This window comes from Pseudomonas hygromyciniae (assembly GCF_016925675.1).
In the GTDB taxonomy this organism is placed as follows: domain Bacteria; phylum Pseudomonadota; class Gammaproteobacteria; order Pseudomonadales; family Pseudomonadaceae; genus Aquipseudomonas; species Aquipseudomonas hygromyciniae.
The window spans coordinates 1,500,590-1,613,480 of the sequence record NZ_CP070506.1 but is presented as its reverse complement, the minus strand read 5'-3'; the positions used below and the strand labels follow the sequence as shown (position 1 = coordinate 1,613,480).

General features: G+C 60.5%; 106 protein-coding genes, 1 tRNA gene and 5 pseudogenes (2 of these 112 cut by a window edge). 47 read left to right on the top strand and 65 right to left on the bottom strand.

Features of this window, described 5'->3' with window-relative positions; genetic code table 11:
* A protein-coding gene (locus JTY93_RS07125) for an MFS transporter (RefSeq protein ID WP_205477324.1) crosses the window boundary here: on the top strand, positions 1-798 show its 3' portion. It extends 369 nt beyond the left edge of the window; the window shows 798 of its 1,167 coding nt (coding positions 370-1,167); its start codon lies off the left edge, out of view; it ends in the stop codon at positions 796-798.
* On the opposite strand, the gene JTY93_RS07120 is transcribed toward JTY93_RS07125, so the two are convergent.
* Both JTY93_RS07120 and JTY93_RS07115 read right to left on the bottom strand, forming a co-directional pair.
* On the bottom strand, positions 788-1,195 hold the full coding sequence (locus JTY93_RS07120) for a DUF2177 family protein (protein WP_205477323.1): 408 nt from the start codon (positions 1,193-1,195) through the stop codon (positions 788-790). The genes JTY93_RS07125 and JTY93_RS07120 overlap by 11 nt on opposite strands.
* A gap of 66 nt (positions 1,196-1,261) precedes the next feature.
* A complete protein-coding gene (locus JTY93_RS07115; RefSeq protein WP_029292380.1) occupies positions 1,262-2,098 on the bottom strand; it encodes a CvfB family protein in 837 nt (278 codons plus the stop codon).
* Between the two features lie 333 nt (positions 2,099-2,431).
* On the opposite strand from JTY93_RS07115, the gene JTY93_RS07110 reads away from it, so the two are divergent.
* The 3 genes from JTY93_RS07110 to JTY93_RS07100 all read left to right on the top strand — a co-directional run bounded on the left by JTY93_RS07110 (position 2,432) and on the right by JTY93_RS07100 (position 4,484).
* Positions 2,432-2,611 (top strand): PFL_1563 family small protein, encoded by a 180-nt coding sequence (locus tag JTY93_RS07110; protein WP_007946007.1) that lies wholly within the window; start codon positions 2,432-2,434, stop codon positions 2,609-2,611.
* Between the two features lie 217 nt (positions 2,612-2,828).
* Complete coding sequence (locus tag JTY93_RS07105; protein ID WP_205477322.1) at positions 2,829-3,551, top strand: TorF family putative porin; 723 nt, start codon at positions 2,829-2,831, stop codon at positions 3,549-3,551.
* 66 nt (positions 3,552-3,617) lie between these two features.
* Positions 3,618-4,484 carry a DUF6279 family lipoprotein gene (locus JTY93_RS07100; RefSeq protein WP_205477339.1) on the top strand — a complete coding sequence of 289 codons (867 nt, stop codon included), beginning with the start codon at positions 3,618-3,620 and terminating at the stop codon, positions 4,482-4,484.
* Positions 4,485-4,511: 27 nt separating this feature from the next.
* On the opposite strand, the gene JTY93_RS07095 is transcribed toward JTY93_RS07100, so the two are convergent.
* Positions 4,512-4,901, bottom strand: coding sequence for a transcriptional regulator (locus JTY93_RS07095; RefSeq protein WP_205477321.1), 390 nt, complete (start codon positions 4,899-4,901; stop codon positions 4,512-4,514).
* 155 nt (positions 4,902-5,056) lie between these two features.
* On the opposite strand from JTY93_RS07095, the gene JTY93_RS07090 reads away from it, so the two are divergent.
* Positions 5,057-5,332 (top strand): hypothetical protein, encoded by a 276-nt coding sequence (locus tag JTY93_RS07090; RefSeq protein WP_205477320.1) that lies wholly within the window; start codon positions 5,057-5,059, stop codon positions 5,330-5,332.
* Between the two features lie 48 nt (positions 5,333-5,380).
* On the opposite strand, the gene JTY93_RS07085 is transcribed toward JTY93_RS07090, so the two are convergent.
* Entirely contained in the window at positions 5,381-6,727 is a 1,347-nt protein-coding gene (locus tag JTY93_RS07085; protein WP_029292371.1) for a DEAD/DEAH box helicase, read from the bottom strand.
* Between the two features lie 193 nt (positions 6,728-6,920).
* Here JTY93_RS07085 and JTY93_RS07080 point away from each other — a divergent pair, with 193 nt between their 5' ends.
* On the top strand, positions 6,921-8,219 hold the full coding sequence (locus tag JTY93_RS07080) for a mechanosensitive ion channel family protein (protein WP_029292370.1): 1,299 nt from the start codon (positions 6,921-6,923) through the stop codon (positions 8,217-8,219).
* Positions 8,220-8,325: 106 nt separating this feature from the next.
* Here the strand turns inward: JTY93_RS07080 and JTY93_RS07075 are convergent, their stop codons facing one another.
* From JTY93_RS07075 to JTY93_RS07065, 3 genes are all read right to left on the bottom strand, one after another.
* Positions 8,326-9,198, bottom strand: a complete 873-nt coding sequence (locus JTY93_RS07075; protein WP_029292369.1) for a carboxylate/amino acid/amine transporter — start codon at positions 9,196-9,198, stop codon at positions 8,326-8,328.
* 203 nt (positions 9,199-9,401) lie between these two features.
* Complete coding sequence (locus JTY93_RS07070) at positions 9,402-10,001, bottom strand: FMN-dependent NADH-azoreductase (RefSeq protein ID WP_205477319.1); 600 nt, start codon at positions 9,999-10,001, stop codon at positions 9,402-9,404.
* A gap of 151 nt (positions 10,002-10,152) precedes the next feature.
* Positions 10,153-10,467 carry a 3-phosphoglycerate kinase gene (locus JTY93_RS07065; RefSeq protein ID WP_205477318.1) on the bottom strand — a complete coding sequence of 105 codons (315 nt, stop codon included), beginning with the start codon at positions 10,465-10,467 and terminating at the stop codon, positions 10,153-10,155.
* Positions 10,468-10,516: 49 nt separating this feature from the next.
* Here JTY93_RS07065 and JTY93_RS07060 point away from each other — a divergent pair.
* The 5 genes and pseudogenes from JTY93_RS07060 (at position 10,517) to aqpZ (ending at position 15,611) form a co-directional block, all read left to right on the top strand.
* Positions 10,517-11,441 (top strand): annotated as a pseudogene (locus JTY93_RS07060) (PA3225 family LysR-type transcriptional regulator).
* A gap of 14 nt (positions 11,442-11,455) precedes the next feature.
* Positions 11,456-12,259 (top strand): alpha/beta fold hydrolase, encoded by an 804-nt coding sequence (locus tag JTY93_RS07055; RefSeq protein ID WP_205477316.1) that lies wholly within the window; start codon positions 11,456-11,458, stop codon positions 12,257-12,259.
* 3 nt (positions 12,260-12,262) lie between these two features.
* Complete coding sequence (locus JTY93_RS07050; protein ID WP_205477315.1) at positions 12,263-12,826, top strand: peptidylprolyl isomerase; 564 nt, start codon at positions 12,263-12,265, stop codon at positions 12,824-12,826.
* An 83-nt stretch (positions 12,827-12,909) separates the two neighbouring features.
* Positions 12,910-14,742, top strand: coding sequence for an ABC transporter ATP-binding protein (locus tag JTY93_RS07045; RefSeq protein ID WP_205477314.1), 1,833 nt, complete (start codon positions 12,910-12,912; stop codon positions 14,740-14,742).
* 167 nt (positions 14,743-14,909) lie between these two features.
* A complete protein-coding gene (gene aqpZ, locus JTY93_RS07040; protein ID WP_169993424.1) occupies positions 14,910-15,611 on the top strand; it encodes an aquaporin Z in 702 nt (233 codons plus the stop codon).
* 132 nt (positions 15,612-15,743) lie between these two features.
* Here the strand turns inward: aqpZ and JTY93_RS07035 are convergent, their stop codons facing one another.
* From JTY93_RS07035 to aceK, 7 genes are all read right to left on the bottom strand, one after another.
* Positions 15,744-16,868, bottom strand: a complete 1,125-nt coding sequence (locus tag JTY93_RS07035; RefSeq protein ID WP_205477313.1) for a GNAT family N-acetyltransferase — start codon at positions 16,866-16,868, stop codon at positions 15,744-15,746.
* Between the two features lie 165 nt (positions 16,869-17,033).
* Positions 17,034-18,368 carry an OprO/OprP family phosphate-selective porin gene (locus JTY93_RS07030; protein ID WP_205477312.1) on the bottom strand — a complete coding sequence of 445 codons (1,335 nt, stop codon included), beginning with the start codon at positions 18,366-18,368 and terminating at the stop codon, positions 17,034-17,036.
* A gap of 336 nt (positions 18,369-18,704) precedes the next feature.
* Positions 18,705-18,938, bottom strand: coding sequence for an anti-sigma factor family protein (locus JTY93_RS07025; RefSeq protein ID WP_205477311.1), 234 nt, complete (start codon positions 18,936-18,938; stop codon positions 18,705-18,707).
* Positions 18,932-19,546: an RNA polymerase sigma factor gene (locus JTY93_RS07020; protein WP_205477310.1), complete on the bottom strand. Its 615-nt coding sequence runs from the start codon at positions 19,544-19,546 to the stop codon at positions 18,932-18,934. Before JTY93_RS07020 ends, JTY93_RS07025 begins: the two co-directional genes overlap by 7 nt.
* Positions 19,547-19,758: 212 nt before the next feature.
* Positions 19,759-20,880 (bottom strand): beta-ketoacyl-ACP synthase III, encoded by a 1,122-nt coding sequence (locus JTY93_RS07015; protein ID WP_205477309.1) that lies wholly within the window; start codon positions 20,878-20,880, stop codon positions 19,759-19,761.
* 226 nt (positions 20,881-21,106) lie between these two features.
* Complete coding sequence (gene hrpA / locus JTY93_RS07010; protein WP_205477308.1) at positions 21,107-25,018, bottom strand: ATP-dependent RNA helicase HrpA; 3,912 nt, start codon at positions 25,016-25,018, stop codon at positions 21,107-21,109.
* A 199-nt stretch (positions 25,019-25,217) separates the two neighbouring features.
* On the bottom strand, positions 25,218-26,951 hold the full coding sequence (gene aceK / locus JTY93_RS07005; RefSeq protein ID WP_205477307.1) for a bifunctional isocitrate dehydrogenase kinase/phosphatase: 1,734 nt from the start codon (positions 26,949-26,951) through the stop codon (positions 25,218-25,220).
* Between the two features lie 370 nt (positions 26,952-27,321).
* On the opposite strand from aceK, the pseudogene JTY93_RS29890 reads away from it, so the two are divergent.
* The 3 genes and pseudogenes from JTY93_RS29890 to JTY93_RS06995 form a co-directional block, all read left to right on the top strand.
* Positions 27,322-28,074 (top strand): annotated as a pseudogene (locus JTY93_RS29890) (MCP four helix bundle domain-containing protein); the annotation flags it as partial.
* Between the two features lie 39 nt (positions 28,075-28,113).
* Positions 28,114-28,977: a methyl-accepting chemotaxis protein gene (locus tag JTY93_RS29885; protein WP_375373151.1), complete on the top strand. Its 864-nt coding sequence runs from the start codon at positions 28,114-28,116 to the stop codon at positions 28,975-28,977.
* A gap of 71 nt (positions 28,978-29,048) precedes the next feature.
* On the top strand, positions 29,049-29,945 hold the full coding sequence (locus JTY93_RS06995; RefSeq protein ID WP_169993440.1) for a DMT family transporter: 897 nt from the start codon (positions 29,049-29,051) through the stop codon (positions 29,943-29,945).
* A 30-nt stretch (positions 29,946-29,975) separates the two neighbouring features.
* Here JTY93_RS06995 and JTY93_RS06990 read toward each other — a convergent pair whose 3' ends face one another.
* Positions 29,976-30,836, bottom strand: coding sequence for a DMT family transporter (locus tag JTY93_RS06990; protein ID WP_205476266.1), 861 nt, complete (start codon positions 30,834-30,836; stop codon positions 29,976-29,978).
* 428 nt (positions 30,837-31,264) lie between these two features.
* Here JTY93_RS06990 and JTY93_RS06985 point away from each other — a divergent pair, with 428 nt between their 5' ends.
* Together JTY93_RS06985 and JTY93_RS06980 are read left to right on the top strand one after the other, a co-directional pair.
* Entirely contained in the window at positions 31,265-31,804 is a 540-nt protein-coding gene (locus JTY93_RS06985; protein WP_205476265.1) for a hypothetical protein, read from the top strand.
* A gap of 40 nt (positions 31,805-31,844) precedes the next feature.
* Entirely contained in the window at positions 31,845-32,003 is a 159-nt protein-coding gene (locus JTY93_RS06980) for a hypothetical protein (protein WP_205476264.1), read from the top strand.
* A 144-nt stretch (positions 32,004-32,147) separates the two neighbouring features.
* Here the strand turns inward: JTY93_RS06980 and JTY93_RS06975 are convergent.
* The 3 genes and pseudogenes from JTY93_RS06975 to cysK form a co-directional block, all read right to left on the bottom strand.
* Positions 32,148-33,082 (bottom strand): annotated as a pseudogene (locus JTY93_RS06975) (transposase); the annotation flags it as partial.
* A 110-nt stretch (positions 33,083-33,192) separates the two neighbouring features.
* On the bottom strand, positions 33,193-34,131 hold the full coding sequence (locus JTY93_RS06970; RefSeq protein ID WP_029292350.1) for an aspartyl/asparaginyl beta-hydroxylase domain-containing protein: 939 nt from the start codon (positions 34,129-34,131) through the stop codon (positions 33,193-33,195).
* 301 nt (positions 34,132-34,432) lie between these two features.
* A complete protein-coding gene (gene cysK, locus JTY93_RS06965; protein ID WP_205476263.1) occupies positions 34,433-35,407 on the bottom strand; it encodes a cysteine synthase A in 975 nt (324 codons plus the stop codon).
* A 124-nt stretch (positions 35,408-35,531) separates the two neighbouring features.
* Between cysK and JTY93_RS06960 the strand changes: the two genes are divergently transcribed.
* From JTY93_RS06960 to JTY93_RS06950, 3 genes are all read left to right on the top strand, one after another.
* The gene (locus tag JTY93_RS06960; protein WP_205476262.1) at positions 35,532-36,608 is read left to right on the top strand and encodes a DUF748 domain-containing protein; all 1,077 of its coding nucleotides are present in this window, start codon (positions 35,532-35,534) and stop codon (positions 36,606-36,608) included.
* 117 nt (positions 36,609-36,725) lie between these two features.
* Complete coding sequence (locus JTY93_RS06955; protein WP_205476261.1) at positions 36,726-37,571, top strand: AAA family ATPase; 846 nt, start codon at positions 36,726-36,728, stop codon at positions 37,569-37,571.
* Between the two features lie 11 nt (positions 37,572-37,582).
* Entirely contained in the window at positions 37,583-38,761 is a 1,179-nt protein-coding gene (locus tag JTY93_RS06950; RefSeq protein ID WP_057441266.1) for a vWA domain-containing protein, read from the top strand.
* Between the two features lie 137 nt (positions 38,762-38,898).
* On the opposite strand, the gene JTY93_RS06945 is transcribed toward JTY93_RS06950, so the two are convergent.
* Genes JTY93_RS06945 through JTY93_RS06935 form a run of 3 tightly spaced genes read right to left on the bottom strand, consistent with a single transcriptional unit; the run spans position 38,899 to position 41,254 of the window.
* On the bottom strand, positions 38,899-39,813 hold the full coding sequence (locus JTY93_RS06945; RefSeq protein WP_205476260.1) for a 5-oxoprolinase subunit C family protein: 915 nt from the start codon (positions 39,811-39,813) through the stop codon (positions 38,899-38,901).
* On the bottom strand, positions 39,810-40,514 hold the full coding sequence (locus JTY93_RS06940) for a 5-oxoprolinase subunit B family protein (RefSeq protein ID WP_205476259.1): 705 nt from the start codon (positions 40,512-40,514) through the stop codon (positions 39,810-39,812). Before JTY93_RS06940 ends, JTY93_RS06945 begins: the two co-directional genes overlap by 4 nt.
* Positions 40,511-41,254, bottom strand: a complete 744-nt coding sequence (locus JTY93_RS06935) for a 5-oxoprolinase subunit PxpA (protein ID WP_169993456.1) — start codon at positions 41,252-41,254, stop codon at positions 40,511-40,513. The genes JTY93_RS06940 and JTY93_RS06935 overlap by 4 nt, the downstream gene beginning before the upstream one ends.
* Positions 41,255-41,432: 178 nt before the next feature.
* On the opposite strand from JTY93_RS06935, the gene JTY93_RS06930 reads away from it, so the two are divergent.
* Positions 41,433-42,371 carry a LysR family transcriptional regulator gene (locus JTY93_RS06930; RefSeq protein ID WP_205476258.1) on the top strand — a complete coding sequence of 313 codons (939 nt, stop codon included), beginning with the start codon at positions 41,433-41,435 and terminating at the stop codon, positions 42,369-42,371.
* Positions 42,372-42,670: 299 nt separating this feature from the next.
* Here the strand turns inward: JTY93_RS06930 and JTY93_RS06925 are convergent, their stop codons facing one another.
* Genes JTY93_RS06925 through JTY93_RS06915 form a run of 3 tightly spaced genes read right to left on the bottom strand, consistent with a single transcriptional unit; the run spans position 42,671 to position 44,496 of the window.
* Complete coding sequence (locus JTY93_RS06925) at positions 42,671-43,213, bottom strand: DUF2937 family protein (protein ID WP_065943475.1); 543 nt, start codon at positions 43,211-43,213, stop codon at positions 42,671-42,673.
* Between the two features lie 11 nt (positions 43,214-43,224).
* Entirely contained in the window at positions 43,225-44,001 is a 777-nt protein-coding gene (locus JTY93_RS06920) for a class II glutamine amidotransferase (protein WP_029292340.1), read from the bottom strand.
* A gap of 30 nt (positions 44,002-44,031) precedes the next feature.
* Positions 44,032-44,496, bottom strand: coding sequence for an MFS transporter (locus JTY93_RS06915; protein ID WP_225923868.1), 465 nt, complete (start codon positions 44,494-44,496; stop codon positions 44,032-44,034).
* Positions 44,497-44,586: 90 nt separating this feature from the next.
* Here JTY93_RS06915 and JTY93_RS06910 point away from each other — a divergent pair, with 90 nt between their 5' ends.
* Positions 44,587-46,641, top strand: a complete 2,055-nt coding sequence (locus tag JTY93_RS06910) for a S9 family peptidase (protein ID WP_205518984.1) — start codon at positions 44,587-44,589, stop codon at positions 46,639-46,641.
* Here JTY93_RS06910 and JTY93_RS06905 read toward each other — a convergent pair.
* The gene (locus tag JTY93_RS06905) at positions 46,638-46,928 is read right to left on the bottom strand and encodes a hypothetical protein (RefSeq protein ID WP_169993462.1); all 291 of its coding nucleotides are present in this window, start codon (positions 46,926-46,928) and stop codon (positions 46,638-46,640) included. The genes JTY93_RS06910 and JTY93_RS06905 overlap by 4 nt on opposite strands.
* An 81-nt stretch (positions 46,929-47,009) precedes the next feature.
* Between JTY93_RS06905 and JTY93_RS06900 the strand changes: the two genes are divergently transcribed.
* From JTY93_RS06900 to JTY93_RS06885, 4 genes are all read left to right on the top strand, one after another.
* On the top strand, positions 47,010-47,696 hold the full coding sequence (locus JTY93_RS06900) for a spermidine synthase (protein WP_070995103.1): 687 nt from the start codon (positions 47,010-47,012) through the stop codon (positions 47,694-47,696).
* A 71-nt stretch (positions 47,697-47,767) separates the two neighbouring features.
* Positions 47,768-48,142 carry a YajD family HNH nuclease gene (locus JTY93_RS06895; RefSeq protein ID WP_003210675.1) on the top strand — a complete coding sequence of 125 codons (375 nt, stop codon included), beginning with the start codon at positions 47,768-47,770 and terminating at the stop codon, positions 48,140-48,142.
* A gap of 250 nt (positions 48,143-48,392) precedes the next feature.
* The gene (locus JTY93_RS06890) at positions 48,393-48,860 is read left to right on the top strand and encodes an RNA methyltransferase (protein ID WP_003210674.1); all 468 of its coding nucleotides are present in this window, start codon (positions 48,393-48,395) and stop codon (positions 48,858-48,860) included.
* A gap of 69 nt (positions 48,861-48,929) precedes the next feature.
* Entirely contained in the window at positions 48,930-49,271 is a 342-nt protein-coding gene (locus JTY93_RS06885) for a YgaP family membrane protein (protein WP_169993464.1), read from the top strand.
* A gap of 109 nt (positions 49,272-49,380) precedes the next feature.
* Here the strand turns inward: JTY93_RS06885 and JTY93_RS06880 are convergent, their stop codons facing one another.
* Both JTY93_RS06880 and JTY93_RS06875 read right to left on the bottom strand, forming a co-directional pair.
* The gene (locus tag JTY93_RS06880; protein ID WP_205476256.1) at positions 49,381-50,613 is read right to left on the bottom strand and encodes a hypothetical protein; all 1,233 of its coding nucleotides are present in this window, start codon (positions 50,611-50,613) and stop codon (positions 49,381-49,383) included.
* Between the two features lie 12 nt (positions 50,614-50,625).
* Positions 50,626-51,075 carry a YcgN family cysteine cluster protein gene (locus JTY93_RS06875; RefSeq protein WP_029292333.1) on the bottom strand — a complete coding sequence of 150 codons (450 nt, stop codon included), beginning with the start codon at positions 51,073-51,075 and terminating at the stop codon, positions 50,626-50,628.
* Positions 51,076-51,228: 153 nt separating this feature from the next.
* On the opposite strand from JTY93_RS06875, the gene JTY93_RS06870 reads away from it, so the two are divergent.
* Positions 51,229-51,828, top strand: coding sequence for a nitroreductase family protein (locus tag JTY93_RS06870; protein ID WP_205476255.1), 600 nt, complete (start codon positions 51,229-51,231; stop codon positions 51,826-51,828).
* 23 nt (positions 51,829-51,851) lie between these two features.
* Here JTY93_RS06870 and JTY93_RS06865 read toward each other — a convergent pair whose 3' ends face one another.
* The 7 genes from JTY93_RS06865 to cynR all read right to left on the bottom strand — a co-directional run bounded on the left by JTY93_RS06865 (position 51,852) and on the right by cynR (position 61,301).
* A complete protein-coding gene (locus JTY93_RS06865; protein WP_205476254.1) occupies positions 51,852-54,845 on the bottom strand; it encodes an OspG family effector kinase in 2,994 nt (997 codons plus the stop codon).
* A gap of 537 nt (positions 54,846-55,382) precedes the next feature.
* Positions 55,383-56,315, bottom strand: coding sequence for a D-2-hydroxyacid dehydrogenase (locus tag JTY93_RS06860; RefSeq protein ID WP_169993472.1), 933 nt, complete (start codon positions 56,313-56,315; stop codon positions 55,383-55,385).
* Positions 56,316-56,428: 113 nt separating this feature from the next.
* A complete protein-coding gene (locus JTY93_RS06855) occupies positions 56,429-56,722 on the bottom strand; it encodes a YcgL domain-containing protein (protein WP_205476253.1) in 294 nt (97 codons plus the stop codon).
* Positions 56,719-57,852: a ribonuclease D gene (gene rnd / locus JTY93_RS06850; protein ID WP_169993476.1), complete on the bottom strand. Its 1,134-nt coding sequence runs from the start codon at positions 57,850-57,852 to the stop codon at positions 56,719-56,721. Before rnd ends, JTY93_RS06855 begins: the two co-directional genes overlap by 4 nt.
* Before the next feature lie 122 nt (positions 57,853-57,974).
* A complete protein-coding gene (locus JTY93_RS06845; protein WP_205476252.1) occupies positions 57,975-58,631 on the bottom strand; it encodes a class I SAM-dependent methyltransferase in 657 nt (218 codons plus the stop codon).
* Between the two features lie 98 nt (positions 58,632-58,729).
* Positions 58,730-60,103, bottom strand: a complete 1,374-nt coding sequence (locus tag JTY93_RS06840) for a glutamine synthetase family protein (RefSeq protein WP_205476251.1) — start codon at positions 60,101-60,103, stop codon at positions 58,730-58,732.
* A 286-nt stretch (positions 60,104-60,389) separates the two neighbouring features.
* On the bottom strand, positions 60,390-61,301 hold the full coding sequence (gene cynR, locus JTY93_RS06835; protein ID WP_205476250.1) for a transcriptional regulator CynR: 912 nt from the start codon (positions 61,299-61,301) through the stop codon (positions 60,390-60,392).
* A gap of 112 nt (positions 61,302-61,413) precedes the next feature.
* Between cynR and JTY93_RS06830 the strand changes: the two genes are divergently transcribed.
* From JTY93_RS06830 to JTY93_RS06820, 3 genes are read left to right on the top strand one after another with little or no spacing between them, the layout of a single operon-like run.
* Positions 61,414-62,055: a carbonic anhydrase gene (locus JTY93_RS06830; RefSeq protein WP_205476249.1), complete on the top strand. Its 642-nt coding sequence runs from the start codon at positions 61,414-61,416 to the stop codon at positions 62,053-62,055.
* 28 nt (positions 62,056-62,083) lie between these two features.
* On the top strand, positions 62,084-62,554 hold the full coding sequence (gene cynS, locus JTY93_RS06825) for a cyanase (protein ID WP_205476248.1): 471 nt from the start codon (positions 62,084-62,086) through the stop codon (positions 62,552-62,554).
* Between the two features lie 55 nt (positions 62,555-62,609).
* Positions 62,610-63,452: a cache domain-containing protein gene (locus tag JTY93_RS06820; RefSeq protein ID WP_205476247.1), complete on the top strand. Its 843-nt coding sequence runs from the start codon at positions 62,610-62,612 to the stop codon at positions 63,450-63,452.
* A gap of 188 nt (positions 63,453-63,640) precedes the next feature.
* Here JTY93_RS06820 and JTY93_RS06815 read toward each other — a convergent pair.
* Together JTY93_RS06815 and pobA are read right to left on the bottom strand one after the other, a co-directional pair.
* A pseudogene (locus tag JTY93_RS06815) lies at positions 63,641-65,093 on the bottom strand (MDR family MFS transporter).
* Between the two features lie 116 nt (positions 65,094-65,209).
* Complete coding sequence (gene pobA / locus JTY93_RS06810; protein WP_205476246.1) at positions 65,210-66,403, bottom strand: 4-hydroxybenzoate 3-monooxygenase; 1,194 nt, start codon at positions 66,401-66,403, stop codon at positions 65,210-65,212.
* Positions 66,404-66,582: 179 nt separating this feature from the next.
* On the opposite strand from pobA, the gene JTY93_RS06805 reads away from it, so the two are divergent.
* Positions 66,583-67,497 (top strand): helix-turn-helix domain-containing protein, encoded by a 915-nt coding sequence (locus JTY93_RS06805; protein WP_205476245.1) that lies wholly within the window; start codon positions 66,583-66,585, stop codon positions 67,495-67,497.
* On the opposite strand, the gene JTY93_RS06800 is transcribed toward JTY93_RS06805, so the two are convergent.
* A complete protein-coding gene (locus tag JTY93_RS06800) occupies positions 67,471-67,644 on the bottom strand; it encodes a hypothetical protein (protein ID WP_169993488.1) in 174 nt (57 codons plus the stop codon). The genes JTY93_RS06805 and JTY93_RS06800 overlap by 27 nt on opposite strands.
* Before the next feature lie 99 nt (positions 67,645-67,743).
* Positions 67,744-68,649 carry a LysR family transcriptional regulator gene (locus JTY93_RS06795; RefSeq protein WP_205476244.1) on the bottom strand — a complete coding sequence of 302 codons (906 nt, stop codon included), beginning with the start codon at positions 68,647-68,649 and terminating at the stop codon, positions 67,744-67,746.
* Between the two features lie 113 nt (positions 68,650-68,762).
* On the opposite strand from JTY93_RS06795, the gene JTY93_RS06790 reads away from it, so the two are divergent.
* The 4 genes and pseudogenes from JTY93_RS06790 to JTY93_RS06775 all read left to right on the top strand — a co-directional run bounded on the left by JTY93_RS06790 (position 68,763) and on the right by JTY93_RS06775 (position 72,985).
* Entirely contained in the window at positions 68,763-69,629 is an 867-nt protein-coding gene (locus JTY93_RS06790) for an MBL fold metallo-hydrolase (protein ID WP_205476243.1), read from the top strand.
* A 34-nt stretch (positions 69,630-69,663) separates the two neighbouring features.
* A pseudogene (locus JTY93_RS06785) lies at positions 69,664-70,279 on the top strand (NAD(P)-dependent oxidoreductase).
* A gap of 424 nt (positions 70,280-70,703) precedes the next feature.
* Positions 70,704-71,891: a cyanate transporter gene (locus JTY93_RS06780; protein ID WP_205476241.1), complete on the top strand. Its 1,188-nt coding sequence runs from the start codon at positions 70,704-70,706 to the stop codon at positions 71,889-71,891.
* A gap of 137 nt (positions 71,892-72,028) precedes the next feature.
* On the top strand, positions 72,029-72,985 hold the full coding sequence (locus tag JTY93_RS06775) for a LysR family transcriptional regulator (protein WP_205476240.1): 957 nt from the start codon (positions 72,029-72,031) through the stop codon (positions 72,983-72,985).
* 5 nt (positions 72,986-72,990) lie between these two features.
* Here JTY93_RS06775 and JTY93_RS06770 read toward each other — a convergent pair whose 3' ends face one another.
* A complete protein-coding gene (locus JTY93_RS06770) occupies positions 72,991-73,893 on the bottom strand; it encodes a LysR substrate-binding domain-containing protein (protein ID WP_205476239.1) in 903 nt (300 codons plus the stop codon).
* Positions 73,894-74,023: 130 nt separating this feature from the next.
* Between JTY93_RS06770 and JTY93_RS06765 the strand changes: the two genes are divergently transcribed.
* Entirely contained in the window at positions 74,024-74,215 is a 192-nt protein-coding gene (locus JTY93_RS06765) for a hypothetical protein (RefSeq protein ID WP_169993503.1), read from the top strand.
* A 33-nt stretch (positions 74,216-74,248) separates the two neighbouring features.
* On the top strand, positions 74,249-74,641 hold the full coding sequence (locus JTY93_RS06760; protein ID WP_169993506.1) for a VOC family protein: 393 nt from the start codon (positions 74,249-74,251) through the stop codon (positions 74,639-74,641).
* A gap of 17 nt (positions 74,642-74,658) precedes the next feature.
* Here JTY93_RS06760 and JTY93_RS06755 read toward each other — a convergent pair whose 3' ends face one another.
* A complete protein-coding gene (locus JTY93_RS06755; RefSeq protein WP_205476238.1) occupies positions 74,659-74,805 on the bottom strand; it encodes a hypothetical protein in 147 nt (48 codons plus the stop codon).
* Positions 74,806-74,971: 166 nt separating this feature from the next.
* Here JTY93_RS06755 and JTY93_RS06750 point away from each other — a divergent pair, with 166 nt between their 5' ends.
* A complete protein-coding gene (locus tag JTY93_RS06750; protein ID WP_205476237.1) occupies positions 74,972-75,946 on the top strand; it encodes an NAD(P)H-dependent flavin oxidoreductase in 975 nt (324 codons plus the stop codon).
* 791 nt (positions 75,947-76,737) lie between these two features.
* Here JTY93_RS06750 and JTY93_RS06745 read toward each other — a convergent pair.
* Both JTY93_RS06745 and JTY93_RS06740 read right to left on the bottom strand, forming a co-directional pair.
* Positions 76,738-77,268 (bottom strand): PadR family transcriptional regulator, encoded by a 531-nt coding sequence (locus JTY93_RS06745; protein ID WP_169993513.1) that lies wholly within the window; start codon positions 77,266-77,268, stop codon positions 76,738-76,740.
* Entirely contained in the window at positions 77,244-78,173 is a 930-nt protein-coding gene (locus JTY93_RS06740) for a LysR family transcriptional regulator (RefSeq protein WP_205480017.1), read from the bottom strand. Before JTY93_RS06740 ends, JTY93_RS06745 begins: the two co-directional genes overlap by 25 nt.
* Before the next feature lie 117 nt (positions 78,174-78,290).
* Between JTY93_RS06740 and JTY93_RS06735 the strand changes: the two genes are divergently transcribed.
* The 3 genes from JTY93_RS06735 to JTY93_RS06725 all read left to right on the top strand — a co-directional run bounded on the left by JTY93_RS06735 (position 78,291) and on the right by JTY93_RS06725 (position 82,094).
* A complete protein-coding gene (locus JTY93_RS06735; protein ID WP_205480014.1) occupies positions 78,291-79,091 on the top strand; it encodes an oxepin-CoA hydrolase, alternative type in 801 nt (266 codons plus the stop codon).
* 129 nt (positions 79,092-79,220) lie between these two features.
* The gene (locus JTY93_RS06730; RefSeq protein ID WP_205480012.1) at positions 79,221-80,906 is read left to right on the top strand and encodes a long-chain-fatty-acid--CoA ligase; all 1,686 of its coding nucleotides are present in this window, start codon (positions 79,221-79,223) and stop codon (positions 80,904-80,906) included.
* Positions 80,907-80,909: 3 nt separating this feature from the next.
* Entirely contained in the window at positions 80,910-82,094 is a 1,185-nt protein-coding gene (locus JTY93_RS06725; RefSeq protein WP_205480003.1) for an acetyl-CoA C-acyltransferase, read from the top strand.
* A 395-nt stretch (positions 82,095-82,489) separates the two neighbouring features.
* On the opposite strand, the gene JTY93_RS06720 is transcribed toward JTY93_RS06725, so the two are convergent.
* Together JTY93_RS06720 and JTY93_RS06715 are read right to left on the bottom strand one after the other, a co-directional pair.
* Positions 82,490-83,692 carry a 3-oxoadipyl-CoA thiolase gene (locus JTY93_RS06720; RefSeq protein WP_205480001.1) on the bottom strand — a complete coding sequence of 401 codons (1,203 nt, stop codon included), beginning with the start codon at positions 83,690-83,692 and terminating at the stop codon, positions 82,490-82,492.
* Positions 83,693-83,694: 2 nt separating this feature from the next.
* Positions 83,695-85,227 (bottom strand): 3-hydroxyacyl-CoA dehydrogenase, encoded by a 1,533-nt coding sequence (locus JTY93_RS06715; RefSeq protein WP_205479998.1) that lies wholly within the window; start codon positions 85,225-85,227, stop codon positions 83,695-83,697.
* Positions 85,228-85,388: 161 nt separating this feature from the next.
* Here JTY93_RS06715 and JTY93_RS06710 point away from each other — a divergent pair, with 161 nt between their 5' ends.
* The 3 genes from JTY93_RS06710 (at position 85,389) to JTY93_RS06700 (ending at position 88,073) form a co-directional block, all read left to right on the top strand.
* Positions 85,389-85,817: a PaaI family thioesterase gene (locus JTY93_RS06710; protein WP_205479996.1), complete on the top strand. Its 429-nt coding sequence runs from the start codon at positions 85,389-85,391 to the stop codon at positions 85,815-85,817.
* Positions 85,814-87,145: a hypothetical protein gene (locus tag JTY93_RS06705; RefSeq protein ID WP_240357274.1), complete on the top strand. Its 1,332-nt coding sequence runs from the start codon at positions 85,814-85,816 to the stop codon at positions 87,143-87,145. Before JTY93_RS06710 ends, JTY93_RS06705 begins: the two co-directional genes overlap by 4 nt.
* Positions 87,146-87,284: 139 nt before the next feature.
* Complete coding sequence (locus tag JTY93_RS06700) at positions 87,285-88,073, top strand: IclR family transcriptional regulator (RefSeq protein WP_029299054.1); 789 nt, start codon at positions 87,285-87,287, stop codon at positions 88,071-88,073.
* Between the two features lie 49 nt (positions 88,074-88,122).
* Here the strand turns inward: JTY93_RS06700 and JTY93_RS06695 are convergent, their stop codons facing one another.
* The 13 genes from JTY93_RS06695 to pstS form a co-directional block, all read right to left on the bottom strand.
* Complete coding sequence (locus JTY93_RS06695) at positions 88,123-89,067, bottom strand: electron transfer flavoprotein subunit alpha/FixB family protein (protein ID WP_205518983.1); 945 nt, start codon at positions 89,065-89,067, stop codon at positions 88,123-88,125.
* 16 nt (positions 89,068-89,083) lie between these two features.
* Entirely contained in the window at positions 89,084-89,833 is a 750-nt protein-coding gene (locus tag JTY93_RS06690) for an electron transfer flavoprotein subunit beta/FixA family protein (protein WP_205518982.1), read from the bottom strand.
* A gap of 31 nt (positions 89,834-89,864) precedes the next feature.
* Positions 89,865-91,007, bottom strand: coding sequence for an acyl-CoA dehydrogenase family protein (locus JTY93_RS06685; protein ID WP_205478219.1), 1,143 nt, complete (start codon positions 91,005-91,007; stop codon positions 89,865-89,867).
* A gap of 12 nt (positions 91,008-91,019) precedes the next feature.
* Positions 91,020-92,216 carry an acyl-CoA dehydrogenase family protein gene (locus tag JTY93_RS06680; protein ID WP_205478218.1) on the bottom strand — a complete coding sequence of 399 codons (1,197 nt, stop codon included), beginning with the start codon at positions 92,214-92,216 and terminating at the stop codon, positions 91,020-91,022.
* 40 nt (positions 92,217-92,256) lie between these two features.
* Positions 92,257-94,362 carry a 3-hydroxyacyl-CoA dehydrogenase NAD-binding domain-containing protein gene (locus JTY93_RS06675; protein ID WP_205478217.1) on the bottom strand — a complete coding sequence of 702 codons (2,106 nt, stop codon included), beginning with the start codon at positions 94,360-94,362 and terminating at the stop codon, positions 92,257-92,259.
* A 171-nt stretch (positions 94,363-94,533) separates the two neighbouring features.
* Entirely contained in the window at positions 94,534-95,898 is a 1,365-nt protein-coding gene (locus tag JTY93_RS06670) for a spinster family MFS transporter (RefSeq protein WP_205478216.1), read from the bottom strand.
* A 57-nt stretch (positions 95,899-95,955) separates the two neighbouring features.
* Positions 95,956-97,221, bottom strand: coding sequence for an OprD family porin (locus JTY93_RS06665; protein WP_205478215.1), 1,266 nt, complete (start codon positions 97,219-97,221; stop codon positions 95,956-95,958).
* 438 nt (positions 97,222-97,659) lie between these two features.
* Positions 97,660-98,250 (bottom strand): hypothetical protein, encoded by a 591-nt coding sequence (locus tag JTY93_RS06660; RefSeq protein ID WP_169993545.1) that lies wholly within the window; start codon positions 98,248-98,250, stop codon positions 97,660-97,662.
* Positions 98,250-98,948, bottom strand: a complete 699-nt coding sequence (locus JTY93_RS06655) for a Fic family protein (protein WP_205478220.1) — start codon at positions 98,946-98,948, stop codon at positions 98,250-98,252. The genes JTY93_RS06660 and JTY93_RS06655 overlap by 1 nt, the downstream gene beginning before the upstream one ends.
* A gap of 29 nt (positions 98,949-98,977) precedes the next feature.
* Positions 98,978-99,739, bottom strand: a complete 762-nt coding sequence (gene pstB, locus JTY93_RS06650) for a phosphate ABC transporter ATP-binding protein PstB (RefSeq protein WP_222933913.1) — start codon at positions 99,737-99,739, stop codon at positions 98,978-98,980.
* Between the two features lie 76 nt (positions 99,740-99,815).
* Positions 99,816-100,709, bottom strand: coding sequence for a phosphate ABC transporter permease PstA (gene pstA / locus JTY93_RS06645; protein WP_169993551.1), 894 nt, complete (start codon positions 100,707-100,709; stop codon positions 99,816-99,818).
* Positions 100,709-101,674, bottom strand: a complete 966-nt coding sequence (pstC, locus tag JTY93_RS06640) for a phosphate ABC transporter permease subunit PstC (RefSeq protein ID WP_169993553.1) — start codon at positions 101,672-101,674, stop codon at positions 100,709-100,711. The genes pstA and pstC overlap by 1 nt, the downstream gene beginning before the upstream one ends.
* 76 nt (positions 101,675-101,750) lie before the next feature.
* Complete coding sequence (gene pstS, locus JTY93_RS06635; protein WP_205478214.1) at positions 101,751-102,779, bottom strand: phosphate ABC transporter substrate-binding protein PstS; 1,029 nt, start codon at positions 102,777-102,779, stop codon at positions 101,751-101,753.
* Positions 102,780-103,250: 471 nt separating this feature from the next.
* On the opposite strand from pstS, the gene JTY93_RS06630 reads away from it, so the two are divergent.
* Entirely contained in the window at positions 103,251-103,397 is a 147-nt protein-coding gene (locus JTY93_RS06630; RefSeq protein WP_178120242.1) for a hypothetical protein, read from the top strand.
* Between the two features lie 143 nt (positions 103,398-103,540).
* On the opposite strand, the gene JTY93_RS06625 is transcribed toward JTY93_RS06630, so the two are convergent.
* The 5 genes from JTY93_RS06625 to dapA form a co-directional block, all read right to left on the bottom strand.
* Positions 103,541-103,630 (bottom strand) — tRNA-Ser (locus JTY93_RS06625).
* A gap of 83 nt (positions 103,631-103,713) precedes the next feature.
* Complete coding sequence (gene purC / locus JTY93_RS06620; RefSeq protein WP_003211975.1) at positions 103,714-104,427, bottom strand: phosphoribosylaminoimidazolesuccinocarboxamide synthase; 714 nt, start codon at positions 104,425-104,427, stop codon at positions 103,714-103,716.
* Between the two features lie 28 nt (positions 104,428-104,455).
* On the bottom strand, positions 104,456-105,214 hold the full coding sequence (locus JTY93_RS06615) for an MBL fold metallo-hydrolase (RefSeq protein ID WP_032857872.1): 759 nt from the start codon (positions 105,212-105,214) through the stop codon (positions 104,456-104,458).
* Positions 105,215-105,218: 4 nt separating this feature from the next.
* A complete protein-coding gene (gene bamC, locus JTY93_RS06610; protein WP_205478213.1) occupies positions 105,219-106,334 on the bottom strand; it encodes an NlpB/DapX family lipoprotein in 1,116 nt (371 codons plus the stop codon).
* Positions 106,335-106,351: 17 nt separating this feature from the next.
* Positions 106,352-107,230 carry a 4-hydroxy-tetrahydrodipicolinate synthase gene (dapA, locus tag JTY93_RS06605; RefSeq protein ID WP_169993572.1) on the bottom strand — a complete coding sequence of 293 codons (879 nt, stop codon included), beginning with the start codon at positions 107,228-107,230 and terminating at the stop codon, positions 106,352-106,354.
* Positions 107,231-107,490: 260 nt separating this feature from the next.
* Here dapA and JTY93_RS06600 point away from each other — a divergent pair, with 260 nt between their 5' ends.
* Positions 107,491-108,051 (top strand): glycine cleavage system transcriptional repressor, encoded by a 561-nt coding sequence (locus tag JTY93_RS06600; RefSeq protein ID WP_169993574.1) that lies wholly within the window; start codon positions 107,491-107,493, stop codon positions 108,049-108,051.
* A 10-nt stretch (positions 108,052-108,061) separates the two neighbouring features.
* On the top strand, positions 108,062-108,535 hold the full coding sequence (locus JTY93_RS06595; protein WP_070995811.1) for a peroxiredoxin: 474 nt from the start codon (positions 108,062-108,064) through the stop codon (positions 108,533-108,535).
* Positions 108,536-108,635: 100 nt separating this feature from the next.
* Here the strand turns inward: JTY93_RS06595 and JTY93_RS06590 are convergent, their stop codons facing one another.
* A complete protein-coding gene (locus tag JTY93_RS06590; protein ID WP_205478212.1) occupies positions 108,636-108,875 on the bottom strand; it encodes a sulfurtransferase TusA family protein in 240 nt (79 codons plus the stop codon).
* A 96-nt stretch (positions 108,876-108,971) separates the two neighbouring features.
* Here JTY93_RS06590 and JTY93_RS06585 point away from each other — a divergent pair, with 96 nt between their 5' ends.
* Positions 108,972-110,405, top strand: coding sequence for a M48 family metalloprotease (locus JTY93_RS06585; protein WP_029299078.1), 1,434 nt, complete (start codon positions 108,972-108,974; stop codon positions 110,403-110,405).
* Between the two features lie 73 nt (positions 110,406-110,478).
* Here JTY93_RS06585 and JTY93_RS06580 read toward each other — a convergent pair whose 3' ends face one another.
* Complete coding sequence (locus tag JTY93_RS06580; protein ID WP_178120243.1) at positions 110,479-111,906, bottom strand: DegQ family serine endoprotease; 1,428 nt, start codon at positions 111,904-111,906, stop codon at positions 110,479-110,481.
* A 252-nt stretch (positions 111,907-112,158) separates the two neighbouring features.
* On the bottom strand, positions 112,159-112,891 hold the 3' portion of the coding sequence (locus tag JTY93_RS06575; protein WP_205478210.1) for a MucB/RseB family sigma factor regulatory protein. Its footprint extends 224 nt past the window's final position; only the last 733 of its 957 coding nucleotides appear in the window; its start codon lies off the right edge, out of view; its stop codon occupies positions 112,159-112,161.

Below are 112,891 nucleotides of genomic sequence, written 5' to 3'. Positions count from 1 at the left end.
GTTGCCACAGGGCGCCCACGACTCGGAGCACTGGTGTTTGCCGGGCCTGGGTTGGGAATTCTGCTCACGGGATTGTTGGCATTGGGCTCGAACCTGCTGGGCGAGGATTCGGCGACGTTGTGGCTGGTATATGGCGTGGTCGCCCTGGTCATGCTGCTGGTGATCCTGCCGTTCCTGCCCAAGCCGGACAGGGGACAGCCGCAGCGCAGCAGCGCGGCTAACAGGAGCAATGGCAACATCGCGCATCTGGGCTGGGTTTACCTGTTGTTTGGCTTGGGCTACATCATCCCCGCCACGTTCCTGTCACAAATGGCCAGCGCGCAGTTCAAGGGCGCCTGGCAGGCGGACCTGTTCTGGCCGTGCTTTGGCCTCGCGGCAGCCCTGGGTGTGTTGCTGGTCAGCCTGCGCAAGCCCAACCCCGACACTACACGCTATTGGTTGATGGCCACCCTATGGCTGCAAGCGGCCGGCGTCTTCGCTTGTTTGCTGGGCAATGGTGTGGGTTTGGCATTGGGCGTGGTGCTGTGCGGTCTGCCGTTCCTGGCGTGCATGCAACTGGTGATGCAGCGCCTGCGGGAAATCGCACCCCACGGTGCGCAACGCAGCACGGGGCTGCTGACGGCGTGTTTTGCCCTGGGCCAGTTAAGTGGCCCGCTACTGGCCTCGCTGAGCAGTCACCTCAGCGGCGACTTGCAGCCGGCGCTGATAGTGGCGGGAAGTGGCCTGATACTGGCCGGTGCATTGCTGCTACGACCGGCCCCGGCACCGATTGATTGCCGGGCGCGGGTCAGCCCCTGACGCGGTAAGCCGCCCCGTACCCCAACGAGCAACAGGCCGCTGTGAGGAAAGTGCCCCACGCCATGTCCATCAATGCCAGGCCCGCCGACCAGCCTTGCAAGGTCGCCCAGTTGCTCAGGTCATAGGTGCCATAGGCGACCAACCCGAGCAAGGCGCCCAGGCGGGCGGCCCGTTGCCAGCCACCACTGGCCAGCGCCGGCAGCACCACAAAAGCTACACAGCCGAACACATAAAGGAAGTAGAACAGCGCCGCCGGCAGCAATCGCGGTTGTTCAAGCATCAACGGCCCCAGCAGGGCCTTATAGGTCGACCCCATCAACACGCCAAGCCAAAGGCCATCGAGCACTAAAAAAGCCAATAACGTACCGAGGTAAGCAAACACGACTTTTTTGCCCATGGCGACAACCTACTGTAGGAGCCGGCTTGCCGGCGATAGCGACTCCTACACAAGAGCAGGATGCAATCAGCTTAGTTCAATGCGATCAGCGTGAATCACGATCTGGCCCTGCTTGTACAGCGCACCAATAGCCTTCTTGAAGTTGCCCTTGCTCACGCCGAACAAGTTGCTGATCACGGTCGGGTCGCTTTTGTCGCTGACCGGCAGGCTACCGTTGTTCTCACGCAACTTGGCGAGGATCTTCGAGTTCAGGCTGGACGCCGCTTGTTCGCCGACCGGTTGCAGGCTGAGGCTGATATTGCCGTCGGCGCGGATTTCCTTGATGAAACCCTTCTCTTCCTTGCCCGGACGCAGGAACTTGAACACTTCGTTCTTGTGGATCAGGCCCCAGTGCTTGTTGTTGATGATTGCCTTGAAGCCCATATCAGTGGCTTCGGCAACCAGCAAGTCGACTTCCTGGCCCACGGTGTAGTTGGCCGGGGTCTTGTCCAGGTAACGGTCCAGGCGTGCGGTGGCGGTGATGCGCTTGGTGTGCTTGTCGAGGTAGACATGCACCACGCAGTATTCACCGGCGGTCAGTTGGCGCTTTTCTTCGGAGTAAGGCAGCAGCAAGTCCTTGGGTAGACCCCAGTCGAGGAACACCCCGATGCTGTTGACTTCGACCACTTTCAGGCTGGCAAACTCGCCCACCTGTACTTTTGGTTTTTCAGTGGTGGCGATAAGTTTGTCATCGCTGTCCAGATAAATAAAAACGTTAAGCCAGTCTTCATCTTCACTGGGAATATCTTTGGGAATATAACGATTGGGCAAGAGGATTTCGCCCTCTTGCTCACCGTCCAGATACAAACCAAAGTTAGTGTGTTTAACCACTTGCAAACTGTTGTAGCGCCCGACTAAAGCCATTTCCGATACCCTCATTGCGTGGGCGGCATTCTACCCGAGTTGAAGGCGGCGGTCCCGTGTCCAGGCGCGCAACCCTGAAAAATCGCGGGTTTGCCAGGGGATTTTAGCCAATCGCTCCGCTCGTCAGGTCAGACCACAGGCTGGCATTGATGGCCAGGTGCGGTTTTTTCCTCGGGTTTCTATTTAAAACAGCGAGTTAGAGCCCTCAGCCAAAGACCAACTTAGGTATTTATAATAACGCAGCTTATTCCTGGGAGATATTTACCAAGCAATTGTCAAGCATTTCATGTACGATGTCTGGCCAAGTTAATTTTCTACAGGTTAGTGGCCGCCATGCGCGTAAAAGCATCCAACAGCAAAGCAAAGCCCGCTCCCGCCGTTGAAACCAGCGAATCGATCAACAACCAAATCGCCGCGTTCCTCAAGTCCGGTGGCGAAATCCAGCAGATCGCCAAGGGCGTGAGCGGCCAGACTTTCGGCCCGTCCAAGCAGATCACCCTGGGCAAGAAGTAAGCGCAAAGCCGCCTACGCACCCCACCTGGTCCCTAAGCGCCTTGCCTATCAAGGCGCTAGGACTAGAGCCAGCACCCTCCCCCAGACACACCTTCAACCCTGCCAATCGACGAACGGGCCTCACCCCCTGACTTTCGCCGGTATGCTTGCACACGTCTAGAACGGGCGTTTGCCCGATTCCTTCTGTTACTGCTCCTCGCTTTTCATGGAGTGACGCTTGCTCAAGCCCTGCATTTTCCTGGTCAGCGCCCTGCTCGCCAGCCCTCTCGCCGACGCGCAGGTTTTCCAGCGTGAACTGGGCGACTTCGACTTGAAACTGGGGACCACACCCAGCCGTAGCATGGCCCAGGGCTTGGTCAAACCCACCTCTGCGAGCAGCAACTCGTTCCACGGTGGCCTCGACCTGAGCCACGCCAGCGGTCTGTATTTCGGCCAGTTTTCGCCGAGCATGGGGCTGTCGCCCGCCAGTAAACTGGAAGTCGACTCTTATTTGGGCTTCAAGCGCCCGTTCGACCAGACCCTGGGCTATGAACTGGGGATGATCCACTACAGCTACCCCAAGCTGAGCCCCCTCGACAGCCAGGAGTTCTACGGCGGCCTGAACTTGCTGGGCAATCGGTTTGGCGTGTCATTGGGCAACGATCCCGATCGTCGCGACAGCACGCTGTTTGCCGACCTGGGCGGCACCCAGCCGTTCGGCATTGGCGTGAGCATGAAGTACACCACTCATCAGTTAGGCGCCCCGGCATCGGTCGAAGGCGGCTCGATTCGCAGTTTCAGCGACTGGTCGGTGAAATTCTCCCGACCGTGGATGGGCGTCGACCTGGACCTGATCTACAGCGACTCCAGCCTCAGCGGCAGCGACTGCTCGGCCTACTCCGGACACAATTCGCAATGTGATGGCCTGTTGACCCTCAAGGCCGAGCGATCGTTTTATTGATGGGCTGAACTGTCACGCCCCCGGCGAGTTCAGATGAACATCCCTGGTCTGCGCAAGGACTCGCCCATGCTGTGTCGGTTAAGAATCCTGGTGGCCTTGCTGGCCCTGAGCGTCCTGCTTTCCGGCTGCAACCGCGTGGGCCTGGCCTATCGCAACCTCGACGTGATCATCCCCTGGACCCTCAACGACTACCTGGACATGAACGCCGGGCAGAAAAGCTGGTTCAACGACACCCTCAAGGACCACCTCGCCTGGCACTGCACCACCCAATTGCCCGGCTACCTGGACTGGCTCGACCGCCTGCAACAGATGGTCGACAACCATCAGGTCAGCGATGCCGCCCTGCAAACCCGCACCCTCGAAGCCAAGCAGGCAATCGCCGAGGTCGCCCGGCAGATCACCCCATCCGCCATCGAGTTGTTGCGCGGGCTGGATGAGCAGCAGGTACGGGCGATGGATCAAGCGCTGACCAAAGACCTGCGTAAACGCCAGGACGAATACCTCAAGCCGCCCCTGGAGCAGCAGATCAAAGACCGCAGCGCGCGCATGAGCAAACGCCTGGATGCCTGGCTCGGCCCGTTGAGCGCCAGCCAGCAGCAGCGTGTGCAGGCCTGGTCCACCGCCCTCGGTGCGCAGAACCAGCAATGGATCGGCAACCGCGCCCATTGGCAGGTGCAGTTCATCGCGGCAGTCAATCAACGGGCCAGCAGCGACTTCCCGGGCAAGATGGAGCAACTGCTGGTGGACCGTGAAAGCCTGTGGACTGCGGACTATCGCCAGGCCTATGCCCAGACCGAAGCGGCGGCCCGCAGCCTGCTGGTGGATGTGATGGCCGAAAGCACGGTCCAGCAACGACAGAAGCTGGTGCAGAGGATCGATAAGGTGCGCAGCGACTTCCAGTCCCTCAAGTGCCTCAAGGGCAGCGCGACCTAGGCGACTGCTTTGACAGTTTGCGTCGGCTCAGGCGATTTGCGCTTTGGAGGCCACGACCTCGAACGTCGCCGGATCCAGCGCATCCACCTGCTCGTCCAACACCTGGCGCGGGTGATCGTTGCCCGGGATGGAACTGTCGATCAGCGCCAGCAGGCGGGCCCCCAGCGGCGTCAAAATGAAGTTCTCGCCATTGCCGCCCTGATCCTCTGGACGGGACTCGATAAAACCGCGCTTGAACAACAGCGCCTCATAGTCGGCTGCGGTCTTTTTCAGCGCATCGAGGTCGCCGTTGAAGTCGCCGGCCGTGGCCTTCTCGGCGGCTTCCTGCTCGGCATACTTGCGCGGGGCAAAGCTGCCCTCGCCATTTTGCACTTCATGTAACAGACGCTCGATCAGATCCCAATTGTAAGTACTCATCCTGAATCCCTCCTGCAGGCACACCGACTGGCGGCCTTCAAAGGTTGTGACCGGCGTGTGCGAGCGCCGTTCAGCCGGATGGACGAGCGTGATTGCACTGAACTTTTCGCCGGCCGTAGCCCTCAACCGGCTATCACCGCCAAGGAGGTCCACCCATGAAAACCCTGATGCAACTGGCCGTCGCCGCCACCCTGTTGAGCGCCCTGCCCGCCTGGGCCTGTACCCCGGAAGAGGCCACGGAAAAACGTGAGCAACTGGCCAAGGAAGTCAGCAAGCTGACCCAGCAGAACCCGACCAAGGCCAAGGAAATCAACGATGAACTGCAGCAAATGGACCTGGATACCGAAAGCGCGAAGTTTCCCGACAAGTGCCAGTTGATCGAGGCGCGGCTCAAGGAATTGAAGGAAGCGGCGGCCAAGGCAAAAAACTGAAGGCATAAAAAAACCGGACATTGTCCGGTTTTTTTGTGCGCCGCCGTATTACTCGGCTGCCGGTGCTTCTGGCTTGCGGCGCTTGAGCGGCGCCATGCCGTCCTTGCTGACCAACGACAGATTGTCGGTCTTCGGCCGGTTGGCGATCTTGCGCTTGGTCGGCGACTTGGCGCCGGCCTTCTTCTTGTCGCCCTTGGCGTCGACCTTTTTCTTCTTCACGCCCACGGCCTTGCCCGAGGCCTTGACCTTCTTCGGCCCGGTGTAGGTACCTTTGACTTCCTTGATGGTACGGCGCTCGAACGACTGCTTGAGGTAGCGTTCGATGCTCGACATCAGGTTCCAGTCGCCATGGCAGATCAGCGAAATGGCCAGGCCATCGTTGCCAGCACGCCCGGTACGGCCGATACGGTGCACATATTCGTCGCCGCTGCGCGGCATATCGAAGTTGATCACCATGTCCAGGCCTTCGACGTCCAGGCCGCGCGCGGCGACGTCGGTGGCCACCAGGATCTTCACGCCGCCCTGCTTGAGGCGGTCGATGGCCAGCTTGCGGTCCTTCTGGTCCTTCTCACCGTGCAAGACAAACGCCTTGTACTCCTGAGCCACCAGGCGCCCGTAGATCCGGTCGGCCATGGCCCGGGTGTTGGTGAATACAATGGCCTTCTGATAGGTCTCGTTGGCCAGCAGCCAGTTGAGGATCTGCTCTTTGTGCACATTGTGGTCAGCAGTGATGATCTGCTGACGGGTAGTCGAGTTCAGGTCGCTGACGTTGTTGACCTGCAGGTGCTCAGGGTTGTTCAGGACCTTGGCGACCATCTCGCGCAGGGTCGAACCGCCAGTGGTGGCGGAGAACAGCATGGTCTGCTGGCGGTTGACACACTCTTCGACCAGGCGCTGTACGTCGTCGGCAAACCCCATGTCGAGCATGCGGTCGGCTTCGTCGAGCACCAGCACTTCGACTTCCTTGAGGTCCAGGTTGCCGGCGTTCAGTTGCTCGATCATCCGCCCAGGGGTGCCGATCAGGATATCCGGGACCTTGCGCAGCATCGCGGCCTGCACCTTGAAGTCTTCACCGCCAGTGATCAGGCCGGATTTGATGAAGGTGAACTGCGAGAAGCGCTCCACTTCCTTCAAGGTCTGCTGGGCCAGCTCACGGGTAGGCAACAGGATCAGGGTCTTGATGCTGACACGGATCTTGGCCGGGCCGATCAGACGGTTAAGGATCGGCAGGACGAAAGCGGCGGTCTTGCCGCTCCCGGTTTGAGCCGTCACCCGCAGGTCACGCCCTTGGAGCGCGAGCGGGATGGCCGCTGCTTGCACAGGCGTAGGCTCGACAAATTTAAGCTCGGCCACGGCTTTGAGCAGGCGTTCGTGCAGGGCGAATTGGGAAAACACGGGTGCTACCTCGAAGAAATACAAAAAATCAGCTGCATAGGGTAACGGTTTCGGGCGCTCAGGCCGAGTCTCTTTACGCGAAGTGGGCCAATCAGATGGTTTTTTGTCAGGTGATTTGTCTGCCTGCACAACTTTGCAGCACTTAAATGCTCTAATCGCCCCGTCATGTCTTACAGAAGAATCGCGTTTAACCATGGATATCAAACAGCTCTGGCTCAACGTCCAAGACCTCTGGGGTGCCCTGGACCAACATCCGCTGCTGCATTCAAGCATCGCCTTGCTGGTGCTGCTGGTCGTGGCCCTGATTGTCGGACGGGTGGCTCGCTACCTCATCCTGCACACCGTCAAACTGCTCGGGCGCCAGCCGGCGCTGCACTGGCTCAATGACCTGCGGCACAACAAAGTCTTCCATCGCCTGGCACAGATGACGCCGTCCCTGGTGATCCAGTTCGGCCTGCACCTGGTGCCGGAACTGAGCAAAAACGCCGCGTTGTTCATCGGCAACGTGGCGCTGGCGTTCACCATCCTGTTCCAGGTCCTGGCCATGAGCGCCCTGCTCAACGCCCTGCTGGATATCTACGCCCGCACCGAACATGCGCGCACGCGCTCGATCAAGGGCTATGTGCAATTGGCGAAAATGGTGTTGTTCGTGTTTGGCGCGATCATCATTGTCGCCACGCTGATCGACCGCTCGCCGCTGTTGCTGTTGTCCGGCCTGGGTGCGATGTCGGCGGTGATCCTGTTGGTGTACAAGGACACGCTGCTGTCGTTTGTCGCCAGCGTGCAATTGACCAGCAACGACATGCTGCGGGTCGGCGACTGGATCGAAATGCCCCAGGTCGGCGCCGATGGCGATGTGGTGGACATCACCTTGCATACGGTCAAGGTGCAGAACTTCGACAAGACCATCGTCTCGATCCCCACCTGGCGCCTGATGTCCGAATCGTTCAAGAACTGGCGCGGCATGCAGGCCTCGGGCGGGCGGCGGATCAAGCGCAGCCTGTTTATCGACGCGGCCGGCGTGCGCTTCCTGCGCGACGATGAAGAAGTGCGCATGACCCAGGTCCACCTGCTGACCGATTACATCAGCCGCAAACAGGCAGAATTGAAGGCCTGGAACGAAGCCCAGGGCCACAGCGCGCAACTCTCGGCCAACCGCCGACGGATGACCAACCTGGGAACCTTCCGTGCCTACGCCCTGGCGTACCTCAAGAGCCATCCGGATATCCAGCCGAACATGACCTGCATGGTGCGCCAGATGCAGACCACCTCCCAGGGCGTGCCCCTGGAAATCTACTGTTTTACCCGCACCACGGCGTGGGCGGATTACGAACGCATCCAGGGGGATATTTTTGACTACCTATTGGCAGTGTTGCCGGAGTTTGGCCTGAGCCTGTATCAGCAGCCAAGTGGCAATGACCTGCGGGCCGGGGTGTTGCCGGCGGTGCTGGGTGCCAGCCATTTGCCAGCCCCAGAAAAAGCTGCGCTATAAGCTGAACCCTTGTGGGAGCGGGCTTGCTCGCGAATGCGGCATGTCAGTCAGCATATCTGGCTCTGACCCACCGTATTCGCGAGCAAGCCCGCTCCCACAACACTCATCACCGGTTGGCAAGCCCTAAAGCCGGGCGCACACCCAACCGGCTGATCCACACCGCCGCCACGATCACCGCCCCGCCCAGGAACAACCGCCCCAACGGTTCATGCTGATTCCAGATCAGCAGATTCAGCAGCAACCCCACCGGCACATGCAGGTTGTTCATCACGGCCAGGGTGCCGCCGTTGACCAGGCAGGCGCCCTTGTTCCACCAGTACAAGCCCAACGCGGTACTGACCAGCCCCAGAAACACCAATACTCCCCACTGCAACGGCGCTTCGGGCAAGAAGTTGGCCTTGCCGAACAGCAGGAACGCCGGCAATACCACGGCCAATGCCCCCAGGTAGAAATAGCCAAAGCGCCGATAATGCGGCAAGTCGCTTGGATGACGCGCCACCAGGCGTCGGTACAGCACTTGCCCGGCGGCGTAGGTGAAGTTGGCCAGTTGCAGCAACAAGAAGCCCATGAAGAAGTCCGGGCTGATTTGGTCAAAGCGGATCACTGCCGCACCTGCCACAGCAACCAGCGCGGCAATCAGTGCCCACGGGTTGAAACGCCGGTTCAGCGCGTCTTCAATCAGCGTCACATGCAGCGGCGTAAGGATGGTGAACAGCAACACCTCCGGCACCGTCAACACACGAAAGCTCAAGTACAGGCACACATACGTCACGCCAAACTGCAACGCGCCGATCAGCAGCATGCCTCGCATGAACGCAGGCTCCACCGAGCGCCAGCGGGTCAGCGGGATAAACACCAGCCCAGCCAGCAACACACGCACCAGCACGGCGAAATAGCTGTCGACATGACCGGCCAGGTATTCGCCGATCAAGCTGAAGGAAAACGCCTGGATCAGCGTGACAATCAGTAAATAGCCCATGGTCGCCTCGTATTTGAATGGGCGCGACATTAGCGTTTTTCCCGGCGGGGCGAAACTCGGGGCAAAAAAAACCCGACCTCGCTAAAGCGGCAGTCGGGCAGGAGCACTCAGGAGCAACAAGTGCAAAGGGAGGTTCGATACGCGTACTTGAAGGGTTGCGTGGATTTATATAAACACCGCGCGATTATCTGGCGATTAACGCGTCAGGCAACCTGTGCCAGCAGGGCCTTGGCGTGGTTCATACCCTTTTCCTGGAAGTCCCCCCCCAGGTTCACCCCTTCGGCATGAATGAAGGTGACGTCATGGATACCGATAAAACCCATGACCTGGCGCAGATACGGTTCCTGGTGATCGCTGCTCGCGCCGGTGTGGATACCGCCGCGGGCGGTCAACACAAAGGCGCGCTTGCCGGTCAGCAGACCTTGGGGCCCGGTGGCGGTGTACTTGAACGTCACGCCGGCCCGCAATACATGGTCAAGCCAGGCTTTGAGGGTGCTGGGGATGGCAAAGTTGTACATCGGCGCGGCCATTACCAGCACATCGGCGGCCAGCAGTTCTTCGGTCAGTTGGTTGGAACGGTCCAGGGAAGCCTGCTCATCGGCATTGCGCTGCTCGACCGGCTTCATCCAACCGCCCAACAGGTTGGCGTCCAGGTGCGGTACCGGGTTGACTGCCAGGTCGCGCACGCTGATCTGATCGGCTGGGTGGGCGGCCTGCCATTGGCTGATGAACTGTTGGGTCAACTGGCGGGAGATGGAATCCTGTTGGCGGGCGCTGCTTTCGATGATCAGAACATTGGACATGGCTTTGTAGGCTCCATCTGTAATTGCTGTAAGTCGATGGAGTGAAGGTTAAACAGAGCCCATTCGATAAAAAAGCGTAAAAAACTGCTATAACCCATCTATTAAGTTGTTTATAAGCGGAGCCTGCCGGTGGCCGTGCCCCGCTTCTGCGTTATTTGGGCTCGCAGGTCAGTTTGATGCGCATCTTGATAATCGCGCGGCTGAACTTGACCGTGGTGTTGGTGCTTTTGCCGGCGGGAACCGTGACATTGCGTACCCGCGCAGGCTCCGGACCATTGGTAAATGCGACCCTGCACGCAGCGTCGTTGCTGCCGAAGTTAATGAGTTCGATGGAGCTGATCTCACTGTCCACATCGGACGCCTTGTAATCGATGCTCACCCCCTTGATCGATTTTGACACGTCGATCGGATAGGCAAACGCGCTCAGCGGCAACAGTGCCAGCACTACACAACAGAATTTTCTCATTCGGCAGTCTCCAATAAGGACCGCCAGCTTAGGACAAGAGGAGCTCATCTTGAAAGCGCCCCGCGTGACCCTTGATCAATGGCGCACGTTGCAAGCCGTGGTCGACCATGGTGGCTTCGCCCAGGCGGCCGAAGTACTGCACCGCTCGCAATCCTCGGTGAGCTACACCGTAGCCCGCATGCAAGACCAGTTGGGCGTGCCCCTGCTGCGCATCGACGGGCGCAAGGCCGTGCTCACCGAGGCCGGCGAAGTGCTGCTGCGCCGCTCCCGCCAACTGGTGAAAAATGCCAGCCAGTTGGAAGACCTGGCCCATCATATGGAACAAGGTTGGGAGGCCGAAGTGCGCCTGGTGGTCGATGCCGCCTACCCCAACGCTCGCCTGGTGCGCGCCCTCACCGCCTTTATGCCGCAAAGCCGTGGCTGCCGCGTGCGCCTGCGTGAAGAAGTGCTGTCGGGTGTCGAGGAACTGCTGATTGAAGGCGTCGCCGACCTGGCGATCAGCGGCTTCAGCATTCCTGGCTACCTGGGCACGGAAATGAGCGATGTGGAATTTGTCGCCGTGGCCCACCCCGAACATCCGCTGCACCGGCTTAACCGCGAATTGAGCTTCCAGGACCTGGAAAGCCAGATGCAAGTGGTGATCCGCGACTCCGGGCGCCAGCAACCACGGGACGTCGGCTGGCTCGGCGCCGAACAGCGCTGGACCGTGGGCAGCCTGGCCACTGCCGCTACGTTCGTCGGCAGCGGCCTGGGGGTTTGCCTGGCTGCCGCGGCACATGATCGAGCGCGAGCTTAAAGAAGGCGTACTCAAGCAACTGCCCCTGGAGCAAGGCGGCAGCCGCCACCCGACGTTCTACCTGTACTCGAACAAGGACAAGCCCCTGGGCCCGGCCACGCAGATTCTCGTCGAACTGCTGCGCACCTTCGACACCGCACCACTGGACGCACCCTTTGCCGCCCCCCGGCAAGCCTGAAACGGAGTTCACCCATGGCCTATTTCGAACATGAAGGTTGCACCCTGCATTACGAGGAATATGGCCACGGCGAGCCGCTGATCCTGATCCACGGCCTGGGCTCCAGTTGCCAGGATTGGGAACTGCAAATACCGGTATTGTCCCGGCATTACCGCTTGGTGCTGCTGGATGTGCGCGGTCACGGCCGCTCCGACAAGCCTCGGGAGCGCTACAGCATCGAAGGTTTTACCGCCGACCTGGTGGCCTTGATCGAACACCTGCAACTGCCCGCCGCCCATGTGGTGGGCCTGTCGATGGGCGGGATGATCGCCTTTCAACTGGCGGTCGACCAACCGCAGCTACTCAAGAGCTTGTGTATCGTCAACAGCGCGCCCGAGGTCAAGGTGCGCAGCGCCGATGACTATTGGCAATGGGCCAAGCGCTGGAGCCTGGCACGTGTGCTGAGCTTGAAGACCATCGGCAAGGCCCTCGGTGACAGGCTGTTCCCCAAACCCGAACAGGCCGACCTGCGGCGCAAGATGGCCGAGCGCTGGGCAAGAAACGACAAACGTGCTTACCTCAAAAGCTTCGACGCGATTGTGGGCTGGGGCGTGCAGGAACGACTTTCGAAAATCACCTGTCCAACCCTGGTCATCAGCGCCGACCATGACTACACCCCGGTGGCACAGAAACAAATCTATGTAAAACTGCTGCCCGATGCGCGGTTGGTGGTGATCGAAGATTCGCGCCACGCCACACCGCTGGACCAACCCGAAACCTTCAATACAACCCTGCTCGATTTTCTCAAGACAGTCGAAACCACTTCCCAGGATCACTGACCCATGCTGAAAAAAATCGCCGTTTTTGCCGGTTCTGTGCTGTTTGCTGCCAACCTGATGGCGGCCACGCCGGCCAAGGCACCACACGTATTGATCACCACTACCAATGGCGAGATCGAAATCGAGCTGGATCCGGTCAAGGCGCCGATCAGTACCAAGAACTTCCTGGCCTATGTCGACAAGGGCTTCTACACCAACACCATTTTTCACCGGGTGATCCCGGGCTTTATGGTGCAAGGTGGCGGATTCACCCAACAAATGTCGCAAAAGCCTACTGAAGCGCCGATCAAGAACGAAGCCAGCAACGGCCTGCACAACGTGCGTGGCACCTTGTCCATGGCACGTACCAACGACCCAAACTCGGCCACCAGCCAGTTCTTCATCAACGTGGCCGACAACGCCTTCCTCGACCCGGGCCGTGATGCTGGCTACGCGGTATTTGCCAAAGTGGTCAAGGGCATGGACGTGGTCGATATCATCGTCAACTCGCAAACCACTACTAAGCAAGGCATGCAAAACGTGCCTATCGATCCTGTCCTGATCAAGTCGGCCAAGCGCATCGACTAAGGTCCACAGGGAGTTCCACGCGCCGCCCACAAGGCGGCGCGTGTATTTGAAAAGGAGAGCCCGCCCAGCGGGCGTCAGACCTAATGCTCTATCGTCGTTTTGAACAACTGATCGATATCTTCCGCGACGCTCCCAGCGCGGCACCGCCCGATAAGGTCCTGCCCTTCTACCTCTATTACCTGCGCCAGGTGTGGCCGTGCTTTGCCGCGCTGCTGGTGGTGGGCCTGATTGGCGCGCTGATCGAAGTGGCGCTGTTCAGCTACCTGAGCCGCATCATCGACCTGGCCCAAGGCACGCCGCCGGCCAATTTCTTCCAGACCCATGCCACCGAGTTGATCTGGATGGCAGTGGTCGCCCTGCTGCTGCGCCCGATCTTCGGCGCCTTGCACGACCTGCTGGTGCACCAGACCATCAGCCCCGGCATGACCAGCCTGATCCGCTGGCAGAACCACAGTTACGTGCTCAAGCAGAGCCTGAACTTCTTCCAGAACGATTTTGCCGGGCGCATTGCCCAGCGCATCATGCAAACCGGCAACTCGCTGCGCGACTCAGCCGTCGCCGCTGTCGATGCCATCTGGCACGTGGCGATCTACGCCATCAGCTCCCTGGTGCTGTTTGCCGAGGCCGACTGGCGCCTGATGATCCCGCTGGTCACCTGGATCATTGCCTACAGCCTGGCGCTGCGCTACTTCGTGCCACGGGTCAAGGAACGCTCGGTGATTTCCTCCGAGGCGCGCTCCAAATTGATGGGGCGCATCGTCGATGGCTACACCAATATCACCACCTTGAAGCTGTTCGCCCACACCCAGTCCGAGCAGGAGTACGCCAAGGAAGCGATCATCGAGCAGACCGAAAAAACCCAGTTGGCCAGCCGCGTAGTCACCAGCATGGACGTGGTGATCACCAGCATGAACGGCCTGCTGATCGTCACCACCACCGGCCTGGCCCTGTGGCTGTGGACGCAGTCGCTGATCTCGGTGGGCGCCATTGCCCTGGCCACCGGCCTGGTGATCCGCATCGTCAATATGTCGGGTTGGATCATGTGGGTGGTCAACGGCATTTTCGAGAACATCGGCATGGTCCAGGACGGCCTGAAAACCATCGCCCAGCCACTGGCGGTGATCGACCGCGAAAACGCCCCGCGCCTGCATGTGCCCCACGGCGAAGTGCGCTTTGAACAGGTGGATTTCCACTACGGCAAGAGCAGCGGCATCATCGGTGGCCTGAACCTGGTGATCAAGCCAGGGGAAAAGATCGGTCTGATCGGCCCTTCCGGTGCCGGCAAGTCGACCCTGGTCAACCTGCTGCTGCGCCTCTACGACCTGCAAGGCGGGCGCATCCTGATCGACGGCCAGAACATCGCCGAAGTAGCCCAGGAAAGCCTGCGCGAACACATCGGCATGATTACCCAGGACACCTCGCTGCTGCACCGCTCGATCCGCGACAACCTGCTGTATGGCAAGCCCGACGCCACCGACCAAGAACTTTGGGAAGCCATACGCAAGGCGCGTGCCGATGAATTTATCCCGCTGCTGTCGGACTCCGAGGGCCGCATCGGCCTGGACGCCCATGTGGGTGAGCGCGGGGTGAAACTCTCCGGCGGGCAACGCCAACGCATCGCCATCGCCCGGGTCCTGCTCAAGGACGCGCCGATCCTGATCATGGACGAAGCGACTTCGGCCCTGGACTCGGAAGTGGAAGCGGCCATCCAGGAAAGCCTGGAAACCCTGATGCAAGGCAAGACGGTCATCGCCATCGCCCACCGCCTGTCCACGATTGCTCGAATGGACAGGTTGGTGGTCCTGGAAAAAGGCCAGATCGCCGAGACAGGCAGCCACGCCCAATTGCTGGCACACGGTGGCCTGTACTCACGATTGTGGCAGCACCAGACCGGAGGATTCGTCGGTATCGACTGATTCTGGACTACTAACCGCGTTATCAATTCCGAACAATTCTGACAGTTTTTTCTATCTCACTGGCCGTGTATCACAATCCTGCTGTACTGCAATCAGGGCCCAGGGAGGGCTCTGACATCAGACTGCAGGGAAGCCTCACCGACCAGTTGATTTAGAAGGACGCGTTCATGTCTCTGTTCAAACGTTCCGTTACAGAAGGGCTAGGTACGTTTTGGCTGGTGCTGGGTGGTTGCGGGAGTGCGGTTCTGGCCGCAGCGTTCCCCGATGTCGGAATTGGTCTACTGGGGGTCTCCCTGGCATTTGGACTGACCGTCCTGACGATGGCGTTTGCCATTGGCCATATCAGCGGCTGTCACCTCAACCCGGCAGTCACCGTGGGCCTGGTTGTCGGCGGCCGGTTTCCGGTCAAGGAGCTGCCTGCGTATATCGTTGCGCAAGTCATTGGCGGCGTGGTGGCAGCAGCGTTGCTGTACTTCATTGCCAGCGGCAAACCGGGTTTTGAACTGGCTTCAGGGCTAGCGTCAAACGGCTACGGTGAGCATTCGCCAGGTGGGTATTCAATGGCGGCGGGGTTTGTCACCGAACTGGTGATGACCGCGATGTTCCTGCTGATCATCCTCGGCGCCACTGACCGTCGTGCCCCGGCGGGTTTGGCACCCATCGCCATTGGCCTGGGGCTGACGCTGATCCACCTGATCTCCATCCCGGTCACCAACACCTCGGTCAACCCGGCCCGCAGCACCGGCCCTGCGTTGATTGTCGGCGGCTGGGCGATCCAGCAACTGTGGCTGTTCTGGCTGGCGCCGATCCTTGGCGCGGTGATCGGTGGTATCACCTACCGTTGGTTGGGCAAGGAACAAACCGCCTGATCCACCCTGTAGGAGCGAGCTTGCTCGCGAAAAACCTGAGGGCGCCGCGTTTATCCAGAATGAACGCGGTGTACTTGAGTTCTTCGCGAGCAAGCTCGCTCCTACAGGGGAACAGGTTGAATTCCCTGAGCGTTATTGCTGCCGATACGGCAACGCCGAGCGCGCCTCTTCGGCATACGCCAGAATCCCTACCCGCTCACGCTCAAGGAAATCCGCCACGGCGGTTTTCAAGCCCGGATGGCGCAAGTAATGCCAGGAATGGGTAATCACCGGTTCAAACCCACGGATCAACTTGTGCTCGCCCTGGGCGCCCGCATCGAAACGCTGCAGGCCATTGGCGATCGCGTAGTCCATGCCTTGATAGAAGCAAGTCTCGAAATGCAGCCGGTCGAACTCGCCCAGGCAGCCCCAGTAGCGGCCATATAGGCTGTCACCGCCGACCAGACTGAACGCCATGGCCACCGGCCGCGCCTCTTGCTTGGCCAGCACCACCCGTATCGCCTGCGGCATGCGTTCGGCCAACAGGCTGAAAAACGCCCGCGTCAGGTACGGCGACTGCCGGCGCACGGCGTAGGTGTTGGCGTAGCAAGCGTAGACAAAATCCCACTGAGCCTCGCTCAGCTCATGGCCTTGCAGCCACTCGAACTCGATCCCCTGCCCCGCTACTTGCTCGCGCTCCTTGCGCATCTGTTTGCGCTTGCGCGAACTCAGGGCGTCGAGGAAGTCCTGAAAGTCGCGATAACCACGGTTCTGCCAGTGGAACTGGCAACCCAGACGTTCCAGCCAGTCAGGTTGCTGGCCCAAGGCCGCGTCGGCCATGGTATCGGTGAAGTTGATGTGGGCACTGGAAAGCCCTTCGATCTCCAGATAACCCGGCAGGCTCTGGAGCAGCTCCAGGCCATCCGCGCCATTGGCCGCCAGCAGGCGTGGCCCGCTGACCGGGCTGAAGGGCACGGCTGTCAGCAGCTTGGGGTAGTAATCGATGCCGGCGCGCGCGCAGGCGTCCGCCCAGCCATGGTCAAACACGTATTCGCCATAGGAGTGCCATTTGCGATAGCTAGGCAGTGCCGCGACCAGCCGCTCACCCTCGTAATGCAGCAAGTGCTCCGGCTGCCAGCCAGAATGCCGGCCAAGGCTGGCACTGTCCTCCAGCGCACTGAGAAAAGCATGGCGCAGAAACGGCTGATCCTCGGGGACCAGCGCGTTCCATTCATCAGGCGATATTTCGGACAGGCTATTCAAACGTTTCAACGGCATGCCATTCCCCGACGGTAAACGCTCACTCACGATATTCAGGCCATTCTGACAGAACCCGCCACCCACGCGGGCAGCAAAAAAAAACCCCGCCAAATGGCGGGGTGAAAAAGAGGATCGCGCTTTAACGGATGAAGAAAGAGCGCGTTGGAGCGGTATTACCGTTGCTTAGAACACGTACTGCACACGACCGACGATGGAATCACCGCTGTCATCGCCATTGGCGTTGGTGATCTTGTCGGTGCTGACCTTGCTGTAGTTCAGCGACAGCTTGACCGCTTCGTTGGCGTACCAGTTCACACCCAGGGTGTTCACGTTGGCCTTGGCGTCACCGGTTTCGCGGGTAGCGCTGCTGACCACGATGTTCTTGTCGTCAACCTTGATGCTGTCGTAGCGGTAGAACACTTCCCAGGCGCCGAATTGCTTGTTCTCGGGCTTGATCGCGTCGAACTTGCCGCCGTCGAGTTTGTAGGCACGGGACTCGCCGGTCAGGGTGTACGCCAGTTGGCCGTAGAAACCGCTGGTTTTCACGTCCTGGTAGGCATTGCTGTCAGCTTTCATCTTGCGGCTCAGGGCTTCAGCCTGCACCGAGAATGGGCCGGTTGCGAAGGCAAACTCACCACCGAACACGGTGTCGGTGTCATAGGCGCCGACTGCGGTCAGGTTGCTGGCGTTCAAGCCCACACCGCCGCCGAAGGTAGCGCGGTTGCCGTTGGAGCCGGCATCGTTACCACCGGTGGTGGCCACGCCACGAGCGCCGAGACGAGGACGAATCCGCGAGTCAAAGGCTGCATCGTTCAGATCACGTGCCGCCACGTTCAAGCCGAAGTGCAGGACGTCGCCGCCTTTGTTCATCGGTGCCAACACGATACGGCCGTTGAATTGCTTCACGCCCTTGCCGTCTTCGTCGTTGATGTCCTTGGAGGCCAGGCTGGCCGAGCCGTAGAACATGTCAGCCGCAGTGCCGCTGACCTGGATGCCCATGCCGTTTTCGTGGGTGTTGACCCAGTCCGCAACCTCGTAAGCCGAGTTACGCTCCATGGCGGTGATCCACTTGGAGCTGGTGGCTTTTTCCAGACCGAAATCCGGGTCAAAACGACCGACACGAATGGTTACTGGCTTGAAGCCCACATAGGACATGGACGCTTCGTCGAAGTAGCCGTCGTCGGAGTTACCCGAGTTGTGGGAGAAGTCGTAGTTGAGCTGGTATTTGAAATCCTTGTAGACGGTGCCACCCAGTTCCAGGAAGGCGCGACGGAAGTAAGCGGCGTCGCCCGAGTCACCGTTCTTGGTGTAGAAGCCGTCAAATGAGCCGTAATCGGCTTGCAGGCGACCACCCAGCTTGAAGCTGAAGTTCTGGTCGGTAGTAGCAACCTCAAGGCCGCCCTTGGTTTTGACAACGATATCGGCGCCGTCAGTAGTGACAGTACCAGCGAAAGCCTGGGCGGTAACGGCCAGGGCCAGGGCGCTGGCCGCGAAACCGGCGAAGTGCTTACGGATCATCGAAGAATTCCCCTAATTGGTGGTCTTTTGCGTTGGAAAACACACGGGTTCTGCCCCGCTGGTGTTGGGAGGGGATCTTGGCGAGGGGATATTTCAGGCAAGTTGCTGGAAGATAAATATTTTATTACAAGGGAACTTTCTTACAACCACTGGGAATAAGCGCAAAGCTATAGCCGGCGTGGGCTTGAGCGGAAAAAGTACGAGAAATGTCAGGTGAAAAAAAGGTGAAAAAAACTTACAAACCTGCAATGTTTTTCCGCACAGAGCTTTTCGTCGACACAAAAAAAGCCCGCGACGGCGACGTCGCGGGCGTTGGGTTGCGCAGAAGGCTCTGGGTCAGGAGTTGCGTTTGCGCTCCGCGGCCAGGCGTTCGGCCAACCCTTCGGCATCCGGCACCTCGGGTTCGGGCAGGATGTGCAACGTGGCTTGTATCAGCCGCATCTGGCGAATGAAGCGCCGGCAATTGGCACAGAACATCAGGTGATGGCGCATCAGCAGGCGCTCACGAAAGGTCAGTTGCCCATCGAGATAATCGCTGGAACGCGCCACTTGTTCTTTGCAGGTCAACATTCACCGGTTTCCTCGAAATGCTCCACCGTAGCGAAGACTTTTAGCCGCGCCCGATGCAGCAGTACTCGCACATTGGAGAGCGAGATTTCCAGAAGATTACAAATCTCCTCCAACTCCAGGCCCTGGCGCTCGCGCAGCAGCAGCACGCTGCTTTGCAGCTCGGAAAGACTGAGCAGCGTGTGCTCCAGGCACTCACGCAGCTCGTTTTCGGTGAGCAGCGCCTCGGGGGTGTCCTGGTGCCAGGCAAATGGCGCGACCAGCCAATGCTCATCGCCAGCGGCAAAGCGATCGTCACCAATGGTCCCGTGGGGCGACGGCAAGTCGTCGAGCAACACTTCCCGGCGGTTCTGCTTGTAGCGACCCTTGGCCGAGTTGGCGGTGATGGTCAGCAGCCAGGTCTTGAGGCTGGAGCGGCCTTCAAACTTGGCGAGGCTGCGCACCACCGAAAGCCAGGCGTCCTGGACCACTTCGTCAGCGTGGCGCTGGCCAACGATGGCGTAGGCCACCGCACGCATGGCGCTCTGATACTGGGTGACTAATTCTTTATAGGCCCGCTGCTCGCCCTTGAGCAGGCGTTCAAGCAGGTGCGCGTCGTCGGCTGCTGCCATTCAGAATCTCACTGTGTTGAGGGCGTCCGTTGTGGCGAGGGGGCTTGTCCCCCGCTGGGCTGCGCAGCAGCCCCAAAACCAGCCCCTCGGTCTGCCTGACACTACTCAGTGGGCTTTATTGGGGCTGCTGCGCAGCCCAGCGGGGGACAAGCCCCCTCGCCACAACAAGCCCCTCATTGCCACGACAAGCCCCTCTGCACAACAGTCCTCAATCAGCGCTTGCGCAGGATCACGCTACCAATCGAATACCCGGCGCCAAACGAGCTGAGTACCGCCAGCGCGCCCTTGGGCAGGTCGTCCTGGTAGGTGTGGAATGCGATCACCGAACCCGCCGAGCTGGTGTTGGCGTAGGTATCGAGGATCACCGGTGCCTCTTCGATCTCGGCTTCACGGCCCAGCAGTTTCTTGACGATCAGGTGGTTCATGCTCAGGTTGGCCTGGTGCAGCCAGAAGCGCTTCACGTCGGTCACGCTCAACTGGTTTTCAAGCAGGTGCTGGCCGATCAACTCGGCAACCATCGGGCAGACATCACGGAAGACTTTGCGGCCTTCCTGCACGAAAAGTTTATCTGGCGCACCAATGCCCTCTTCCGCAGCGCGGTTGAGAAAGCCGAAGTTGTTGCGGATGGTATTGGAGAACTTGGTCAGCAACTTGGTGCTGACAACGTCGAACTGGTGCTCGGAAGTGGCCAGGTCGGCACGCTCCAGAATCACGGCGGTCGCCGCATCGCCAAAGATGAAGTGGCTGTCACGGTCACGGAAATTCAGGTGGCCGGTGCAGATCTCCGGGTTGACCATCAGGATCGCCCGGGCCTGGCCCAGCTGGATGCTGTTGCAGGCGTTCTGAATGCCGAAGGTCGCCGAAGAACAGGCCACGTTCATGTCAAAACCGAACCCTTGGATGCCCAGGGCTTCCTGGACTTCGATGGCGATGGCCGGATAGGCCCGCTGCAGGTTGGAGCAGGCAACGATCACCCCGTCGATATCGGCGGCGGTCTTGCCGGCACGCTGCAGGGCTTGCTCGGCGGCGCCCACGGCCATCTGGCAGAGGATCGACCACTCGTCGTTGGAGCGCTCGGGCAAGCGCGGGGTCATGCGCGTGGGATCAAGAATGCCTTCCTTGTCCATGACAAACCGGCTCTTGATGCCCGAAGCCTTTTCGATAAAGGCGGCGCTGGATTCGGTCAACGCCTGAACGTCACCCTGCTCGATAGCCACGGCGTTGTCGGCATTGAACTGTTGAACGTAAGCATTGAAAGACTGCACCAGCTCTTCGTTGGAGATGCTGTTGGCCGGGGTGTACAGGCCTGTGCCGCTGATGACGACGTTATGCACGGTCGTTCCTCTAAATCTGTTCAGGCAGAAGGGATTGGTACCTTCGTACCAAACCGTAAGTCGCTCGAGTCCGCCGCGCGGACATCAAACGGGTAAACGCTTTGTCCCGGCGCGTCGAGGCTGATACAGCCAATCTAGACGATCCTGGCATTTATAGCGGCGAAGTTTGCCATAAACCGGGGGGTTTGGCGCCTGTCACGCGTGCACCTGCCCCCGGTATTGCAGGTCAAGGCTCGACCTGACTCCACTGTTTGCTCAAGCGCTTGTCGGAAATCGGTGCCTTGGTGCCCAACTGCTGGGCAAACAACGACACCCGGTATTCCTCCAGCCACCAGCGGTAAAGCTCCAGCTGCGGATCGCGCTTGCCTTCCTGGGTGTGCTTGTTCAGCCGCGTCTGGTACTGGCTCCACAGGCCGCTCAACTCGCCACTCCAGACCCGATCCTTCTGCACCTGGCTGGGCAGTTTTTCCAGGCGCAGTTCGATGGCCTTGAGATAACGCGGCAACTCCTTGAACCATTGCGCCGGGGTTTCGCGCACAAAGCCTGGGTACACCAGGTTGCTCAGTTGCTGCTTGATATCGTTGAGTGCCACGGCCTGGGCCAGGTCGATCTTGCCTTTGAAGCGCTTTTGCAGGCCATGCCACAGTTTCAACACTTCAAGGGTCAGGCGCGCCAGGCGTTCGGCGTGTTCGGTCCAACTGCCACGTTTGCGTTCGGCCAGGGCTGCCAGGCCCGCGCCATCCCTCGGCAGGCTGGCCTCGCCTTCCAGCACGCAGCTGTCGAGGCTGGCCAACAAAATGTCTTCCACCAGGGCGTCGATACGCCCCAACTCGCGGTACATCAGCCCCAGCTCTGTCAGACCCGGCAGTTTGCCGCGCAGGAATTTTGCCGGCTCTGCCAGTTGCTGCATCAACAGCCGTTGCAAGGCCCGGCGATGCTGGAACTCGGCTTCGGCGGCGGTGGAGAAACGCCCTTCCTTGACTGTACCGTTTTCCTCCACCAAAGCCGGATACACCGTCATCGACAACCCGGCAATCTTTTGCTGAGTGGTTTCGGCCACGGCGGCGAAGACTTTGGCTTCCACCGGCAGCTGGCTTTTGGCAGTCTGCGGCACCGCCAGGGCGGCCTGACTGGCTTCGACAAAGCGCGCAGTCAGCGCTGCCAGATCGCGGCCCTCGCCGAGGAATTTGCCCTGGGCGTCCACCACTTCCAGGTTCATTTTCAGATGGTTTTCCACCTGCTGCGCAGCTTCGCTCCAGGCTTCGTCACTGACCCGCGCACCGGTCATGCGCAGCAGCTCGCGCCCCAGCGCCTGGGGCAGCGAGCCCTGGGCAAATTCGATACGTTGCAGCGCAGCCTTGACGAAGTCCGGCACCGGCACGAAGTTCTTGCGCAGGGCCTTGGGCAGATTGCGCACCAGGGCGATGCACTTGGCTTCGATCAGCCCCGGCACCAGCCACTCCAGGCGCTCGGCGGGCAAGGCCGGCAACAGCGGCGCCGGCACGCGCAAGGTCACGCCGTCACGCGGGTGATTGGGTTCAAAGTGATAACTCAAGGCCAGGGCTAGATCACCCAGGTGCAAGGTGTCCGGGTAATGGGCGGCGGTGACTTCACTGGCCTCGCGGGCCAGCACGTCTTCTTCGCGCATGATCAGCAGTTGCGGGTCTTTCTGGCTGGTGATCTTGTACCAACTGTCGAAGGTCGCCGTCTGGTGGATCTCCGCCGGCAGGCGCGCGTCATAGAACGCGTACAGGGTTTCTTCGTCGGCCAGGATATCGCGGCGCCGGGCCTTGGCTTCCAGTTCGTCCAGTTGCTCCAGCAACTGCTGGTTGGCGGCCAGGCACTTGGCCCGGGACTGGATCTCACCACGCACCAGGCCTTCACGGATAAACAGCTCGCGGGACACCACCGGGTCCACCGGGCCGTAATGCACTGGCCGACGCCCCACCACAATCAGGCCGAACAGGGTGATCTGCTCGAAGGCCACGACTTGGCCGCGCTTCTTCTCCCAATGGGGTTCGAAGTGGTTTTTCTTGATCAAGTGCCCGGCCAGGGGCTCGATCCAATCGGCATCGATCTTGGCCACCATGCGCGCATACAACTTGGTGGTTTCCACCAGCTCGGCGGTCATCAACCATTGCGGGCGCTTCTTGCCGATCCCCGACGACGGGTGAATCCAGAAGCGCCGCTGACGGGCCCCCAGATAGTCGCCATCTTCGGTCTTCTGGCCGATCTGGCTCAGCAGGCCGGACAACACCGCCTTGTGCAGTTTCGGGAAATCCGCCGGCTCCTTGTTGACCGTCAACTGCATGTCACGGCAGATCAGGCTCAACTGGCGGTGGGAATCACGCCACTCGCGCAAGCGCAGGTAGTTGAGGAAGTTCTTGCGGCACCAGTTGCGCAACGGGCTGGCGGTCAATTCTTGGCGCTGCTCTTCAAAGCCGCGCCACAGATTGACCAACCCGGCGAAGTCCGAATCGGGATCCTTCCATTGCGCGTGGGCCTGGTCCGCCGCTTGCTGGCGCTCCGGTGGGCGCTCGCGCGGGTCCTGGATCGACATGGCACTGGCAACGATCAGCACTTCCTGCAAACTGCCGAGCTTAGCCGCTTCCAGCAACATGCGGCCCATGCGCGGGTCCACCGGCAGGCGCGCCAGTTGCCGGCCCAGGGGCGTCAATTGGCTGTTGCGGTCCACCGCCGAGAGTTCCTGCAGCAGGTTGAAGCCGTCGCTGATGGCCTTGCCATCTGGTGGCTCGATAAACGGGAAGTCGGTGATTTCGCCCAGGCGCAGGTGCAGCATTTGCAGGATCACTGCGGCCAGGTTGGTGCGCAGGATTTCCGGATCGGTAAATTCCGGGCGCCCGATAAAATCTTCTTCGCTGTACAGACGCACGCAAATGCCCGGCTCGACTCGACCGCAACGGCCTTTACGCTGGTTGGCGCTGGCCTGGGAAATCGCCTCGATCGGCAGGCGCTGGACCTTGGCGCGGTAGCTGTAGCGGCTGATGCGGGCGGTGCCACTGTCGATCACATAGCGGATGCCCGGCACGGTCAGCGAGGTTTCCGCGACGTTGGTCGCCAGCACCACGCGCCGCCCCGGATGGGACTGGAAAATGCGCTGCTGTTCGGCCGGCGACAGGCGCGCGTACAACGGCAGGATTTCCGTGTGCTTGAGCTGGGCCTTGCGCAGCATATCGGCGGCATCGCGAATCTCGCGCTCACCGGGCAGGAACACCAGCACATCCCCCGGGCTCTTGCGCTCGCTGCGTTCAAAGGCGGCGATTTCATCAAGGGTGGCGAGGATCGCCTGGTCCACGGTCAAGTCGTCTTCGACGCGGTTGCCCTCTTCGTCCTGTTCCAGGGTCAGTGGGCGGTACCAGGTTTCCACCGGGAACGTACGCCCCGAGACCTCGACAATCGGCGCATCGTCGAAGTGCTTGGAGAAGCGCTCCAGGTCGATGGTGGCCGACGTGATGATGACTTTGAGGTCCGGGCGACGTGGCAGCAGGGTCTTCAGATAGCCGAGCAGGAAGTCGATGTTCAGGCTGCGCTCGTGGGCTTCGTCGACGATGATCGTGTCGTAGCGCTCGAGGTAGCGGTCGTTCTGGGTCTCGGCCAGCAGGATGCCGTCGGTCATCAGCTTGATCAGGGTGTTGGAGTCGCTCTGGTCCTCGAACCGCACCTGATAGCCGACCAATGCTCCCAGCGGCGTGGCCAATTCTTCCGCGACCCGGCTCGCCACACTCCGCGCAGCGATACGCCGGGGCTGGGTATGGCCGATCAAACCGTACTGGCCGCGACCGATTTCCAGGCAGATCTTCGGCAACTGCGTGGTTTTACCCGAACCGGTCTCGCCCGCGATGATCAACACCTGGTGCTTTTGCAGCGCAGCCTTGATTTCATCGCGCTTGGCGGCGATGGGCAGGCTGTCGTCATAACGAACCTGCGGCACGCTGGCAGCCCGCGCCGTGACCTGGGCACAGGACGCCTGCATGCGCGCCACCCACTGCGCCAGCTTCTCCTCATCGGGCTTCTTGCGCAGCTCAAGCAACTGCCGGCGCAAGCGGTGGCGGTCGGCGAGCATGGCGTGATCGAGGTTTTTCAGGAGTTGGTCGATAGCAGGCGCTTGGTCAGTCATCAGGTACTTTGCAGGTCGTCTATTTATGCACGGCCGGCAATTGTGGCAGAAAAGCGCACACAACGTTAAAGGCTGCGTAAATCACCTGTAGGAGCTGTCGAGCCCCAGCGAGGCTGCGATGACGGCGGCACTGCCTGCATCAATGTTGCCTGCCCCACCGCTATCGCGGGCAAGCCCGCTCCTACAGGGATTAGTGCCCTTATTCGTTATCCAGGCCCTTGCGCCGATACGGGAACACATCAATCACTTTGCCCGCCCGAATCGCCTCTTGCAGGCCTTTCCAGTAATCAGCGTTGTACAGCTCACCGTGCAACTCATCGAACAAGCGCCGTTGCCCGGCATCGGCAAACAGGAACGGCGGGAATTCCTCGGGGAACACGTCCAGCGGGCCGATGGAATACCAGGGCTCGGAGGCCATTTCATCTTCCGGGGTACGCGGCGCCGGGATATGGCGGAAGTTGGCTTCGGTGAGGAAGCAGATCTCGTCATAGTCGTAGAACACCACGCGACCATGGCGGGTGACGCCAAAGTTCTTCAGCAGCATGTCGCCGGGAAAGATGTTCGCCGCCGCCAGCTGTTTGATTGCCAGGCCGTAATCTTCGAGGGCTTCGCGCACCTGGGCCTCGTTGGCGTTTTCCAGGTAGAGGTTGAGCGGGGTCATGCGCCGTTCGGTCCAGCAGTGACGAATCAGGACCGTGTCACCTTCCACCTCGACCGTGCCCGCAGCCACTTCCAGCAATTCGGCCAGGCATTGCGGCTCGAATTTGCTCAACGGGAAACGGAAGTCGGCGAACTCCTGGGTATCGGCCATGCGCCCGACCCGGTCGACACTTTTGACCAGGCGGTACTTCTCGATCACCGTCGCACGGTTGACGTTTTTCGACGGCGAGAAGCGGTCCTTGATGATTTTGAATACCGTGTTGAACCCCGGCAGGGTGAACACGCTCATGACCATCCCCCGCACGCCCGGGGCCATGATGAACTGGTCGTCGGTGCTGGCCAGGTGGTTGATCAACGCCCGGTAGAACTCCGACTTGCCGTGTTTGTAGAAGCCGATGGAGGTGTACAGCTCGGCGATGTGCTTGCCCGGCAGGATGCGTTTGAGAAAGCCGATGAATTCCGCCGGTACCGGCACATCCACCATGAAATAGGATCGGGTGAACGAGAAGATGATCGACACATCGGCTTCGTCGGTGATCAGCGCGTCGATGCGAATCCCCTGCCCTTCGCGGTGCAACAGCGGAATCACCAGCGGCCATTGTTCATCGCGGGTATAGAGACGGCCCACCAGGTACGCGCCTTTGTTGCGATAGAGCACCGAAGAAAACAGTTCGACGTTGAGGTCAGGGTCCTTGCAGACCCAATCCGGCAGGCTCTCGCGCAGTTGCGCTTCGAGGCGCTGCAGGTCGGCGGCCAGGTCGGCGTAGGGTTCGCTGAAGCGGTAGTCGCTGAAAATCTGCTCGAGCATGCCCGCCAGTTGGCCCTGGGGCTTGTAGGTGCGGGTTTGCGCGGCGCGGGCGCGACGCAGGCTCGGGCGAGTGGTATGGATGAACATGCAGCCGTCGCTGATCAGGTCGTGGCTGAACAGCCCGCAAAAGATCGAGTTGTACCAGGTCTCGGACAGCTCATCGTCAAACCGCAGGTCGATCAGGTTGATGTAGGCGCTCTTGACCAGTGGCCAGGACTTGATATCCAGCAACGCGCCTTCGTCGAAGGTTGCCCGCAGGCGCGTGGTGACTTCGCCAACCTTTTCTTCATACAGGTTGATCCGCGCCGCCGAGGCGGTTTGCGCCTCTTGCCACTGGGCCTTCTCGAAGCGCTCGCGGGCGCCGTCGGTGATCTGGCGAAAATGCTCACGGTAATCGTCAAAGCCATCGAGGATCGTCTGTGCGATGGACTGCGCGGTGTCGATGGCAGGCGTTTGCTGCGGCATGTCGGAGACCTCTGCGGGCGTTCGGAAGCCCTGAGATTAGCCAGAGTCCGCAAGCAGGAGAAGTACAATTTTTGCCAGGCGACGCCACGCGGATGGGTACGCCGCAAACAATTATTTACGATTTTTTAATTCGACCATCCGGTCAATAAAACACCCCAAAAGTCACGTCGTGCTGATTAATCGATTCATCTGAAGGCCGCAAAAGCCGGGCGCTGGCGCCAAAGGAGGGAGTAACCCATGCCGGCGTGGGTTTTACGGCCTTGTAGCCGTTTGGATCCAACGTAAGGGAAACCCTGATTACCTCAATGATGGCACTTTGCTATACAGCCGCCCTCTTCCCTGATAACAAGGTCAAAAGACCGGCTTGGGAATGGATTTAAATCGCCCAAGGAGCATTGCAATGTCATTGAGGAATATGGGAATCGGTCTACGCGCCAGTCTGAGTTTTGCGGTATTGGCCGGCCTGCTGGTGCTGGTTGGGTTGTTTGGTCTGGGGCAGATGGCCAAACTGCGCGAAAGTGCTGCGATCATTGAGACGACCTGGATGCCGAGCATCGAGAACATCCACGACAGCGCCGCCAACGTCGCGGTGATCCGCCTGGAGGCGCTGCGCTTGTTGACCACCGATGAGTCGGCCGTGCGCGAGCGCAGCAAAGGCTTGATCGGCAAGGAGCGCGGGCAGTTGCAGGAGCGCCTGGACAAGCACCTGGCCCTGCTGAGCAATGATCAGGAGCGCCAGCTACTCGACCAGCTCAAGGCCATCGTGTCGGGCTATATGACCATCGTCGACCAATTGATCCAGCGGGTGGACCAGGATGACCAGATGCAGGCCCTGACCTTGCTCACCGACAAGTTGACGCCCCAGGGCGCGATCCTCAGCCGGAGCCTGGACGCATTGATCGACTTCAACCAGCAAGGTGTGGAGGATGCGGCGCAATCGGCGGCGCAGGTGTATCAGAGTGCAAAGTGGATCGTCGGCGTCATCATCGCAGTCGCCCTGATCGCGACGTTGCTACTGGCCTGGCTGTTGACCCGCAGCATCACCACGCCCCTGGCGCAGGCGTTGCGCGCGGCACGTACGATTGCCGCCGGCGACCTGAGCCAGTCGATCCAGGTGCAGGGCAAGGACGAACCGGCACAGTTGCTGGGCGCCCTGGCCAGCATGCAGGAGCAGTTGCAGGCGACCATTCGCGGCATCAGTGAATCCGCCCAGCAATTGGCCTCGGCGGCCGAAGAGATGAGTTCGGTGATGGAGCAAAGCACTCGCGGCCTGCAAGCCCAGAACGATGAAATCGAGCAGGCCGCCACCGCCGTCACGCAAATGAGCGCGGCGGTGGATGAGGTGGCGGGCAATGCAGTCTCCAGCGCCGAAGCGTCCCAGGCGTCCGATGAAGACAGCAAGCACGGGCATTATCAGATCAGCGAAACCATCAGCTCGATCCAGAGCCTGGTCAACGAGGTGCTCGACGCCTCGGGCAAGGCCGAGGGCCTGGCGGTGCAGGCGCAAGACATCAGTAAGGTGCTGGAAGTGATACGCGGGATTGCCGGGCAGACCAACCTGCTGGCGCTTAACGCCGCCATTGAAGCCGCCCGCGCCGGCGAGGCCGGGCGGGGCTTTGCGGTGGTGGCCGACGAGGTCCGCTCCCTGGCACAACGGACTCAGGACTCCACCGAAGAAATCGAGCAGATGATCACCGGTATCCAGCAAGGCACTCAGGACACGGTCGGCGCACTCACCAGCAGCGCCGAGCACGCCAGCCAGACGTTGCAACGGGCCAACAGCGCAGGCAGCGCCCTGGAAAAAATCACCGCCGCCATTTCGCAGATCAACCAGCGCAACCTGGTGATCGCCAGCGCCGCCGAGCAACAGGCGTCGGTGGCCCGGGAGGTGGATCGTAGCCTGGTGAACATCCGCGACCTGTCGACCCAGACCGCTGCCGGTGCGACCCAGACCTCGGCCGCCAGCCAAGAGCTATCGCGCCTGGCGGTGGACCTCAATGGTTTGGTGACGCGGTTTATTGTGTAGTTGATACGTAAAAGATTGTGTCAGGCAGGTCCCTGGGCAACACTCTCGCCGTGATTAAAAAGGAGTTGTCCGTGAGACCTGTCGACACCCTGTACCTGCTGGTACTGGCCGCCATCTGGGGCGCGAGCTTTCTGTTCATGCGGATTATCGCCCCCGAGATCGGCACGATTCCTACAGCATTTTTCCGGGTGTCAATTGCCGCCGCCGGGTTGCTGGTGATCCTGGCGATGCTGAGGGTGCGCTGGGACTTCCAGGGCAAATTCAAGACGGTCCTGCTGCTGGGGGTGATCAACTCTGGGATCCCCGCGACCATGTATTCGGTGGCGGCCCAGGTCTTGCCGGCGGGTTACTCGGCCATTTTCAACGCCACCACGCCCTTGATGGGCGTGTTGATCGGCGGGCTGTTCTTCCATGAACGGCTGACCCCCTCGAAGATCGCCGGGGTGTGCCTGGGCCTGTTCGGCGTGGGTATTCTCACGCGGGCCGGGCCGGTGGCCTTTGACCTGGAACTGCTGATGGGCGCCCTCGCCTGCCTGCTGGCGACCACCTGCTACGGCTTCGCCGGCTTCCTGGCGCGCCGCTGGCTGGATCAACAGGGAGGCCTGGACAGCCGCCTTTCGGCCTTGGGCAGCATGCTCGGTGCCACATTGTTTCTATTGCCCTGGTTTGGCTGGAGCGCCATCAGCCATCCGCCCGCCAGTTGGGGTGGCTGGAATGTGTGGTTGTCGCTGCTCGGTTTGGGGCTGTTGTGTACGGCGTTTGCCTACATCCTGTACTTCCGCTTGCTGACATCCATCGGGCCGGTAAAGTCGATGACCGTCACCTTCATGATTCCGCCATTCGGCGTGTTGTGGGGCGCATTGCTGCTGGATGAGCCGTTGTCCATGGCCCATCTGTATGGCGGGATGTTGATCGCGGGGGCGCTGTGGCTGGTGCTACGCCCAGGGAAACTGATCAAAACCGTGTAGGCGCCGGCTTGCCGGCGCCTACACGGGGTATCAGGCTTTACGGAAAACGAACACCAAGCCGATGATGATCAAGCCCATCCCCAGCACACTCAGCAGCGCCAGCCGATTGCCAAAGATCAGGTAGTCCATCACCGCAGTCACTGCTGGCACCAGGTAGAACAGGCTGGTGACATTCACCAGGTTGCCCCGTGCAATCAGGCGGTACAGCAACAGCGTCGCCAACAGTGACACCACCAGCCCCATCCACAGCACCGGCAGGTAAAAGCGGCTACTGTGCTCGAAATGAAAGGGCTGGAACGGCACGAACAGCGCACACAACAACAAGCCTGCCAGGTACTGCACTGGCAAGGTGCCCAACGGGTTGTCGGTAATGCGCTTCTGCATGATCGAGCCCAGGGTCATGCTCGCCAGCGCCAGCAAGCCAAACAGCATGCCGGCCAGGGACATGCCGGCCAGACCGATGCCCTGGTACACCACCATGATCAGCCCCACCAACCCCAGCGCCAGGCCGAATATCCGACGCCATGAACGCTGGCGCTCCATCAACACCACGGTGAGGATCGGTTGCACGCCCATGATGGTTGCCATCACACCAGGGGTGATCTTCAAGTCCAGGGCCAGCAGATAGAAAATCTGATAGGCCCCCAGCAGCACCAGCCCGGTGGCCACCGCATACCACAGTGGTTTGCCCGGACGCGGCAACCGCAGCTTGAGGATCGGTACCAGCACCACCAGGCCCGCCAGGGCAATGGCAAAGCGGATCAACAGGAAGGCAAAGGGTGATGCATGAGCCAGGCCCAGCTTGGAGAAAATCGCCCCGCTGCTCCACAGCAGAACAAACAGGCTCGTCGAGGCCGCCGCGGCCACGGATTGTTTCGAAAGAACAGACATGATGAACACCTGTAGTCAGGCAAAAAGCCAACTCAGCCAAGGCTGAAATTCAGTAGGTTCGGTACAGGCAGGCAACGGGCAACAGTGATCTGCGGATCAGCCCGAAATGCCAACGCCCGGCGGTGATACGACTGCGTACACCGGCGTGCTACTGACAGGTGGAGGGTAATGACTAATCTGCACAGGCTGCTGGCTCCCACACGGCACGACCGCAGCGTTGACCGCTGAATCGACTACCGCTATGCGTGGGGAAGCAGGCATGGGCTGATCTTTTTTGAAGGGATTAAAGGTGTGGTGAAACACCTGGCGCCGACTATAACCAGCCGGTGACACGCTTTGCAATGGCTTTGCCAAAAGGCCAGTAAGGACAGGCGACCGATCAGTGCCTAGGCTGCGAAAACCCCACTATTCATGACTCAAGGGCGCCGATGCCACGACCACACACCTTTCTCAGGTATCAACTAAACAGATCCAAAACCAGGAACCTTGCCAGTGCAACACTTGCCCGGCTGCCGACACCTCAAGGGCAGAATGTCGACACCGCTTTCAACCCACAGAGAGTCAGGTTTGAAGCCATCGATGGGGCAGCACTGAATGCTTATCACACTTGGGAATCCAGCCACTTTTCATGGGACGACGTCGTACAGTGGAAAGCGAAGGAGCTGATGTATTTTGACTTATCGATCTGGTCGGATCGTGAACTCTGCGGGTTGTGCTTCGCGAACCCAAACCACAGCCGCAAAAGAATGCGAGTTGTACGGCTGGAAGCCAGGCCGGGCGGCACACACTCGTTACGCGGGTACATTGCACCTCTCGCACTCATGGCCGTTGAACACTATGCGCAGATCGTCGGCAGCAAGACCATTGAAATACAGGAACCTGTGCAAGGGGCGGTCCCTACCTACGAAAAGCTCGGTTTTGTGTTCGATGCGTCGGGCAGGCTTGCAAAGGATCTGGCCTGCACCTAGCATCAGGAAATCGCTTAATTAATGATCAACTGGAGGCACTATGAAAGGTCTCATTGACAGCAAATCTGCCAAGGGCAAAAAAGCACTCCGCGCCTTGGATCGTGTCAACACGCGCCAAACCGTCGTTGATCCACGTATTGTCCGGGCGCTCCTGGAAGGGGTCGACGAACCACAAGGCGTGCTAGCGGGACGCAAGTAACTGCAGACATAAAAAACGCTCCAGCAACAGGCTGTGTGAAAACGCAGCCCACGCCGGTAAAAAGCAAATGCCCCGACTTGTCGGGGCATTTGCTTTTGCAGTTTCGGATAACAAAAAAGGGCTTTTCAGCCCATCAACTCCATCATTTATGGCCCTTTTCAGGTTGTACACCTGTATCGCCAGCGCCATTTCCGTTCGTGTGCCTTTCAGTTGTCGAAGCAGGAACCGGGCATTGCCCATAACCCATTGCTTCAGATTTCCAAACGGGTGTTCGACGATAGATCGTCGGTTGACCATCATGTCGGGATTGGCCTTCATTCGCTGTTCCATTCGCTCAAATACGGCTTCGTGGGCATGATGCGTAACGTATCGGCGTTCTGCCTTGGTACACCGACTTTTCAGCGGGCAAGCGGCGCACTCATCGATGGCAGCATGGTAAATCCGGTCGCCTTTGTTGAGGGCTTTAAGCGTGAGAGCCTTGTTGTTGGAGCATTGGTAGGTCTCACTTTCTTCGTGGTAACCAAAGAGCGTGCGATCAAATAATTGCTCTTCGCCACCCTTAATATTTACGGCTCGATTGGGTGGGACAGCTGCTGAAGCTTTCTGGGGGTTATGTGTTTTCGATTCGAAGCTACGGCCTGGAATTTACTGCCGTCGATAGCCACCAGGTCGCCCCCAATCAGGCCGGCAGCCCGACAGAACCGGACAAACGCGCGGCATGTCGCGACAAACGCTGCACTGTTGTCTCGGTGAAAATCAGCGATGGTTTTAAAGTCCGGAGCCAGTCGCCCCAACAGCCACATGACCTCGACGTTGCGCTGGCACTCAGCCTCCAACCGCCTTGAGGAACGAACCTGTTGGAAATAGCCGTAGAGATAGAGTTTGAGCAGGTCGCCGGGGTGGTACGAAGGCCGTCCGGTTGCTTTCGCAACGGCTTTGTCGAACCCCAGTTGCTCAAGGTCCAGCAGGGAAATATAGGCCTCTATCACCCGAACCAGATGGTCTTCGGGAATGAGCTCATCCAGTGAGACTGGAAACAGAGTGCCTTGTGTACGGTCTTCACCTTGGATATAGCGCATAAGAAAAATGCCCGTATCTTGCGATACGGGCATTTTCTTAAACCCTGCGGCAGATTGCTAGGTTTTCACACACCCTGAGCAAGGAGCGTTTTTTATTTCAGGCTCAGGTATCAGCCAAACAACCAATACACCAACGCCCCCACCACCACCGCCGCCAATACCGGCCGCATGACGCGATAGGCTTTGGGGTGCTTGCGCTTCCACTGCTTGACCACACCACTGAAGCGATCGCTGAAGCTCTTGCTCCAGGCATAGGCCTGGTTGATCCCGCCCACGCGCTCGTCATCCAGGTTCTGTGGCGCAGTCGCGCGGCCCAACTGGGCACTGACCCAGCGGTTGATACGGGTCATCAATCGGTTGCTCAGGGGGCGCTCGATATCGCAGAACAGAATCACCCGGGTCTTCTCGGTTTCGTTCTTCACCCAGTGCACGTAGGTTTCGTCGAACATCACATCTTCGCCATCGCGCCAGGCGTAGATCTGGCCATCGACGAAAATGCGGCAGTCGTCGGAGTTGGGCGTCGACAACCCCAAGTGATAACGCAGGGACCCGGCGAACGGGTCGCGATGGGGATTGAGGTGGCTGCCGCCCGGCAACAGGGCAAACATGGCGCCCTTGACGTTGGGGATGCTGCTGACCAGGGCCACGGTTTTAGGGCACAGCAACTCGGCCGATGGCAGCGGTTTGTCGTACCACTTGAGGTAGAAGCGCTTCCAGCCCTTCTTGAAGAACGAGCCGAAACCGGCATCGTTGTTCTTCTCGGCGGCGCGGATATAGCCTTCGTCGAACAGATGCATGGCCTCGTCGCGGATCACTTCCCAGTTGTCCTTGAGCACGTCCAGTTCCGGGAACTTGCTGCGGTCCAGGTAAGGCTTGGACGGCACAGCCGAAAAGATGTACATCAAGGCGTTATACGGGGCGAACAGCGCCGAATGGTTGACGAACTGGCGCAGCACCGGCAAACGCGCCTTGCCGCGCAAATGCACGTAAAGCGTACTGCCGATAAACAACAGCAGCACCGACAGCTTGGCGGCCAAAGAAAAGGTCATGCAGCAACTCCTGGAAATAGCCTCCCGGCAGCGGGAAACCCGACATAGCAGCCGGCCATGATAAACACTCCAGGCCGGAGGAAAAACCCGCGTTATCCAACAATACGTTTTAAAGGGCGCGCGGCGAGCAATCAATTATGCATAAAGGGCATAAAACCGGGCTGATTTGGATCAACCCGATTTCTGTAGGAGCGAGCGTGTCTGCAAGGGGCATTCAGGGGAAGAATGAAAACGGTACGCGTGCCTTCTGGTTAGACGCGGCGCCCTCAGGGTCTTCGCGAGCAAGCTCGCTCCTACAGGGTCAGGCCTGGTTTTCCTGGTCGGTGAACAGATCGCTAAATAGCATGCTCGACAGGTAACGCTCGCCGGAGTCCGGCAGGATCACCACGATGGTCTTGCCCTGCATTTCCGGTTTCTCGGCCAGACGCACGGCCACGGCCATCGCCGCACCACAGGAAATCCCGCACAGGATGCCTTCTTCCTGCATCAAGCGCCGGGCCATGGCCTTGGACTCCTCGTCACTGACCAACTCCACCCGGTCGACCATCGACAAGTCGAGGTTCTTCGGCACAAAACCGGCGCCAATGCCCTGGATCTTGTGGGGGCTGGGCTTGATTTCCTCACCGGCCAACGCCTGGGTAATCACCGGCGAGCTGATGGGCTCCACGGCCACCGAGAGGATCGGTTTGCCCGCGGTATTCTTGATGTAACGCGACACACCGGTGATGGTCCCGCCCGTGCCGACACCCGCTACCAGCACATCCACGGCGCCATCGGTGTCGTTCCAGATTTCCGGGCCAGTGGTTTTCTCATGGATGGCCGGGTTGGCCGGGTTGTCGAACTGGGCCGGCATAAAGTAGGTCGCCGGGTCACTGGCGAGGATTTCGCCGGCCTTTTCGATGGCGCCTTTCATGCCCTTGGCCGGCTCGGTCAACACCAGTTCGGCGCCCAGGGCCTTGAGCACCTTGCGTCGCTCGATGCTCATGGACGCAGGCATGGTCAGCAACAACTTGTAGCCACGGGCAGCGGCGACAAAGGCCAGGCCAATCCCGGTGTTACCTGAAGTCGGCTCGACGATGGTCATGCCGGGCTTGAGTTTTCCGCTGCTTTCCGCGTCCCAGATCATGTTCGCGCCGATCCGGCACTTCACCGAATACCCAGGGTTACGCCCTTCGATCTTGGCCAGGATGGTCACACCACGGGGCGCGATGCGGTTGATCTGAACCAGGGGCGTGTTACCGATGGAGTGCGCGTTGTCTGCAAAAATGCGGCTCATGGCGGGGTCCTTTAGGCGGTTTCAAGAAGGCAACAAGGGTATGCCTCGTACTCCAAGGCGTCCAGTCGAGGAACGTTGGCGCTGCCTGCGTAGTCAACCGCCTATACACAGGGAGGAAAAACCTATGAAGCGTCGCTACAGTTGGCCGCTATGGACGGTCGCCGGGCTGGTGGTCGTGCTGGTGGCACTGGATATCGCCCTGCCCTACCTGGTGCGCAACTACCTCAACGACAAACTCGCCGATATGGGCGACTACCGTGGCCAGGTGACTGATGTAGACCTGGCGCTGTGGCGCGGCGCGTACCGGATCAACGGCCTGCAGATCGTCAAGGTCGATGGCAAGGTGCCCGTACCGTTCGTCAAGGCCCCGGTGATCGATCTGTCGGTCAGCTGGCATTCCTTATGGTACGACCATGCGGTGGTGGCCGAAGTGCAGTTCATCAAGCCAGAACTCAACTTCGTCGACGGCGGCCCCAACAAACAGGCGTCCCAGACCGGTCGCGGCACCGACTGGCGGGCACAACTGGGCAAGCTGCTGCCCATTACCCTCAACGAAGTGCGCATCGACGACGGCAAGATCGCCTTTCACAACTTCAATTCAAAACCGCCGGTCAACATCGGCGCCACCCAGGTCAACGCCAGCCTCTATAACCTGACCAATGTGGTGAATGTCGAAGGCAAGCGCGATGCCCGCTTCGACGGCAAGGCCCTGTTGCTGGGGCATGCGCCGCTGGAATCCAGCGCGACCTTCGACCCGCTGAGCAATTTCGAAGACTTCGAGTTCCGCTTCCGCGCCCGTGATATCCAGCTCAAGCGCATGAACGACTTCGCCTCGGCCTATGGCAAATTCGACTTCAATGCCGGCACCGGCGACGTGGTCATCGAGGCCCAGGCCGAAAAAGCCCAACTGACCGGTTATATCAAGCCACTGTTGCGGGACGTGGAAGTCTTCGACTGGCAGCAGGATGTGGAGAATAAGGACAAGGGGATTTTCCGCTCGATCTGGGAAGCCGTGGTCGGCGCCAGCGAAACCGTGTTGAAGAACCAGAGCAAAAACCAGTTCGCAACACGGGTCGAGCTCAGTGGTAGCGTGCACCAGCAAGATATCAGCGCATTCCAGGCGTTTTTGCAGATTTTGCGCAATGGTTTTGTCCAGGCGTTCAATGCCCGCTACGAACAACCCAAGCCCAGCGCGGATTGACCCTAGTGTGACCGGTCATTCAGAGACTGAATAACCCGTCTGCGTTCACAGTCACCGGGGCTGCGCGCTATAGTCGCAGGCATGCTGACTACCGGCGTCATGTTCGAGGATTGAGAAATGAAGTTCGAAGGCACCCAGGCCTACGTTGCCACCGATGACCTGAAACTGGCGGTCAACGCTGCCATCACATTGGAGCGCCCGCTGCTGGTCAAGGGCGAGCCGGGCACCGGTAAGACCATGCTCGCCGAACAACTGGCCGAATCGTTCGGGGCCCGCTTGATTACCTGGCACATCAAGTCCACCACCAAGGCGCACCAGGGCCTGTATGAATACGATGCGGTCAGCCGCCTGCGCGATTCGCAGTTGGGCGTGGACAGGGTCCATGACGTGCGCAACTACCTGAAGAAGGGCAAGCTGTGGGAAGCTTTCGAGTCCGATGAGCGGGTGATCCTGCTGATCGACGAGATCGACAAGGCCGATATCGAATTCCCCAACGACCTGCTGCAAGAACTCGACAAGATGGAGTTCTACGTCTACGAAATCGACGAGACCATCAAGGCCAAGAAGCGCCCGATCATCATCATTACCTCCAACAACGAGAAAGAGCTGCCGGACGCGTTCCTGCGTCGCTGCTTCTTCCACTACATCGCCTTCCCCGACCGCACCACCCTGCAGAAAATCGTCGACGTGCACTATCCGGATATCAAGAAAGACCTGGTCAGCGAAGCGCTGGACGTGTTCTTCGACGTGCGCAAGGTGCCGGGCCTGAAGAAAAAACCCTCCACCTCCGAACTGGTGGACTGGCTCAAGCTGCTGATGGCCGACAACATCGGCGAAGCGGTACTGCGCGAGCGTGATCCGACCAAGGCTATCCCGCCACTGGCCGGCGCCCTGGTGAAAAACGAGCAGGATGTGCAACTGCTTGAGCGCCTGGCGTTCATGAGCCGTCGCGGCACTCGATAAGGGCTTTTGCCATGCTGCTCAACCTGTTCAATGAAATGCGTGCAGCCAAGGTGCCGGTCTCGGTGCGTGAACTGCTGGACCTGATCAACGCCCTGAAACAACGGGTGACCTTCGCCGACATGGACGAGTTCTACTACTTGTCCCGGGCGATCCTGGTGAAGGACGAGCGCCATTTCGACAAGTTCGACCGTGCCTTCGGTGCCTACTTCAACGGCCTGGAAAAACTCGACGATCACTTGCAGGCGCTGATTCCCGAAGACTGGCTGCGCAAGGAGTTCGAGCGTTCGCTGAGCGATGAAGAGCGCGCGCAGATCCAGTCCCTGGGTGGCCTGGACAAGCTGATCGAAGAATTCAAGAAACGCCTGGAAGAACAAAAGGAACGCCACGCCGGCGGCAACAAATGGATTGGTACCGGCGGCACCAGCCCGTTCGGCTCCGGCGGCTTCAACCCCGAGGGCATTCGCGTGGGCGATGCCGGCAAGCGCCAGGGCAAGGCGGTCAAGGTCTGGGACCAACGCGAGTACAAGAACCTCGATGACTCGGTAGAACTGGGCACGCGCAATATCAAGGTGGCCCTGCGCCGCCTGCGCAAATTTGCGCGCCAGGGTGCGGCCGAAGAGCTGGATATCGACGGCACCATCGACCACACCGCCCGCGACGCCGGTCTGCTGAATATCCAGATGCGTCCGGAACGGCGTAACACGGTCAAATTGCTGTTGCTGTTCGACATCGGCGGATCGATGGATGCCCACGTCAAGACCTGCGAGGAGCTGTTTTCGGCCTGCAAGACCGAGTTCAAGCACCTGGAGTACTTCTACTTCCACAACTTCATTTATGAATCCGTGTGGAAGAACAACATGCGCCGCACTTCCGAGCGCACCTCGACCCAGGACCTGCTGCACAAGTACGGCGCCGACTACAAGGTGATCTTTATCGGCGACGCGGCCATGGCACCTTACGAAATCACCCAGGCCGGTGGCAGCGTGGAGCACTGGAACGAGGAGCCGGGGTATGTGTGGATGCAGCGGTTCATGGAGAAGTACAAGAAGCTGATCTGGATTAACCCGTATCCGAAAGATACCTGGGGCTATACCTCATCGACCAATATCGTGCGGGATTTGATTGAGGACCAGATGTATCCGCTGACCTTGCGCGGGTTGGAAGAAGGGATGCGTTTTCTTTCCAAATAAATCATTTTCTGCCTGGATGCAGATCCAAATGTGGGAGCGGGCTTGCTCGCGATAGCGGTGTATCAGTCAGTACAACAGTGACTGACCCACTGCTATCGCGAGCAAACCCGCTCCCACACTTGGTTTTGCAGTGTTCTCTAGGGCGTCGCAAATCGCTGCAAAGACTTGAGATGCTCCCGGTACGCCGTCTCCTGCATCACCGGCGCCAACCGCACTTTCTCCCCCGGCAGGCACTGGGCCAAGCGCGCCAATGACAACGGCGTCAACGCGCCCAATCGCGGATAGCCGCCAATGGTCTGGCGATCATTGAGCAACACAATCGGCTGCCCATCCGGCGGTACCTGGATCGCGCCCAATGGGATGCCTTCGGAGATCAGCGACGCTCCTTGATACGCCAGCGGCGTGCCCAGCAAGCGCATGCCCATGCGATCGGCGCGGCTGTCCAGGGCCCATTCGGTGTTAAACACATCGAACAGGCTCTGGCCGCTGAACTGGCCGATCTGCGCACCGAGAATCACGTCCAGGGGCGCCGCAGGGTGCAATTGCTCCACAGGCAACTCACGCAAATGACTGCTCGTGCCGCAATAGGCCAGCAACGCCCCTTCAGCCAGGGCCCGGCCAAACCCGTCCAAACCGCCCAAGGCCTCGCGCCCGACGCTGGCACAACTGCCCAGCACCTTGGGCGCATCAAAACCTCCCGGCGCCGCCAGGTAAGCCCGCGCACCACGGAATGGTTGGGTGAAGCGCAAACGCTGGCCTTTTTGCAGAATGAAACTGCGGCCCGGGCTGATGGCGCGCTCGTCGATAAACGCACCCAAGTCCGCGCCCGCCAGGGCCAGCACGCAATAGTCCTCAGCCAGCACGGTAAAACCGCCCAGGGTGATTTCCACCACCGGCGCATCCAGCGGGTTGCCCAGCAGCCAGTTGGCCCAGGACATCGATACCCAATCCAGAGCGCCGCCCTGGGTCACGCCCAAATGCCGCACACCAAAACGCCCGGCGTCCTGCAACAGGCACAGCGCGGTGCTGGCTTCGATCAACAAACGGCTCATGCCTGGGCCTCCAAAGGCGTGTCATCGCCCCCCAGGTTGATAAATTCAGCGCGGCCAATGGCTTCGAAACGCACACTGTCGCCCGGCTGCATCAGGCTGTAGCCGTCGCGCTCGCGGTCGAACAGTTTGGCCGGGGTGCGGCCGATCAGGTTCCAGCCCCCTGGGGACTCCACTGGGTAGGCTGCGGTCTGCCGCTCGGCGATGCCGACGCTGCCCGGCGCCACGCGTTTGCGCGGGGTGTTCAGGCGTGGCGCGGCGAGCTGTTCTTCCACCAGGCCCATAAAGGCAAAACCGGGGGCAAAACCGAGGGCGAAGACCTGGTATTGATGCTGGCTGTGCCGGCGAATCACCTCGTTGACCGCCAGCCCGCTGCGCTGGGCGAGCAAGGTCAGTTCAGGGCCGACGCTCAGGTCATACCACACCGGCAATACGTGACACTGCCCGCTGCCTTGGGCCTGTGGCTGCAAGTCTGTCAGGGCCTGGTCGATCAGCTCCCGGGCCTGTGTGGGATTCAGCGCCAGCAGGTCGTAATGCACCATCAAGGTCGTGTAGGAAGGCACCAGGTCCACCAGCGCCACGCCAAACCCCTCGCGCAGCCGGCGCGTGGCGGCAAGCATCCAGGGCATGTTGTCTTCGGCGATCCCATCAAACAGGCGCACCATCAGGCAATCGATGGCGACTACTTCAATCCGTGGCTTCATGGTGGCGTCAACGCCTGGCGAATGCGCTGCACCGCTGCCACCGAACTGGCGTTATCGCCATGCACACAGAGGGTGTCGGCCTGCAACAGCAAGGGGCTGCCATCGCTGGCGACCAGGGTTTCACCACGGGCAATGGTCAGGGCCTGCTGAAGGATGACCTGCGCATCGTGATGCACCGCGCCCGGCAACTGGCGCGAGACCAGGTGCCCGGCGTTGTCGTAGGCACGGTCGGCAAAGGCTTCGAACCACAGGGTCACGCCATACTCATCACCCAGGGCCTGGGCGGCGCGGTTGTCACGGGTGGCCATGAGCATCAACGGCAGGCTGGCGTCGTACGCCGCCACGGCCTGGATCACCGCGCGCAGCTGTGCAGGCTTGGCCATCATGTCGTTGTACATCGCGCCATGAGGCTTGACGTAGCTGACCCGACCACCCTGGGCCCGGCAGATACCGTCGAGGGCCCCGATCTGGTAATGCAGCAGGTCCTGGATTTCCTCAGGCGCATACGCCATGGAGCGGCGGCCAAAGCCTGCCAGGTCCTGATAAGCCGGGTGCGCACCGATCTGCACGCCATGCTGCAATGCCAGGGCGACGGTCTTGCGCATGATGCCTGGGTCGCCGGCATGGAAGCCGCAGGCAATGTTGGCGCAATCGATAAATGGCATGACCTCGGCATCCAGACCCATGGTCCAGGCGCCAAAACTTTCGCCGATGTCGCAATTCAATAGCAGGCGGCTCACGGTGAGGACTCCTGTAGGCTTTATTTTTTTGTAGTGTGGGATCTTTTACCAAGATCCCGCAACGATGTTGTCCTGAGCCCCGACGACGCTTATCGTGAGACAGCCCGATTTTTGGCGCGCAGCCCCTGCTGCGTCCAACTAATAAAAACCGATCCATGCATAAGAAAAAGTTGATCCCATGAATTTGAAGTTCCTCGAAACCTTCGTCTGGGTGGCCCGGCTCAAGAGCTTCCGGCTGACCGCAGAGAAGCTGTTCACCACCCAGGCCTCGATCTCCAGCCGCATTGCGGTACTGGAAAGCGAGCTGGGGGTGAAACTGTTCCTGCGGGACTCGCGAGGTGTGAGCCTGACCCCGGATGGGATGAAGGTGCTCGATTATGCCGAGCAGATGATGGTCACCATGCAGGGGCTCAAGCAGTCGCTGGAAACCACCAGCAGCAAGGTCGGACGCATTCGCATCGGCGCGATGGACACGGTGATCCATACCTGGCTCAGCCCGTTGGTGACCGAACTGATGGACCACTTCCCCCTGGTGGAAATCGAGTTGGTCGCCGATACCGCACTGAACCTCTGCGATCAGCTGCAAAAAGGCTTTCTTGATCTGATCCTGCAGACCGACCTGCTGCGCCAGGAATCGGTGCGCAGCCTGGAACTGGCCAGTCACCCCATGGGCTGGATCGTCGCCAGCCATTCCATCTACAACCGCGACTACGCCTCCCTCGCCGAGCTGGCCCAGGAGCGGATCATCACCTATTCGAAAAACTCCCACCCGCACCAGGACGTGTTGAGCCTGATGCAGGCCCATGGTGTGGCGGCGCCGCGCATGAACTGTGTGAACTCGGTGTCGGCCATCACCCGCTTGCTACGCGACGGTTTCGGTATCGGCGCGTTGCCGCCGGTGCTGGTCAGCGAAGAGTTGGCGCGGGGCGAATTGGTCATGCTGCCGATGGCGCAGCGCCTGCCGAACCTACAGGTGGTAGTGTCGTGGCGGGTGGGCGTGGAGTTGGTGGAGGAGATTGTTGCGTTGTGCCAGAGCGTGGTGGCGCGGTATGCCGAGGACGTGGGTGAAGAGCGCATGGTGCTCAGCCACCCGCCCTCACTAAAGAAATCCGATTGAGACGGCGGGGGCTGGCTTGCCTGTGAACCGCAGCATTTTTGCCGCAACGCGTAAATCCAAGCAGAGAGGGCTGTTGTGGCGAGCGGGCTTGCCCCGCGCTGGGCTGCAAAGCAGCCCCAATAAGACCTCCACGGACGTTCAGGTTAACTGCGGCGCCTGTTTTTAGGGCTGCTTCGCAGCCCAGCGCGGGGCAAGCCCGCTCGCCACAAGGGAGGTTCGTCAATTCTGGAAGTTGTGTAGATACCTCTGTGCATCGCAGGCAAGCCTGCGCCTACACAAGCCCCGTTCCATATTTGGACTTACAAACCCTTGAGGTCCCGCTCTTCAATCGGTCGGCTCTGGCGCAGACGCTTGCCACCCAGTACCACCCAGTCGATCAGGCGGAACAGGCATTCCAGGCCGAACGACAACAGCATCGCCCCGCCCAGGCCCCAGCCCATGGCCTCGGGGGTCAGGAGGATCTGGTAGCTGTAGCCATTCCAGGTTTCCTTGCGGATATCCGGGTCGGCGGCCACCGCCACCTGCAAGGCGCGGATGTACCACGGCCCCTGCATGGCCTGGAATTGCTTGTCTAGCGCGACCTGGCGATCGAGCAAGCTACCAAGGCTGTTGGCATCGCTGCGGAACACCGGATCCTCACTGGCGCGGTAATGCGCCACCAATGCCTGCAAATCGCCATTGAAGAACTGCTGCGCGGTGCTTTCAAACCCGCGCAGGCCGGTCTGGGCTTCGATCAAATGGGCTTCGACGCGCTTGGCGTAGTCGTTGATAAACCCCGGGACTTGCACCCCGACCAACAAGCCGATGGCAAACAACACCAGGCGCAGATAGCTGAGCAACATAATCGACGTCCTTATGCGGTTGTACCCTGGCGCACGCATTCGCCGCGCCGCCACAGGCTCCACTGGCCCGGTTCGTAGCGGGTCCAGGTCTCGTTTTCGGTCAAGGGTTCGGTGGCAATCACCGTTACGACATCGTTTGGCGTGGTTTCGGCCTGAAAATCGACGATCACGTCGACATCTTTCAGGCGCGCAGGGCCAAAGGGCGCGCGACGGGTGATCTGTGCCAGTTTGGTCGAGCAGTAGCAGAACAGCCAATCACCATCACTGAGCAGGCAGTTGAACACGCCTTTACTGCGGTATTCGGCGCAGGCGGCGATCAGGTCCGGCAGCACTTGCTCGATATCCACCGGCTCGGGAAACGCCTCACGAATACGGTTGAGCAGGTCACAGAACGCCGCTTCGCTGTCGGTGTCGCCCACCGGCCGGTAAAACGTGGCCTGGGGCGTGAAGTCGGCGAGTTGACCGTTATGGGCAAAACACCAGTTGCGCCCCCACAGTTCGCGCACGAACGGATGGGTGTTGGACAGGCTGACCTTGCCGACGTTGGCCTGGCGGATATGGCCAATCACCACTTCGCTCTTGATGGGATAACGCTGCACCAGCAGCGCCACCTCAGACTCGCTGCTGGCAGCCGGGTCCTGGAACAAGCGCAGGCCACGGCCCTCGTAGAAAGCAATGCCCCAGCCATCGCGATGCGGCCCAGTGCGCCCGCCGCGCTGCATCAGCCCGGTGAAGCTGAATACGATATCGGTCGGTACGTTGGCACTCATGCCCAATAATTCACACATGCCAGGACTCTCGATGCAGGGCTTACAACGTTAAAGACGCGGCTCGACCCGCATACCACTGACAGGGGCCGGCGCACGGCCATAGGGTTCGTCGTCTTCTGGCTCGGCCGCAACCGCTGCCGCAGCGGCGGCCTTCTGCTCACGCCGGGCCTTGGCGGCACGCTCGATGGGCCAGCGGATCAGCACAAAGACCAGGTACAGGCCAAAGGCGATCATGGCGTACATCAGCAAGTCGGACACCGCCCGCCAGGCGTTATTGCCCACTTTGAGCAACAGATCCAGGGCGGTGATGGCCACGGCCGGGGCAAACTGCTCCTTGACCGGGTCGACAATGGTCGGGCTTAACAGCAGCACCGCCATCAGCAACCGCAGCGGTTCGCGCAGCCAGCGCCAGATCCAGCGGGTCAGGCGAAACCATACCAACAGGCAGCCCAAAGCGGCGAAGGCGTAGAGGCCCCAAGCGGTCAGATAGTCGTTCTCGGTCATGGTGTCCATGGCAAGGTAGGCAAACAGGCCCGTATGATAACGGCTTTTCCGTGCCACGGCTGCAATGCCGTCGGCCCACCGCCAGACAGAGAGTGATCCATGCCTCCATCGACCCACATCACTGCCGCCCCGATTGCCCGCAGCGCCCCAGGCCAGGACCCGTATGCCTGGTTGCAGGAACGCGACAGCAGCGAGGTGCTCGACTACCTCAAGGCCGAAAATGCCTGGCAAGAGGCACAGCTCGATGATCAAAAAGAGCTGCGCGAAACGCTGTTTCAAGAGATCAAGGGGCGCATCCTCGAGACCGATCTGTCACTGCCCTCGCCCTGGGGGCCCTATCTGTACTACACGCGCACCACCGCCGGTGACGAATACCCACGCCACTACCGCTGCCCGCGCCCGGCCGACGACAGCCAGCAGATCGATGAAAGCGCCGAAGAATTGCTGCTGGACCCGAATGTGCTGGCCAATGGTGGGTTTTTCTCCCTCGGTGCCTTCAGCATCAGCCCGGACCATAAGCGTCTGGCCTACAGCCTGGATACCAATGGCGAAGAGATCTACACCCTGTACGTGAAGGAATTGTCTTCAGGCAAGGTCAGCGAACTGACGTTCGAAAATTGCGACGGCAGCATGACCTGGGCCAACGACAGCCTGACGCTGTTCTTCGGCGAACTGGACGACACCCATCGCCCACACAAACTGTATCGCTACCGCCTGGACGGTACGGTTGCCGAGGAGGTGTTCCACGAGCCCGACGGCCGCTTCTTCCTGCATTGCTACCGCTCCAGTTCCGAGCGCCAACTGCTCCTGGCCCTGGGCAGCAAGACCACCAGTGAAATCTGGGCCCTGGACGCCGAGCAGCCGCAACAGGCATTTGCCTGCCTGGCGCCACGGGTTGAAGGCCATGAATACGATGTCGACCACGGCAAGCTGGACGACCAGTGGACCTGGTTTATTCGCAGCAACCGCGACGGCATCAACTTTGCGCTGTTCCAGGCGGCGGACAACGGCAGCGTGCCCAGCCAAGAGCAGTGGCACAACCTGATTGCCCACGATGACGCGGTGATGCTTGATGGCGTGACGCTCAATGCCCGTGCCATGACCCTGAGCCTGCGCATTGGCGGCCTGCCAGTGATCGACGTGCACCCACAAGGTCTGCCGAGCTATCGCGTGGAACTGCCAGACGCGGCCTACAGCCTGTATGTGCAAAACAGCCTGGAGTTCGACAGCGACAAGATCCGCCTGCGTTACGAAGCGCTGAATCGCCCGGCGCAGGTTCGTCAGTTGGAACTGGCCAGCGGCGCACAGCAGGTGCTCAAGCAAACCCCGGTGTTGGGTGAGTTCAACGCTGACGACTATGTCAGCCAGCGACTGTGGGCGACGTCTGCCGATGGTACCCAGGTGCCGATCAGCCTGGTGGTCAAGCGCGACCAGGTGGGCCAGCCAACGCCGCTGTACCTGTATGGCTACGGTGCCTACGGTTCAAGCCTGGACCCGTGGTTCTCCCATGCGCGCCTGAGCCTGTTGGACCGGGGGGTGGCGTTTGCCATCGCCCACGTACGTGGCGGCGGCGAACTGGGCGAAGCCTGGTACCGCGCCGGCAAGCAGGAGCACAAACAAAACACCTTCAGCGACTTTATTGCCTGTGCCGAACACTTGATCGCCCAAGGCCTGACCACTTCCAAGCAACTGGCCATCAGCGGCGGCAGCGCCGGCGGGCTGTTGATCGGTGCCGTGCTCAACCAGCGCCCGGCACTGTTCCAGGCAGCGATTGCCGAAGTGCCCTTTGTCGATGTGCTCAACACCATGCTCGACCCGGACCTGCCACTGACCATCACTGAATATGACGAGTGGGGTAACCCACAGGAACCCGAGGTGTACGCCCGGATCAAGGCCTATGCGCCGTACGAAAACGTCAGCGCCCAGGCCTACCCGGCGATGCTGGTGATCGCCGGCTATAACGACAGCCGTGTGCAGTACTGGGAAGCCGCCAAATGGGTGGCCAAGTTGCGCGCCACCAAGACCGACGACAACCTGCTGCTGCTCAAGACCGAACTGGGCGCCGGCCATGGCGGCATGAGCGGGCGCTACCAGGGCTTGCGTGATGTCGCCCTGGAATACGCCTTTGTGTTCAAGGCCCTGGGGTTGGTTTAAGAACCCGCCGCCGGTGGCTTCGGCTTGCTGTCGTTTTGTTGCAAGCCGGGCAAGGTCTGGTCCTTGGGCGGCTTGGGCATTTCAATCGGCGGCAACAACGGCGCCCCGGTCCCTTGTGGCTTGGGCGCTGTCGGCGGTGTGACTTGCGGATAAGGGGTCGGCGTTGCAGTACCCGGTGCACCCGTGGTGGTCGCCGGTGTGTTCGGCACGGGTTGCAACTGCTGGGCGTGTGCGGCACCCAATGTGAGCACACTCCCTACAATGACCGCTAGAATGCTGCACTTCATCGATGGCTCCATGGCCTGACTGTTAATCAGTCCCAAGGCTACTCCCAACCGCGCAAGAATGCCCTTCCCAATGAGATTTCCATGAAACGTTTCGTGCTGCTCGACACCACCCCCATCCCCGACAACGGCGGCGCCCTGTGCCTGTTCGAGTACGGCGAGGATTTTGTGATCAAGATCCAGGGTGGTGACGGCGGGCAATTGATGAACACGCGCATGCACGGTTCCGAAGACGCCTTGGCAGAAATTCCCTGCCGCAAAGTCGCCGGACGCCCCGGTTCACGGGTATTGATTGGTGGCCTGGGCATGGGCTTCACCCTGGCCTCGGCGCTCAAGCACCTGGGCAAGACGGCGCAAGTGGTCGTGGCAGAGTTGGTGCCGGGCGTAGTGGAGTGGAATCGCGGCCCCCTTGGGGAAAAATCCGGCAACCCGTTGCAGGACCCGCGCACCGTGATCCGCCTGGAAGACGTGGCCAAGGTCTTGCAGGCCGAGCCCCAGGGCTTTGATGCGATCATGCTCGACGTCGACAACGGCCCCGAAGGCCTGACGCAAAAAGCCAACAGCTGGCTGTACTCCGCCGGCGGCCTCAGCGCCTGCGCCAAGGCCCTGCGCCCCAAGGGCGTGCTGGCCGTGTGGTCGGCCAGCGCCGACAAGCAGTTCAGCGACAAGCTGCGCAAGGCCGGCTTCAAGGCCGAAGAAGTGCAAGTCTTTGCCCATGGCAACAAGGGCACCCGGCATACCATCTGGATTGCCGAGAAGCTCAAGGGCTGAGGCAAATTGCCAGGCGAGCAGCTAGAATCAACGTCAACCGTGACCTATCCAATAAATGAACAGGAGCCATGATGAGCTCGACCAACCCGCCCTCCCACACCGCCAAGCTGGACCGCATCCTCGCCGATGCCCAGCGCGACCGGGAAATGGGCTACCGCGACAAAGCCCTGAAAATGTACCCCCACGTGTGTGGCCGCTGCGCCCGTGAATTCGCAGGCAAGCGCCTCAGCGAACTGACCGTGCACCACCGCAACCACAACCATGACGACAATCCCCAGGACGGTTCCAACTGGGAATTGCTCTGCCTGTATTGCCACGACAACGAGCACTCGCGCTATACCGACCAACAGTACTTCGGCGAAGGCTCCACCAGCAGCCCGACCATTGCCAAGGCTACGCACAACCCGTTTGCAGCGTTGGCGGGGTTGATGAAGAAGGACGACTGATTGTGGCGAGGGGGCTCGCCGGGACGCCGTATCGCCCCCGCGGGGCTGCGTAGCAGCCCCAATCAGGCAGAATGGGGTGTATCAGGCACTCCTTGGGGAATGGTTTTAGGGCTGCTGCGCAGCCCATCGGGGGACAAGCCCCCTCGCCACAATACAAGCCACTCCAGCCATATAAAGCCCTCCCACAACAAGCCCATTAGCCACAGCAATCCCCGTATAATCGCGGTTTTTCTCGAAGGCACCCTCTCCCGTGGGCAATAAACGCTACAGCTGCATCGGTCTGTACAACCCCAAATCCCCCGAAAACGTTGGCTCGGTCATGCGTGCCGCCGGCTGCTATGGGGTGGCTTCGGTGTTCTACACCGGTAAGCGTTATGAGCGGGCCCGGGACTTTATTACCGACACCAAGAAGGTCCACCACGATATCCCGCTGATCGGCATCGACGATCTGAAGAAAATCCTGCCCCTGGGCTGCATCCCGGTCGCCGTGGAACTGGTAGAGGGCGCCCGGCCGCTGCCGGAATACACCCATCCTGATCGGGCGCTGTATATCTTCGGCCCTGAAGACGGCTCCCTCGACAAAGAGATCCGCGACTGGTGCGAAGACGTGATCTACATCCCGACCACCGGCTGCATGAACCTGGCGGCCACCGTCAATGTGGTGCTCTACGACCGCCTGGCCAAGGGCAATAACACCCGTTCGGGGCCCAAGTACTGACTTTGTGGGAACATCCTCGAGCTGCCGACAGTCAGTTGCATATCAATGGCCCTTTGTTGGAGACAGACCATGAGCGACAGCAGAACCCTCAACCCTGTGATTGAATCGACGCCGTTCCAGACCCAGCCGACCCAGAACGTCCAGGGCTGGGAGCGCATCGGCTCCCTGGCCGGTGGCGTGGTGATGATGGGCAAGGGCATTCGCCGGGGCGGTTTTTTCGGCCTGATCCAGGTGGCGATTGGCGGCGTGGCATTGGCGCGCGGGATCAGCGGCCATAGCTCGGCCAAGTCGCTGCTGGAAAAAAGCCGCCAGGATATGAATAGTGTGCGGACCAAGATCGAGCGCGCCGGCGAGGAGTTGAAGAACCTCAAGACCCGGGCTGAAGTGGCTGCCGAAAAAACCACCGGCTGACCCCCAATCAAACTGTGGGAGCTGGCTTGCCAGCGATAGCATCACCTCGGTGTATCTGATCGGCCGAGGTGCCTGCATCGCTGGCAAGCCAGCGCCTACACGGGCCCGGTCAGTGCAGCAGCTTGCTGTCGAGCACCACTGAAGACTCGCCGATCACGCTTTCCGCCAACTGTACAAACTCCTTGGTACTGATGCTGTCCAGGCGCATCAGCGCCTGTGTCAGGTCATCCAGCGAACGCTTGTTATGGGTTTTCAGGCGAATTTCCCGATCCAGCTCCTGCAACACCACCACCGCGCGCGCCACCGTGGCACCGCTGACGTGCTCGCCGCGTAACGTGGTCACGCCCTTGCCGTCCTTGCTCAAGCGCGCCTGGATCGCCGCGTAACGCTCATCGCTGATCCCCCCCGCACGCCGCAGCAGCTCGATGGCGTAGTACTCCGAAAGCCCTTCACTGATCCAGTCGCTGCCCTGATGGTCGTTGAAGCGGCCGATGGCTTGCACCACTTCACGAATCAATGGGCTGCTGCCGTTCTCGCTGACCAGCGGCGTGCGACTACTGAGGTACACCGAGTCGCGTCCGGCGAAGGCGCCACTGCGTATTGGGTCGCTGGCGCCCACTACCAGCAGCTTGGCCGGGTGCCTGGGAAACGCCGCTTGTACCTGAGGCCAGACGAACGTCAGTAACGTCAGCACATCCATACGCCGCATGGCCTGCCCCTTGGGCGAGGTCACGGTGATTTCGGTTTCGCCCAGGCGCACCCGGCGGCTGCCCAGGTTGCCGGCGAGCATCCAGCCGGTAGGCCGGTCGAACAGGCGGGACACATTGTCGATACGGAATTTGTGCTTGCCGATCCGCGGCCAGGGCGTCTCGACGCTTTTCCACCCCGCCGGCAGCTCGAAGGTCAGCCGCGATACCAGTTCCACGCCGTCCTGCTGATCAAGACGGGCCGCCGGCACCAGGTCCTCGCCGCGAAACAGCGCCCAACTGGGGGTCATGCGCGATTCGTAGATGCCGGCCTTGCGCGCATGGCTCAAGCGCACGCGGTAGGTCAGGCTGGCCTTGTCGGCGCCCGGCTGCCACAGGCCACGGCTGGCCCCCGCGTCTGGCCTGACCTGCCACTGGCCGTCGGCCTTGAAGTCGCTGTAGTCACCGTCGCGTCCCAAATCGAAGTCCAGGCTGCGTACCGCCGAGCCCTGGGACAGGCTCAAACGGACTTCGGCCTGATCGCTCTGGGGCAACAGTTTGACGTGATAATCGAGGTCGACTTTTTTCGCCGACCACGCCGACGCACTCAACCCCAACAACAGCAGGCTCACCGCCAGCTTGGCTTGGACCGTCATACGCTCTCCTTTTCAGCCAGCGCGGAAAATCAGGTAATCCTCCCAATCATCCTCGGGCACGCTGCCTTCACTGAGCATGCGGCCGGACTGGGAAATGCGTTCATGGTGCACGGCATCGCGATCACCGCAGACCAAGTGGTGCCAGAGCGGCAGGTCCTTGCGCTCACTCACCAGACGATAACCGCAGGTCGGCGGCAGCCATTTGAACTGATCAGCCTGGCCCGGCGTGAGCTGGATGCAATCAGGCACCGAGTCGCGACGGTTAGGGTAGTCGGTGCACTGGCAGGTTTTCAGGTCCAGCAGTTTGCAGGCGATACGCGTGTAATAGACGCTGTTGTCGTCTTCATCTTCGAGCTTTTGCAGGCAGCACAGGCCACAGCCGTCGCACAGCGACTCCCATTCCTCCTGATCGAGGTGCTCAAGGGTTTTGCGTATCCAGAAAGGTTCGACTTTGGCGGCCATGGCTCTACATCAGTTTCGGTATTTTAAAAGGCCGCCAGTCTAGTGCCCAAGCCCCCTGGGGCCAAGCGCTTACGACTGCCGGTAGGGCAAGACTTGTCAGGTACACAGCGGCGCAGTAGTTTTGAAGGCCGGTTTTTTCATCAGGATGCGCTTATGAGCACTCAAGCACGCGTTGCCGATTACCCGATCCACCCGCAATTCACCGAACGTTGGTCGCCGCGTGCGTTTACCGGGGAAAGCATCCCGGAGCAAACCCTGCTGAGTTTCTTCGAGGCCGCGCGCTGGGCGCCTTCGGCCTACAACTCGCAACCTTGGCGTTTTCTCTATGCCCGTCGCGATACGCCGGACTGGCAGCGCTTCCTTGGCCTGCTCAATGAATTCAACCGTGGCTGGGCGCAACATGCGTCGGCCCTGGTGATCGTCGTGTCAAAAACCCACTTCGCCGTACCTGGCGCCAGCGAAGAGACACCAGCCCTCTGGCACACCTTTGACACCGGCTCAGCCTGGGGCCACCTGGCGCTGCAAGCCAGCATCAGCGGCTGGCATACCCATGGCATGGCCGGCTTCGATCAGGAACTGACTCGCAAGGAACTGAAGATCCCCGAGGGTTATGCACTGCATGCGGCGATCGCCGTGGGCAAACTGGGGGACAAGGCGACCCTGGCCGACTACCTGCAGGCCCGGGAAGCCCCGAGCCCACGGCGCCCTTTGAGCGAGCTGGTTTCAGCCGGCGATTTCACGCACCACGATTGATCGTACCGGCAGTTGCTGAAGGGTCAGTCCCTACGCCTCTCGACAAGAGCGGCGTAGGCGTGGCGCAGTTCCTGTTTTAGCCGGTTGTAGGTGCTGGCTACCGGCCCGACGACATGCTCGCCCATCATGGCATCCATATCCACCGGGTAGACTTTGTTGTCTTTGGCGCTGTACATGAAGTTCTTCAGTTGCAAGTCATTGTGATAAAGATCCTTGGCCTCCATCTTCGCGATGGCCTCATCGAGTAACGTGCCGGCGGTTGGTGGCAGGCTGCCTTGGGGCATATGCGCCAGGTCCACGCCATCGATCTTGCCCATTTTTATGTATTTGTGCCCGTCTTCAAAAATCGTCGTGGCAAACCCCTCGCCGTAAAAGATGTTCAAACACTCGGTCTCCCTGTCTTGAAAACCGGCAGGAGGCTTGAATGAGGTGGTGCCCAGGTCTTTATAGACACTTTTGCCATCAAGGCTCTCGTAGACGATGCCCTCCCCGCCCTGACCTATCACGGGCCCCAGGTCGTCCTTGACCGAAGGTAGGTTGCCGCCCCGAATCCCCAGGCGTTGCCACTGATCACCCTGGACATGCTGGACCAGCAGTGGCGTCTGGCGATTATTGTGATAGATCCGTGCCTGGACGGCCCCGTCTTCAGTGCGGGTGACCTGGCGAACTTCATAGACTGCGGCGTCACCGTTGTGGTCAACATGGCGGATGTAGGAAGAATGGCCGTCGGCCGTGGTATAGACACCCCGACTATTGCCTGAGAGCCCGTCGATGATCGATGGCGCGACCTTGAATTCGGCCAACACCTTATTGCTCAACTGCGTGCCTGGCTCAGCGCCTGCCAGGGCAAGCATGCCCTTTGTTGCCTTCGTGCCGGGGGTAAAGCCTTCGAGCGGGGTCCCGTAGGCGCGCATTTTGTCGACGTCAAAGGCATACCATTTGCCGTTCTGCAGGACAGCACCGGTCTCAATGCGCTGGCCCGCGACCGTCAGGGAGCCCGTTGCCGCCGCATCGTACTGCCGGCTGGCGACCTTCAACAGATCATAGCTGCCGTTCGCCCCCTTGAGCTTATTGACAGCGAGTCCCCCTTTGGCAAACAGCAAGCGCCCGCCTTTGCTCGCCAACAGCGTGCCCCCCACCGCCAGGTCACCCAAACCGCCCAGGGGATTGAATGCATTGACAAGGGTGGTGCCGATGATTTTGGCGCCGCGCAAAACCTTGGTGGCGCTGCTGGCTGTACTGGAAATCAACCTGCCGAGCTTGCCACTGGCCGCCGCCCCGGCAGTGAGAAACCCAAAGATATCCAGCACCAGGTCAAAAGCACCCTCGCGGTAGTTGCCTTGCTGAAAGTTGACGATGGCCGAGCGCAATGGAATCAGGTTCAGCAGGAACTGCTCGACCGGAGCCGCCCTGCCCATTTGCTCATCCAGCGTCGTGCGCCCCCTGGCCTGCTCCTTGATCTGGGGATCATCAAGTTCAAGATGCTGAACGAAGGCATCAGCGATACGTTGGGTACGGTTGGTCGAAAAACTCTGGGGGACCAACGCGCTCTGTGGACGGGGTTCACGCAAGCCCTGCACGTCATCACCACGGGGTGTGAACACCTTGGTTTCAGATACCCGATTGGCGACACGCATGCTTTGGACCTGGGCCTTGGCAAGGTCGACTGGTTCAATCCGGCCTTTGCCCAAATCGATTTCATAGGCGGTCGAAACACCATCTCGCTCAGCCCTTACCAGCAGCGTATGCACTTTTGGCCCAGGTAGGGTGGTGGTGAAATCCAGCCCCAGGGTGTGGGACGACGCCTGATAGAAAGTCAGTGCGCCATATTCAAGGTTCTTGCGGCGCTCCAGTGGCAACTGAGCAATCAGTTGTCGGACCGTGGTGTGCAATGCGCTCTTTTTTTCCTCGATCGCCTCTGCAAATTGCTGATCGAACGCAGGGCCCACACCGAACCGTGGATTCGCATTCAGCAGCGCCAAAGGAATTCGGCTATCACTTGAGTAAAACGGTGCCGGGTTGGCCAGATCCATCATGGCAATGTCCAGCAACGAATGGCGGCCCACCAATCGAACTTGTTCACCGGTCCCGAGCCGCCCGTTGGTCGAGATGAGTTTCTCTTCGAACAGCGCCCCCAAGTCTCCAAACCGCTCGATGAGCCGGGCCCTGGCGATATCCTTACGTGTCGGGATCTCTTTATCCAATGACTCAGAGGCACGCAGCCGTGTGCTCTGCCATTGATTGAAAGTGGTTCGGAGCGAATCCAGTGCCTCAGGGGTGTACTGCTGATCGTCTGTGTTTTCGAGCACTCCGTTGACGATGCCCCAATCGATCAACGCGTGTTTCTGCGCGTGTTCGGTGATGGCCGGATTATGCCGCGCGGCACTTTGAGCGCTGGACATGACCTGTGCAAAGCTCATGTTCGCTACCTTCCCAGGCGAACGGGCCTCAATCGTCGCCGCCGCGATCGACAGGCTGAGCCAGGCGGGACTGCCGTAGGTCACGCTCGCGGGAATCTCCTTGATCAGAAACTCCGGCGCCGTTTTTGCCAGTAACAGGTAAGCCCCGACCCCGGCCATTTCAGGGCTGGTTTTTGCGCGACTGATCAGGTGCTCACGCAGCCCGTCGACAACCGCGCCAGCCGGTTGGCCCCAGTGGCGCGTGTGTGCCAAATCGTAACCGGCGACCTTGTTGCGATGGGGTTGGGGATCAAGCATCAGGTGCAGGGCTGTGAGGGCGAACTCATTGACACTGGTGTCCGTCGCAAGGCCCAGCAGCTGGTTTTGCATGGCCTGCCCCAGCGCTTGAGCGCGTGCAGAGCCGATCAGCGATTCCAGGGTCTTGACCGGGTCGCGCAACTGTTCGTCAGACAGTGCCAAATCGCCCTTCAGGTGTTCCAGAACCCCTGGGGTCAAGCGGGTATCGCGGTAATAGGTCACGGCTGCGCCCAGAAGCTTTTGCTGGGTGCCGGCACTCATGGGAATGGGCCAGGACAGTCCGCCGGCAAAGTCGGCCAAGGGGTGTTCCAGGGCTTTATGGTTCAACGCACTGGCCAGAGCGTCGAGGTGAAAGTGCGTGACGGGCATGTGCAGGCCCCGGTCCCTGATGAAAGAGGCCAAGGTGACAGCGGCACCGTCTTGGCGCAGAGACGAGGAGTCGGGGTGCAGATCCACTGGAGTGGAGGCCAGTGCCGCCTGGATCGCCGGTGCCGTGGCACTGTCTCCCAGGCGTAGGGCGATGGCGTTGAGTTGTTGCGCGACGGCACGCAGGTTCTGTCTCTCGCCCAGGGCGGCCTTGAGCGCGGTGCTGGGCGGTGCGGCCCGTTTGACACGCACGGGTCCCGCAGGCTGGAGGAGCACCGGCACGGTGCCTGAAGGGGGTTGGGAGAGTTGCCGGGTTACAGCAGTGAGATCAACCATGGAGGGAAAGCCATTTTCAGGATGAAAACAGGAGCCTCCCATACCCTCGGCGTGGGTGAAATTGGATAAGTGTTAACAGCCATTTGCCCACGCCCCTGGCCCGCATCGCGCGGGCTGGGCGTGGGCCAAGGTCCCTCAGTACCCACGCTCGAAGCTGACTTCGCCGCGCAGTGCCTCCCGGGCCTGATACGCCCGCAGGTTTTCGACAAACAGCGTCACCATTCTGCGCGGGCACGTCGGCGCGGAGCTGTGCCCCGTCAGCAGCAAACCCCAGGCGGTCCAGAACGGATGGCGCTGGGGCAGTGGCTCCTGGCGGCAAACGTCGATCACCGCACCGGCCAGGTGGCCTTCCTTCAAAGCCTCGACCAGGTCGGCATCCACCACCGCCACGCCACGGCCGACGTTGATAAACAACCCGGTCGGCTTGAACTGCTTGAACAGCGCAGCGTCGTACAGATCGTGGGTGTTGGGCGTGTTGGGCAGCAGGTTGACCACATAGTCCACCTCGCCTACCAGACGGCCCAGTTGATCCGGCCCGGCCACTTCGATAAACGGTGCCTGCTCCCGGGCTTGGCTGGCGATGCCGTACAACTCCACGCCAAAGGGCAGCAGGAACTGCGCCACGCTCTGGCCGATGTCACCGGTGCCAACAATCAGCACCTTGCGCCCCGCCAGGCTCTGGCCCATACGGTTGTCCCACTTGCGCTCGACCTGGCTCACCAGGCGCGCCAGCACTTCACGCTCGTGACCGAGCATATAGGTGAGCACGTACTCGGCCATCACCTGGCCAAAAATGCCGACGGCACGGGTCAGCCGATAATCCCGTGGCAAGCCATCGGCCAGCAGCGGCGTGATGCCGGCCCAGGTCGATTGCAGCCACTGCGGGTGATGGCCCTGGCGCAGCAGGGTTGCCAGCAGGTCTGGCTGGCCCAGCCACACCGGGCAATCGGCGGCCAGGCGCGACAACTCAGCCGAGTCGCCACTGGTCAGGACTTCAATATCCGGCGCCGCTTCGCGCAGCAGTCGGGCGTACAGCGGGTGGTCCTGTTCTGCTATCAGAACGCGCATGGTTCAAACCTTTCAAAAACAGTGCAGGCGGCCACCGACAGCAAACTCACTGCAGGGCTCGGGGCTCGCCAGGTCATTCGATTCAAACGTGCCCCGAACGGGACACGGGTCGATCACATCGGGTCGTTACGGCGCAGCAACTCTTCGGGCAGGTGTTCGATGTACTCGTCTTCCGGCGGTGGCATTTGCAGGTGGTAGCCCTGCTTTTCGAGGTTGGCCAGGACCTTCAGGATATCCTCCTGCTGCAGCTTGCGTTCCGGCGTCAGCACCAGGCTGAACGCGTGTACCGGCTTGCCGAAAACCGTCAGCAGGTCTTCGGGCACGCGCTCGAGGGCATCGCTCTTGAGCACGTAGAGGTACATGCCGGCGCGTTTCGGGCTGCTATAGATGGAACAAATATGTTTCAAGGCTGTTCTCCGGCAGTGGCCAGGCTGTCCAGCAGCGCCTGGCCCATCAACTCGCGGCGCCAGCCACGCAGCGAGTCAGGCAATTGGTAAGGCCCATCGGGGTAGCCGCTCTTGACCAGCGCCTCCAGGGTTTTCTTGCGCAGCATCAGTTCCGGGGCCATGTCCAGGCGTTCGGCGAAGGTCTGGCCCAGGGCGCGCAGTTGCTTGATCAGCACCGCGGCATCCACCGGCAACGGCTCCGGCACAGCCGGTGGCCATTGGTCCATCGGCACACTGGCGGCACGCTTGATCAGGCCCAGCAGGAACTCGCCGTCCTGGCGCACGGTGCGCGGGTGCATGTCTTCGATTTTGCCCAGGGCAGCGAGGTTATCCGGCTGCGACTTGGCCAGGGGCCATAGCGAGTGTTCGCGGATGATGCGGTTGCGTGGCAGGTCACGGGCACGGGCCTGCTGCTCGCGCCAGGCGCACAGTTCGCGCAACACGGCGAGTTGGGCCCGGGACAGTTTCCAAGCCAGCTTGGCGTCGCGGTAGACCTCGTAGGGGTCGATTTCCCGGCGCAGGTTGGCCACCAGTTCGGCGCCATCTTCCAGGACCCAGGCGTACTTATCGTCAGACAGCCGCGGACGCAGGCGTGTATAGACTTGCGCCAGATGCACCGCGTCTTCGGCGGCGTAACTGACCTGGGTCTCGGACAATGGCCGCTGCAGCCAGTCCGAACGGGTCTCGCCCTTGGGCAACTCGATATCCAGCACCGCTTGCACCAGGCGCGAGTAGCCCATGGAGAAGCCGAGGTTCAAGTAGGCTGCCGCCAGTTGCGTGTCGAACAATGGCACTGGCAGGCTGCCGGTCAGGCGCAGCAACACTTCCAGGTCTTCGCTGCAGGCGTGCACCACCTTGATCACCGCTGGATTTTCCAGCAGCGCGGCCAAGGGTTGCCAGTTATCGATGGTCAGGGGATCGATCAGATAAGCGCGTACACCGTCTCCGATCTGGATCAACCCGGCGATGGGATAGAAGGTGTCGACCCGCATGAATTCGGTGTCGAGGGCGACGAATGGCAACTGCTGCCATTCGGCGCAATGCTGGCCGAGGCTATCGTTGTCGCAGATCCAGTGAATATCGATGGCCACACGGCTCTCCCTTGAAGAATGGCGCGCAGTATATATCGCCTGAGGGTCTTTCGAGCACCCGCAGAGTGCCAGCCATCATGAAAACTCTGACAGGAGACCAAGAATAGTCCGACGTGTACGGCTTATCCTCTTTTACGCAGCACATAAACCCGCCACAAGGCCGAGCCGGGCATGAACTCTTGCTGGCTAAGCACAGTGAAGCCCGCCTGGCGGAACTCCGCTTCCACCTCGCTGCGATGGGCCGGCAAAGGTTGCCCGGTGCCTGCCGGGTGGCGTTCACGATGGCGGCTGTCGCTGTCTACCGAGACAATCACCGTGTCGCGGCTGACCCGGTGAAACTCGCGCAACAGCGCCAGTCGCGCGTCAGCTGTGGGGACGTGGCGAAACAATTCCAGGCAAAAAATGCAGTCCACCGCGTTGGCCGACAGGCCGATGGAAAATGCCGAGCCCTGAAAGGTCTTGATCCGCCGCAAAAATGCCGCGCCATGATGGCTCTGCGCATGATCGAGCATGGCCTGGGAAGCGTCCGAGGCCAGGATCACGCGGTTGCTGTGTTCGGCCAGCACCGGCCAGAAACGCCCCGCTCCGCAGGCCAGGTCCAGCACCAACCCGGGTTCCCCCGCCACTTTCAGGGCGTGGCGCACCAGCCGCTCATCGCGCCATAACCACAAGCGCCGCAGCAAACCGGGCGGGCGCGTGTCACCACAGACCCGAGCGTGGTCACGATCACAGCGCGCGGCGAATTCAGCCTCGATGGACGATAGGGGGGGTGGCGACATCACGGGACTCATGTAGATGAACCGGTCTCTACGGACACTGGAACTTGAGCTTAACCACCCCCGCGTGAAAAAAAGGTCGAAAGCGTCGCGGCGAATCATCACGCTTGATGCAGGTACCAGCGCCAGTCCTGCTCGCCCACTTCGCCCATGAACTGCCGGTACTCGGCCCGTTTGACCGCCAAGTACACACCGAGGAACTCCTGGCCGAACGCCTCACGCGCCCAGGCCGAACCTTCCAATGCGCGCAAGGTGGTCAGCCAATCGGTGGGCAGCAACTCCTTGGCCTGGGCATAACCGTTGCCCGTCACCGGCGCGCCGGGATCGCGCTGCTCGCGAATGCCTCGATGAATCCCCGCGAGAATGGCCGCCGCGGCCAGGTAAGGATTGGCATCGGCACCGCAGATGCGGTGTTCGATATGCCGCGAATACGCGGGCCCGCCTGGCACACGCAGGCTCACCGTGCGGTTGTCGACGCCCCAGGTGGCGGCCAGCGGCGCATAGCTGTTGCTCTGGAAGCGGCGGTAGGAGTTGGCGTTGGGACAAAACAGCAGCAAGCAGTCGAGCAAGGTGCTGAGCATCCCGCCGACTGCCTGGCGCAACAATGGCGTACCGTCGGGCGCCTCGCTGGCGAACAGGTTGTTGCCGTCGGCATCCGCCAGGCTGACATGCATGTGCATGCCCGTGCCGGCCAGGTCGTCGAACGGCTTGGCCATGAAACAGGCCGTCATCCCGTGCTTGTGGGCCACGCCCTTGACCAGGCGTTTGTAACGCACCGCCTCGTCCATCGCCTGCAATGCATCGCTGCGATGTTCCAGGGTGATCTCCACCTGGCCCGGAGCGTATTCGGAGATTGCCGTGCGCGCGGGGATGCCTTGCAGTTTGCAGGCGCTGTACAGGTCGGCCAGAAACGGCTCGATCTGCTCCAGTTCGCGCAGGCCATAGACCTGGGTCGAGCGCGGGCGAGCGCCATCCACATCCCGCGCCGGTTGCGGGCGGCCATGGCTGTCGGGCTTCTGGTCAAGCAAGTAGAACTCCAGTTCCGCCGCCATCACCGGGTAATAACCGTCGGCCTTGAGCCCGTCGATCACCCTGGACAATAAGTGCCGTGGATCGGCAACCGTCGCCGGCAGGCCTTCCTCGGGGTGCATGCTGACCTGCACCGCAGCCGTGGGAATCAAACGCCACGGCATGCGCTGCAAACTGCCGCTGATTGGGTAGGCACGGCAATCAATATCGCCCACCTCCCACACCAGGCCGGAGTTCTCGACGTCATCGCCATTGAGGGTCAGGCCCAGGATGGTACTGGGCAGCGGCCGACCGCTTGCATAGACCGCCAGCAGTTCATCACGGTGCAGCAACTTGCCCCGGGGCACGCCGTTGCTGTCGAGGATGAACAGTTCGAACATCTCGATATCGGGGTTTTGGTCAAGAAAGGATTGGGCTTCGTGCAGGTTGGCAAAGACGGTACTCATGGCAGCTCTCTTACGTTTGCGTCAGGCAGGCGCGCGCGACGGCACGCCCTGGATGGGGGCAATCAGCGTAAGGGCGTGGTGTCTGGCGGGCGGGCGTGGCGGCAGTGCCACAGCGCCCAAAAGGCCAGTTCAGAGGGCAGTGCATCAGCACCCAACCGACATACCGGGCAGCAGGGCGCAATGGCGCCAGGCGAGGCCTCGGGGTGAGCGTCGGGGGAACCGTCCATGCAGGGATCACAGTGAAGAGATAAGCGCCAGCCTCACACGCTGGGTTAAGCCCTTAAATTCAGTCTTGGTGGAGTTCACTCTCTGGATGACTAAACATTCGCCACCCACTCGCCAAGTCGACAAACGCCCGGCATGCCGCGCTGCGATAAGCGCCCTTGCGACTGAGCAGGGCCACCGTGCGCTGCGGCAACGGCGGGCGCAGTTGCACCGCGTGCAAGCCCTGCTGGGCCATGGCCACTTCGCGGGGCAGGATCGTCGCCAACTGGGTATGGCGAATAATTTCAATCACCGCACTGATCGAATTGGCCTGCATGGCAATCTGCGGCTTTATTTCCAGTGTCCGGCAATAGTCATCAATGTAACGTCTCGTCGCAAATCCGCTGTTCAACAGCACCAGGGGTTGCTGCTTGAAGTCAGCCAGCTTGAGCCACTGTTTGCGCTTCAAGGTTGGATGACTGGCGCTGACCACTACGCTCAACTCCTCGACAAACACCCCTTGGCATTCGATGTCTGGCATGTGCTCGCCGCTGAATCCAATGCCGATATCCAGCAGATCCTCGGTCAGCGCGCGCTCAAGCCGGTCCTGGGTCATTTCCTCGACGCTGACGGTGATCCCCGGATACTGCCGATAAAACTGGGCCAGCAGCGGCCCGATCAGGTACGCGGTGAATGTCGGGGTGATGGCCAGGCGTAAATTGCCGCGGCTCAGGTCCTGCACGTCATGCATAGCCCGGGTGCCCGCCTGCAGATCCTGCAGCGCCAGGCGGGCAAACCGCACATAGGCCTGACCCGCATCGGTCAGGTTGACACTGCGCCCGGAACGATCCAGCAGCGGTGCTCCCAGGCTCTCTTCGAGTTGCTTGATCTGTTGCGACAATGTCGGCTGCGACACATGCAACGCCTCGGCAGCCCGCGTGAAGTTACGGTGCTCGGCGACGGCCAGCAGGTAGCGGATATGACGTAGCAGCATGCAAAACACTCAAACTATAGGTATTACTTATAGAAACTATAATAAGCCGGTCTTGGACGCTATAGCCAAAGACTTCCATCCTTGCCCCATCAGCGACGCAAGGAGAAACACCATGCAGCATCTCATCGACGGCTTGCGCAAGTTCCAGAGCGAAGCCTTCAGCCAGCGCAGTGACCTGTTCAAGCAACTGGCAACCACGCAAACCCCCAGCACGCTGTTTATTTCCTGCTCCGACAGCCGTGTAGTCCCGGAGTTGTTGACCCAGCAGGAACCAGGCGATCTGTTTGTGATCCGCAACGCCGGCAATATCGTGCCGTCCTACGGCCCGGAGCCGGGCGGGGTCTCGGCCACGGTCGAATATGCGGTGGCCGTGCTGGGAGTCAGCGATATCGTGATTTGCGGCCATTCCGACTGCGGAGCCATGACAGCCATTTCCACCTGCAAATGCCTGGATCACTTGCCCGCCGTGGCCAACTGGTTGCGCCATGCCGAGTCGGCCAAGGTGATCAATGCCGCACGCACCCATGCCTCTGATGCGGAGCGACTGGACGCCCTGGTACGGGAAAACGTGGTCGCACAATTGGCCAACCTCAAGACTCATCCCAGCGTCGCCCTGGCGCTGGAACAGGGCCGGCTGAATCTGCATGGCTGGGTCTACGATATCGAAAGCGGCTGCATCAACGCTTTGGATGGCCGCACCGCTCGCTTTGTATCCCTGCTGGACAATCCACAGACCCGCGCACACGCCGCCTGAACCTTATTTAACCGAAGAGGAAGTCATCATGCTGCAATCCCAATTGTCCCAAACCCCACGCTTGGCCCTGGCCGACACTGTGATTGATATCAAGGCTCGCAAGAACCTGTCCTGGCAGGACCTCACCGACGGCACCGGTCTGAGCCTGGCGTTCGTCACCGCTGCTCTGCTTGGGCAACACCCGCTGCCCAAGAACGCAGCCGATGTGGTGTGCGCCAAACTGGGCCTGGACGCGGACGCCAGCCGTTTGCTGCAAAGCGTGCCTCTGCGCGGCAGCATCCCCGGTGGCGTTCCGACGGACCCGACCGTGTACCGTTTCTATGAAATGCTGCAGGTCTATGGCTCAACCCTCAAAGCCCTGGTCCACGAGCAGTTTGGCGATGGCATCATCAGCGCCATCAACTTCAAGCTGGACATCAAAAAGGTCGAAGACCCGGACGGCGGCTCCCGCGCGGTCATTACCCTGGACGGAAAATACCTGCCGACCCAGCCGTTCTAATCCCCGGACAACCGTCTACGCTCTTGGGACATTCACAAGAACGAGGGACGGGTCAATGAAGGGAATGCTCCGCGCCACCTGGCTGCTGCTGTTGTTGTGTGTCAGCCAGGCCCACGCCGCTACCGCCCAGGAACAGGACGCCCAAGCCGCCAAGGCGCTGCTGGAGAAGGCTCTGGCTTATTACCACGACAACGGTGACAAGGCCTTCGCCGCCTTCAGCCGCCAGGGCGAGTTTGTCGACAAGGATCGCTATGTGTTCGTGGTCGATACCAAGGGCGTGCTGCTGGCCAGTGGCGGCCCGTCATCGGCGCTGATCGGGCGCGACGTGTCCGAAGTGCTCGGGCCGGACCTGCGCCAGTCCTTCAAGGAGGCGCTGAAAATCCCGGAAGGCAATGGCATCCAACAGGCTGAGTACCGCTGGCAGAACTGGAACGATGGCAAGGTGGAACGCAAACATGTGTTCTACCAGCGCATCGGCCAGCACATCCTGGCCGTCGGCTATTACCTGCCCCGCGCCACACCCGAACAGGCCAAGGCCCTGCGGGACAAGGCGGTCAAGGATCTGGAGAAAAACGAAGCGGGCACACTGAAGGCAATCAACGCGCTGCAAGGCGGCTTTCTGCAGGACGACTTGTATGTATTTGTGGTCGATCTGGATACCGGGCGCTACGTGGCCCATGGCACCAACCTGCGCCTGATCAACACCGACTTTGCCAAGGTCAAAGACCCGGACGGCAAGCCCGTGGGCGAACCGATCCTTCAATTGATGAAGGAACAGGATCAGGGGGAATACCAGTACCGCTGGAAAAACCCGGTGACCGGCAAGGTGGAAGACAAGCATGCCTACCTGCGCAAGAGCGGGCATTTTCTGGTGGCGGTGGGTTACTACAGCCCATAAAACACCCGCGCCAAACCATCCCTGTGGAGAGGGGGCTTGTCCCCCGTTGGGCTGCGCAGCAGCCCCAATAAGATCACTGAGTTCTATCAGATAGACCGAGGTGATTACTTTTGGGGCTGCTGCGCAGCCCAACGGGGGACAAGCCCCCTCGCCACAGGGCGGGGTTTTAAATGAGCATAATCACGGGCTTATCGCGCCTTGTCCTCACGCCCACGCAACAGTTGGTTGGGCATGGCAATCGCCGCCGCCAGCCCCAGCAGCGACACCGCCGCGCTGACCATCAATAAATGCCGGAACGTACTCAGCAACTCCCCACGCAAGGCATCCTGCGCAGGCCCCGGTGCCGCATTGAGGCCATCGAGCAGGACACTGCCGGAACTGCCTTCAGCCATCATCGAGCCACTGGCCAGATGGGCAAAGCTCGAATCTTGCAACAACGCCAGGAGCAAGGCCGACATGCATGCCACGCCAACCGCGCCGCCCAAGGAGCGGAACAGGTTGGTGGTGCTGGTGGCGACGCCAATGTCGTGTTGGGCCACCGAGTTTTGCGTGCCCACCAGGGACGTCGGGAACTGCATGCCCGAGGCAATGCCACTGAGCACCATGAACAGGCTGCTCAGGATCAGAGACTGGGGCGCGCTGAAGGCCATGCCGAGGATCGCTATCGGCGTGAGCACTGCCCCGGCAAGGATCATCGGTTTATAGCGCCCCGTCACCGAGGTCATGCGCCCGGCGAAGAACGCGCCCATGGGTAAGCCAATCGCCAAAGGCAGCAGGTGCAGGGCGGCGCTGTCGGCACCGGCGCCGGTGACGCTCTGGTAGCGCAGGGGCATCAGCACGATCAGCGAGATGGCCTGGAAGCTGGTAAAGAAAATCGTACACCAGCACAGCACCGCGCTGCGATTGGCGAACAGGTGCATGGGCAATAACGGCTCCCGTGCCCGGCGCTCGTGCCAGACAAATAGCGTCAACGCCACCAGGGCACAGGCGAGCAGGCCCAGCACTTGATCATCGCGCCAATGATGGCCCTGGCCGATTTCGGTGATGCCCAGCAACAGTGCGGTCAGGCCCACGATCATCAGCAACGTGCCGAGGTAATCGATGATCGGCTTGCGCTGTGGCACCGGCAGCCCCACCAGGGTGCGATGGGCCACCCACCAGGCGCCCGCGCCCAATGGCAGGTTGCAAGAACACCCAGCGCCACGACAGGTACTCGGTCATATAGCCGCCCAGCACCGGCCCGGCTACGCTGGCGACCGCGTACATGCTGCTGAAATAACCCTGATAACGCCCGCGCTCGCGAGGCGGGATTATGTCGCCGATGATCGCCTGGCTCACCGAAATCATCCCGCCCGCGCCAATGCCCTGGAGGATGCGCGCCAGCACCAGTTGTTCCATGCTTTGCGCCATGCCACAAAACAGTGAGGCGACGGTGAACAGGCCCATGCCGATCAGCATCATGGGCCGGCGCCCATACAGGTCGCCGAGTTTGCCGTAGATCGGCACCGCCACCGTCATCGCCACCATGTAGCCGGAGATGACCCAGGCCAACAGGTTGACGTCGTTGAACTGGGCGGAAATGGCCGGCATCGACACAGCCACGATGGTCTGGTCCAGGGCACCGAGGAAAATCGCCAGCATCAGCGCGGCGAGGACACTGCGTACGGAAGGTGTGGGTTGAGTCACGACAGAACCTGCAGGCAAGGCCACGGGAAAAGAGGCCCACGGCAATGCCCGTCATGTTACTCGATAGCTGGCTATTCGATAGCCTCGTAAGGGAGTCCGACGTAATTTTCTGCAATGGTTCTGCGCCCGGCCTCAGACTCGACAAAGTACTCCAGCTCACTCTGGGCGATACGTTGGCTAAAGCCATCGGCCTCGGGAAACTGGTGCAGCATCGAGGTCATCCACCAGGAAAACCGTTCGGCCTTCCAGATCCGGCGCAGGCAGATCTGTGAGTATTTCTCCAGCAGTTCCAAACGCCCTTCCCGGTACACCTTGCACAGGATCGTGAACAGGGTGCTGACATCGCTGGCCGCCAGGTTCAGACCCTTGGCCCCGGTGGGCGGCACGATGTGGGCGGCGTCCCCCAGCAGGAACAGGCGCCCGTACTGCATGGGCTCCACCACGAAACTGCGCAGCGGGGCGATGCTCTTTTCGATCGACGGCCCGGTGACCAATTGCGCGGCCAGATCCGTGGGTAAGCGCGCCTTGAGTTCATCCCAGAAGCGCTGGTCGGACCACGCGTCAATCGACTCCTCGGCCGGCACTTGCAGGTAATAGCGACTGCGGCTGGACGAACGCATGCTGCACAGGGCAAAGCCGCGCGGGTGCTTGGCGTATACCAATTCGTCGTGGACCGGCGGGGTGTCGGCAAGAATGCCCAGCCAGCCGAAGGGGTAAACCCGCTCGAAGGTCTTGAGCACGTCGTCGGGGATCGACTGGCGCGCCACGCCGTGGAAACCATCGCAACCGGCTATGTAGTCACAGTCCACGCGTACCTGCTGGCCTTGATGCTCGAAGGTCAGCCAGGGCCGTTCGCCCTTGAGGTCGTGGGGTTGGACGTTGCGTGCTTCATAGAAAGTGATGGCGCCGGCCTGTTCGCGAGCGGCCATCAGGTCGCGGGTGACTTCGGTCTGGCCGTAGATCATCACGGTCTTGCCGCCGGTCAAAGATTTCAGGTCGATGTGTTGCAAACGCCCATTCAGCACCAGCTCGAAGCCTTCATGCACCAGGCCCTCGGCGTCCATCCGCTGGCTGACGCCCGCCTGGCGCAACAGGTCGACCATGCCCTGCTCCAGTACCCCGGCGCGAATCCGCCCCAGTACATAGTCCGGGGCCTGACGCTCAAGAATCAGGGTTTCAATGCCGGCGTTGTGCAGCAACTGGCCGAGCAGCAGCCCCGAAGGACCGGCGCCGATGATGGCGATTTGAGTTTTTAGCGTTTTCATTATTTTTATGGCCCGCCCGCTTCCCCCGAACGTAACCGGTGAAAGCGTTGTCAGTGGTTTTGGTACTGGCATTTTTCCCTTGAGTGACCGCCACAAGAAGGTGAAAACTGAGCCAAAGCCTGCGCTTTTCGCCAATCGGGGCGATTACCGCACCACTGTCCTGAGTATCGGATAAAAATATGACCAAAAATGCCAGTCCCGCGATTCCAGTGTTCAAACTCTACGGGGAAAGCCAACAGTGGCCGACCCCGGACTTGCTGCACTGTGAAACCATCTCCCGGCGCAGCCGTGAGTACCAGTGGGAGATCCAACCCCACCGGCATGCGGACCTGTGCCAATTGCTCTACGTGTACAAGGGCCAGGCGCAACTGGAGATCGAAGGCCAGCGCACGACGCTGACGCAGTCGACCCTGCAAGTGCTACCGCCGCTGTGTGTGCATGGGTTTCGGTTTGCCGAAGATGTCGAAGGCTTTGTGGTGACACTGGCCGCGCCACTGGTGGCGCACCTGCAAGGCCAGTTGGGTTCGACGGTGGACGGTTTGAGCACCCTGGGCAGTTACGCGGCGGGCCAGGACAGTGACTATCTCAATAGCCTGTTTACTCGGCTGCAACACGAATACAACGATGACTTCCCGGCCCGGGACATGATGATGCATGCCCTGGTCAGCGTGTTACTGGTGTGGATCAGTCGCCAGGCCATCCAGCGCCGCCATCCTCGGGCACCACGGGGCCGTGAGTATTTCCGGCGTTTCACCCAGTTGGTGGAGCAGCACTACCGCGAACACCCGAAAATCGAAGACTTGGCGCACAAGCTGGGGATCTCGGTGTCGCACCTCAACGGCACCTGCCGCGAACTGGGCGGGCAGCCGGCCTTGCAGATCATGCATGACCGCCAATTGCTGGAGGCCAAGCGCCTGCTGACGTACACCAGCATGACCATCAATGAAATGTCGGATGTGCTGGGGTTTTCTGATCCGACCAACTTTTCGCGCCTGTTCCGACGCCGCGTGGGGTTTTCACCCAAGGCGTTTCGCGAACAACTGAACGCGGCGCCTACCGATGGCGTTTCAGCGCAGAGCGCTCAACGTCGCTGAGTAGGTGCATTGCCCATGGTTGCAGGTCGCAGCCATGCCCGGTTGCTGACGGGCCTGTTCGGCGCGGTAGGCAGCGGTGCCGTAGAGGGCTGTGGCGAAGGCGCACAGGGCAAAGATCATCAGGTACTTTCTGGTTTTGATCGTCATGGCATTAACCTCCGGACAGATCAAGAAGGTGCTGTATTGAGCATAGGTCAGCCAGGGCGAGTTGCCAGTATTGACGGGTATTCAGGCGCCTTATCGGGCCTACAGCCCCGCATCCCATTGCGGCTCGGGCGGGAAGCGCAATACCAGAAAATCCAGGAGGCTGCGCAAGGCCTGGGGCATGTGCTTGCGCGAGGCGTATACCGCGTACATGTTCATCTGCCGGGGCTCGGCATGGGGCAGCAGGCGGATCAGTTGACCGCTGCGGATGTAATCGCCGGCCTGATAGGTCGGCAACATCGCCACCCCTGCCCCGGCCAGTGTCAGCCGTAGCAAGGTGCTGGCTTCATTGGCGCTGATATTGCCGTGCACCGGCACCGACACCGGTTCGCCATCCTCCTCGAAATGCCACAGGCTTTTACCGAAGTAGGAATGGGTCAGGCAGTTGTGCCCCGCCAGTTCCTCTACCCGCTGGGGCTGCGGGTGTTCCTGCAGATACGCCGGCGAAGCGCAGATCACCGAGCGGCATACGGTCAACTGACGGGCAATCAGGTTGGGATCCAGGTCATTGCTGGTGCGGATCGCCAGGTCGATACGCTCATCCACCAGGTTCACCGTGCGATCGAGCATCTGCAGGTCAATGCTGACCAACGGGTAACGCTTGACGTATTCGGCCATCGCCTCGGCCAACTGCGCCTGGCCAAACGAGGTGCTGACGCTCAGGCGCACCAGGCCACGGGGGGCGTCGTCCGGTTCGCTGACGGCGGCCTGCATGTCGCAGGACAATTCCAGCATCTGCCGGCAGCGTGGCAGGGTTTCACTGCCAGCGGCGGTCAGGCTGAGCTTGCGGGTGGTGCGGTGCATCAGGCGAGCGCCGACCCAGTCCTCCAGCTCCGCCAGATAACGCGACACGACAGGGCGCGACAGGTCCAGATGATCGGCAGCGGCAGATTGGCTGCCCAGGTCGACCACGGTGACAAACACCCGCATTGCTTGAAGACGATCCATGATTTGCCCGATTTCAGAAACAAACTATGTTCCAGCATCGCATTTTTTGCTGCGTTCAGTGCAACTAAGCTCTGTCCATCGCCTGCCAAGGCACCCCTGACCTGGACCCGAACATGCTCACCACCCTCAAGCGCTTTGTATTGGCCACTACCGTTCTCGGCTTTGCCGCCCACGCCGTCGCCGCCGACCTCACCCTCGACGTTTACAACCCGGGCGAATCGGCGATCTTCCCCGTCAGCTCGGTGCTGGTCAGCGGCGAGAAAGACGCGATCCTGGTGGACGCGCAGTTCGGCAAAGGCCAGGCCGAGCAACTGGTACAGAAGATCCGCGCCAGCGGCAAACAACTGACCACCATCTACATCAGCCATGGCGACCCGGACTACTACTTCGGCCTCGACACCCTGGCCAGCGCGTTCCCACAAGCCAAGATCCTTGCGCCGCAACCGGTGGTCGATCATATCAAGGCCACCGTTGCCGGAAAGATCGAATACTGGGGCCCGAAAATGGGCGCCGACAAGCCGGCCAAAACCATTATTCCCCAAGTCCTCGAAGGCCATAGCCTGACGCTTGAAGGGCAACCACTGGAAGTGATCGGCCTGGACGGCCCGCAGCCGGATCGTAGTTTTGTCTGGATCCCATCGATCAAGGCCGTGGTCGGCGGCGTGGTGGTCTCGCAAAACATCCACCTGTGGATGGCCGACACCCAGGGCGCGAAATCCCACGCCGATTGGCTGGGCACCCTGCAACGCATCGAAAAACTCAAACCGGTCACCGTGGTACCCGGTCACTACCTGGGCACACCTACGGCCAAATCTGTCGCCTTCACAGCCGAGTACATCAAGGCATTCGACGTAGAGACCGCCAAGGCCAAGGATTCCACCGCACTGATCGCCGCCATGAAAAAACGCTACCCGCAACTGGCCGATGAAAGCTCCCTGGAGCTGAGTGCCAAAGTCGCCAAGGGCGAAATGAAGTGGTGAATTGATCCAACCCTTACCCACCCTGGAGAACGTCATGAGCAAGATTGCAATCATTGGTGCCACCGGCCGTGCCGGTAGCCAACTGCTGGAAGAAGCCCTGCGTCGCGGTCACACGGTCACGGCCATTGCCCGTAACACGGGCGCTATCGCAGCGCGCCCCGGCCTGACCGTCAAACAGGCTGACGCACTGGACGCCCACGCCCTGCAACAGGCCATCAGCGGCAGTGATGTGGTGATCAGCGCCGCACACTTCGCCACCCCTGCCCGCGGCCGCTGTGATCGGGCCGGTCAAACAGGCCGGGGTGAAGCGTCTGCTGGTGGTGGGCGGTGCGGGTTCGCTGCTGTTGCCGGGCGGCGGGCGGGTCATCGACAGCGAAGGCTTCCCTGCCGAATACAAGGCCGAGGCCAGTGCGGGTGCGGCGTTCCTCGACACCTTGCGCCAGGAAAAGACGCTGGACTGGACCTTTCTTTCGCCCTCGGCGGAGTTTGTCGAGACTGAGCGCACCGGCACGTTCCGCCTGGGCCAGGACGACCTGCTGGTGAGCAGCGAAGGCCGTAGCTGGATCAGCTTTGCCGACTTCGCCATTGCGTTGATCGATGAAGTGGAAATACCGAAACATTCGCGCCAGCGTTTCACCGTAGGCTACTAAACACACACCCTGTGGCGAGCGGGCTTGCCCCGCGCGGGGCTGCGCAGCAGCCCCACAACCAGTCTCTGCGCAATACCTGATTGGGGGCGCTCCGCGCCCCAACGCGGGGCAAGCCCTAATGCCGTTCAGTTAAGCGGATTCTGCTTTCTGTAGGAGCGAGGGGGACGCCTAGTTCTGCTCGCGAAGGACGTCAACGATAACGCGTGTTTGCTAGGTAAACGTGGCGCTCTCAAGTTCTTCGCGAGCAAGCTCGCTCCTACAAAAAGGCTTAACTGAACGGCATTAGGGCAAGCCCGCTCGCCACAGGTCAGGTGTGCATTCGACAAAGCGGCGCCTGTTTTTTCAATAGCGCCTGCGACTTTCTCATTTGCCCCCCGCCCTGGGCGGCCGCCTAATAGCGACCTTGTCCGCTCAAGGTCCGCCCATGGAAAACGTCCACGCCAAACCCACCACCGCCCTCTGGCTGATGCTCAGCGTTGTGCTGGTGGCCCTGAACCTGCGCCCCTCCATGGCGGCGGTCGGGCCTTTGTTATCGTCGATTCGCGGCGATGTGCCCCTGAGTTTCAGCACCGCTTCGTTGTTGACCATGCTGCCGGTGATGGCGATGGGCTTGGCGATGTTCTTTGGCATCGGCTTGGGCAAACGACTGGGTGAGCATCGCAGTATCGTGCTGTCGCTGGTGGTGATTGGCCTCGCCACCCTGTCGCGGCTGTTTCTCGACTCTGCGGCCGAATTGATCCTCAGCGCCATTGCCGCCGGCGTGGGCATTGCGTTGATCCAGGCGTTGATGCCCGCCCTGATCAAGTCGCACTTTCGCGACAACGTTTCGTTGTTCATGGGCCTGTATGTCACCGCGATCATGGGCGGTGCGGCATTGGCGGCGTCATTCTCGCCATTCATCCAGGTGCAGACCGGCAGTTGGCGCATCGGCCTGGCAATCTGGGCGGTGCTTGCGGTATTGGCACTGCTGTTCTGGTACGCCCAGCGCGCGGCATTGCCACCCCTGCCCCCAGCCGGCGCGGGCCCACAGGAGTCATTTTTCGGTAATCGCCGCGCGTGGTTGCTGGCGATTTTCTTCGGTCTCGGTACCGCTTCCTACACCTGCGTACTGGCGTGGCTGGCGCCGTACTACGTCGAGCAGGGCTGGAGCGAACAGAACGCCGGCCTGCTGCTGGGTTTCCTGACGGCCATGGAAGTGGTCTCCGGGCTGATCACCCCGGCCATCGCCAACCGGCGGCAGGACAAGCGCAGCGTGGTTGCCGTGTTGCTGGTGCTGATCATCGCAGGCTTCTGTGGCCTGATCCTTTCGCCGCAGCACCTCACATTACTGTGGCCATGCCTGCTGGGCCTGGGCATTGGCGGGCTGTTTCCGATGAGCCTGATCCTGTCCCTTGACCATCTGGACAACCCACGCCGCGCCGGTGGCCTGACGGCATTCGTGCAGGGTATCGGCTACCTGATTGCTGGTGTATCGCCGCTGATTGCCGGGATGATCCGCGACCAACTGGGCAGTTTCGAATGGGCCTGGTGGTCACTCACCGCCGTGGTGGTGGTGATGTTATTGATCGTCCTGCGCTTCGACCCACGCCACTATGCACGGCATATCCGCTAGGGCGTCGTGTTCCAAACAGTATCTGTCCCACAATGAACATAGAAAGGTCCGACAGACCTTTCTATTGGGACGAGCGTTCCGTTAACATTTTGTCTTGTTTGCGCTGCGGTTGCGCAACAGACTCACGGACGGAACGAATGCTAAACAGCAACTTGCTTAGAAAGCTCGATATGCAGGATCTGATGGTGTTTGTCGCTGTGTATGAGCAAAGCAGCGTCACCGATGTGTCCGAAACCCTGTTTGTCAGCCAGTCCACCGTCAGTTACAGCCTCAAGAAGCTGCGCACCAGCTTTGAGGACGACCTGTTTATCAATACCCGCGCCGGCATGCGCCCGACCTACAAGGCCAGCACCATGTATGGCCATGTGCAGAAAATCCTCGAAAGCATCAACCTCTGCCATGCAGGCGCGCAGACGTTCGACCCCAAGCAAAAAGCCGTCACCTTCAACCTTTGTGCGCCCGAGTACTTCGAGCAACTGATCCTGCCCAGATTGTTGAAACACTTCGATCATGCCGACCTGCCGGTGATCGTCAACGTGCAGAAGCTGGAAACCGAGATTCCCATCGAAGCGCTGCGTGACGGGCGCCTGGACCTGGTGATCTGCTTCGGCCCGCACTTTCATCGCGAGCACAAAGACCTGAGGACCCAGATGCTGCTGGAGGACGATCTGGTCTGCGTCTTCGACAAACGCGCCGCCCCCCGGGAGCCGGCATTCAGCTTGCAATCCTTTGTGGCCCGACGCCATGTGTTCCCTACGCCCTGGACCTCAGACACCAACATGATCGACGGCTGGCTGGCCCGCCAGGCCCACAAGCGTCAGGTCATTGCCCGGGCCAACAGCTACAGCGCAGCGCTGAAGATGATTGCCGGCACCGACTTCATCGTCACCCTGCCCCGGCGCGTGCAACAGTTGCTGGCCGTGGCGCCGCAGTTTAGCCACTGCGAAGCACCCAACGGCCTGCCGGGATTTACCCTGGATATGCAGTGGAACGACGCCAGCGAGCAGGAAAGCGCCAACCTGTGGTTTCGGGAGCAGGTGGCCACGGCAGCGGCAAGCCTCAAGCTGGAAGCGGCAACACAAGCCCATGCGTGACGTTCTCAGCCCCTCATAAAGGCTTCCAGCCTTGAGCGCATCCAGCGTTCGGCGGGGTCGCTGTCAACGTGACTGAGCCAGACCATGGACAGGTCCAGTGTCGGCGTGTCGAACGGGAACGGCTCGCAAAACAGGTTGCCCGCCGCCGCCATGGCCTGGGCCGCATAGTCCGGCAGGCTGGCGATCATATCGGTGCCGGCCAGCAATGCCGGCAAGGAGCTGTATTGCGGCACGGATAACACCACGTGCCGCTTGCGACCAATTTCCGCCAGCCACTCATCGGCAAAACCGGCGACGTTGGCGGTGTGAGACACCAGCACATGGGGCCGTGAGCAGTATTCATCGAGGGTCAGCGGTTGGTCCGAGGCATCGGCGCGCAGCACGCTGGGGCGGATATGGCGCAACAACTTGCGCTTGGCATTGGCCGGCAGACCGCGAGTCTGGGTGATGCCGACGGTAATATCGCCCGATGCCAGCAAATCCGGGATGCGCCAGTAATCCACATGCTGCACCACAAATACCACCTGTGGCGCTTCGGTGCGCAGGGCACGCAGCAGCGGCGGCAACAGGCCGAACTCCACGTCATCGGACAGGCCGATGCGAAAGGTCATGGTGCTGACAGACGGGTCGAAATCATGGGTAAGACTCAACGCCGCCGACAGCGAGTCCAGGGCCGGCGACAGATGCAGGATAAGTTCCTCGGCCCGCGCCGTGGGTTCCATGCGATGGCCGACGCGGATAAACAGCGGGTCGTTGAACAACGTGCGCAGGCGATTGAGGGCCGCGCTGATCGTCGGCTGGCCGAGAAACAGCTTCTCTGCCGCGCGTGTCACGTTGCGCTCGAGCATCAGCGTTTCAAAGACCACCATCAGATTGATATCGGCCTTGCGTAATTCATTGCGATTCATGGCACGCGCACCACAGCCCAAGACAGTCGGCAGTTTAGGAACACAGCGAGCCCTGCGTCTATGTGCAGACTATCCAAGCCAAGGGTTTGAGACTATAAATCAGCTTCTTACGGCAACCGAGAACATCACCGTGCTGGTCATTCTTGTCCTGGCTGTTCTGATGGCCGGGATGTGCATCTGGTCCATCAAGTTCATCGCCCACCCCACCGCCCGGACACTGTTGCGGGTATTTGTCGGGTTATGCCTGGCCGCGATCGTTGCGTACCTGGTGCTCGCGTCGGGGTTTCCTACGGCCTTGCTGGTATCGGCAGGCACTCTTTAATTGCCATCTCACTCAAGCATGGAGCGCTTAACCATGAAATTCGCCTACACCATCGTCTACGTCCCGGACGTCGCCGCGTCCCTGCAATTTTTTGAAGACGCCTTCGGTTTCAGCCGTCGTTTCCTGCATGAATCAGGCACCTATGGCGAGCTGGAAACGGGCGGCACGACCTTGTCCTTCGCGGCCCATGAGCTGGGGGACATGAATTTTCGCGGCGGGCACGTGGCAGCCCACAGCTCGAAACAACCACTGGGCATGGAGTTGGGGTTCGTCACCGATGACGTGCCGGCCGCCCACGCCAAGGCGCTAAGCGCCGGTGCAAGCGAACTGACGGCGCCAAGCAGCAAGCCCTGGGGCCAGGTGGTGTCGTATGTGCGTTGCCCGGATGGAACGCTGGTGGAACTGTGTACGCCGATCCAAAACTGACACGCACCCGGCAGCCGTCAGGGTTTCAGCGGACGTTCCTGATCGCGCTCGGACAGTTCCGTACCGTCGTCCGGGTGCTTCCAGGTCTGTGGTTTCTCTTCCTCACGACGCTGCCGGGCGCGCTCCTGCTGCGTCTCGTCGTGTGGCTTGGGTTCATTGGTCATACCTATCTCCCGTCCTTAAGAATGAGTCCCGCCAAGCAAGCATAGAACAGCAAACACATTTGTTGCGGGTAATGGCCGGACAACTATGCAACTGGTTGCATATTAAAATTCAGCCTGCTAATTTCTCGTCGCCGGGTACCCGACACCCGATCCGATTGGAGCCGCCATGACTCTCCCCGCTGTGTTGCAAGGCCGTCTTTCGATTCCAGTGGTGTGTTCGCCGCTGTTTATTATTTCCAGCCCGCAGCTGGTAATCGCCCAGTGCAAGGCGGGCGTGGTGGGTTCGTTCCCGGCGCTGAATGCACGGCCGGCACCGGTGCTGGAGGAGTGGCTCAAGCAAATCACCACCGAGTTGGCCGCGTACGATGCCCTGCATCCGGACAAGCCCTCTGCGCCGTTTGCGGTCAACCAGATCGTGCACAAGTCCAATGATCGCCTCGAACACGACCTGGCCCTGTGCGCCAAGTACAAAGTCCCGATCATCATCACCTCCCTGGGTGCGCGGGTGGATGTGAATGACGCGGTGCACGCCTACGGCGGCATCGTGCTGCACGACGTGATCAACAATACCTTCGCCAAAAAAGCCATCGAGAAAGGCGCCGACGGCCTGATTGCCGTGGCAGCAGGTGCTGGTGGCCATGCGGGGAAGATTTCGCCCTTTGCGCTTATCCAGGAAATTCGTGAATGGTTCGACGGCCCGCTGCTGCTTTCGGGGGCTATTTCACACGGCAACGGGATACTTGCCGCACAGGCGGCAGGGGCTGACCTGGCCTACATAGGCTCGGCATTTATCGCCACTGAAGAAGCCCATGCCCAGGCGGCCTACAAACAAATGATTGTCGAAAGCTCGGCCGATGACATTGTCTACTCCAACCTGTTTACCGGCGTGCATGGCAACTACCTGCGTCAAAGCATCGCCAACAGCGGCCTGGACCCGGATGAACTGCCGGTGTCCGACCCCTCGAAAATGAACTTCGGCACCGGTGACGGAGCCAAGGCCAAGGCATGGAAAGATATCTGGGGGGCCGGCCAAGGCGTCGGCGCGGTCAAGTCGGTACTCCCTGCCAGCAAGCTGATCGAGCGGCTCAAGGGCGAGTATCAAGCCTCACGTAAACGCCTGGACCTCAGCGCTACTCATTAAAGGCCCAAGAGCTGTCGAGCCCCGGCGAGGCTGCGAAAGCGGTGGGTCAGGCGACATCTTCAGTGGCTGGGCTGCCGCCATCGCAGCCTCGCTAAAGCTCGACAGCTCCCACAGGGATTGGCGGCGGGTCCGGGATTTCAGGTTGGATGAAGATCAAGTGTGGGAGCTGTCGAGCCCTGGCGAGGCTGCGAAAGCGGTGGGTCAGGTGGACTCTTTGTTAGCTGTGCTGCCGCCTTCGCAGCCTCGCTAAAGCTCGACAGCTCCCACAGGGGATTGGTGGTGGGGCCGGGATTTCAGTCTGGATGAAGATCAAGTGTGGGAGCTGTCGAGCCCCGGCGAGGCTGCGAAAGCGGTGGAGCAGGCGACATCTTCAGTGGCTGGACTGCCGCCATCGCAGCCTCGCTAAAGCTCGACAGCTCCCACAGGGATTGGTGGTGGGGCCGGGGTTTCAGTCTGGATGAAGATCAAGTGTGGGAGCTGTCGAGCCCTGGCGAGGCTGCGAAAGCGGTGGGTCAGGTGGACTCTTTGTTAGCTGTGCTGCCGCCATCGCAGCCTCGCTAAAGCTCGACAGCTCCCACAGGGGATTGGCGGCGGGTCCGGGATTTCAGGCTGGATGAAGATCAAGTGTGGGAGCTGTCGAGCCCTGGCGAGGCTGCGAAAGCGGTGGAGCAGGCGACATCTTCAGTGGCTGGACTGCCGCCATCGCAGCCTCGCTAAAGCTCGACAGCTCCCACAGGGATTGGTGGTGGGGCGGGGATTTCAGTTTGGGGGAAGTCGACCCCTGCCTGGCCTCAAGCCTCAATCAATGGCAGTAACTCGTCCGCCCAGGCCAGCCAGCTTTCTTCGATCATGATTCCGCGCCGCAGCACCACGTATTGCAGGCGCTGTGCGCGGGTCAACGATGCAGATGAAAAGTCGCGCTGCTCGATCTGCCGATACGTCTCAAGCAGTGCCTGGTGTTGCTTGATCAGGCGCAGCACTTCCTCACGCAGGCCCAACGGCCCGATTACCGCCTCGGCACGTAGCTTGATCAGCAGTGCCTGGTTCTGGTCCCCCGAGTCTTGCGGTTCGGCGGCCCAACGCCGCAGTTCTTCGCGCCCCGCAGGCAGCACCTGGTAGGTTTTTTTGCGCCGCTTGTCGGCCTCGGGGCAGTCCTGGGCCATGAGCCAGCCGGCAGTGACCATACGCCCCAGTTCGCGATAGATCTGCTGATGGGTGGCTTGCCAGAAGTACCCCATGGAGCGGTCGAACCGATTGGCCAACTCATACCCCGTCGAGGGTTTTTCCAGGAGCGAGGTCAGGAGTGCGTGTTGGATGGACATGGGGCGCAGTCTATCTCCGTGGTTCTGGCCCGGGCGAGCATGAAGTCGATGAAAGTTGATGTCGCGCGGGTGTGATGGTGATCAGGCATGTAGAGCATATACATGTTGGTGCCGAAGATGCTCAGCCGCCAGGCGTCCAGTGCGGTCACCAGCGTGCCCTGGCGTACGTCGTCCTGCACCAGGTAGTCCGGCACCAGCCCTACGCCCAGCCCGGCCAATACCGCTTGGCGCAGAAACAGGAAGTTCTCTGAAATCAGCGTGGGCTCCAGCAGTACCTCATGGCGCTCATCGTCCAGGTATGCCGCAACGCGCAACTGTCGGCCGACCACCGCCGCGGTAATCAGCGGCGTGGTGCGCAAGTCGCTCAGTTGTCCGGGCACGCCATGTTCCCGGGCATAGGCCGCCGATACACAGGCCACATAACGCAACACGCCCATGTCCCGCGCCACCAGGTTTTGCGGCGGCTCGGACATGACCCGTACTGCGATATCCACTTCATCGCGCATCAGGTCTTCGACGCGATTTTCGAACATCACATCCAGCACGATCCCCGGGTACAGCCGCTTGAAGTCGAGCAGCCAGTCGGCCATCACCCATTGGCCATAACCGCTGGGCACACTCACCCGCACCCTGCCCTGCAGGCTCTGCCCCAGCGACGAGATCGACTCTTGCGCCGCCATTAGTTCATTGCGAATCGCTCGCCCGTGCTCATACAGGCGCAGACCGATCTCGGTCGGCTCAATGCGCCGCGTCGTGCGCCGCACCAGTTGCAAACCGATGGACTGCTCCAGGCGGCTGAGGTGGTAGCTGATATTGGCCCGGCTGACTTTGAGTCGCCGTGCGGCCTCGCTGAGGTTGCCCGCATCGATGATTTCGACCAGCAAGGTAAGCGACTTGAGGTCCATGGGGATCACTGTCAAAGAATTTTGAACAGCCTGTCAATCAGGGCTGTGATTGTCAACGAAGCCTTGCATTCCGATAATCCTTCGGATAATCCGCCGCTGAGCACAACAGGTGAAACCATGCGTGAACCGATTCTTGTGGGCCGTGAAGGCGCTGTCCTGGTGCTGTCCAATAACAACCCCGCTGCACGTAATGCGCTCACCCCCGAGTTCTATGCAGCATTGCCCCAGGCCCTGGCCCAGGCCGAGGCGGATCCGGCCATTGGCGCCGTGGTGCTGACCGGGGTTGGCGGCCACTTTTGCGCCGGCGGCGATCTGCAGCGCCTGGCATTACGCCGGGCCATGACGCCAGCAGCGCGACGGGTCAATCTTGAAGGCCTGCATGACCTGATCCGTGCGATCCAAAATTGCAGCAAGCCGGTGATTGCCGCCGTCGAAGGCGCCGCCGCCGGGGCCGGCCTGTCGATTGCGTTGGCTTGCGACATGCTGGTGGTTGCGCGTAACGCTTCGTTTTCGGTGGCCTACGTCAAGGTCGGCCTCACTCCAGATGGTGGCGCCACGGCGTTCCTCGCCGAGTTTGTCTCGCGCCAGGTGCTGACGCAGCTGTGCCTGACAGGTGAGCGTATCAGCGGTGAGCGCTTGCATGCCTTGGGCGCGGTCAATGTGCTGACCGAACCCGGCGACGCGCTCCCCGCAGCCATCACCCTGGCAAGCCGAGTTGGCGCAGGCCCACAGCGAGCCATGGCGCGAATCAAGACCCTGTGCCGCCAGGCCAGCAGCACGACCCTGGAACAGCAGTTGGAGTTGGAGGCCAGCCATATGGTGGTGTCCATGGGGGACGATGAGGCCGCCGAGGGCATTGCAGCCTTCTTCGACAAACGCCCCGCAGACTTCGAGGGCTTACGAATAGCCGATCAATAGTTCCGCATAGCGAAACATGATTCCATATATTTGACATCCAAGCGCATTGCATGCAAATCTCCAGCGAGATGGCACTGCCATGCCGCACGCATATCGATTAACCCAGACTCATAACAATAGGGTTTTAGAATGTTCAACCGTCACCTGCCCCATTGGCCGGAGGGTGCGCCCCACCACCTGACACTGCCGGATACCAGCCTGTTCTGTAACCTGGAAATCTCTGCCCGGCGTTATCCGCAAAAGACCGCGATCATTTACTACGACACCCTCATCAGCTACGCCCAGTTGCTCGATGAGGTCGAGCGATTGGCCGGGTATTTCCAATCCCAGGGGATCAAGCGCGGCGACCGGGTCCTGCTGTTCATGCAGAACTCGCCGCAATTCATCATCACCTACTACGCCGCCCTGCGCGCCGATGCCATGGTGGTACCGCTCAACCCCATGAGCCGCGCCAGCGAACTGGAACACTACCTGCACGATACGGACGGCGAGATCGTCGTCTGCGCCCAGGATCTCGCGCCGTTTGTCACGCCGCTGCTCGGCCGCTTCAAGCTGCGCCACGTGCTGACCACGGCTTACTCCGAGTACCTGCGCACGCCCACCGACCTGCCCCTGCCGCCCGAGCTGCTGGCCCCGGTTGAAACAGCAACAGTGCCGGGGGTGACGCGCTGGCAGGCAGCCCTCGATTGCGGGCAACGCCCCGGCCCACACCTGAGTGGCGCCGACGATCACTGTGTGATGCCTTACAGCTCAGGCACCACCGGCGTGCCCAAGGGCTGCCTGCATACCCATGGGTCAGTGATGGCGACGACGGTGCACCGCCAGGCCTGGACCAACCGCAATTGCGAAGACGTGGTGCTGACCACCCTGCCGCTGTTCCATGTCGCCGGTATGCAATCGTCGATGAACGGGCCGATTTTCAGTGGCGCCTGTGTGGTGCTCATGACCCGCTGGAACCGTGAAGTCGCCGCACAGTTAATGCAGCGTTATCGCGTCAGCAACTGGTCCAATATCGTCACCATGGCCGTAGATTTCCTGACCCAGGACGGGCTCGACCGCTATGACCTGTCGAGCCTCAACTACATTGGCGGCGGCGGCGCGGCGATGCCCGGCCCGGTCAAGGACAAGCTCAAGCAGTCGCTGGGCCTGGACTACATCGAAGGTTACGGCATGACCGAAACCATGGCCGCGACCCATATGAACCCCAAGGCGCGCAGCAAATCCCAATGCCTGGGCATTCCGGCGTTCGACGTAGACTCGCGCGTGATCGACAGCACCACCGGCCTGGAGCTGGCGCCCCACGAAGTGGGCGAAATTGTCTGCCGCGGCCCGCAGGTGTTCAAAGGCTACTGGCGACTCCCGCAGGACACCGAAAAAGCCTTTATCGAACTGGAAGGTAAACGTTTCCTACGTACCGGCGACCTCGGTTACTACGATGAAGACGGCTACTTCTTCATGGTCGACCGCATCAAACGCATGATCAACGCTTCCGGCTACAAGGTCTGGCCTTCGGAAGTCGAAAGCCTGATGTACCGCCATCCGGCGATCAAGCAGTGCTGCGTCATCTCCTCCCCCGACGCACGCCGAGGGGAAGCGGTCAAAGCCCTGGTGACCCTGCACCCCGGACAACAGGACACCACGGCCAGCGACATCATCGAGTGGTGCAAGGCCAACATGTCGGCCTACAAAGTCCCGGTCACCATTGAGTTTCGCGAGCATCTGCCGCAATCCGGTACCGGCAAACTGCTCTGGCGCCAATTGCAGGATGAAGAATGGGCCGCCCACACCCCCACCGTTACTGGCACAGGAAGCTGATTGATGTCTGACGCCGTTATTGTCTCCACCGCGCGCACCGCCCTGGGCAAATCCTACCGGGGCGCCCTGAACAACACCCACAGCATCGACCTGGCCGGGCATGTGATCCAACAGGCCGTGGCCCGTGCCGGGATTGATCCGGGGCTGATTGAAGATGTGATCCTGGGTGCGACGTTCCAGGAAGGCGCCCAGGGCAAGAACATGGCACGCCTGGCAGCCATTCGTGGCGGGTTGCCTACCACCACCGCGGGTTTGTCGATCAACCGCTTTTGCAGCTCGGGGCTGCAAGCCATCGCGCTTGCGGCGCAGCGTATCGTGTCGGAGAAAGTCCCGGCGATGATCGCCGGCGGCGTGGAATCCATCAGCCTGCTGCAAAACGACAAGCTCAGTAGCTATCGCAGTCAGAACCCTTGGCTGCTGGAGCACAAACCCGAGCTTTACCTGTCGATGATCGAAACCGCCGACATCGTTGCCCATCGCTACAACATCAGCCGCCAGGCCCAGGACGAATACGCCCTGCTCAGCCAACAGCGCACCGCCGCCGCCCAGGCTGCCGGTTTGTTTGATGCCGAGATTGTCCCTTTCACCACGCAAATGCTGGTCAAGGACAAACACAGCGGCGAGGTCAGCGAGCAGCCCGTCACCCTCACCCAGGACGAATGCAACCGCCCCTCCACCACCCTGCAAAACCTGGCCCTGCTGGAGCCGGTGCGCGGTGCCGGGCAGTTCATCACGGCGGGCAATGCCAGCCAATTGTCCGATGGGGCATCGGTGTGCCTGGTCATGGACAGCCTCTACGCCGAACGCAATAACCTCGAACCGCTTGGGATTTTCCGCGGCTTTGCCGTAGCCGGTTGCGAGCCGGACGAAATGGGGATTGGCCCGGTCTACGCCATCCCGCGCCTGCTCAAGCGCAACGGCCTGAAGATCGACGATATCGACTTGTGGGAGCTCAACGAAGCCTTCGCCTCGCAGGTGATTTACTGCCGGGAAAAGCTCGGCATTCCCCTGGAGAAGATGAACGTCAACGGCGGCTCCATCTCCATCGGCCACCCTTATGGCGTCACCGGCTCACGCCTGACCGGCCATGCCCTGATCGAAGGCAAACGACGCGGCGCCAGGTATGTGGTGGTGACCATGTGCATCGGCGGCGGGCAAGGGGCTGCGGGGTTGTTCGAGGTGGTCTGACGCAGAACCAGCGTGCGAAGCGGCATCTGTGTGGGAACGGGCTTGCTCGCGAAAGCGGTGGGTCAGTCAAAATCTATTTTTCTGACCCGCCGCCTTCGCGGGCAAGCCCACTCCCACAAGGGATCTGTGCCAGGCGCAGAGTCTTGGGCACACCCCCCATCACATGCGGGAGCTGGCTTGCCTGGGATAACCATAGGTCTGAAACTGACGACCTACCCTGTGGCGAGCGGGCTTGCCCCGCGCTGGGCTGCGTAGCAGCCCCACTCCAGGCACCGCGGTTGTTTCAGACATACCGAGCCGGCAGGTTTTGGGGCGGCTCCGCCACCCAGCGCGGGCGATGCGGCGTTCCGACAAGCCCGCTCGCCACAACAAGTCCGCATTTGCATGCAGTGGTTTCAGTCAAGCCGCTCGATCACGCAAGCAATGCCCTGACCAATCCCGATGCACAGGCTCACCAACGCGTAGCGCCCTTGTTGGCGCTCCAGGCTGCGCAAGGCCGTCAGGGCCAAGCGGGCACCGGAGGCGCCCAGCGGGTGGCCAATGGCGATGGCACCGCCCTGGGCATTCAAGCGTGGGTCGTCAAAGGCCAGGCCCAACTCCTTGGCGCACCCCAGTACCTGGGTGGCGAAGGCTTCATTGATTTCAATCACATCCATATCCGCCAGGCTGAGCCCGGCTCGCGCCAGGACCTTGCGAATCGCCGGTACCGGCCCCAGGCCCATCACCCGTGGCGCAACACCCGCGACCGCACCGGCCACGATCCGTGCCCGTGGCTTGAGCCCGTGACGCTCACCGATAGCGCGGTTGCCCATAATCAGCGCCGCCGCGCCATCGTTGATCCCCGAGGCATTACCTGCCGTGACCACGCCACCCTCGAACAGCGCCCCCAGACGGGAGAGCGCTGGCTCATCGGTGCTCGGCCGTGGGTGCTCATCGGCGACCACCGCCTTGGGCGGCAGCTTGCGCCCTTGGGGGACCAAGACCTGCAGCAGTTCCTCCTCGTAAAAGCCCTCGGCCAGCGCCTTGGCATACAACGCCTGGCTGCGCGCCGCGAATGCATCACTGTCGCCACGGCTGATGCCCAGATCGTGCGCAATGTTATCGGCGGTCTGCGGCATGCTGTCGGCGCCGAATTCAGCCTCGATACGCGGGTTGGGAAAACGCGCACCGATGCTGCTGTCGAAGACCTGGAACGCCCGGGAAAACGCCGCCTCACTCTTGCCGACGACAAACGGCGCACGACTCATGCTCTCGGTGCCGCCGGCGATAAACAGCTGGCCTTCATCGCACCGGATCATCCGACTCACATCCAGCACCGCCGCCAGCCCCGAGCCGCACAAGCGGTTGACCGTCAAACCACCGGTGGTCAATGGCAACCCCGCGAGCAATGCCGCATTGCGGGCAACGTTGCGCGCATCTTCACCGGCCTGGCAGGCACAGCCCGCCACGACGTCTTCATAGTCCTGGGCAGCGAACGGGCTACGCGCCACCAAGGCGCGGATGACCTCACCCAGCAAGTCATCGGGGCGCACGCTGGCCAAGGCGCCGGCGCTGCGGCCAAAAGGTGTACGCAGGCCATCATAGATATAAGCGGACATGGTTATTGCTCCTGCACGGCAGAGGGTTGATCGGGAGTTTGCAGGCTCAGGCCCAACTGGACCCGGCGACGCAGCCAGGGGCTGGGACGATAACGCGGCTCCTCATAGCAGCCTTGAATGCCACGCAGCACCGCGAGGATTTTGTCTGCGCCATAGAACTCGGCCAAAGCCAGTGGGCCACGCGGATAACCCAGCGCCAGCATCACCGCGCGGTCGAGGGTGGCCGGGGTGGCGATGCCGCGCTGGACGATTTCCGCGCCCAGATTGGCCACGCTTGCCACGACCCGCTGAATGATGAAACCGGGTGAGTCATTGATCACTTCCACCGGTACCCCGTTGCTGCCCAAGGCCTGAACCGCCTGGGCTTCGAATGCCGGGTCCAGCGCAGGCTGGCGCATCAACACCAGGCGTTTGGAGAAGTCGCAGAAGGTATCCAGGGCCAGGGTGCGCTCGGCGGGCAACCCTTGGCGCGCGATCACGCTGGTGGCATCTTCCCCCAGCGGGGTTATCAGGCAGATTGCGTCGGCAGACGGTTGAGCGCCCGCTTCGAGAATCGCCCCGCCGGCTGCGAGCAAGGCCGCCACTTCGCCCCTTACCTGCGCATCCTGGCTGTCGAGCCAGAAACAACGATCAACCGGTACAGGTGCGCGCTGGGGCTGCGGCGAACGCAGTTGCTGACCATCGACATAGCGGTAAAAACCATGCCCATCACTCTTGCGCCCCAGCAAACCTGCGGCCACCCGCTGGGCCGCCAGGTAAGACGGGGTATAACGTGGATCACCATAAAACTGCGCGTAGATCGACTCCATCACGCCATGGGAGATGTCCAGGCCGGTGAGGTCAAAAAGCTCGAACGGCCCCATGCGAAACCCCGGGCCATCGCGCAAGATGCGGTCGATCTGCTCGACATCGGCAATGTTCTCGCCAAGGATACGCAACGCTTCAGTGCCATAGGCACGACCGGCATGGTTGACCAGAAAGCCCGGCGTGTCTGGGGTCTGCGCTGCAAAGTGGCCTGCTGCCTCGGCCAGCGCACACAGACGCTCCACCACCTGCACCTGGGTACGTTCACCGCGCACCACCTCGACGATCTTCATCAGCGGTACGGGGTTGAAGAAGTGAAAACCGGCAACCCGCTCGGGGTGTTGGCATCCGCTGGCGATCTGCGTGACGGACAGCGAAGACGTGTTAGTCGCCAGCACCGCGCTCGGCGCAACGATGGCTTCCAACTGGCGAAACAGCCCTTGCTTGGCCTCCAGGTTCTCGACGATGGCTTCGATCAACAGATCGCAACCGGCCAAGGCTTCCAGGCTGGCGGCGGGCTGCATGCGCGCCAGGGTCTGTTCCAACTGCTCGGGGCTGAGCTTGCCCTTGGCCACCTGGCGCGCCAACAGGTCCTTGTTAAAGCTCAGCGCCTGTTCGACCGCTTCAGGGCGCACGTCATACAGCAGCACCTCGCAGCCTGACGTCGCAAACACTTGAACAATGCCACGGCCCATGGCGCCGCTGCCAATCACACCGATACGTGAAAACATGGCTTCTCCGATTTTATGTTTCGCTGTGCAGAACCTAATTCCATATTGACTAGAATACTAATTATTGTCAGGCTCAACTTCAATCTAAAAAAGGCTCTTTGCGGAACATACCGTGCATAGCAAGTGCCGCCGTTCACCCCATAACAAAAAGAGAACACACCATGACCGTCTCACCACCCGCCGACCTGCAAGGCCTGTTCAGTGGATTCGCCGCGTACCTGGGCCTTGATCTGGTTGAATACGGCCAGGCGCAAACCATCATCGCGCTGCAGGTGCGCCCCGAGCACCTCAACCAAGCCGGCAACCTGCACGGCGGTGTGATTGCCGCCATGGCCGACGCGGCGCTGGGCATGTGTGGCACCTGGAACATCGACCCGGACCTGTGGCGCTTGTCGCTGACCCTGTCACTGAACATCAATTACATGGCTCCCGCCCCTGCGGGCAGTCGGGTTCGGGTCATCGCCCGGGTCCGGGGCGGCGGGCCGAAAATCTACATGGCCGCGTGTGATGTGCTCGATGCCGAGGACCACCTGTTGGCCAGCGCCGAAGGTGTGTTCAAGCGTAGCCGCCTGCGCCGCCTGCCCGCGTGAAACTGACACGCCTGCTGCCACTGGCCCTGCTCTGCGAACTGGTTGCCCTGGGCACGCGTACCAGTGCGTTCAGCCTGATCGCGGCGCTGCTGTTCGGGTTGTTTTTTATCCGCCACTGGCAGTCGCTCATGCCCTACCCTCGGCGCCTGGGCCTGGCGACGCTGGTGTTGCTCGCGATCTGGCTGGTCAAGGCCCCGCTGGATCTGCCCGCCGTCCAGCGCATGAGCAGCGCCGGCGCTTATTACGCAGCGTTCATTGGTGGATTGGGGCTGATGGGCTGCCTGGTCAAGCGCCTGCCGGCACTGCGGGAGGTGCATGGTTTTCTGTTGCGTGGACCACGTTCGCTGCTCTATCCGCGCTATCTGCTGGCCGCATTGGGGCTGGGGTCAATCCTCAGTTTCGGCATGCTCAACCTGATGTGCTCGACCCTGCACAGCTACCTGCAGCCGTTTGCGCCGGATCATCCGGGCCGGCGTGATGGCCAGCGCGGCGTGCTGACCGCTGCCATTCGCGGTTTTGCCCTGGTGCCGTTGGTTGCGCCGACCAGTATTGTCGTGGCGATCATCACCCGTGAAGTGCCGAGCCTGGCCTGGGCCGACCTGCTGCCTTACGGAGTGATCGCCACGGTGCTGCTCATGCTCATTGGCGCACGCACGGAAAACCGCCACTTGCAGACCCTGGTCGACGAATCACCCGAAATCCCCGCCGCGTCTCTCAACCCACTGGCGCTCGGCACCGCCGTGGGCATCGGTGCAATTGTGGCGCTGGCCAGCCTGAGTTGGCTGAACATCACCCAGGCGTCGCTGATGGTGGTACCGCTACTGGTCAGTGGCTGGCTGTTCCTCGAAAGCCCGCGCAAGGCCTACGACGAATTGGCCGAGCATCTGGCGGGCATGCGCAATGAGGTCTTTATATTTGGCTGCTCGGCGCTGTTCGGTGCGCTGTTCAATCAACTGGTTTCCCTGGAGCAACTGGTGCCGTTGCTGGGCGGCTCGTCACAGGTTTTCTGGCTGCAATGCATGGCGCTGCTGGGTGTAGTCGGGCTCGCTCTGGTCGGCATTGCGCCGATTATCACCCTGAGCATTTGTGCCGGCTTGCTCGCCCAATTGCAGGTGGCCGGCGTCAACCCATTGGGGCCTGCCGTCAGCCTGGTCTGCGCGTTTTCCCTGGCGATGCTGCTCTCGCCCTTTGGGCCTGCGGTGCTGATCCTGGCGCGCACGGCTGGCACCTCGGCGTGGACGATTGTCCTCACCTGGAATGGCCGTTTCGCGCTGATCGCCATTCCGGTGTTGCTGGCCCTGTCGTGGGTCGTGCAATGGATCCACTAGCGGAACGAGATTCCGCTATGCTGCCACTTTGCGCGACTATATAAGTCGTTGCATTGAAATCGCGACGGTTACTGCCCACACTGCCGGGCATTATCGACTAACCTCTTCCACTGCCTGTCCGCTGCCCACACGAGCCTCCATGACTGAAGAAATCGAAACGCCCGAGAACGAACCCAAGGACCGGAAATTCGTCGAAGCCCTGAGTCGCGGTCTCGAAGTGCTGCGCGCGTTCACCCACGGCAACGTCACCCGTGGCAACCAGGACATTGCGCGGATTACCGGCCTGCCCAAGCCCACGGTTTCGCGCCTGACCTACACCCTGACGCAGCTTGGCTACCTGAGCTACAACCAGGACGTGGAAAAGTACCAACTCGACTCCGGGGTGCTGGCCCTGGGTTACGCCTACGTCAACAACCTGCGGGTGCGCCAGCTGGGCAAGCCGCTGATGGACGAGTTCGCACGGCGCACCAACACCACCGTTGGCCTCACCTGCCGCGACCGCCTGTCGATGATCTACGTGGAAAGCTGCCGCCCACCCGACGTCGCCAGCCTGCGTATGGAAGCCGGTGTGCGCCTGCCGCTGAGCACCACTGCCGCAGGTCGCGCCTACCTGGCCGCCACGCCGGAAAACGAGCGGGCGCATCTGATCGGCGAAATAGCCAAGAAAGCCGGTGACGAATGGCCGGCCCTGGAGATCTCGTTGAACGAGTCGTTCCGCGAGTATGAAGAATTCGGTTTTTGCCTGTCCCTCGGCGAGTGGGACCGCAACGTCAACGCCGCAGGCGTTCCGCTGCGCCTGGCCGACGGCAGCATCATGGCCCTGACCTGTGGCGCGCCGAAGTTCCAGCTGCCTACCGACACCCTGCAAAGCTCCCTGGCGCATCAACTGGTGATGTTGGCCAGGGACATCGAAAGCCTGGGCGCCTGATCGCCATGGGCCATGCAGGCGCGCAACTGATCGCGCCTGCATGAGCCATCTACAGGCTAGCGCTCAACTCGGGAACCGCCTCGAACAAGTCCGCCACCAGGCCGTAATCAGCCACTTGGAAGATCGGGGCTTCTTCGTCCTTGTTGATCGCAACGATCACTTTGGAATCTTTCATACCGGCCAAATGCTGGATCGCGCCGGAGATACCGACTGCGATGTACAGCTGTGGCGCAACGATCTTGCCGGTCTGACCGACCTGCATATCGTTGGGTACGAAGCCTGCGTCGACTGCCGCGCGCGAAGCGCCGACTGCCGCGCCCAGCTTGTCGGCCAGGGCGTACAGGTGCTTAAAGTTGTCACCGTTCTGCATGCCACGCCCGCCGGAAACGACGATCTTGGCAGCGGTCAGCTCAGGACGGTCCGACTTGGCCAGTTCTTCGCCAACAAAGCTGGAAGTGCCAGCATCGTGAGCAGCAGCCACCGCTTCAACGGCAGCCGAACCACCTTCGGCGGCAACTGGGTCGAAACCGGTGGCACGCACGGTGATGACTTTGACGCCAGCAGTCGATTGCACGGTGGCAATGGCGTTACCGGCGTAGATCGGGCGCTTGAAGGTGTCGGCGCTTTCGACCGAAACGATCTCGGAGATCTGGTCAACGTCCAGCTGCGCAGCAACCCGTGGCAGGATGTTTTTGCCGTTGGAGGTGGCAGCAGCCAGGATGTGGCTGTAGCCAGCGCCTCCCGCCTCTAAACCAAGAGCAGCAATCAGAGGGGCAACGTTTTCCGGCAGTTGGTGCGCGTAGGCAGCGTTATCGGCCAGCAGTACTTTGCTCACGCCAGCGACTTTTGCTGCGGCTTCAGCCACGGCGCCAGCGCCTTGACCAGCGACCAGTACGTGGATGTCGCCACCGATTTTAGCGGCGGCAGCCACGGTGTTCAGGGTGGCCGGGGCCAGCACCTTGTTGTCGTGTTCGGCGATTACCAAGATAGTCATGATCAGGCTCTCCAATTCAAAGCACCTTCGCTTCGTTTTTCAGCTTCTCGACCAGTTCAGCCACCGACTTGACCTTGATACCCGCGCTGCGTGCCGCCGGCGCTTGGACTTTGACGGTCTTGTTGGTAGAGGCGGTGGAAACGCCCAAAGCATCCGGAGTCAGCACTTCGAGAGGCTTTTTCTTGGCTTTCATGATGTTTGGCAGGGACGCATAACGCGGCTCGTTCAAACGCAGGTCAGTGGTGACGATGGCCGGCAGTTTCAAGGAAACCGTCTGCGCGCCGCCGTCGATTTCGCGGGTCACGGCAACGCTGTCGCCGCTGACTTCGACTTTGGAAGCGAAGGTGCCCTGGCCGTATCCGGTCAGTGCAGCCAGCATCTGGCCAGTCTGGTTGTTGTCGCTGTCGATCGCCTGTTTGCCAAGGATCACCAGTTGCGGCTGTTCCTTGTCGACAACAGCCTTGAGCAACTTGGCAACGGCCAGGGAGGTCAGTTCTTCAGCGGATTCGACGAGTACGGCGCGATCAGCACCCAGCGCCAGGGCGGTACGCAGTTGCTCTTGAGCAGTAGCGGGCCCTACGCAAACGACGACGATTTCGGTCGCTATCGCTTTTTCTTTCAGGCGTACGGCTTCTTCCACGGCGATTTCGCAGAAGGGGTTCATCGACATTTTGACGTTAGCCAGATCGACGCCGCAATTGTCCGCCTTGACGCGAACTTTCACGTTGTAATCGACCACTCGTTTGACTGCGACGAGGACTTTCATAGGTGCTCCCTCAGAGTGAAAAATCGGCGGTTCATGCGGCATCGAGCAACGCGGCATAAGCCTTGAGGTGATGGTCGTCATCACCGAACTGATGACTGAGCATCACCAGGCGTTTGGCGTGATGCGCCAAGGTGTACTCCCAGGTCATGCCGATCCCGCCGTGCAGTTGGATCGCCTGCTCGGCGATGTTGCGCGCGGCGCGGGTGACGATGAACTTGGCGGCGGCCAGGGTCCTGGTGCGCTCAAGGCTGTCTGCTTCGTCGCAGCAGCACGCGGCCAGGATCGCCATGCTGGTGGCCTGTTCCAGGTCGGTACGCATGTCCACCATACGGTGCTGCAGCACCTGGAACTGACCAATCGCCACACCAAACTGTTGCCGGGTCTTCAAGTATTCCAGGGTCAGGCGACAGGCTTCCTGCATGCTGCCCAACGCATCCGCGCACTGTGCGGCAATGGCCCGCCCTTGCTGATAACGCAACGCCGCGAGGGCCTGGCCCGGTTCACCCAATTCCTGATCGGCAGAAACCTTCACCTTATCCAGGTAAAGGTCGCAGGCTTTGCGGCCATCGACCGTTGGATAGGTGCGGCGCTCGACGCCAGCGGCCTGCGGATCCACCAGGAACAGGCCAATGCCGTGCTCATCGCGGCTGTCACCACTGATCCGCGCGCTGACCAGAATCAAGCCGGCCTGGTGCCCGCCCATTACCACCGCTTTCCTGCCGGTCAGTGTCCAGCCCTCGGCCGTCTGTTCGGCACGGGTCTGCACATCGTTCAAATGGTAGTGGCTCTGCTGCTCCTCAAAGGCCGTGGCGAGCAGCAATTGCCCGCTGGCCACTTGCGCCAACAGGTCTTGCTGCTGGGCCGAGTTGGCGAGTTGCATCAGCAACCCACCGGCATAAATCACCGATTCCACATAGGGTTCCAGGCACAGGCCGCGACCGAACTCGGTCATCAACAGCATCGTATCGACGCCGCCCCCGCCAAAGCCGCCCAGGGCCTCGGGAAACGGCACCGCCGTCAGCCCCAGTTCACCGAGTTGCTGCCAGAACGTACGACTGAAACCCTCATCGCTCTGGGCATACTGCTCACGCGCCTCGAAGCTGTAGGCGTCGCGCACCAGGCGGGTGGCGGTGTCTTGCAGCATTTGCTGCTCTTCGGTCAGTTTGAAGTCCATGGTCAGAGCCCCTTACAGTTCGAGAATCATCTTGGCGACGATGTTTTTCTGAATTTCGTTGGAGCCGCCGAAGATCGACAGCTTGCGCAGGTTGAAATACTGGCTGGCCAACGCCACGCTGTAATCGGCGTGCAGGGGTTCGCCCGGATGATCCAGCTCCAGTTCTTCTTCCAGGTAGGGCAGCGCATAGGGCCCGATCACTTTGCGCAGCAAGTGGCTGATGGCCTGGCGAACTTCGGTGCCCTTGACCTTGAGGATCGAGCTTTCCGCACCGGGCACCCCGCCATCCTTGGCCGCAGCCAGGGTGCGCAAGGTGCTCATTTCGGTGGCCATCAATTGCATTTCCAGCTCCGCGACCTGGGCGCGAAACAGCGGGTCGTCGAAGATTGGCCGGCCTTCGCTCATCTGCTTACGGGCAATGCGCTTGAGGTGGGCTAGCGCCGCCTTCGACGCGCCGATTCCCGCCAGGCCAGTACGCTCGTAGGTGAGCAGGTATTTGGCGCATGTCCAGCCTTGGTTTTCTTCGCCGACCAGGTTCGCTACGGGCACCTTGACGTTGTCGAAGAACACCTCGTTGACCTCGTGTTCGCCGTCCAGGGTGATGATCGGCCGCACACTGATACCCGGACTGGTCATATCGATCAGCAGGAAGGAAATACCCCGTTGCTTCTGCGCCTGTGGGTCGGTGCGCACCAGGCAGAAAATCATGTTGGCGTGCTGGCCCAGGGTGGTCCAGGTCTTCTGGCCATTGACGATGTAATAGTCGCCCTCGCGCACCGCGCGGGTTTTCAGCGAGGCCAGGTCAGAGCCGGCGCCTGGCTCGGAGTAGCCCTGGCACCACCAATCGGCACCGTTGAGGATGCGCGGCAGGTAGTGGTCTTGTTGCTGTGGCGTGCCGTACTTGATCAGCACCGGCGCCACCATGTTGACCCCGAACGGAATGCTGCGCGGAGCGCCCACCAGTGCGCATTCCTCATCAAAGATATGCTTTTGCACAGCGCCCCAGCCAGTACCGCCAAAGGCCACCGGCCAATGGGTGGCGTACCACCCCTGCGCGTTCTGGATTGCCTGCCAGCGTAAGTGGTCATCCTTGGACAAGGGCTTGCCCAGGCGCACCTTGTCGGCCAGGTCCTGGGGCAGTTTGTTCTTCAAGAAGGCCCTGACTTCATCACGAAACGCCAGTTCTTCAGCGGTAAAATGAATATCCATGTTGTTTCTCCAAGCCATTGATAGACCGTGAAGCAGGCCGTTATGAATCCAGTTTCCAGTCAGCGAAGCGCCGCCCTTCTGCCGCCAGTTTTTCCAGCAGCGGCGCGGGCTCCCACCAGGCGCCGAAGCGTTGGTGGAACTCGCGAATACGGGCCAGTACCTTGTCCAGGCCAAGGCTGTCGGCATAGAACATCGGGCCGCCGCGCCAGGCGGCAAAGCCATAGCCGTTGAGGTAGATGACATCGATGTCGCTGCTACGCCGGGCGATGCCTTCCTGCAGGATTTTTGCGCCCTCATTGATCAAGGCGAACAGGCAGCGCTCGACGATGTATTCATCACTCAGGGCGCGCCGCTCAATGCCTTTGTCACGGGAGACGGCTTGCAGCAGCGGCAACAGTTCAGGGTTGGGCTCGGGACGACGGGAGCCGGGGGCGTAACAGTAGAAGCCCTTGCCGGTCTTCTGGCCGAGCATGCCGGCCGCGTACAACGCGTCGAGGACGCCGGGCAACGGATAGTTCGCGGGCAGCGTGGCGCGCTGGCGCTGGCGGATGCTCCAGCCAATATCCAGCCCCGACAGGTCCCGCATGGCATTGGGGCCCATGGCCATGCCGAAGGTGCGCAAGGCCCCGTCGACTTGCTCGGGAGTGGCGCCCTCCTCCAACAGGAACTCGGCCTCGCGGCCATACTGGAAGATCATGCGGTTACCGACGAACCCGTCACAGACGCCTACCACCACGGCAATCTTGTTGAGCTTTTTGCTCAATTGCATAACAGTGGCCAACACGTCGAGAGCGGTGTGCCGCCCACGCACGACTTCCAGCAGGCGCATGACGTTGGCCGGGCTGAAAAAGTGCAGGCCCACCACATCCTGAGGCCGTGAAGTGAAGCCAGCGATCACATCCAGATCCAGTGACGATGTGTTGCTGGCGAGGATCGCGCCGGGTTTGCAGACGTGATCCAGGCGTTCAAACACCTGGCGCTTGACCTCCAGGCTTTCAAACACCGCCTCGATGACCAGGTCGGCAGTGGCCAGCTCGCTGTAGTCCACCCCGCCATGCAGCAGCGCCAAACGCTGCTCCATCACGGCAGGGCTCAAGCTGCCACGGGCGACACTGGCTTCGCAGGTCTCGCGGGCACGTTGCAATGCCCGCTGCAGGGCCGGCTCATCGACTTCCAAGAGCAGCACGGCAATGCCGGCGCTGACAAAACTCAAGGCGATCCCCACGCCCATGGTGCCGCCACCGATCACTCCGACGCGTTCAACGGTGCGTACGGGCGTGTCCTTGGGCAGGTCGTCGATCTGGGCGCATTGGCGCTCGGCAAAGAAGGCGTGTACCAACGCCGCACGCTGCTCAGAGGCCAGGCACTCCTGGAACAGTGCGCGCTCGCGCTGCAAGCCTTCGGCCAGTGGCAGCAAGGTCGCCGCTTCGATCGCGGCGACACAGCGGGGCGGGGAAAAGAAACCCGGCAACCCCTGGGTGACAGCGGCGCTTTTGGCGGCGATCAACCCGGCGTTGTCCACGCCCTTGAGGGCGGCGGTTTGTTCACCGGTGCGCCGCACACCCAGGCCGTTATCCAGCATGCGTTGGGCAAAGGCGATGGCGGCGGTGCGGGGATCGCCGTCGAACAGTTCATCGACAATGTGATGCTCCCGGGCTTGCGTCGCGTTGATGGGCTGGCCGGAGACAATCATCTCCAGGGCCTTGGCCACACCTGCCAGACGGGGCAAGCGCTGGGTGCCGCCCGCGCCCGGCAGCAACCCGAGCTTGACCTCCGGCAGGCCGACCTTGGCATCGCGGCGGGCGATTCGATAATGGCAGCCCAGGGCCATTTCCAGGCCGCCGCCCAAGGCCGTGCCGTGAATCACCGCGACACAGGGTTTGTCGCTTTGTTCATAGGCGTTGACCACTTCCGGCAGGCTCGGCGCCTGGGGCGGCTTGCCGAACTCCTTGATATCAGCCCCGGCAATGAAAGTGCGGCCAGCGCACAGTAGCACCAACACCTTGGCCTGCGTGTCGATCTGGCCCTGGTGCAAGGCGCGTAACAGGCCTTCACGCTCGGCTTGACCAAGGGCGTTGACCGGCGGGTTGTTCAGGGTGATCAGTGCAATCTCGCCTTGGCGCTCGTAGCTCACGCTGGAATTCATCTGAACCTCGATATCTTGTTTTTATTGAAACCATGTTCCGCAATGCGGAACATGCGAATCGATTTTATCAAAGCGTCATGTTTTGGCAAACGGTTTCTGGAAAGATTGCCGACGGAAAAAAACTGACACCCCGTGGGGTGTCAGCTTGATCTAGCGAGAGAAATTACTGACTCAAGCGTCAGCCGCTGGCACCTGCCGCCCTGGTACCACCAGCGTGGGATCCTTGGGCGCCCAGCTTTTGAGACGCTCCAGGCTTTCGCGATACGAACGCAGGCCGCTCATCAGAATCACCACGGCCAGCACCAGCGAAACGCCCGTCACTACTGCCAGCGAGTAGCGCAGCGCCGAGTCGCTGCCGAACACATAATCGGTGCCCAAGGCCACGGCCGTCGGGCCAATCCCCAGGCCGATCAAGGTCACGGCAAACTGATACAGCGCCGAGGCCTGCCCACGCATCGGGCTGGGCACCACTTCTTGCACGGCCAAAGGGCCGACGCCAAAGGGCATGCTCACGGTAAACACGTGAAAGGCCATCATCACCAGGGCCAGGTTCTTGTCATCCACCAGATAGCCCAGGTTCGATGGCAAGGTCAGTACGGCAGCCAGGATTGCGATACGCAGGGGAGCATCGCGGTGACCGCGCTTGATCAGCCAGTCGCACAACCGGCCACCCACCAACAAGCCAAGAGAGCCGCAGATCGCCAGCATGCTGCCGTAGATCACCCCGACCTCAGGTACGCTCATGTCGAACGAGCGCACAAAAAATGTCGGGATCCAGGCACTGCTGCCGTAGGCCGTAAACGTCAGGCAAGCAAAGCCCAGGTTATGGCAAAGCATGGTGCGGCGGTTTTTACGCAGGTAATCGACGAACTCCGAAAACGGCAGCTCCAGGCCCGCCCCCACGCCATGGCGCACCGGCTCGCGCAGCAACAGCAAGCACAGGGAGAAGACCACACCAACCGCGCCGAGAATCAGGAACACCATTTGCCACGGGCGCACGGTGCCAATCAGCGGCAATGTCATATCGCCCTGGCTGGTAGCAAAGTGCACCGCCACCCCACCCAACAACAGGGCAACGCCCGAACCCAGGTAAATCGCCGTCGAATACACGCTGAACGCCGTACCGCGACGCTCAGGGGTGAAACTGTCGGAGATCATCGAATAAGCACAGGGCGCCAAGGAGGCTTCGCCTGCTGCCACGCCAATCCGGCAAAAAAGGAACTGCCAGTAACCTTTGACCATGCCGCAGGCGGCGGTCATGCCGCTCCACACCAGGATCCCGCACATCAGCAGGTTACGCCGGCTCTTGCTGTCGGCAATCCGCCCCAGCGGGATGCCGCAGAGGGTGTAGAAAATCGCAAACGACAGCCCCATCAACAGGCTCATCTGCGTGTCGCTGATATCCATGTCGTGACGGATCGGTCCCACCAGCAGGTTGAGAATCTGCCGGTCCACGAAGGATAAAACGTAGGCCAGCATCAGTATGCTGACGGTGAACCAGGCGCGTATACGTGATGGATAAAGTGCGTTCTTCATAGCCGCTACGACCTCATTGTTGTTATAGACCCGCCTGGCGGGCTGTCACCGACTCGACTACAGGAGTGGCAGGGTGTAACTGATGATCAGGCGGTTATCGTCCAGATCACTGCCAAAGTGATTCATGCGCAAAGACGAGTTACGCCATTTCACCCCCAGATTTTTCAACGAACCGTCCTGGAACACGTAGGCAATGTCCGTATCGCGCTCCCACTCAGAGCCCGTCGGCTTGCCGGCACCCAACTCAATATCGCTGCCGTAGACGTAACGGGTCATGAAGGTCAGGCCCGGAATACCCACAGCGGCAAAATTGAAGTCGTAGCGCGCCTGCCAGGACCTCTCATCCCGGTTGGCAAAATCGTTGTTGGAAATAAAGTTGGGCAAGAACGCGTCGGCGCCATGGATATAGGCGTAGCCAGTGTCGCCACTCATCTTCTGATAGGCCAGACCAAACGCGTGGCCGCCCAGACTGTAGGTGAGCATCGCCGACACGGCAGTGTTATCGATATTGCTCTGGCCTTCGTTGTAGGACCGGGCATAACGCAAGTCACTCTTGAGCGACTGCCCTTCCCCAAGGGGCAGTACATGCAACAGGCTGAAATTGTGCTGGCGATAAAAGCGGTCGAGCTCACCGTAGAAGTAGCTGCCACTTAACTGGTTGCTCCACTTGTAACCGACACCGGCGAAGTTGAACTCATCGCTGGTGGCGCCCTTGCTGACACGAATGCCCTTGGCGTTGGCCACTGACGGCGTCAGGTCTTCGCGGTTCGTGGAGTCGCGCTGGGTCACTTGGCGGATCTGCCCCGCATCGAGGGTCACGTTGGCGAACTCCTGGGAATTCAGATGCACGCCCTCGAACGTCTGCGGCAGCAAACGGGTGTCGTTGAACTGCACCACCGGCAAGCGCGGATGCAAGGTGCCGATTCTGAGCAAACTCTTGGACGCCCGCACCTTGGCAGTCAGGCCAAGGGAGCCACTTTCATCCACCGCACGGCCATCTCGCTGACGAGGCAACAAGCCGGAACCGGCACGGTCCAGGCTGGAGTCGAGCTTCACGCCAACCAGGCCGATTGCATCCAGCCCAAAACCCACAGGGCCAGGGGTAAACCCTGACGCGTAACGCAGCAAAAAGCCCTGGGCCCATTCTTCCTGCTTGGACTGGGTGGTGCTGGCCTGGCTGTAGTCACGATTGATGTAAAAATTGCGCAGCTCGACGCTGGCCTTGCTGTCTGCGAAAAAGTCCGCCTGCGCCGACGCCGGCAGGCCTATCTGCCCAATGAAAACCAGGAGACACGTAGCAATGACGCGGGAATGGCACTCCATGATGCAGCCCTATTTTTGTTGTTATGTGTGAAGCTCCAGCGACACTTTGCCAGCGGCAAAGGCACGCTCCGGCTTTTACCACTCAAGATGTTTCGCTGTGCGAAATCACATTTTGATTTCAAGACAAAATATAAGCACTTCGCAAAATTTAAGTAAAGCTGTCGATTGAAAACAAAATCGATTAATAGCTAAGCGATTGTTTTACATTGATTATTTTTGATAAAAAGCTTATCTGCCATTTGACCTTGAATTTCGCCTAGCAAAACACCCTGCTGTTTCAGAAGCAAACCTGAGGGGTAACGCAGAAACAAAAAGCCCCTGAAAGGCTCAACCATTTCAGGGGCTACTGCTCGTCGCTGGCCGGGACATCAGACATAAAAAAACCCCGAAAATCGGGGCTTTTTTAACTAAAAATGGCGCAGAGATAAGGTTTCGCCCTCACCCATTCAACGTCAATCCTGGAGACGTTAGCGCAGGTACCTTGTGCCTCTGCGGTTGCTGGAGAGCTAACTGCGCCTGCAGCAGTGCTACGGCATCCAGCACGCGTTGCCCCCAGTGCTCGTCTTGCGGGTCCACGACCACCACGCGAAACCCGTGATCGAAGCCTTCAAGCTGAACGCCCTCGGAATCGTCGACATGCAAGTCGATGTCAAATGCCGGCGGGAATTTCGATGGGGTACTCGACATCCCGCGCTCCGTGAGGGCTTGGTTGTGTCGCACGCTGTTGACTACACCATCGACGTGGATGCCGTACAGCAACAACCAACGGCGAATGTAGGACGGGGTCCGGCCTGATGAGGTATAGACCCAGACGCTGCAGCCCTGCCGACGCAGTTCGCGGGCCAGGGAGCGGGTTCCGCTGCGCAGCGGCTCACCCAGCCAACGATGCACGCACGCCGGCAAACGGCTCTGTTCAGTCGCACTGTGCTGGAGCTGACAGGCCAGCGTGTCATCGATATCGAACGAGATACGGATGTGCTTGCGCTTTAACACACGCTTGATTGTATGGAGCAATGGATACCTTCCCATCAATGGCCCCCCTGATAGACGGGCACCGGTGCGTCGCTCAGGAAAAACTCCCTTGGGTCAGGGGCCTTGCCTTCCAGGAACGCTGCATATTTTTTCTTGATCTTGGGTAGTTCGTACAGTGCTTTGACGCCATGCTTAGCGGAGTTGCGTATGATCGAGGACGGATTGAAGTAGCCCTCGGCGTTATCCAGCGTCAGTACGAACGGCGGCAATCCCTCGCGCATCAACAAGTAGCTAACGATCAGCGAACCGCTGCGGTGATTACCTTCGATGAACAACTGCGGCTTGCTGAGGATTCGCACGTAAACACCGGCTGCACGCTTCCACGCAGATTCACTGTGATGCTTGCAGTACCAGCTAAACAAATCCTTGATGCCACCTTCAACATTGTTGAAAAAGTGTACTTCCGTCGCCGCCAGGTGCTGGGCGTATTCCAATCGACGCACTGGATCTTTGCCGCAAAGCACGGTGGCATTGATCTCCAGCATCAGGTTCAGTTGCTGAAGGTCGAATAGGTCAACCCCCTGCGCGACATACTCGTCAATCAGGGCATAGCCTTCAACTACGTTCTGCAGCACTTCGTCTGTCAGTGGGTCGCGTGGCTCGGTAAAGTCCCGGCTAAGCTGGGAAAATTGGCTCTGTACCTCACGCAAGGCGCGTTCGATCGCGAGCAAATCAAGACGATGTGTTGCGGCCATTGGCAATCCTGAAACGGTGGAAAGGTCGATCAACTGAACTTGCCGCTGATGTAATCCCCGGTCATTTGTTCGCGCGGGTTTTCGAAAATCTGCACGGTAGGGCCCATTTCCACCAGATAACCGGTGCGGGTGCCCTGAGAGATGTCTACCGAGAAAAACGCGGTGGTATCTGCTACGCGAATCGCCTGCTGCATGTTGTGCGTCACCAACGCGATGGTGTAATCCTTCTTCAACTCGACCATCAGTTCCTCGACCCTGCGAGTGGCGATCGGGTCGAGTGCCGAGCAAGGTTCATCCAGCAGCAGCACTTCTGGTTCGGTGGCAATAGCGCGGGCAATACACAGACGTTGCTGCTGGCCGCCGGAGAGCGACAGGCCGCTGACTTTGAGCTTGTCCTTGACCTCATCCCACAGCGCGGCACCTTGCAGCGCGTGCTTGACGCGATCTCCCAAGTCGCCCTTGTAGCGATTCAGACGCAGGCCAAAAGCCACGTTGTCGAAAATGCTCATCGAGAACGGGTTCGGTTGCTGAAACACCATGCCGATGTAACGGCGCACGACCACGGGATCAACGCCCTTGCCGTACACGTCTTGCCCAAGAAAGTGTACGTGCCCTTCAAACCGGAAGCCTTTGACCAGGTCGTTCATACGGTTGAGGCTACGCAGCACGGTAGACTTGCCGCAGCCGGACGGCCCGATGAAGCCGGTGATTTTGTTTTTTTCGATCGGCACATGGCTATCACGCACGGCCATGAAGTTGCCGTAGAAAATCTTGTCCAGCTTGCAGTCCATGACCACAGGTGCCTGGGTGACAAACGGAGCGGCTATTTGCGCAGTTGATACGTTCAAAATTCAGGAGCTCCCGTTCTTAATACTTGGGCTTACCGAAAATACGGCTCACGATATTCACGACCAGCACGATCATTACCAACACCAGCGAGGCCGCCCAGGCGAGCTCGATCTGGTTGTCGAAGGGCATGCCGGAGAAGTTGTAAATCAGCACGGCCAGCGAGGCCGTTGGGTTCATGACGGCCAGACTGCCGTCGTGGTAGATCCAGTAGTTGCTGAACAGCGCAGTGAACAGCAATGGAGCCGTTTCGCCTGCGGCGCGTGCCACGGCGAGCATGACACCGGTCAGGATCGCCGGCATGCCGGTGGGCAGGACGATTTTCCAGATGACCTGCGAGCGGGTGCAGCCCATACCGTAGGCGGCGTCCTTCATGATCTTGGGCACCATTTTCATCGACTCTTCGGCCGTCAGCACCACGATAGGCAGCATCAGCACTGCCAACGCAACACCACCGGCGGGTGCCGAGTAAGTGCCCGTGGTTACCACCACCAGCGCGTAGGCAAACACACCCGCCAAAATCGACGGCAACCCGGTAAGCATTTTTGCGGCAAAGCGAGAGGCGTTCGCCAGTTTGCTGTCGGGCCCCAGTTCAGCCAGGAAAACCGCTGCCAGAATGCCGACCGGCACCGCGATGGCCGCAGCGATACCGACCATGACAAATGTACCCGCCATCGCGTTGCCGAAACCGCCGCCGGTCTCGAACCCGGTGGGTGGCAGTTCAGTGAACACTTCCAGGCTCAGGCGAGCCCCGCCGCGCGTAATCAGCATATAGAGCACGGAAATCAGCGGCACGCTGGCCAGCAACGCGCCCATCCAAACCAGCGAGGTCAATACCAGGCTGCGTAGGGCACGGCCTTCGAACCGGCGCTGCAGGCTGGGCATGGCAGCTATAGGAGAAGTGAGATTGGTCATTACTTGTTACCCCGCTGGGCGTAGACCATGATCATCGATCCGATGACGTTCACCAGTAGCGTGATGAACATCAGAACCAATGCGGCATACATCAACACCTCAACCTCATTTGGCCCGGCCTCGGGGAAGTTCAGCGCCAACAAGGCCGCCAAGGTGTTGGCCGGTGCGAACAGAGAAAGCGAAATACTGTTGGAGTTGCCGACCAGCATGGCCAGGGCCATGGTTTCACCCAGCGCACGGCCGAGGCCCAGGACCAGGGAACCGAAAATACCGGTGGCCGCTGAGGGCACCATCACCTTGAGAATCGCTTCCCAATGCGTGGTCCCCATACCATAGGCGGCCTGCTTGGTTTTCATCGGGACACCTGTAAGGGCATCCTGGGAGACGGCGGCAATGGTCGGCAGAATCATGATCGCCAGTACCAGCGCCGCAGGCAGCAGTCCCGGACCACTCAGGGAGGTGCCAAAAAACGGGATCCAGCCAAGTTCGCTGTTCAGCCACGCCGTAAGCGGGCGAATCGCCGGAATCACCACATAAATCCCCCACAGGCCGTAGACCACGCTGGGGATGGCGGCGAGCAATTCGACAATGGTGCGAAACACCGCTGCAAGCTTGGCCGGAAGGAAATCCTGGGTTAGAAAAATCGCCATGCTGACGCCAAAAAAGCCTGCGATCAGCAGCGCGATGAATGCGCTGTACAGCGTGCCCCAAATAGCCGGCAAAATGCCGTACTTGCCTTGATTTACATCCCAAACGCTGCCAAAAATCACGTCAAACCCGTGTTTTTCCATGCCTGGAAGAGCTTTGCGTCCGACCTCGAATACCAAGGCGAAGACCAACGCCAGGATCAGAACCACCCCTATTCGTGCAAGCGCGCGAAAGGTTCGATCAACCAGAAAATCCTTCGTGGAAGGTGGTTGGCAGGCGGAGTCCGGGTTAACCGGCACGACAAACGGTTGGTTCATGGGCGAATTCCGGAGCGTAGGGAAAAACATCTCCGGCGAGGCTAATCAGCCCTCACCGGAGGAGGCCTCGCGAGCGTTACTGGATGTTGGCGGACGCTTTGCGCACCTGATCGACAACCGATTTCGGCAGCGGGATGTAACCCATCGAATCGGCGATTTTCTGACCTTCGGTCAGGCTGTATTCGACCATTTCACGCAGGGCCTTGGCCTTGGCCGGGTTGCCGTTGTCCTTGCGGAAGATCATCCAGGTGTAGGAAGTGATCGGGTAGGACTTGGCGCCATCCGGATCCGGCAACCAGGCCACCAGGCTGTCAGGCATCTTCACCGCGGCCAGTGCTTCTGCACCGCTTTCGGCGTTAGGCACAACATATTTGCCGGCCTTGTTCTGCAGTTGGGCGAAGTCAACTTTAGCCAGTTTGGCGAAGCCGTATTCGATGTAGCCGATCGCGCCCGGGGTCTGGCGGACGGTGGCGGTTACACCATCGTTTTTCGGCGACTTGATGAATTTATCGCTGGCTGGCCAGTTGACGGTATTGCCTTCACCCAGGTCTTGATTGAACGCAGGGTTGATGGCCGACAGGTGCTTGGTGAACACCGCCGTGGTGCCGCTGGAGTCCGCGCGCACTACAACTGTGATCGGCATGTCGGGCAGTTTCAGGTCCGGGTTGGCCGCAACAATCTGTGGATCATTCCACTGGGTGATTTTGCCCAGGAAGATGTTGGAGTAGACCTCGCGCGATAGCTTTAGCCCTTTGGGGCTGCCTGGCAGATTGTAGGCCAGCACGATTTCACCTGCGGTCATCGGCAGTAGTTGCGCACCTTCGGCAACCTTAGCGATGTCTTCATCTTTCATCGCCGAGTCACTGGCGGCAAAGTCGACGGTTTTGTTCAGGAAGTCCTGCACACCCGCACCGCTGCCCTTGGACTGGTAGTCAACCGTAACGCCTTCGGTTTTCTTGCTGAAATCCTTGAACCAGGTGAGGTAGATCGGAGCTGGAAAACTCGCTCCGGAACCGGTCAGGCGGATGCTCTCAGCAGCAAGTACCGAGGTGGCACCAAGAGAAACCGCAACTGCGAGTGCAGCAGACTTCATCAGACGTTTCATTCAGGAAAATCCTTGTGATTACGGGCTCGGCAACTCTGCAACATTCTTGTTACGGTTTCATGAATGCACAGTGGCAAAACGCCCGTTTATCCCCTCTTCCACCACAATCGCGCAATTTGGCGTAGCCGATTCGTAACGAATTGCGACTATGACTTTGCCATCCCCACCACACGAGTTCCGCCAATGTCCTCAGCCCATGCATAACGTCCACGGCCTTCAACCGCTTTATCAATTTTTGAAGACCACGCCGAGTACCTAGCTATCCACACAAACACAGATTGGAGCTTACCCACCGAGCTAGGGCAATGGATCAGTGAAATCGAGGCAACGGACCCATCAAGTACGTTCTTCCGCTACCCAGTTACAAAGGACAAGAAAAAAGACAAACAGAAGTCCGTCATCCGGGAGGACGATTACGATGCCCTGCTTTCAAGAATGGGACAGCACCAAAAGCCGACCAAGACGCTACTGATGCTTGATCAGCATGACAACGTGATCGAAACCTTCTCACACGACGACACACAGGCCAAAGGAATCATCGGTATGTTGAAGCAGGTTGCAGAGCTGTTTTCCAATTGCCACGCGGCATTGGTAGGCGAGCTAACCGGAGGGGCTTGAAACCGCATTGTTAGTCAATTGGGATCAACGGTGCAGGGAAGGATTTTGCGTGCAGCAATGGAGATTTGAGTAGTACAACCGAGTAGTACAACCCAAAAAGAAAAACCCCCGTAATTCATTAAATTACAGGGGTTTTCTAGATATGGCGGAGAGATAGGGATTCGAACCCTAGGTACCGGTGAAGGTACAACGGATTTCGAATCCGTCCCATTCGGCCACTCTGGCATCTCTCCAACGGCGCGCATCATAACAGCCTGTTACTGGGAAGCAAAGCTCTCAGTGGATTTTTTTCCGTGCTATCAGATGCTTGCGTCGATTACAGCGGTACGCCGAGACGGTTGGCGACTTCTTCGTAGGCTTCGATAACGTCACCGAGGCCCTGGCGGAAGCGGTCTTTGTCCATCTTCTTGCGCGTGTCCTTGTCCCACAGGCGGCAGCCGTCCGGGCTGAACTCGTCGCCCAGGACGATGGAGCCGTCGTGGAATACGCCGAACTCCAGTTTGAAGTCCACCAGCAGCAGGCCAGCATCGTCAAACAGTTTGCTCAGGACGTCGTTGACCTTGAGCGACAGCTCCTTCATGCGCGCCAGTTGCTCAGCGGTGCCCCAGCCGAATGCCACGACGTGGGATTCGTTGATGAACGGGTCGCCCTTGGCGTCGTCCTTGAGGAACAGTTCGAACGTGTAAGGGTTGAGCTTGAGGCCCTCTTCCACGCCCAGGCGTTTGACCAGGCTGCCGGCGGCGTAGTTACGCACGACGCACTCGACCGGGATCATGTCGAGTTTTTTCACCAGGCATTCGTTGTCGCCCAGCAGTTTGTCGAATTGGGTCGGAATGCCGGCCGCTTCGAGTTTTTGCATGATGAAGGCGTTGAACTTGTTGTTCACCATGCCCTTGCGGTCGAGCTGTTCGATGCGCTTGCCGTCGAACGCCGAGGTGTCGTTGCGAAACAGCAGGATCAAGCGGTTGGCGTCGTCGGTCTTGTAAACCGACTTGGCTTTGCCGCGGTAGAGTTCTTCACGTTTTTCCATGATGGGCTCCGCTTGGTAAGTAGATGGGCTAGGCAATATGTCGCCAGTCGAGCCCTGAATCTTGATCGGCCAGTTGCAGCCAGTCCGGGTCGCACCCTAGGGTGTCGACAAAACATTGCCGGGCAAGCTGCGGCAGGTTGTTCTTGCTGCTCAGGTGGGCCAGGACCAGGTGTTGCAGGTCTTGCCAGCCCAACTCATACACCAGGTACGCCGCCTGGTGGTTGTTCAAATGTCCCAGTTCGCCACCCACCCGCTGCTTGAGAAAGTACGGGTAGTGACCGCGCGCCAGCAGGTCACGGCAATGGTTGGACTCGATCATCAACGCATCGAGGTCCCGATAGCCTTCCAGCACCTTGGCGCAGTACGAACCCAGGTCGGTAAGCAGGCCAAAGCGGCGCTCGCCATCACTGAATACATATTGCGTAGGCTCATGGGCATCATGCGCCACGGCAATCACGTCGATGCTCAAGGCACCGATCTGCAGTTGCTCGCCACCGGCCAGGAAACCTGCGGGTTCAATGGGTTTGCGCATCCCGCGCAAGGTGCCGCGACTCAGGTACACCGGAAGATTGTAGCGCCGAGACAGCAAACCCACGCCATGCACGTGGTCGGCATGTTCGTGGGTCACCAGAATCGCGCTCAACTGCGCGGGGTGAACCCCCAGGCGCAGCAGGCGTCGCTCGGTTTCCCGCAAGGAGAAACCACAATCCACCAGGACGTACGTGTCGTCGTGGGCTACAAGCGTGCCGTTCCCTTGGCTACCGCTGCCGAGAACAGCAAAACGCATCGGATCAGCCCAGGTTGTCCTGAATCACGCCCAACACTTTGCGCGCCGTTTCTGCTGGCGCCACGGTGTTGATGTTTTTCTCGACAGTGACTTGCACGTTGTCGCCGACCTTGCTCAAGCGCACTTGATAACGCTCGGCGCGGGTCTCGATCTCTTCCTTGGTCGGCTCGCTGCCGAACAACTTGCTGAAGAAACCACGCTCTTCGTCTTTCTTCTCGGCCTTTTCTGCCACGTTGATGTAGTACAGGCCCAGGCTGCGGTTGATGTCTTCGACGCGCCATGGTCCTTGCTCCAGGGCACGGCCCACGCTGGCCCAGGCACGATCCAGGTCTTCACCCAGGTTGAGCACGACGTTGCCGCTGCCGTCTTCGGTGAGGCTGACACGGTTAGGGGTGTCGTAATCACGGGCGGCGAGCAGGGAAACGGAACCGCCCTTCTCGGAGATGCGGCTCATGCTGGCAAGCATCTCGTCGACCAGCGCTGCATCGACACCGCTGTTGACCGAACGATTGGTGAAGTCGACGTTGGCGGTGCTGCCGGCAGGACGCGCGGCGCTGACCACGTAGACTTCACTGGTATTGCGCTGCACGCCTGGTTCGATGCGCACGCGGATGCGGCTTTCGCCATCAGCGGCGACGCCACCGGCCTGCAAACGCTTGGCCATGTTGGCCGACAGTTCGCTCGGTTGCTGCCACGCCGTGGTGAATTCACCGGTCTGCGGACGTTGCTCGTCGATACGAAAGCCATTGTCCTGGAAGAACTGCACAGCCACCGGCCAGACTTCGGCAGGTGGGCGCTGGGCCATGATCCAGCGCGAATCGCCGCTTTTCTGCAGGCTGTAGTCGCTGGCATCGGCCAGGGCCGAAATCGGCTGCGGGCGCGGTACTTCGTACTCGCCCTTGACGGAGTCGTCTGCCACATTGCGCGGGATCGGCAGCAACGGGTCAAGGCGCTTCGCAACGTTGACGTCCGGCGGCAATTGCATCGGTGCGGTTTGTTGTGCTTCCAGGTAATCGCTGCCGCGGTCACGGAAGTAGCCTTCCGGGCCCCAGATCCAACCGCAGCCACTGGTGCTGGAGATAATCAAGGCAAGTGCGGAAAGTCCGGCCAATCGCTTCATGCGTAGTGCTTCCTCAATTAAACCAGGACGCCGGACTGGCGCAGGGCCTGTCGCAGCGGTTCGTGACAGGCTGGGCTGAGTTGGGTGAGCGGCAGACGGATACCGTCCGGCATCAGGCCCATTTCATGCAGCGCCCATTTCACGGGAATAGGGTTGGATTCGATGAACAGTGTTTTGTTGAGCGGCATCAGCTTTTCGTGAATCTCGCGGGCGGTGACGGCGTCGCCGGCGATGGCGGCTGCGCACATCTGGCTCATGGCACGCGGGGCAACGTTGGCGGTTACCGAAATATTGCCCTTGCCGCCCAGCAGGATCAGCTCTACAGCCGTGGCGTCGTCGCCGGAATAAAGCAGGAAGTCGCTGCTCACGCCGGCCAGGATGTCCTTGGCGCGCTGCAGGTCGCCGGTGGCTTCCTTGATACCGATGATGTTCGGCACGGTCGACAGGCGGATCACGGTCGCGGCCTGCATGTCGCACGCCGTGCGACCTGGCACGTTGTAGAGGATCTGCGGGATGTCGACGGCTTCGGCGATAGTCTTGAAGTGCTGGTACAAGCCTTCCTGGGTCGGCTTGTTGTAGTACGGCGTCACCAGCAGACAGGCATCGGCACCGGCTTTCTTGGCGTTCTTGGTCAGCTCGATCGCCTCGCGGGTCGAGTTGGCGCCCGTACCGGCAATCACCGCGATACGCCCTGCAACGCGCTTGACCACAAACTCGATCACCTCGATGTGTTCTTCCACATCAAGTGTGGCCGATTCACCCGTGGTGCCGACGGCCACAATGGCGTTGGTGCCTTCTTGCAGGTGAAAGTCCACCAGTTTGCCCAGGCTGTCCCAGTCGAGATTACCTTGTGCATCCATGGGTGTGACCAGTGCCACCATACTGCCCGCAATCATGCAACCGCTCCTGCCGGAAAAAGAGAGCCGTAATGGTACTGGCGCCAAGATGCTTGCACAAGCGAAGTACCCTCTGAGGATGCGTTCTGGATCAACTTAGTTGCCGGCAATGCCATCATTGGGCCAAAGCACGGCCAACTGCCACTGAATATGCAATGAAAACGCCACGTCCTAGCCCTTGGCGGCGCTTTTCGCTACCCTTGATCCTTTGATCGGTACCGCAAGCTCGTATCGACCGCTCATCGCTTTAGGAATGCTGCATGTCCACCCCCACAGTCCGCGAACAATTCCTTGTTATCAGTGCCCTTGGCGCCAACCCCATGGAGCTGACTAACGTCCTGTGCCGCGCCAGCCATGAAAACCGCTGCGCCGTCGTGACCTCACGCCTGACTCGCCATGGCGAATGCAGCGCGCTGGTCCTGCAGATTTCCGGGAGCTGGGATGCCCTGGCGCGCCTGGAAGCCGGTTTGCCGACCCTGGCCAAGAAGCACGACTTCACCGTCAATGTGGTACGCAGTGCCGCCCTAGAGAACCGGCCGCAAGCGCTGCCGTATGTGGCCTACGTCAGTTCGGCCTACCGTTCGGACATCGTCAATGAATTGTGCCAGTTCTTTATCGACCATAACGTCGAACTGGAAAACCTGACCCTCGACACCTATCAGGCCCCCCAGACCGGCGGCACCATGCTCAACGCCACCTTTACCGTGACCTTGCCGGCAGGCGTACAGATCAGTTGGTTGCGTGACCAGTTCCTGGATTTCGCCGATGCGCTGAACCTGGACGCATTGATCGAACCGTGGCGCCCACAGAATCCAATGTAAGGAAGTTTTCATGGCGGTAGTCATCGATACACCGGTCGCCGATTTCCAAGCCCCGGCGACCAGCGGGCAGACGTTCAGCCTCGCGGGCCTCAAGGGCAAGCAAGTGGTGATCTACTTCTACCCGAAAGACAGCACGCCAGGCTGCACCACTGAAGGCCAGGGCTTTCGTGACCAGTACGCCGCCTTCCAGGCTGCCAACACCGAGGTGTTTGGCGTGTCCCGGGACAGCGTGAAGTCCCATGAGAACTTCAAGGCCAAGCAGGCCTTCCCCTTCGAGCTGATCAGCGACAAGGACGAAGCGGTTTGCCAGCTGTTTGATGTAATCAAGCTGAAGAAACTGTACGGCAAGGAATACATGGGGGTGGATCGCAGCACCTTCCTGATCGACAAAAATGGCGTGCTGCGCCAGGAATGGCGCGGCGTGAAGGTGCCAGGGCATGTGGATGCCGTGTTGGCGGCGGCGCAGGCGCTGGACAAGGCTTGATGTTGTGGGTGGCCGTTATATAGCCATCACTGGCAAGCAAGCTCCTACATTGGATCGGTGCTCGTGAGTGTGGGAGCCGGGCTTGCCCGCGATGGGGCCATCAGGCCTTGCGCAACCAGTAGCGATATACGCCGTTATCTGCCTCTTCGTGCAACAGCGCATGCCCCGCCAACTTGGCAAATGTGCGGAAGTCCCGCTGGGAACCCGCATCTGTGGCAATTACCTTGAGTACCGCACCGCTGGCCAGCCGATTGAGCTCCATTTTGGCCTTGAGCAATGGCAACGGGCAGTTCAGGCCGCTGGCATCGAGCTCGGCATCGTGGTCTACGGCATCGGTCATGGTTTTGCTCCTGGCGGCTTCAAGGGGGCGCTTAGAATATCTGGTCCCAGGCTCAGTGTCCGGCTACAGTAAGGTCTTTGTCGAAAGGCTTTGTGCATGACTTTTTTGCGCCCTACCCTGCTGACGCTAGCTTGCCTGCTTGCCTCTCCAGGCTTCGCCGACGATCTGCCGTCACTTGGCGACGCCAGTTCTGCCATTGTCTCGCCACAACAGGAACACCAACTGGGCCGGGCCTGGCTGGCATTCCTGCGCGGACAGGTCTCGGTCCTCAATGACCCGCAACTCAAGGATTACGTCGAAACCAGCGTGTACAAGCTGGTGGAGACCAGCCAGGTCAATGACCGGCGCCTGGAGTTCATCCTGATCAACAGCCCACAGCTCAACGCGTTTGCCGCACCGGGCGGGATTGTCGGGGTCAACGGCGGCCTGTTTCTCAACGCCCAGACCGAAGGCGAATACGCCTCGGTCATGGCCCACGAATTGGCGCACTTGTCCCAGCGTCACTTCGCCCGTGGCGTGGAAGCCCAGCAACGGATGCAGATCCCGATGATGGCCGCGCTGCTCGGCGGGATTATCGCTGCCGCAGCCGGCGCCGGGGATGCCGGGATTGCTGCGATTGCCGGCAGCCAGGCGGCGGCTATCCAGGAGCAACGACGTTTTTCCAGACAGAATGAACAAGAGGCCGACCGCATCGGCATCCTCAACATGGTCAAGGCCGGTTACGACCCGCGCTCGATGCCGACCATGTTCGAGCGCTTGATGCGCCAATATCGCTTCGATGCCAAGCCACCGGAATTCCTGTTGACGCACCCGGTCACCGAATCGCGGATCGCCGACACCCGTAACCGCGCCGAGCAAGCCAAGACCGGTGGCACCGAAGACAGCCTGCGTTATCAACTGATACGCGCCCGGGTCCAACTGTATTACGAAGACACACCTGGGCTGGCCGCCAAGCGCTTCCGTGCCCAGTTGGATGAGAACCCGAAAAGCGATGTAGCACGCTATGGCCTGGCCATCGCCCAGATCAAGGGCACCCAGCTCAATGAGGCGCGGGAAACCCTCAAGCCGCTGCTGGCCAAGGCGCCCAACGACATCACCTACAACCTGGCGCAGATCGAGCTGGATATCACCAACAATCGCATGCCCGACGCGCAGCAACGCACCGATCGCATGCTGGCCCAGTACCCCAGCAATTACCCGTTGAACCAGGTGCGCGTGGACCTGCTGCTCAAGCAAAACCGTACGGCCGACGCAGAAAAGGCCCTGGAAGGCCTGCTCAAGTCGCGTTCCGACGATCCGGATGTGTGGTATCAAGTGGCCGAAACCCGCGGCTTGTCCGGCAATATCATCGGCTTGCATCAGGCCCGCGCCGAATACTTCGCACTGGTCGGCGACTTCCAGCAGGCGATCCAGCAATTGGACTTTGCCAAGCGTCGGGCCGGCAGCAATTTCCCGCTGTCGTCACGCATTGATGCGCGCCAGCGTGAGTTGATCGAGCAGGAGCGCATTGTCAAAGGCATGATGAGCTAAACCCATCGCCCACAAAAAAGCCCCGCTCTCGACTACCGAGAGCGGGGCTTTTTATTGACCCGCTGCTAGCGCATTACTCCGCCAGCTTGAAGGTGATGAAGCTGGCGCGCCCTTGACGCAGGACCCGCATCGACACCGAGCGATTCTTCGGCAGCGCCTTGGCGATGTCGGCGAACTCCTTGGTGGAATTGATGGCCTGGTTGTTCAAGTGGGTAATCACGTCACCGGGTTGCAGGCCGATCAGGGCGGCCGGGCCGTCCTGGACTTCCTTGATCACCACACCGCTCTTGAGGTCGAAGCTTTTCTTCTGTTCGTCGGTCAGCTCGACCACGGCGATGCCCAGGCGGTTGCTGCTGCGCTCGGCACCGGATTTGCCGCCCAGAGCGAGCTCCTGGCCTTCTTCCGGAATGGCTCCGACAGTCAGTTCAACATTCTGACGCTTGCCCTCGCGGATCACTTCAAGCTTGGCCTTGCCACCTGCCTTGAGTGCGCCCACCAGATGCGGCAGGTCGGCAGACATGACAATCGGCTGGCCATTCATGCTGAGAATCACATCGCCAACCTTCAAGCCGCCTTTGGCTGCCGGGCCATCATCCTGAATCTGCGCGACCAGAGCACCGGCCGGTTTGTCCAAGCCAAAGGATTCAGCCAGGTCTTTGTTGACTTCCTGGATAACCACGCCCAACCAGCCACGGCTGACCTTGCCACCGGCTTTCAACTGATTGGAAACGTCCATAGCCACATCAATCGGAATAGCAAAGGAGACCCCCATGAAACCACCGGAACGGGTGTAGATCTGCGAGTTGATCCCCACCACTTCGCCCGCGAGGTTGAACAGCGGACCACCGGAGTTACCCGGGTTGATCGGCACGTCGGTCTGGATGAACGGCACGTAGTTCTCGTTCGGCAGGCTGCGGCCGATGGCACTGACGATGCCCTGGGTCACGGTGTGATCGAAGCCAAACGGTGAACCGATGGCCACCACCCATTGCCCGGCCTTCAGATCCTGGGACTTGCCCAGTTTCAGCACGGGCAGGTCCTTGCCTTCGATCTTCAGCAAAGCGACGTCGGAGCGCGGATCGGTGCCGACCAACTTGGCCTTGAGTTCACTGCGGTCAGCCAGGCGCACGAGGATTTCATCGGCGTCGGCGATCACATGATTGTTGGTCAGGATGTAGCCGTCAGGTGAAATGATAAAGCCCGAGCCCAGGGATTGAGCTTCGCGTTGACCACCGCCACGGGGCGAGCGCGGCTGGGGCATGCCACGCTCGAAGAACTCCCGCAGCATTGGCGGCAGGCCTTCAAGGTCGGGCATCTGCTGGTTCGAAACTTTACGATCCGGCAGTTTCTGGGTGGTACTGATGTTCACCACGGCAGGCGAGGCCTGCTCCACCAGTTGGGTGAAGTCAGGCAACTCCGCCGCTTGCGCGGAAACGGCCTGACCCAGCACCAGCACCGTGGCGACTATGGATAGGTAAGATTTCAAACGTGGTATCGACATACAGCTCCCGTTACGACGAGCAGGGTTGGGCGACAGGGTTCAATAAACGCCGAAGACTACTACTAGCGACGTCAACATTACGTGAACAACACAAGGCCAGAGCCGAGGAGCTCTGACCTATAAAAAACATAAGGAGATTTTGCAAGTGAAAATGCTCTCCATAAGTTTCATGTTCTCGGCAGAAGAACAAGGCAACCATCGCCTGTCTCCTGCTGCACTGTGAACGATCTGGATGAGCATAGGATTAACGGCTCAAGGCTTTTCGGGCGCTGGACCACTGCGAACAGACAGGATGATCCGTTCGGCGGTACCCATCGGAATCTCACCGACAACCGTCGCAACGATATCGCCCTGAGGCGTACTCATGCGACGGGATACCGCAACCGTAGGCCCAAGCTGAACACGGCTTTCGATCGCGGCTTCGCCCGTTACAGGCTCAAGGAACAGTGAAAACCGCGCGAGCCCATCGTCATACATCAAGCTGTTCACAACCACCTGGGTCTTGGGATCCTTGCGCGCGTCACTGCGGGTCAACTCGAACCCTGGCGGCAACCATTGCGGATGCCAAGCCTGGGCCTGGCCCGTCGGCGCTGACGCTTTATTGCTGGACGGGGTCAACGGTTTGCAGTCACTGCCAGGCTGCAAATCACGCGCATCGGGGATTGTGGTTTTCAGTTGCGTGAACTGGAACCGCTCCAGCAATTGCCCCTTATCGTTAATCAGCAGCGACTTGAGAGGCAACGCGGTTTCACGATCCAGGTGCAACTCAAATCCGTAACGATACTGGTCACGCGGGGTCAGCGACACGATCACCGTGTTACGGCCGGCCACCAGCGACTTTCCGCTAACGGCAATCTTGTAGAAAGAATTGAGTTTTTGTGGGTCGAATTCGTGGGCGGGGGCGCCCGGGGAGTTATCAACGCCGGCTACCAAACTGCCGGTAACGCATTGGATGCGCCCATCGATACGAACAAGTTCCTGAGCC

Coding starts and splice junctions, on each gene's coding strand:
- JTY93_RS06780 (WP_205476241.1), top strand. CDS start 70,704: ATGGAAAACGTCCACGCCAAACCCACCACCGCCCTCTGGCTGATGCTC.
- JTY93_RS06695 (WP_205518983.1), bottom strand. CDS start 89,067: ATGACTATCTTGGTAATCGCCGAACACGACAACAAGGTGCTGGCCCCG.
- JTY93_RS06740 (WP_205480017.1), bottom strand. CDS start 78,173: ATGGACCTCAAGTCGCTTACCTTGCTGGTCGAAATCATCGATGCGGGC.
- JTY93_RS06730 (WP_205480012.1), top strand. CDS start 79,221: ATGTTCAACCGTCACCTGCCCCATTGGCCGGAGGGTGCGCCCCACCAC.
- JTY93_RS06920 (WP_029292340.1), bottom strand. CDS start 44,001: ATGTGTGAATTATTGGGCATGAGTGCCAACGTACCGACCGATATCGTA.
- JTY93_RS06940 (WP_205476259.1), bottom strand. CDS start 40,514: ATGAAGCCACGGATTGAAGTAGTCGCCATCGATTGCCTGATGGTGCGC.
- JTY93_RS07050 (WP_205477315.1), top strand. CDS start 12,263: ATGCTGAAAAAAATCGCCGTTTTTGCCGGTTCTGTGCTGTTTGCTGCC.
- JTY93_RS06980 (WP_205476264.1), top strand. CDS start 31,845: ATGAAAGGTCTCATTGACAGCAAATCTGCCAAGGGCAAAAAAGCACTC.
- bamC (WP_205478213.1), bottom strand. CDS start 106,334: ATGAAGCGATTGGCCGGACTTTCCGCACTTGCCTTGATTATCTCCAGC.
- JTY93_RS06805 (WP_205476245.1), top strand. CDS start 66,583: ATGACCAAAAATGCCAGTCCCGCGATTCCAGTGTTCAAACTCTACGGG.
- JTY93_RS06690 (WP_205518982.1), bottom strand. CDS start 89,833: ATGAAAGTCCTCGTCGCAGTCAAACGAGTGGTCGATTACAACGTGAAA.
- aqpZ (WP_169993424.1), top strand. CDS start 14,910: ATGTCTCTGTTCAAACGTTCCGTTACAGAAGGGCTAGGTACGTTTTGG.
- cysK (WP_205476263.1), bottom strand. CDS start 35,407: ATGAGCCGCATTTTTGCAGACAACGCGCACTCCATCGGTAACACGCCC.
- JTY93_RS06580 (WP_178120243.1), bottom strand. CDS start 111,906: ATGTCGATACCACGTTTGAAATCTTACCTATCCATAGTCGCCACGGTG.
- JTY93_RS06595 (WP_070995811.1), top strand. CDS start 108,062: ATGGCGGTAGTCATCGATACACCGGTCGCCGATTTCCAAGCCCCGGCG.
- JTY93_RS06590 (WP_205478212.1), bottom strand. CDS start 108,875: ATGACCGATGCCGTAGACCACGATGCCGAGCTCGATGCCAGCGGCCTG.
- pstA (WP_169993551.1), bottom strand. CDS start 100,709: ATGACCAATCTCACTTCTCCTATAGCTGCCATGCCCAGCCTGCAGCGC.
- JTY93_RS06910 (WP_205518984.1), top strand. CDS start 44,587: ATGCCTCCATCGACCCACATCACTGCCGCCCCGATTGCCCGCAGCGCC.
- JTY93_RS06925 (WP_065943475.1), bottom strand. CDS start 43,213: ATGTTGCTCAGCTATCTGCGCCTGGTGTTGTTTGCCATCGGCTTGTTG.
- purC (WP_003211975.1), bottom strand. CDS start 104,427: ATGGAAAAACGTGAAGAACTCTACCGCGGCAAAGCCAAGTCGGTTTAC.
- JTY93_RS07055 (WP_205477316.1), top strand. CDS start 11,456: ATGGCCTATTTCGAACATGAAGGTTGCACCCTGCATTACGAGGAATAT.
- JTY93_RS06755 (WP_205476238.1), bottom strand. CDS start 74,805: ATGACCAATGAACCCAAGCCACACGACGAGACGCAGCAGGAGCGCGCC.
- JTY93_RS06675 (WP_205478217.1), bottom strand. CDS start 94,362: ATGAATTCCAGCGTGAGCTACGAGCGCCAAGGCGAGATTGCACTGATC.
- JTY93_RS06680 (WP_205478218.1), bottom strand. CDS start 92,216: ATGGATATTCATTTTACCGCTGAAGAACTGGCGTTTCGTGATGAAGTC.
- JTY93_RS06615 (WP_032857872.1), bottom strand. CDS start 105,214: ATGCGTTTTGCTGTTCTCGGCAGCGGTAGCCAAGGGAACGGCACGCTT.
- JTY93_RS07115 (WP_029292380.1), bottom strand. CDS start 2,098: ATGGCTTTAGTCGGGCGCTACAACAGTTTGCAAGTGGTTAAACACACT.
- JTY93_RS06710 (WP_205479996.1), top strand. CDS start 85,389: ATGACCGTCTCACCACCCGCCGACCTGCAAGGCCTGTTCAGTGGATTC.
- JTY93_RS06630 (WP_178120242.1), top strand. CDS start 103,251: ATGCTTGATCAGCATGACAACGTGATCGAAACCTTCTCACACGACGAC.
- pstB (WP_222933913.1), bottom strand. CDS start 99,739: ATGGACTGCAAGCTGGACAAGATTTTCTACGGCAACTTCATGGCCGTG.
- JTY93_RS07030 (WP_205477312.1), bottom strand. CDS start 18,368: ATGATCCGTAAGCACTTCGCCGGTTTCGCGGCCAGCGCCCTGGCCCTG.
- JTY93_RS07075 (WP_029292369.1), bottom strand. CDS start 9,198: ATGGGCTATTTACTGATTGTCACGCTGATCCAGGCGTTTTCCTTCAGC.
- JTY93_RS06840 (WP_205476251.1), bottom strand. CDS start 60,103: ATGAGTACCGTCTTTGCCAACCTGCACGAAGCCCAATCCTTTCTTGAC.
- JTY93_RS07090 (WP_205477320.1), top strand. CDS start 5,057: ATGAAAACCCTGATGCAACTGGCCGTCGCCGCCACCCTGTTGAGCGCC.
- pstC (WP_169993553.1), bottom strand. CDS start 101,674: ATGAACCAACCGTTTGTCGTGCCGGTTAACCCGGACTCCGCCTGCCAA.
- hrpA (WP_205477308.1), bottom strand. CDS start 25,018: ATGACTGACCAAGCGCCTGCTATCGACCAACTCCTGAAAAACCTCGAT.
- JTY93_RS06915 (WP_225923868.1), bottom strand. CDS start 44,496: ATGGACACCATGACCGAGAACGACTATCTGACCGCTTGGGGCCTCTAC.
- JTY93_RS06830 (WP_205476249.1), top strand. CDS start 61,414: ATGCAGCATCTCATCGACGGCTTGCGCAAGTTCCAGAGCGAAGCCTTC.
- JTY93_RS06585 (WP_029299078.1), top strand. CDS start 108,972: ATGACTTTTTTGCGCCCTACCCTGCTGACGCTAGCTTGCCTGCTTGCC.
- JTY93_RS06770 (WP_205476239.1), bottom strand. CDS start 73,893: ATGAATCGCAATGAATTACGCAAGGCCGATATCAATCTGATGGTGGTC.
- JTY93_RS07120 (WP_205477323.1), bottom strand. CDS start 1,195: ATGGGCAAAAAAGTCGTGTTTGCTTACCTCGGTACGTTATTGGCTTTT.
- JTY93_RS06870 (WP_205476255.1), top strand. CDS start 51,229: ATGAGCACTCAAGCACGCGTTGCCGATTACCCGATCCACCCGCAATTC.
- JTY93_RS06960 (WP_205476262.1), top strand. CDS start 35,532: ATGAAGCGTCGCTACAGTTGGCCGCTATGGACGGTCGCCGGGCTGGTG.
- JTY93_RS06945 (WP_205476260.1), bottom strand. CDS start 39,813: ATGAGCCGTTTGTTGATCGAAGCCAGCACCGCGCTGTGCCTGTTGCAG.
- JTY93_RS06600 (WP_169993574.1), top strand. CDS start 107,491: ATGTCCACCCCCACAGTCCGCGAACAATTCCTTGTTATCAGTGCCCTT.
- JTY93_RS06670 (WP_205478216.1), bottom strand. CDS start 95,898: ATGAAGAACGCACTTTATCCATCACGTATACGCGCCTGGTTCACCGTC.
- JTY93_RS06930 (WP_205476258.1), top strand. CDS start 41,433: ATGAATTTGAAGTTCCTCGAAACCTTCGTCTGGGTGGCCCGGCTCAAG.
- JTY93_RS06900 (WP_070995103.1), top strand. CDS start 47,010: ATGAAACGTTTCGTGCTGCTCGACACCACCCCCATCCCCGACAACGGC.
- dapA (WP_169993572.1), bottom strand. CDS start 107,230: ATGATTGCGGGCAGTATGGTGGCACTGGTCACACCCATGGATGCACAA.
- JTY93_RS07110 (WP_007946007.1), top strand. CDS start 2,432: ATGCGCGTAAAAGCATCCAACAGCAAAGCAAAGCCCGCTCCCGCCGTT.
- JTY93_RS07070 (WP_205477319.1), bottom strand. CDS start 10,001: ATGTCCAATGTTCTGATCATCGAAAGCAGCGCCCGCCAACAGGATTCC.
- JTY93_RS06985 (WP_205476265.1), top strand. CDS start 31,265: ATGCCACGACCACACACCTTTCTCAGGTATCAACTAAACAGATCCAAA.
- JTY93_RS29885 (WP_375373151.1), top strand. CDS start 28,114: ATGCAGGAGCAGTTGCAGGCGACCATTCGCGGCATCAGTGAATCCGCC.
- JTY93_RS06745 (WP_169993513.1), bottom strand. CDS start 77,268: ATGTCCATCCAACACGCACTCCTGACCTCGCTCCTGGAAAAACCCTCG.
- JTY93_RS06660 (WP_169993545.1), bottom strand. CDS start 98,250: ATGGGAAGGTATCCATTGCTCCATACAATCAAGCGTGTGTTAAAGCGC.
- JTY93_RS06700 (WP_029299054.1), top strand. CDS start 87,285: ATGACTGAAGAAATCGAAACGCCCGAGAACGAACCCAAGGACCGGAAA.
- JTY93_RS06845 (WP_205476252.1), bottom strand. CDS start 58,631: ATGTCGCCACCCCCCCTATCGTCCATCGAGGCTGAATTCGCCGCGCGC.
- JTY93_RS06725 (WP_205480003.1), top strand. CDS start 80,910: ATGTCTGACGCCGTTATTGTCTCCACCGCGCGCACCGCCCTGGGCAAA.
- JTY93_RS07065 (WP_205477318.1), bottom strand. CDS start 10,467: ATGAGAAAATTCTGTTGTGTAGTGCTGGCACTGTTGCCGCTGAGCGCG.
- JTY93_RS06875 (WP_029292333.1), bottom strand. CDS start 51,075: ATGGCCGCCAAAGTCGAACCTTTCTGGATACGCAAAACCCTTGAGCAC.
- JTY93_RS06735 (WP_205480014.1), top strand. CDS start 78,291: ATGCGTGAACCGATTCTTGTGGGCCGTGAAGGCGCTGTCCTGGTGCTG.
- JTY93_RS06715 (WP_205479998.1), bottom strand. CDS start 85,227: ATGTTTTCACGTATCGGTGTGATTGGCAGCGGCGCCATGGGCCGTGGC.
- JTY93_RS07020 (WP_205477310.1), bottom strand. CDS start 19,546: ATGGCAGCAGCCGACGACGCGCACCTGCTTGAACGCCTGCTCAAGGGC.
- JTY93_RS06860 (WP_169993472.1), bottom strand. CDS start 56,315: ATGCGCGTTCTGATAGCAGAACAGGACCACCCGCTGTACGCCCGACTG.
- pobA (WP_205476246.1), bottom strand. CDS start 66,403: ATGAAAACGCTAAAAACTCAAATCGCCATCATCGGCGCCGGTCCTTCG.
- JTY93_RS06665 (WP_205478215.1), bottom strand. CDS start 97,221: ATGGAGTGCCATTCCCGCGTCATTGCTACGTGTCTCCTGGTTTTCATT.
- JTY93_RS06655 (WP_205478220.1), bottom strand. CDS start 98,948: ATGGCCGCAACACATCGTCTTGATTTGCTCGCGATCGAACGCGCCTTG.
- JTY93_RS06970 (WP_029292350.1), bottom strand. CDS start 34,131: ATGACCTTTTCTTTGGCCGCCAAGCTGTCGGTGCTGCTGTTGTTTATC.
- JTY93_RS07045 (WP_205477314.1), top strand. CDS start 12,910: ATGCTCTATCGTCGTTTTGAACAACTGATCGATATCTTCCGCGACGCT.
- JTY93_RS06720 (WP_205480001.1), bottom strand. CDS start 83,692: ATGTCCGCTTATATCTATGATGGCCTGCGTACACCTTTTGGCCGCAGC.
- cynS (WP_205476248.1), top strand. CDS start 62,084: ATGCTGCAATCCCAATTGTCCCAAACCCCACGCTTGGCCCTGGCCGAC.
- JTY93_RS07095 (WP_205477321.1), bottom strand. CDS start 4,901: ATGAGTACTTACAATTGGGATCTGATCGAGCGTCTGTTACATGAAGTG.
- pstS (WP_205478214.1), bottom strand. CDS start 102,779: ATGAAACGTCTGATGAAGTCTGCTGCACTCGCAGTTGCGGTTTCTCTT.
- JTY93_RS06760 (WP_169993506.1), top strand. CDS start 74,249: ATGAAATTCGCCTACACCATCGTCTACGTCCCGGACGTCGCCGCGTCC.
- JTY93_RS06750 (WP_205476237.1), top strand. CDS start 74,972: ATGACTCTCCCCGCTGTGTTGCAAGGCCGTCTTTCGATTCCAGTGGTG.
- aceK (WP_205477307.1), bottom strand. CDS start 26,951: ATGCCGCAGCAAACGCCTGCCATCGACACCGCGCAGTCCATCGCACAG.
- JTY93_RS06880 (WP_205476256.1), bottom strand. CDS start 50,613: ATGACGGTCCAAGCCAAGCTGGCGGTGAGCCTGCTGTTGTTGGGGTTG.
- JTY93_RS07035 (WP_205477313.1), bottom strand. CDS start 16,868: ATGCCGTTGAAACGTTTGAATAGCCTGTCCGAAATATCGCCTGATGAA.
- JTY93_RS07080 (WP_029292370.1), top strand. CDS start 6,921: ATGGATATCAAACAGCTCTGGCTCAACGTCCAAGACCTCTGGGGTGCC.
- JTY93_RS07025 (WP_205477311.1), bottom strand. CDS start 18,938: ATGTTGACCTGCAAAGAACAAGTGGCGCGTTCCAGCGATTATCTCGAT.
- JTY93_RS06895 (WP_003210675.1), top strand. CDS start 47,768: ATGAGCTCGACCAACCCGCCCTCCCACACCGCCAAGCTGGACCGCATC.
- JTY93_RS06905 (WP_169993462.1), bottom strand. CDS start 46,928: ATGAAGTGCAGCATTCTAGCGGTCATTGTAGGGAGTGTGCTCACATTG.
- JTY93_RS06685 (WP_205478219.1), bottom strand. CDS start 91,007: ATGGACTTCAAACTGACCGAAGAGCAGCAAATGCTGCAAGACACCGCC.
- JTY93_RS06990 (WP_205476266.1), bottom strand. CDS start 30,836: ATGTCTGTTCTTTCGAAACAATCCGTGGCCGCGGCGGCCTCGACGAGC.
- JTY93_RS07100 (WP_205477339.1), top strand. CDS start 3,618: ATGCTGTGTCGGTTAAGAATCCTGGTGGCCTTGCTGGCCCTGAGCGTC.
- JTY93_RS06950 (WP_057441266.1), top strand. CDS start 37,583: ATGCTGCTCAACCTGTTCAATGAAATGCGTGCAGCCAAGGTGCCGGTC.
- cynR (WP_205476250.1), bottom strand. CDS start 61,301: ATGCTGCTACGTCATATCCGCTACCTGCTGGCCGTCGCCGAGCACCGT.
- JTY93_RS06955 (WP_205476261.1), top strand. CDS start 36,726: ATGAAGTTCGAAGGCACCCAGGCCTACGTTGCCACCGATGACCTGAAA.
- JTY93_RS06885 (WP_169993464.1), top strand. CDS start 48,930: ATGAGCGACAGCAGAACCCTCAACCCTGTGATTGAATCGACGCCGTTC.
- JTY93_RS06775 (WP_205476240.1), top strand. CDS start 72,029: ATGCTAAACAGCAACTTGCTTAGAAAGCTCGATATGCAGGATCTGATG.
- JTY93_RS06795 (WP_205476244.1), bottom strand. CDS start 68,649: ATGGATCGTCTTCAAGCAATGCGGGTGTTTGTCACCGTGGTCGACCTG.
- JTY93_RS06800 (WP_169993488.1), bottom strand. CDS start 67,644: ATGACGATCAAAACCAGAAAGTACCTGATGATCTTTGCCCTGTGCGCC.
- JTY93_RS06790 (WP_205476243.1), top strand. CDS start 68,763: ATGCTCACCACCCTCAAGCGCTTTGTATTGGCCACTACCGTTCTCGGC.
- JTY93_RS06820 (WP_205476247.1), top strand. CDS start 62,610: ATGAAGGGAATGCTCCGCGCCACCTGGCTGCTGCTGTTGTTGTGTGTC.